This is a genomic window from Jeotgalibacillus malaysiensis (genome assembly GCF_044789845.1).
In the GTDB taxonomy this organism is placed as follows: Bacteria; Bacillota; Bacilli; order Bacillales; family Jeotgalibacillaceae; genus Jeotgalibacillus; species Jeotgalibacillus malaysiensis_A.
The window spans coordinates 1,963,053-2,078,395 of sequence record NZ_CP085252.1; the positions used below are offsets into that span (position 1 = coordinate 1,963,053).

A 115,343-nucleotide genomic window follows, 5' to 3' on the forward strand; every position below is an offset into this window, starting at 1 on the left:
TTCTGCAGGAAAACCTTCAGGGTATACTTTAAAAGGTGTATCTATATTGAGGCCCATAATCTCCCAGTGACCTGTCATTGTATCTTTACCAACTGAAGCTTCCTGCATTTTTGTATATTTAGCTAGCGGATTTCCGGATGGTGAGATCCCCTTAATTTCTACTATATTAGATAGACCGAGACTGCCCATATTTGGCATTTTCAGACCACCCATATGATCTGCTATATGTCCAAGTGTGTGTGCACCCTTATCATTAAATGCTTCTGCATCCGGTGCCTCACCAATTCCTACAGAATCCATTACAACCAGATGAATACGTTTGAATTTGTTATCACTCATAAGATCTTCCTCCTTAATTAACTAATATTATTGTACCTATTCTATAACCTTCCTTACAAGAGAAACGTCTGAAGTCTGACAACTAATTTCCCCGAGAATTACGCTCTCGGATGAAATTGTGAATAAACCTCTCTAATTCTCTTTGTAGAAACATGTGTATAAATTTGTGTTGTAGAGATATCAGCATGCCCAAGCATTTCCTGAACAGCTCTCAAATCTGCCCCATTTTCAAGTAAATGAGTAGCAAAAGAGTGTCTGAGTGTATGCGGCGTTAATTCCTTTTCAATTCTTGCTTTGTCAGTCAGCGCTTTTAAGATCTTCCAAAAACCCTGCCTGCTCAGTCTCCGTCCATGATGATTCAGAAATAATGCCTGTTCTCCCGGCTTGCGTCCTCTATTTTGTCTCAAATATTGTGAAATGACATTTGAGGCTGTTTGTCCTATAGGTATAATTCTTTCTTTATTTCCCTTTCCACGGCACTTGATAAACCCCATATCAAGGTTAATATCATCAGTGTTTAAATTGATTAATTCACTTACCCGCATACCTGTACCATAGAGCACTTCGAGCATCGCTTTATCTCTCAGTCCGTTTTTCTTAGTGAGATCAGGACTTTCAAGCAGCGCTTCAACTTCTTCTATACTTAAAACTTTAGGCAAAGTCTTTTCAGCCTTAGGTGTACTCAGATGTTCAGTCGGGTCCTGATCGCATAATCTGTTCCTCATTAAATAATGGTGAAAAGATCTGATTGAAGAGGTATGTCTTGCAATGGTTTTAGCTGACTTTCCCTGCTGTTTTAAGTGTTGGAAAAACTGAAGCACATGAAGTCTCTGTACATCACACACCTGACTGATTGTTTCAACTTTAGTTAAATATTCAGTATAACTCTTTAGATCTCGTTCATACGACTGAATCGTGTTTTTTGAAAGCCCTTTTTCAATGATCATGTATTGTATAAAATCCTGTAACTGGTCTTTCATCAGCTCACCCCGCTTCTTATATATTTTAATGTTTAAAAAGAAGAAAGTCACCTTTCTGTTGAACAATAAGGGTTTTATAAAATAAAAAACCATGCATAAATGCATGGTTAAGTATCTATTACTGGCATCGATGGCAAATACCATGAAATGTCAGTCGGTGGTCCTTTATTTTAAATTTCCAGTCGCGTTCCACAATCTCTTCAACATCTTCAAGTAAATCATCCTGTATTTCATCAACAGCTCCACATTCGAGACATATCAAATGGTGATGGAAATGAGCTGCACCCTCTTTACGCAAATCATATCTTGAGACACCGTCTCCAAAATTGATTTTATCGACTACTTTTAATTCTGATAGCAGTTCCAGTGTGCGGTATACAGTCGCTAAACCGATTTCAGGCGCTTTTTCTTTCACTAATAAGTAGACATCTTCTGCGCTGAGGTGGTCAGCTTCGTTCTCAAGTAATACCCTGACTGTTGCTTCACGCTGAGGGGTTAATTTATAGCTTGCTGAATGAAGCTGCTTCTTAATTCTGTCAATACGGTTCTCCACAACTACCCCTCCCCTCACAATATCATCAATATTATAACAAACGGAATACTATTTGCAAACAATAATCATTATTAATTAAGACCATAAAGAATTATCATCTGATACTGGTTCTTATGTAATAAAAATTCTAATTAAGAAGCCTGGCACATAATATTCAACAACTCCTGCAAAACCTGTAACAACTGCTGCAGCGGCAAATAACATTATATACGCAGCACCAATACTTTTAACAGTATATATGAAAGGCTGTCTTGCGCCAATTCCTTTCCAGATCTGCCCTGCAAGGATTAAGGATTCAGCGCCTAATATAATATAAACGGTAATAATAAGCAGATTATGTGGTAAAAGCACAATCGCTGCTTCAATAAGTCCACTGAGGCCTTCATCATACAACATCATACCTGCTGCAAAACCAAAAAGGCAGCCTTTCATGTAGATTAAAAACCAAGCAACCGGCAACCCGGCTAAAGTAAATCCGGAAGTCCAGATAAATAATAAGATGAGTAAATCTATCATCAATGCGCTTAAGATTTTACCATTTCCTCCAAACTGGATATCCGGCATTATGTGCAAAGGTGCATAAATGTTCACTAAGAGTGCCCCTGCAGCTGTGCCTCCTGCCAGTAGGATTAAAATAAAAATATAATAGGCCAGGTGGTTTGACAGGTAATGTAAAATATTACTGCTGATATTCGGCTTCAAATGTATCCTCCTCCCTGCACAACCATTCTATGCAGGAAGCTGAACTCTATGTAAGGTTTCTCAGCTGCTCCAGGCGGAGATATTGGACTGCATATGCTGTTTTAGCATCATAAATGCGCTGATTCAATACCATTTCCTCTGCTTCTTCGAGGGTAACCTCCATCAATTCAACAAATTCATCTTCATCGGTATCTTGTGCATCTTCAATTTTATATAACCCTTCTGCTTTGTAGACATGAACCAATTCATCAGCAAATCCGGGTGATGTATAAAATGAGATTACATGAGTCAACGTTCTGCACCCATACCCTGTTTCCTCTTCAAGTTCTCTCTCTGCTGTCACTTCAGGTAATTCTCCGGGCTCAAGCTTTCCGGCAGGGATTTCTACGATGGACCTTTCAAGCGCTTTACGGTACTGTTCAACCATAATCAGTTTATGATCATCCGTTTTTGCGATCACACAGACTGCACCTGGATGCTTGATGATTTCTCTTTTTGATGTTTTACCATTCGGCAGTTCAACATCCTCAACCTGCAGGCTGATAATTTTACCTTTGAACAGGTCATTTTTCGTGATCGTTTTTTCTTCAAATTTTTTCATCTCGGTCACTCCTTTATAGTTGTATTGTAACAGTGTTTCCCCACGCTTGCCTCACGCATTGTTTGAACGGGAATAAATTAGAGAATATGATAATTAAAGAGAGGAGAATGTATATGGAAAAAAGAAGAATTGGTTCATCACCGCTTGAAAGCTCACTGCTTGGTTTAGGATGCATGTCACTCGGCACAGATGCCAAAAAAGCTGAAGAGATTATCAGAACTGCCTATGAGAATGGTATAAACTATTTTGATACAGCTGATTTATATGATTATGGTACGAACGAAGAAATTGTCGGGCAGGCTTTAAAGCCAATCAGAAGTGAGGTAATCATTGCGACTAAAGTCGGCAACCGTGCGAAAGATGATCTGAGCGGCTGGTACTGGGACCCCTCAAAACCCTACATAAAGGAACAGGTCAAAAATAGTCTTAAACGGCTTCAGGTTGATTATATTGACCTCTACCAGCTTCACGGAGGGACACTTGATGATCCAATTGATGAAACGATTGAAGCATTTGATGAACTGAAAAAAGAAGGGCTGATCAGGGCTTACGGATTTTCTTCAATCCGGCCGAACGTTATCCGTGAGTATGCACCGAGATCTTCTGCAGACTCTAATATGATGCAATACAGCCTGCTCGACCGCAGACCTGAAGAACAGGCTTTTGAAGTCCTGAAGGAAAACGACGTTTCTGTCATTACAAGAGGTCCGCTCGCTAAAGGTCTATTGTCTGCAAAATATAAGGAAAAGCTGACTAAACACAACGGCTTTGTTCATTATTCTGAATCCGAACTTAAAGACTTAATACCAAAGCTTGAACAACTCTTTGAAGGCAGATCTTTAACAGAGATCGGACTTTTATTCAATGCCGCCCACCCTGAAGTTTCCACGATCATTGCCGGTGCAAGTTCACCTGAACAGGTGATTGAAAATATTAAAGCGATCAATCAGCCACCTTTAACGAGAGAAGAAATTGAAATGCTGAAATCTATAACAAAAGCAGATGGCTATAAAGAACATCGTTAATACAAAAACTGAGGGGGCTCCCCTCAGTTTTTGTATTTTTTCCAGTCGAGACTGCTTTCATTTAGTAATTCCTCAAAAGACTTATTTTTTTCGCGCAGCTTTTTTTCTTCTTCTTTTTTTGCTAAGGCTTCTTTTCTGTTTTTTTCTTCTGCTTCAGCTGCGTCCTTTTTTAACATTTTCAGCTTTGCAAGTGTTTGATCGTTGAGAGCGTCTTTTAAAACGGCTTCTTTTTGATCTTTTCTTTTCATGTCTTTCCCTCCCTGTTCAGAAGGCATCCATCTTAATATGGTCACTAATAAGCAGCTTGGGTCCTGTTGAATGAATGATATCATCAACAGTGAAGCCTTTTGCAACTTCAGTCAGTTCAAGACCGGATGAAGTCACATCAATAACGGCACGCTCTGTAATAACACGGTCCACAACCCCTTTTCCTGTAAGAGGCAAGGAACACTCTTTCAATATTTTAGGGCTGCCGCCTCTGCTGACATGTTCCATAATGATAATGATTTTCCTTGCACCATGTACAAGGTCCATCGCGCCTCCCATACCTTTAATCATTTTACCGGGGATCATCCAATTTGCCAAATCACCCTTTTCTGACACTTCCATCCCACCGAGGATTGCAACATCGACATGCCCTCCCCTGATCATTCCAAAAGACTCTGCACTGTCAAAAAATGCAGCTCCTTTTATCGCAGTTACGGTTTCTTTACCAGCATTGATCAGATCGGGATCCAATTCACTCTCTTTCGGATATTTCCCAATTCCAAGTAACCCGTTCTCTGATTGTAAAATCACTTCTTTACCTTCTGTGATGTGATTGGCTACTAATGTAGGCATGCCGATTCCTAAATTGACGTAGTCACCATTATTAATTTCTTTTTCAGCTCTTTTGGCAATGGTTTCCCTTACTTGTTGTTTATCCATTTGATTGACCTCCGGCACATACTGTTTTCCTCTCAATTCTCTTTTCCTGATCAGCCTGTAATAACCCCTGAATATAAATACTCGGCGTATGTATGTGATCAGGATCGAGTGACCCTGTTTCAGTAACCTCTTCTACTTCTGCGATGGTGACTTTACCGGCTGCAGCAATCATAGGGTTAAAGTTTCTTGCAGTTTTCCGGTAAATCAGATTCCCCATCTGATCTCCTCTCCAGGCTCTGACAATACTGACATCAGCTTTTAATGCCCGCTCCATGACATACTCTTTACCTTCGAAAGTCCGGATTTCTTTTCCTTCTGCAATTTGAGTTCCTACGCCCGCTGGTGTAAAAAATGCCGGAATTCCCGCCCCGCCGGCTCTGATTCTTTCAGCCAGTGTTCCCTGGGGTACCAGCTCAACTTCGAGCTCCCCGGAAAGCACCTGTCTCTCAAACTCTTTATTTTCACCTACATAAGAGCCAATCATTTTATTGATTTGATGGTTATGCAGCAGCAGACCAAGCCCCCAGTCATCAATCCCGCAATTATTCGAAATCACAGTAAGGTTTTTGACACCACTGTCTCTAATCGCAAGGATCAGTTTCTCCGGGATCCCGCATAATCCAAATCCTCCTGCCATTAACGTATCTCCGTCTTTTAAAACAGCGACTGCTTCTGAGGCCGACTGATAAATTTTTTTCATTTTCCATACCCCTTTCATCACAAAAAAATAGTGATCATCTACCTCTTCTATGTAAGCGCTTCAATTCCTTCTTTTTTACAATGTTTTTTTCTGCTAAAGTTGAATTATGACTGATAAAGGAGATGGAGAATTTGGAATTGCCGCGTTCTGTCGAAATTATAGAAGTTGGTCCACGTGACGGATTACAAAACGAATCAAATTTTGTTCCGACTAAAGTGAAGGCCGCATTTATAGAAGCATTATGGCAAGCAGGATTCAAGGAAATGGAGATTACTTCATTTGTTTCTCCTAAATGGGTACCTCAAATGGGAGATGCAGCTGAAGTCATACGATTATCTGGCAACCATCCGGGAACGATTGTACTGACACCTAACAAACGGGGCATTGATACAGCTTTAGCTTCAGGAGCCAGAGCTGTTGCGGTATTTATAGGTGTAAGTTCTTCTTTCAACCAGAAGAATATTAATAAAACAACGGATGAGGCTTTAAATGGTCTCATCCCGCACATTCGGGAATTAAAAAACAAAGGTGTCTTTGTCAGGGCATGTATTTCCACTGCATTTCACTGCCCTTATGAAGGTGAAATCGCTCCTGCTGATACAATCGCATTATGTAAAGTGCTGGCTGACGCTGGGGTGAATGAGTTGAGTGTTGCGGATACAATCGGTAAAGCAACACCACAGGAATCATTTTCTTTATTCAGCTTATTAAAAAGAGAACTGCCCGGCGTGTTAATCGCTGCCCATTTTCACGATACCCGCAAAATGGCACTGGCAAATATTTATGCTTCTCTTCAGGCGGGTGTGACAAGGTTTGATAGTTCTGCAGGCGGCCTGGGCGGCTGCCCTTTCGCTCCTGGCGCCAGCGGGAATGCCGCTACTGAGGATGTCGTTTACATGCTTCACCGGATGGGGATTGAAACCGGTGTTGACCTCAACCTGCTCAATCATGCGATCAGTGTAGTAGAGCCTCATCTTTCCCGTGAGCTCACAAGCTGGTATTATCAATCTTATAAAAAGGAACAGCACTCTTAGAAAGCAGGGATCCCACTTGAGAAAAAGGAGCATTGCAGCCATTACAGCTGCGGGCATCGGTGCATTCGGCGTATATTTATCAAACAGAATTATGTTTATGAAGCTGAAAGACCCTAAAGAAATCGAGACAAGAGAACGTGAAGCCGGATTTTATGATCCTGATCTATATCTGCAGATGATTAAAAAAGAAGTTCGCATTCCGTCGCCTGCAGGGTATCACATTCATACAGTGTTTCTTGAACAGAAACCGGGTGCTCCTTATATGATTTTTTGCCATGGTGTTACTGAAACAAAAATTAATTCACTTAAATATGTGAGCCTGTTCATGAAAAAAGGATTTAATGCTGTCATATACGATCACAGACGGCACGGGGACTCCGGCGGCAAAAGTACCAGCTACGGACATTTTGAAAAGAATGATTTGAAGGCTGTCGTGGACTGTCTGATCAAAGAACAAGGAGAAAGTGCGATTTTTGGTATTCATGGTGAATCTATGGGAGCTGTTACAATGCTGTTATATGCAGGAAGTGTTGAAGACCGGGCAGCCTTCTACATTGCAGACTGCCCATTCTCTGACCTGACTGAACAGCTGTCTTTTCTCATGTCTAAATCACCTCGTCCTGCGCTGCTTTCGAAAATGGCTTTGTCACTTGCAGGCTCATTTATTTTTCTAAGGGACCGCTATCAGATCAGAGGAGTTTCACCCAAAAAGGCAGTGGGACAAATCGAAAAGCCGGTTTTATTTATTCACAGCAGGCATGACGGCTTTATTCCTTACCATATGACTGAAACCCTTTTTAAAATGAAGAAAGGTCCTAAAAGATTGTTTTTACCTGAAGAAGGTGATCACGCTCAGTCTTATGTCAAAAATCCTGAAGCATACAGTAAGGAAGTTGACCTTTTTCTAAAAGAATTTTTTTATGCTGAATAACAAAACAGCGCCTGTGGCAGGCGCTGTTTTGTTATTTAATCATATTTTTAAAACTCATTCTGCCATTGATTGTCTGTGCCGGGCTCTTCAACTGGAAAGTACGAGCCGACTCAGAGTAATCAATTTTCAGGGTCTTATCATAAAACACCGTTTTAGAAGCTTCAACAAGTATCGGCCGGTCATTTGTTTCAATCAGCTGATCTTCCTCTTCCTTTTGTTCAACATACCAAAGAATCGGTACCCCATTCAGTACACATCCTGTTCCTTCTGTATCATACTTCAGCTTTAGATAACCAGCTACAGATGGAATTTTTTCAGCAATTTTTTCTGAAGCTGCTTTTGTGATTTCAATTTTCATCTAATCGCCTCCTGTGCGTTCATTATATCACTTCAGCTCCTGCCCTTCCGCTATCTTGCTTTACATAGACTTTTCAAGTAGCATCAAAGAAAGAGTACATAATTGGAGGGGTTTAAATGGATAAAAAAGTGCAGATTAAAGTAATGGATAACGGTTCACTGAAAGTAACCGGTGATGTTGAACTGGTCGATATGGATGGTAATCAGTTCCCTGTCAAACCGGTGTTTTCTCTATGCAGGTGCGGTCATTCTAAAAGAATGCCATTTTGTGATGCATCTCATAAAGGGGTATTTGAATCATGCGTTCGCGCTGAAAAAGTGCTGGATGAATAACAGATGAAATGATAAATACTTCCCGGCGCAAATTTAAAAGTGCGCCGGGAAGTATTATTTCTGGTTAAATCCTTTTTTACCGAGTCGTTCGACCATACCCGGGGCCAGTGAGTAAGCTTTTGACGCAGCATTCATCCAGCCGGGAAGATTAATCTCTCTTTTTTCAGAGAAAAATATATCCACAGTTTTTTTAGCAACAACCTGAGGTGAAAGCATAAATCTTTTTACACTTGTTGCATAGCGTCCGGTTGTGTCAGCCGTTTCAAAAAAATCTGTCTCGATCGGACCCGGGTTCACGGCGGTGACAAATATATTGTCTGCTAAGATTTCCATCCTGAGACTGTTTGAAAATCCGAGTACTGCATGCTTAGCTGCAGAATATATTGAAGACTTCGGTGTTGCAAGCTTTCCTGCCTGAGAAGCGATGTTAACAATATGACCCCCGTTATTCATATAAGGTAATACTGCCTTGCTGAGCAGCATCAGAGCAATCACATTCACATTTATCATTGAAATAATCTTCTCATCAGGTGTATCCTCCAGTTTTTCAAAGAGACCAAATCCTGCATTGTTAACAAGAATATCCACGCTGCCTGTTTCATCAAGCACTTCTTTAGCAAAAGCAGGAATCTGTGTGATTTCATTTAAATCATATGGACGGATCAGAACAGAAGCTGCACCGAACTGTCGGCATCTTTCACTTGTCTGAATCAGTTTCCGTTCATCTCTTGCTGTCAGAATCAGGTCAGCTCCACGCCTTGCAGCTTCTTCAGAAATTGCTCTGCCAAGGCCCCCGGATGAGCCTGTGATCCAAATCTTTTTTCCTGATAAATCCTTCATAACTTCACCTCACTTTCCGCCTGGTAAATGATTGCCTCCCCGTTCATATCAGCTGCACTGATCTCACTGTTAAATATAAGATAATCAAGCTGCCCCACCGTTTCTGAAAGGGTAAGACCCAGCTGTTTTTTATAAATTTTAGGAAATAGCTGTTTGCAAACTTCAAACGCTGTCGTTTCCTCCTGCTGAAGCAATGATTTTACATACATTGCCCTTTCATGCTGTTTGATCAGGCGGTCTTTAACTAAGGATGAAGCATTGTACACCAGCTTGCCATGACCCGGATAAACGATGGATGGTTCAATCAAAGCTAACTTATTAAGAGATTGATTATATTGAATTTGTGGCAGTGGACGCGGCTGATTGATCCCAAATGGTGGTTCGATCAGCGGGTTTGAAGAGATATGCTGAATCAGCAGGTCTCCCCCGATGACTGCCCCTCCTTCATGGACCAGTGAAATATGTCCCTGCGAATGACCGTGTGTCTCCATCACCTGCCATCCTTCCAGACCCGGAACTTTAGCATTTTCTGATAAATAGACATCAATTGGTCTTCTTCCCATGGCATGTAATGGCTCTTTCATCTTTTCAACGAGAATCAGATAGTGCTCGGGAAGTCCGGCCTGCTTAAAAAACTCTGTATAAAAAAAATCATGTAAATTCATAAAAGAATGATTTCTGGTAAGGAAACGTTCACTGTCACAGTGCGCAAATAGCCTGGCATCGCTGAAAAATTCTGTCAGGCCTGCATGGTCCGGATGATGATGTGTGAGGACAACCTGATCAATATCTTTCGGTTCAAATCCAGCCTCCTTCAGTTTGGCAGTTAGTACCTCTTTCCCCTCTACCGTATCGGGACCGGTATCGACGAGTGTAACTGAATCACCGATCAATAAATAAGTATGCACATCACCTACTGCGAATGGTGTAGGGATTGTGAGCTGATGGATAACCGGATCTTTCATTATTTTACCTCCTGAAATGAATAACTATTCACTTTTTTACTAGTGTAGCCTTTTTCTTCTGTTTTGTTAAGCGTAATAAAAAATCTCTTGACAATCATTTATAAACTCAGCATAATCTCAATAATATATAAAATCGATGACAGGGAATAGTAAGCGGACCAGGGAACAATAGAGAGCAGAATTCAAAGGCTGAAAGATTCTGCAGTAAGCCCTGCCGCCGAACCTGCCCCCGGAGTGACATGAAACTGTCCGCTAAGCCGGCGTTAATGGCTTAATGAGTGTGCGGAGCAGTCTGCAAATTAAGGTGGTACCACGGAAGAACCCTTTCGTCCTTTTACAGGAAGAAGGGTTCTTTTATTTTTCAAAAGGGAGGAATGCTTAATGAAAATAGTGTTTATCGGTGCAGGATCCATGGCAGAAGCAATGATTAAAGGAATTAAAAATGCTAAAGCATTTCGTCAGGATGATCTTTGGGTAACGAATAAAAACGACAAAGAGAGACTCCTACTATTAACGGAAACATATGAAATTAATAGCAGCTATGACACGCGCAATCTACTGAAAGATGCGGATGTCATTATTTTAGCTGTCAAACCGAAAGATGCAAGTGACGCACTGCAGACAATTCAGCCGTATATGAATGGTCAGCTGCTGATATCTGTGCTTGCAGGTCTGTCTATTGGCTTTATTGAGCGTATCATTGGTCAGGCGCCGATTGCACGTGCAATGCCTAATACATCAGCAATGATTGGTCAGTCTGCAACCGGACTGGCATTTAATGATCATATATTTGATTTACAGCGCAGTCTGGCTACTTCAATTTTTTCTGCTATCGGTTCAGTGACTCATGTTGAAGAATCACATCTGGATCTGGTTACAGGACTTTCAGGCAGTGGCCCTGCTTATATTTACTATATTGTAGAAGCGATGGAAAAAGCGGCAGCAGAACTTGGTGAGGATGCAATGCCATTTATTATCCAGACGTTAAAAGGAGCTGCCCATATGCTCGAAACTTCCGACCGGACACCGGAGGAATTAAGAAAAGCCATTACGAGTGAAGGCGGCACCACAGAAGCGGGGATCGCACAGCTTGAGTATCATCACGTGAAGGATGCATTTGCAGAATGCATTAAAGAAGCAACTGACCACTCAGAGAGACTCCGCAGACAATTTGAGCAGGCACATAACATTTAAAAGTTGCAGTTGTTGCGTGCGGTTATGTACGATGGTCAAAAAGGAGCTGTAGATGATGCTATTTATACTGCTAACCTTTACGGCTCTCTTCTGGATGATCACTGCAATTGATACGTATAGAGGTCTCGCTTTACTTCATGCTCTTGAAAAGGAAGCGCCCGTCAGGCAGGTCGGTAAAATCAGTGTAATCGTGCCTGCAAGAAACGAAGAAAATCATATTGAAAAAAGTATCAGCTCACAGCTTAACCAGACTTACCGGCAAGTCGAATGGATACTGGTTAATGACCGGTCAACCGATCAGACCGGTGAGCAGATGGAAAGGCTTGCGGAAAAAGATCATAGAGTTCGTGTGATTCATATCAGCAAACTGCCCCCGGGATGGCTCGGAAAAAATTATGCACTCTACAGAGGCGCCAGAGCAGCTTCCGGAAACGTCTATTTATTCACTGATGCTGACGTCATCTATGAGCCCGATCTTTTGGCAAAAGCTGCTGGGTATATGAAACGAATGAAAATTGATCACCTGACTGTCTCACCTGACCTTCAGTCAAAAAGCTTTTTATTAAAAGGATTTGTTTCTTTTTTCTTATTCGGCTTTTCTTATTATAAAAGACCTTGGTCAGCCAACCGCGACCGGTCTAAAAGCGGTATGGGAATTGGCGCCTTTAATATGATTACCAAAACCGCCTATCAACAAATCGGCAGTCATGAAGCCATCAGACTCCGCCCGGATGATGACCTGCAGTTAGGGATGCATGTAAAAAAGTACGGCTTGCGTCAGAGAATGGCGACTGCAAAATCCATGCTGAAGGTTGAATGGTACCCAAATATAATAGAGGCTTTGAAAGGCCTTGAGAAAAACGCCTTCGCGGGACTTCATTACAGTTACCTGTTCACTTTTGCCGCCATGTCAGGCGTATTTATCTCGCAGGTACTTCCCTTTCTTGCGATATTCAGCCCGGATCCAAATACAGCAGCAATGGCATGGGTCTGTATAGGGGCAATTATGGCTGTCTACATTCCGATCACAAGAAGGCTCACATCGTATTCGAGCTTTCATGCACTCCTATTTCCGGTATCAGCTATTCTGTTTATTATTGCGGTTTTAAGGGCCGCTCTGCTGACGATGGTCCGTGGGGGCGTGAAATGGCGCGGAACCATTTATCCATTAAAAGAATTGAAAAAAAAGAGCTGAAAATTCAGCTCTTTTTCTTGTGCTGTTATACTGTGATGGAATGTAAAAACAGGAGGTTTTGTTATGAGTACAGCTTTATTCTCACCTTATCATGTTAAAAACGTTACATTAAAAAACAGAATCGTCATGGCGCCAATGTGCTTGTATTCCTGCTTTAACCAGGATGGGATCGTGACGAACTTTCACAAAGTACATTATGCTTCAAGAGCTGCCGGACAAACCGGACTGATCATGCTTGAAGCAACGTCCGTTTCACCTCAGGGCAGAATCTCGAATGAGGATCTTGGTATATGGAGTGATGAACATATCTCGGGATTGAAGGAACTTTCAGACCTGGTGAAAGAAAATGGTGCAAAAACTGCTATTCAGCTTGCACATGCAGGCAGAAAATCAATGACTGACGGATCAATTATTGCGCCTTCAGCGATTGCCTTTAATGACAGAATGAAACAGCCTGAAGAAATGACTAAAGAGCAGATTCTTGAAACAATCCAGGCTTTTAAAAATGGTGCCAGAAGAGCGAAGGATGCACTGATGATTCCAATTCATCAGTGTGCTGTTTTTAAATTTCTTCTTCGAGCAGATCATAGGCAATAAAACTATTGGGCATGATTTCTCTGGCTTGTCTCAGGAGCTCCTTTTCCTTTCCTTCTGTATATCTGGCGCTAATATGCGTCAGCCAGAGCTTTTTTACACCGGCAGCCACTGCAACTTCTGCGGCCTGGACTGCTGTTGAATGGAAATAGTCATAAGCCATTTCTTCATTTTCGGAACCGAACGTCGCTTCATGTATGAATATATCTGCCTCTTTTGCTAGTTCAACTGCAGCAATACATTTTCTTGTATCCCCTGCCACTGCAATAACTCTTCCTTTTACAGGTGCTTCAATAAAGTCATTTCCATTGATTACTTGTCCTTCCCATTCAATTGTCTCACCGTTTTTCAGCTTTTTATAAACAGGACCCGGACGAATTCCTATCTGCTGAAGTTTCTCTGAATTCAGTCTGCCCGGTCTGTCTTTCTCCTGAATTCTGTAGCCATATGAGGGAATGACATGCTCAAGTTTTTTAACTGATATGATAAAATCCTCTTCATCAAAAATTTCACCGTCTTTAATCTCTAAGATCTCCAGATCATATTTTAAATACGTCCTGCTTAGTTTCAATGAAGTAGTGATATATTCTTTAATTCCTTCCGGCCCATAAACCGTAAGCGGCTCTGTTCCACCCTGGAAAGAACGGCTTCCAAGAAACCCCGGGAGACCAAAAATATGATCACCGTGTAAATGGGTCACAAAGATTTTTTTTACTCTTCTCGGTTTAATCGTTGTATGAAGAATTTGATGCTGGGTGGCTTCACCACAGTCAAACAGCCAGATATCACCGTGCTTATTGATCTGTTTTAAAGCAAATGCTGAAACATTCCGTTCTTTACCGGGCACCCCGGCTCCGGTACCTAGAAAATGGATGTGCATACTTTTCCTCCCTTATATAAAACAATTAAAAAAGTATAAGCTTTTCTGCTTAAGTCGTAAAAATTGGACTGCCTGTATGTTCAAGTACTGCGTAAAGGTTGCATCTCTCACAAACCCGCTATACAATTTAGATATTGTATTTCCGGCTAATGGCCGAATTGAATAGTAAAGTGAGGTCCTGAAAGTGAAACAGACATCTACACCACCAACATTAATCATGATTTTTGGCGCAACCGGAGACCTTGCTAAACGCAAATTGTACCCTTCATTATATCAGCTTTACCTGAAAGGGAGTTTAGAAAAACAATTTGCAGTGCTGGGTATCGGGCGACGGGAATGGTCTAATGAACAATTTATACAGCACATTCGCGATTCGTTAATGCAGGCTTCGAGTAATCATGACCATATAGAGTCATTTATTGAACACTGTGTTTACGAATCACATGATGTGGAAGACTCCTCATCATACATAAAACTGAAGAATAAAGCGAATGAATTAGATGAAAAGTTTGATCTAAAAGGAAACAGAATCTTTTACCTGGCTATGGCACCTGAATTTTTTGGCACTATCACAGACCACCTGAAATCAGACGGTCTGACCGATAATGGCGGGTTCTGCAGGTTGGTTATCGAAAAACCATTCGGACATAATCTGCCATCAGCGAATGCACTAAACGATCAAATCAGACAATCATTCCCTGAAGAATCAATCTATCGAATTGATCATTACCTTGGTAAAGAAATGGTTCAAAATATTGAAGTAATCCGATTTGCCAATGCTTTATTTGAACCGCTCTGGAACAGCCGGTTTATCTCTAATATCCAGATTACCTCATCTGAAGTTCTCAGTGTTGAAGAACGCGGCAGGTACTATGAAAAAAGTGGCGCATTGAGAGACATGGTTCAAAACCATATGCTCCAAATGGTTGCGCTGCTCGCTATGGAGCCGCCAATCAGTTTGAGTACAGATGAGATCAGAAGTGAAAAGGTCCGCGTTTTGCGTGCACTCCGTCCGGTAGAAGGTGAAGAGGTAGACGACTATTTCGTCAGAGGCCAGTATGGACCTGACCATAAGGGTGAGCAAAAAGGCTACCGCGAGAACGCAAATGTGGATTCTGCATCAAATACTGAAACATATGTCGCCGGAAAAGTCATGATCGACAACTTCCGCTGGGCAGGTGTACCGTTTTATATCCGTACAGGAAAAAGTATGGCTGTAAAGTCTACAAAAATAGTTGTTCAATTTAAGGATATTCCGATGAATCTTTATTACAATAAAGAACATTCCCTTGAGCCAAACCTTCTTGTCATTCATATTCAGCCTGATGAAGGCATTACACTACATCTGAATGCGAAGAAAACTGCGCAGGGGATTGATACAGACAGCGTTAAGCTAAGCTACTCAGCAAGCAGTATTGACGGTATTAACACTCCTGAAGCATACGAAAAGCTTCTTCTGGACTGTATCCTTGGTGATGCGACTAACTTTACACACTGGGATGAAGTGAGGCATTCCTGGAGCTTTGTAGATAAAATCTCTGATCACTGGGAAAAAACAAAGGATAAAACGTTCCCGAATTACTTTGCAGGTTCAATGGGGCCTGAAAGAAGCGACTGGCTTCTTGAAAAAGACGGTTTTGTATGGTGGCCAATTGGAGAACTTGATGTAGAAGAATAACAATAAAAAAAGTAAGGCGGGAAAACCCGCCTTACTTTTTTGCTATATTTAGTGCCCATTTAATCAATGGAATTTGAAACAATACCCTTCCCCATAGTGCAGCAGGCATTCTTTTCCCTGCGATCGGAAAGTTTTTCTGAGCCATATAAATATTCGCCGGCCAGACTGCGATTAGAAATAAAGCCAGTCCTTTTCCGGCAAACCTTGTTCCCCTGTTAAAGACAAGCATAGCTCCAAGCATGATTTCAATGAAACCTGTAAGATAAACGATGGCTTTTTTAAACGGAAGAACGGGAGGAATAATCTTTCTGAAATTCCTTTCTTTAAAGAAATGCATGATCCCTGCATATAAAACAATTGCACCATATACTCTTCTCATTTCAGCTCTCCATTCTATAATACCCGCCTCTCAAGCATGAGAGGCGGGTATATGTTATTCCATCCATTCAGTATGGAATGTACCTTCTTTATCAACACGTTCATACGTATGAGCACCGAAGTAATCACGCTGAGCCTGAATCAGGTTAGCAGGCAGCACCGCTGTACGGTAGCTGTCATAGTAAGATAACGCTGTAGAGAATCCTGGTACCGGGATACCATTTTTAACTGCCAGGGCAATGACATCGCGAAGTGCACTCTGATAATTCTCAACGATCTCTTTGAAGTAATCATCGAGCATCAGGTTAGTCAGCTTAGGATCTCTGTCATATGCTTCTTTAATTTTCTGAAGGAACTGCGCACGGATAATACATCCTCCGCGGAAAATCATTGCGATTTCCCCGAATTTAAGATCCCAGTTATATTCTTCGGAAGCAGCTCTCATCTGTGCAAAGCCTTGAGCGTATGATGCTATCTTAGACATATACAGTGCACGTCTGATTGCTTCCACCCACTCTTTTTTATCTTCTTCAGGAAGCTTTGGTTCCGGACCATTTAAAATTCCACTTGCTTTAACACGCTCATCTTTAAGCGCTGAGATAAACCTTGCAAATACAGACTCTGTAATAATCGGAAGCGGTGTACCAAGGTCCAGTGCGCTCTGGCTTGTCCATTTACCTGTTCCTTTTTGTCCTGCTTTATCAAGGATGACATCGACCATCGGTTTACCTGTTTCTTCATCATACTTTTTGAAAATATCAGCAGTGATTTCGATCAGGTAGCTGTCAAGTTCTCCTTTATTCCAGTCAGAAAACACTTCATGCAGCGCTTCTGCATCAAGTCCCAGCACCTGCTTCATCAGGAAATAAGACTCTGCAATCAGCTGCATATCCGCATATTCAATCCCGTTATGCACCATTTTCACATAATGTCCCGCTCCATCAGGACCAATATAAGTGCTGCATGCTTCTCCGTTTACTTTCGCAGAGATTTCATTGAAAATCGGCGCCACAAGGTCATATGCTTCTTTTTGTCCGCCTGGCATGATTGAAGGCCCTGTGAGTGCACCTTCTTCACCGCCTGAGACGCCTGTACCGATAAAGTGAACACCGTACTCACTCAGCTCTTTATTGCGGCGGATCGTGTCACGGTAGAACGTGTTACCACCGTCGATCAGGATATCTCCTTTATCAAGCAGTGGAAGCAACCCTGAAATCGTTGCATCAGTTGCCGCACCCGCTTTAACCATTAACATAATTTTTCTCGGTGATTCAAGAGAATCCACGAACTCTTCAAGACTGTATGTACCGTGGATCTGCTTCCCTTCAGATTCTTTTAACATATCATCAACTTTTTCAGAAGATCGGTTATATACAGCAACTGAAAACCCTCTACTTTCAATATTCCATGCAAGGTTTTTACCCATTACCGCCAAACCAACAACGCCAAACTGGTGTTTTGACATAATCAACTTCCTTTCTTTAATTCGTTCTCCCTTTGATCCTAAACTATTGTATCATTAAACGCGAAAAAATCTAATCATGACCTTTTAATCGTGGTCATCCAGAAAATCTTTGCTGAAACTGGTTTCACTATTCTGATGATTTTTTGAGCTTTTCAGTCCACGGGTCAGGATGCCTTTCCCATGCTTTTCTTCAAGCTCTCTCATCACCTTTTCCACAGGTTCGTATTTCACATCATCCTCGTAGGAAAACAAGTTAATCTGTTTATAGGCATGACTCTTATCGGCAAGATCCTGGACAGTAACACCAAGAAGCCTCACCGCTGTACCATTCCAATGTTTTAGAAATAGTGATTTAGCATGTTCTGCTATATGTGCCTGTTCATATAAAGGATGACTGAGTGTCAGGCTGCGTGTAATCGTATTTCTGTTTTTAAAACGGATCATCACCTGGAGGCCATAGCCGAGCATCTGTTTTGATCTCAACCGCTCACTGACTTTTACAGAAAGCTGATCTATTATTTTCAGCAATTCAGTCTGATTCGTTAAGTCTCTCGGTAAGGTTGTTGAGTTTCCTACGCTTTTAAAATCATATACGCTTTCCGGATCTACTTTTCTCTGATCTTCACCGCCCGCTCTGTTTTTCAGCTTTAAGCCGTTAATGCCTAAAAGTGATTTTAAATGGATATCTTCTGCTTTTGCCAGATCCCCAATTGTACTGATAGACAAGGATGCAAGCTTTTCAGCTGTTTTCTCTCCAACGCCGTGCATATCCCTGATCGGGAGTGGCCATAGCTTCTCTTGAATTTCTCTTTTACGAAGCACTGTAATTCCCATCGGCTTTTTCATATCTGAAGCCATTTTAGAAAGAAATTTGTTCGGTGATACCCCTATACTGCATGGAAGGTCCAGCTCTCTCAGGATACGGTCCTGAATTTCTTTTATCAGTTCAACAGGGTTACGCTCATGTTCAGTTATATCCATATATCCTTCATCAATCGAAACAGGCTCAACAAGTTCTGTGTAGCTTCTCAGAATATCAAACATTGCTTTTGAAGCCTGACGATATTTTGTAAAATCCGGCCTTAGTACGATTAATTCAGGACATAATTTCATTGCTTCATGTACCTGCATGGTCGTTTTTACACCCTTACTGCGGGCTTCATAGCTGCATGTAACAACGATCCCTCTCCGTTCATCGGGGTTTCCGGCAATTGCAATCGGTTTTCCCTTCAGTTCGGGCTGATGAGCAACTTCCACTGAAGCATAAAAGCTGTTCATATCAATATGAAGAATGATTTTGCCCTTACTCATCAACTCAGTCCTTTCATTACCTCTCTTCAGATTTTACATGAAAGATGTGCAAAAAAAAAATGTTCCTGTATAAGGAACATGCAGACTTTAAATGGTTATACCGGCTCTGAAGTTTCTAACTGGATCATATACTCTCTGATCTCTTTCATACCCTCGAGGTTTTCTGTCAGTATTTCAGGATCAATCATTGTGATTAAACGGTTTTCAAGCTGAGCAACACCTGTAAAATATTCAGTATGTTTGTAAGCTGCAAGACCGATTTCTTTCAATTGTTCAGAAGGAATGTCGATAATTTCTTTTGCTTCCTTTACCCTGATTGCAATGGAAAGCTGTTCTGTTTTTACTACAAGCATTTTAGCGTCTGCTGTAGTTAAAGGCTGATGATATAAGATCTGCTCAAAGTCTAGTACCGGAACAAGTTCTCCTCTGACTTCTGTAATGCCAGGCATAAATTCAGGTAAATGCGGAACAGCGGTTACCTTCTCTTCTTTCTCAATCGACACGATTTTATGTATTGAAATGGCGTACTCTTCATTTCCACAGGAAAAAACCACGGCTTTGAATCCTTCAGGCATAACCTTTTACCCCCTTTACCAAGTGATACTAATGTACCATATATTGAATAGAAGTTCCAGTTAATTTTAGTTTACATAATAAAATTATTATCGCTTATAATTAAAAAGCGGGATAAACCCGCTTTACTATTTTTTACTTTCAATGACAATCTGAGTCAGCAGTTCGCTCAACTTTACCAGTTCATCCACCGGCATACGTTCATTTGTCGTGTGGATTTCTTCGTATCCTACAGCGAGATTTACTGTCGGCACACCCATCCCGGCGATTACATTGGCATCACTGCCCCCGCCGCTCGTCAGTAATTCTGATGTTCTGCCGACAGCCTGTGCAGCGCGTTTAGCAAGCTGTACAACATGATCATTTTCATTAAACTTAAATCCTGGATACATGATCTGGATATCAACTTCCGCTCTGCCACCCATTTCATTTGCAGCATCTTCAAAAGCTTTTTTCATTGCAGCTGCCTGTTTTTCCATTTTTTCCGGTACCAGTGATCTTGCTTCAGCCAGGACATCAACCCGGTCACAGACAATATTTGTAGCACTCCCACCTTCAAAACGACCGATATTTGCAGTCGTTTCTTCATCCAGACGCCCAAGCTCCATATTGGCAATCGCTTTTGATGCGATCGTAATTGCAGATACACCTTTTTCAGGTGCTACACCTGCGTGAGCTGTTTTACCGTGTATGACTGCTTTAATTTTCGCCTGTGTTGGTGCTGCAACAATAATATTTCCTACCTGACCATCGCTGTCTACTGCATAGCCGTACTTAGCTTTTACATAAGACGGTTCAAGTGCTTTAGCCCCTACAAGACCCGATTCCTCTCCTGCTGTAATGATAAACTGGATATCACCGTGCTGAATGTTCTGCTCTTTCAGCTGATGAATCATTTCAATCATCGCTGCAATTCCTGCTTTATCATCTGCTCCAAGGATTGTAGTACCGTCAGAGTAAATGTAACCATCCTCTTTAATGACAGGGTTAATTCCTTTACCTGGCGTCACAGTATCCATGTGCGAAGTAAAATAAATCGTATCCGCCGTCTGATCTTCACCTTTTAATGTGATAATTAAATTATTCGCACCATGTCCTGTTTCTTTCATACTGTCATCTTCCTGAATATCACAGCCGAGTTCTTTAAAGATATTTTTAAGTACTTCAGAGATCTCTGCTTCATATTTCGTTTCTGAATCCACTTTTACCAGTTCAAGAAACTGATTGACAACTCGATCTTTATTCATCCTAAAACCTCCACTATTAAATGCTAAGTGTTTAGTATATCGAAGAATGGCGCTTAATTACAGCGGGATGTTACCGTGCTTCTTTTTCGGACGATCCTCATGCTTATTTTTCATCATCTCAAGTCCCTGGATCAGCTTGATTCTCGTTTCTCTCGGGTCAATTACATCATCAACCATTCCTCTTGATGCCGCTACAAAGGGATTGGCGAACTTTTCACGGTATTCTTCAATCTTTTGTGCACGCATGGCTTCAGGATCATCACTATTTGCAATTTCTTTTGCAAAGATAATATTTGCTGCTCCCTGAGGACCCATTACTGCAATCTCAGCATTTGGCCATGCAAACACAAGATCTGCTCCGATTGATTTACTATTAAGCGCAACATATGCTCCGCCGTAGGCTTTACGTAAAATCACAGTCATTTTCGGCACAGTTGCTTCAGAATATGCATATAAAATTTTTGCGCCGTGTCTGATGATTCCACCATGCTCCTGTTTAATACCAGGGAAAAACCCTGTAACATCTTCAAATGTAATAATCGGGATATTGAATGAATCACAAAATCGGATAAACCTTGAAGCTTTATCACTTGAATCGATATCAAGTCCGCCTGCCATCACCTTTGGCTGATTGCAAACCAGGCCGACCGTTTCACCTTTGATTCTTGCAAAACCAACTACAATATTACGTGCGAACTCTTTTTGAACCTCCATAAATGAATCTTTGTCCACAACATGGTCAAGTACTACACGTACATCATAAGGACGAAGCGGATCAAAAGGAATTGCATCTGCCAGGTCCGGTCTGTCATCAGATTCGTCAGGGATATCTTCCACCGGTGGCTGCTCTTCATTGGACTGGGGTAAATAACTGAGCAGCTGTCTGACCTGTTCAAGCGTTTCCTGTTCAGTTTCAGCCCGGAAGTGAGCATTCCCGCTGATTGCATTATGTATTTTTGATCCACCTAAATCTTCTGATGATATTTTTTCACCTGTTACCGTTTCAATTACTTTTGGACCTGTGATAAACATCTGACTCGTTTTGTCGACCATAAAGACAAAATCAGTGATTGCCGGTGAGTAAACAGCCCCACCTGCACACGGTCCCATGATCACTGAAATCTGTGGCATGACACCTGAATAGATGGAATTACGGTAAAAGATCTGTCCATAACCGTCTAACGATACAACGCCTTCCTGAATACGCGCACCGCCAGAATCATTCAATCCGATAAACGGTGCCCTGTTTTTTGCAGCAAGGTCCATAACATTTGCAATTTTTGCTGCGTGCATTTCACCAAGTGCGCCTCCAAAAACAGTGAAATCCTGTGAAAACAGGTAAATTGGACGGCCATTCACTTTTCCATAGCCCGTTACAACTCCGTCTCCCGGTCCTTTTTGAGATTCCATTCCAAAATCGCCGCATCTGTGTTCAATAAAAGGATTTAATTCCACAAATGACCCTTCATCAACCAATAAATCAATTCTTTCACGGGCAGTCAGCTTTCCTTTTTCATGCTGTTTTTCAATTCGCTCATCCCCGCCCCCAAGCTCTATTTCTCTTCTTCTATCATATAACTCATTAATTTTTTCAAACATATCACTCACGATGATCGCCTCCGTCATAAGAATGGTCACAAAGCTCATATAATACTCCGTGTGCCTGCTTAGGATGTAAGAAAGCGACCTGAGCCCCGCCTGCACCGGATTTTGATGTTTCTGAAGTAAATACCAGGCCTTTTGTTTTAAATTCATCCATTCTTTTATCTATGTTTTCTACACCAAACGCGACATGATGGATTCCTTCCCCTTTTTTCTCAATAAATTTAGCAATTGGAGATTCAGCGTTTAACGGCTCAAGCAGTTCAATTTTAATATTACCTGCATCTAAAAAAGCTACTTTAACTCCTTGTGAATCAACTGTTTCCTGCTTTAATAAAGTAAGCGCTAACATTTCAGTGTAAAATGGAAGTGTCTCATTAATTGATTTTACTGCAACACCTATGTGATCTGTTTTTTTCATATGAATGCTCCTTTCAAACGGCTACTTTTCTATTGTAACGATATCAGCTGAAGTTGACCACTACTTGCGTCAGATTAGGGTTCGGTGTACAATTAAACCAATATGCTGTAAAAGGAGCGAATCATTTTGCGCAATCGCAAATTCAGAACTTTTATCGTTTACCTGATGATTTTTGCAATGCTTGCATCAACGCTTGCTATCGGATTATCAATGGTTGTTTTCTAGATATGAATAATTGAATTAAAAGCAGTCCCTCACTAGCTGAGGGACTGCTTTTTAAGTTACTGGCTGCCTTCTTGATGAAGGAATCCCTCTGAATGACTGCTTGATCTGAAGGTATTCTTCCATTTCGCGGATGAACTGAAATAAGGCAGCTCTTGTTTCGAACTCCTCTCTTTCTTTAGGCATCGGCATATTTTCAATTACGAGTTTCATATCGTACAGCTTTTTCAGATATAAAACAGCTGTGTTTCCAGGGTGAATATGTGTACTTAAATCCTCTACAAACTCAGCAATCATTTCTCTTTGTTCAACTTCTGAATTAAGGCTTCGAAGCAGCGAAAGCATTCTTTTAATCAGAACAAATTGTTTTTCCCGCATTGTAAAATATAAATAATATGTATTTTCATTTCGCAGGAAATGATTTTCTACATCCTGAAAGGCAATCGTTTTTCCTTCTTTAATTAAGCTTTCTGTTTCCTTTAGTAAATTTTCATTCCATTCGGTATGGATGTCTCTGAGATAAGATGACATCTGCTCAAAAATTTCTTTGAACTGTTCTTCAAGCTGATTTTGCATCTGTGCCATTTTACTTTCTACACTCGGCATGTACAAATTCATGATCAGTGCGGTAATCACACCAATTGTCAGCAGCATTAATTCGTTCCCTATTAATGACATTGTAATGTTGTTACTCGTATAAAGGTGAAGAATAATAACACTGCTTGTCACAATTCCTTCTTTTATCTTCAGGGCAACTGCAGTCGGAATAAAGAATAAAATTAAAAGTCCTATCATGACAGGGTGAAAAGCAATTCCTTCAAAGAATAAGTAAGAAAACACCATGGCCACAAGACATGCCAAAACTCTACTCCATGAAGCTTTGACTGATTTTCTTTTCGTGTTTTGAATACATAAAATTGTGATAATGCCTGCTGATGCAAAGTTTTCGAGACCGAGTATACTGGCTATCCAAATTGCTGCTGCGGTTCCTGTAGCAGTTTTTATCGTGCGGTACCCTATACGGAACATTGATTTTTCCTTTCTCTATTAAAATGAATGTTGATACATAATAAACCCAAAGTAAATGGATACTTTGGGTAAAATGATATAGGGTATTATAACACTTTTTGAAGAAAGTTTTGGGCTCTTTCTGTCGCGGGTGCATTGAAAAATTCCTTCGGATTAGCCTGCTCCACAAGCATCCCCTCATCCATAAAGATGACACGGTCTGCTACTTCACGTGCAAATCCCATTTCATGTGTCACAATCATCATTGTCATGCCTGTAACAGCAAGTGATTTCATAACATCAAGCACTTCTTTCACCATTTCCGGGTCAAGTGCTGAAGTCGGTTCATCAAACAGCATTACTTTTGGCTCCATAGCAACTGCCCTTGCAATGGCAACCCGCTGTTTTTGACCGCCTGAAAGTCTGTTTGGATACTCTTTCGCCTTATCAGACAGACCCACTTTTGCAAGTAGTTCCTGACCGAGTTTTTCTGCATCAGCCTTATTAACACCTTTAACTTTTAAAGGTGCGTATGTGACATTTTCAAGAACGGTCATGTGCGGAAACAGATGAAAATGCTGAAACACCATACCGACTTCTGATCTCAGCTTTTGCGGATTAAATTTTTTACTCGTCACTTCATCCTGACCGATTACTATTTTACCTGCAGTCGGTTCTTCAAGGAGGTTCAGACATCTCAAAAATGTAGACTTACCAGATCCTGAGGGACCGATGACGACTACAACTTCCCCTTCTTTTATTTCCGCATCTATATTTTTCAACACTTCTAAGTCACCAAATGATTTAAATAATCCTTCAACTTTAATCACTTCTTCTCATTCTCCCTTCAACCCATTTACCGGCAAACGTCAGAACAAGTACCATTAAGTAATAAATGAGCCCGGCAAATAACAGCGGCTCGAGGAACGAAAACTTGTCACTTCCAACGATATAAGCTCTTCTCATAATATCAGTAACACCAATAACTGTCACAATTGCTGATTCTTTTGTCAGCGTGATGAATTCATTCATTAAAGCAGGGAGTATATTTTTCATCGCCTGCGGTAAAATAACATCTTTCATCATCTTATTATAGGGGACACCGAGTGCCATCGCAGCTTCACGCTGGCCTTTATCCACTGCCTGAATCCCTGCACGGATAATTTCAGAAATGTACGCAGCTGAGTTTAGACCAAATGACAAAATAGCAGCAGTATATGCTTCGATCTGAACGCCAAACAGCTGTGGAGATGCATAATAAATAATCATCAGCTGTAAGACGAGAGGAGTTCCTCTGAATATTGAAGTGTAGCCATCTGCAAACCATCTTAAAAATGGAACTCTTCCAATCTTAAATAATGAAAGTATTATTCCTATTGCAAAACCAAGTAACCCTGCGATCAGCACAATCTGAAGTGTAACCCAGATCCCCTGAAGGATATATGGCATTGAAGGAATGATTTGTTCGAAATTCATTTCTATTCCTCCTGAGTATCATATGATAAATATAGTGAAAAACAAAAGAGTGCTTTTTTTGAGCAGCACTCTTTCTGATCAGCTTATTCAGATGCTTCCCCGCCGAACCATTTTTCAGCAAGTTTCTCCAGTTCACCTGACTCTTCCAGTTCAGTCAGTACTTCATTGAATTGATCTGTCCATTCGCTTCCGAGTGGCAGTGCGATTGCAGAGCCTGCAACCTGTTCTTCTACTTCAATTGTTTCACCTGTAAGCTCTTCGCTGTTATTCAGATATCCTTCAGCGACAGTATTTTCTACAATAATTGCATCGAAGCGCTCATTAATTACATCCTGCATTAATTCTGGAATACGGTTTCTTGTTTCAACTGTAATATCCATTTCCTCAGCTAAACCGTCCACATATTCCTGCTGGATCGATCCGAGTTGTACACCTATTGTTTTTCCGTCAAGATCTTCAGGCGTTGAGATATTGCTGCCATCAAGTGAAATAATCATATCCTGTGCTACATAGTATATATCCGTAAATTCTACGTTCTCTTTTCTTTCCTCTGTCGGTGTCATTGCAGCAAGTACAAAATCCACCTGCTCATTTTGCAGTGCAGTAATCAGACCGCTGAACTCCATATCCTGAATTGTAAAATCAAACCCAAGTTCCTCAGCAATCATATTTGCAAGGTCTACGTCATATCCGATAATTTCATCGCCATTTGCAGTATCCACATATTCAAATGGTTTGTAATCTGCTGAGGTTCCCATTATCAGTTGAGGTGTATCTTCTGATGACGCTGATTGTCCTAACTGCTCCTCTTCAGATCCGCATGCTGATAAAATAAGCACTCCTGTCAGTACTGATGTGAATAATGTTTTCTTCATTGCAATTCCCCCGTAAATGAATTTTAATACATCTTTTTGTATAATTATTATGTTTTTATTCTATCAACATTTTTATATCTTGCAATAGTTTTTTATAAAATGAATAAATATAAAATAATTCTGATTTTTCGAATAATATTCTTGTCCATTAAAAGAGCCCTGAGACAGTTGTCTCAGGGCTCACTTTATCACGATTAAACTTCTTTACAATGTACTTCGAAAAGACTTTGCAGATTTGCAATAACAGACATTGGATCATGCCCTTCAATTTCGTGCCTTTCCACCATTGAGATAATTTTACCATCTTTAAGAAGTGCAAACGATGGCGATGAAGGTGGATACCCTTCGAAATAACTTCTGGCTTTTGCTGTTGCATCTTTGTCCTGGCCTGCAAAAACCGTTACAAGGCGGTCAGGACGCTTATCATAATGGATCGCATGAGCTGCTGCCGGACGTGCAATACCGCCTGCACAGCCGCAAACCGAATTTACCATCACAAGAGTCGTACCTTCTTTTTCAAGTGTTTCTTCCACTGCCTCAGGTGTAGTCAGCTGCTCATATCCTGCAGTTTCAATTTCTTCTCTCGCCTGACGGACAACGTCATTCATAAAAATATTAAAATCCATGCTCATATTCCGACTCTCCTTTAAAAGTGATTACAAATTCATCATAGATGACCGGGACATCTTTATCAACTATCTGCAATTCAAAGATAAAATGAAAAAATGTAATAAATCAGGTTTACTTTTTTAAAACGGTGGAATAATAGCTACTAGGATCTAGATTTAACCCCTAAACTCCCTAGATTTCTTTGGCGGCAGAACCCTCTGTCGTCCTTTTTTATTCTTTCGAATTAAATAATATATCTACAGCTTCAGAAGGTGACAACTCATTTTGTCTAACCTTCCCTTCAAGTTTTTTCATCAGTTTATTCTTTTCCGGATTAAAAAAAGTTTCATTCAGCCTGATCTGTACGAGCTGACTCATCCAGTCTACAGCCTGTCTGCTACGCCTCTGGGCGAATTCACCACTTTCTTTTGTTTCATCAATAAATTGATTTATGATATCCCATATTGCTGCAATTCCTTCATTGTATAACGCCGAACATGTATGTGCTCTAGGATTCCACCCTTTTGTTGCCGGAGAAAGGAAACGCAGGATCTGATTATAATCATGCATTGTCTGTATTGCCTGATCCTTATTTGAGCCGTCCGCTTTATTAATAACGATCGCATCGACAAGCTCCATTATCCCTTTTTTCATTCCCTGTAATTCATCCCCGGCCCCGGTTAAAGACAGAAGAAGAAAGAAATCAGTCATGCCTCTGACAATCCCTTCACTCTGCCCTACTCCAACTGTTTCAACCAAAATCAGATCGTAACCCGCCGCTTCACACAATAAAATGGTTTCCCTTGTCATTCTTGCTACACCACCAAGTGTGCCTGATGAAGGTGAAGGTCTGATGAAGACATCAGGATGATGCGCCAGAAACTCCATACGCGTTTTATCACCAAGTATACTGCCCCCTGAGAGCGATGAGCTTGGATCGACTGCGAGGACGGCAATTTTTTTTCCTTTGTTAACTGCTGTTTTACCGAATGCTTCAATCCAAGTGCTTTTTCCTGCTCCAGGTACACCTGTGATACCCACCCGAATACTGTTTCCGGAGTGTGGAAGTAACTTTTGTACAAGTTCATTCGCATTCTTTCTATGATGGATGGCACTGCTCTCAATAAGTGTGATACCTTTTGATAAATACCCCCTGTCCCCGGAAGTAATTTTTTTAGCAAGATCCTGGATATGAATTTTTTCCTGTGCCTTTTTCTTAAAGACTCTTTTTTTATTTGGATTATTCATCCTCAGTTACTTCCTCGTAGCCGAGCCGCTCGTATATTTCTTCAATTACTTTTTCTGCTGCTGCCGGAATCACAGTTCCAGGTCCGAAAATTGCGGAAGCTCCGTTGTTTAACAGGTAAGCATAATCCTGCGAAGGAATGACTCCGCCGATCACAACCATGATGTCTTCCCTTCCCCATTTTTTGAGTTCTTTAATCAGTGCTGGCACAAGCGTTTTATGTCCCGCAGCAAGCGAGCTTACACCGATCACATGAACATCATTTTCAACAGCCTGAGCTGCCGTTTCTTCAGGGGTCTGGAATAAAGGTCCGATATCTACATCAAAACCAAGATCAGCAAACGCAGTGGAAATGACTTTTGCTCCGCGGTCATGTCCGTCCTGTCCCATTTTTGCAATGAGTATACGCGGACGCCTGCCTTCCTGTTCCATAAAGGTGGCTGTCATCTCACGTACATGGTCAATTGCTGCAGAATCAGTATATGCATCACTGTATACGCCACTGACTGATCGGATCACAGCCTGATGTCTGCTGCTCACTTTTTCAATCGCACCAGAAATTTCACCCAGCGTTGCTCTGAATCTGGCAGCTTCAATCGCTTTTTCAAGCAGGTTCGCATCATTTTCTGCAGCTTCAGTGATCGCCTGAAGGGCACTGTTAACAGCAGCCTCATCTCTGCTTTCTCTCATCCGGTTTATTCTTTCGATTTGTCCCTGCCTTACTTTTTCATTGTCGATCGACAGAATATCCATCTCATCTTCCTTGTCCAGCCGGTGACGGTTCACACCGATAATGACCTCTTTACCTGAATCAATTTTAGCTTGTCTTTTGGCAGCAGCTTCTTCAATTCGCATTTTAGGCAATCCTGTTTCAATTGCTTTTGTCATCCCGCCGAGAGATTCGATTTCTTCAATGTGAGCCCACGCTTTTTCCATAATCTGCTGCGTTAAATGCTCAACATAATATGAACCTCCCCATGGATCAATCACATTAGTCATACCTGTTTCTTCCTGCAAATAAAGCTGGGTATTTCTTGCAATTCTTGCAGAGAAATCCGTTGGCAGCGCAATTGCCTCATCCAGTGCATTCGTATGAAGCGACTGCGTATGCCCCATCGCTGCAGCGTGAGCTTCCATCAGTGTCCTCATTACATTGTTATAGGGATCCTGCTCTGTGAGTGACCAGCCGGATGTCTGTGAATGTGTACGGAGCATTAATGATTTAGGATTTTCCGGATTAAACGGTTTAATCAGAGATGCCCACATTTTTCTTGCGGCTCTCATTTTTGCCACTTCCATAAAGTAGTTCATTCCGATTCCCCAGAAAAATGACAACCTCGGTGCAAAACGGTCGATATCAATACCCGCCTTTAATCCGGTTCTTACATACTCCAGGCCGTCTGCAAGTGTATAAGCGAGCTCTACATCAGCAGGCGCTCCAGCCTCCTGAATATGATAGCCCGAAATTGAAATGGAATTAAATTTCGGCATGTTTTGAGCAGTGTAGGAGAATATATCCGCGATGATTCTCATCGACATGTCCGGTGGGTAAATGTATGTGTTTCTTACCATATATTCTTTTAAAATATCATTTTGAATTGTCCCGGACAGCTGCTCGGGTGTGACACCCTGTTCTTCAGCAGCTACAATGTAAAAAGCCATAATCGGAAGCACTGCTCCATTCATTGTCATAGAAACTGACATTTGATCGAGCGGAATACCGTCAAATAATATTTTCATATCCTCAACAGAATCAATTGCAACCCCTGCTTTTCCAACATCCCCGGTTACCCTATCATGATCTGAGTCATATCCCCGGTGAGTAGCAAGATCAAATGCGACTGATAACCCTTTTTGTCCCATCTCAAGGTTTCTCCTGTAAAAAGCATTACTCTCCTCAGCCGTTGAAAAACCGGCATATTGCCTGATCGTCCATGGTCTTGTCGTATACATGGTTGGATAAGGTCCGCGTGTAAAAGGTGCAGTGCCAGGAAACTCCTGTAGACCACCTGATCCTTTCATATCACTCTCAGTATAAAAAGATTTTATTTCAATTTCTTCATTTGTCATAAGCTGTTCATTTTGAATATCAGCAGTATGCTTATAATCAGACCATGTAAATGATTCCTTTTTAAATTCAGGCTTCATGGTGATCTCCTCCAATCCCGGCAAACAATACATCTTCTAAAAATGACACCATATCCATCCCATTAAAAAGGCTTCCGTCAAGACCTTCTGCTTCCCTTTTACCGGCGATAAATATCTTCTGATCCGCCTTTTTTGACTGAATGGCTTCAGCTAAATACTGATCATATGCTGCATCAGAACCACACACAATTAACACATCTGCCTGATCCTGATCATAGTCAGGGACAACACCTGCACCTGCAAAAACGCCTTTGACAAAGTCTGCCCGGGGTTTGTAATCTTTCAATTCTCCTACTGTCAGCAGTCCAATTTTTTTAACAGGATTGTTCTGAACTTTTTGAATTAAAACATCCCAGGCATATCCTGCTGTTTCAGGAATGTTTTCGATACGATTTTTATCTGCAGGTGCATATTTGTTCATTCCAACGAGTGTATGTTTTCTTGTTCTTACTCCCTGGTCACGCTGATCTCGTATTTTTTGAACGTCACTCATAAGCTGATGATAAGCAGAAGTTAACCCGCCACGTTCTTCTAATTCACAGAGTTCACTCCATGATTTTTCAGCAAGTTCTTTCGTCAGATGTTCTATATAATAAGATCCCCCTGAAGGATCAATCACGTTTTGTAAAAACATTTCCTCTTTTAAGATCAGCCCGATATTACGTGCTGCACGGACTGCCTGGCCTGATGACACATTTTTATAGCAATCGTATGGTCTGACATACAAATAATCTGTTCCGCCTAACACAGCAGCAAATGACTCATTCCCGCTTCTGAGCATATTTGTATGCTCATCCTGAGTTAGCTTAGTGAATGGAGATGTTTCTGTACTGATTGTGATAGGCGAATCGACCTGATACTGTTCAGTGAAATGACGCCAGATTGCACGGAATGCTCTCAGCTTTGCAATTTCCAGGAAAAAATTTGACCCAATTCCAAACTCTGCATGCATTTTAGAAATGACTTTTTCAGCACTCCAGCCGGATTTTTCAGCGAGCTGAATCACCCTGTTTGCCTGTGCCAGAATAAAGGCTAGCTCCTGAACGGTATTCCCTCCTTTACGGTGAACCGGTAAACCGGATAGTATAATGGTTTTCAACTCAGGTTGAATCTTATCTATTTCAATGATGTCATTAAACCAGTCTTCATCCAGATCGGGACCACTGCAGGCTTTTCCTATAATTCCACTAATGTCAGCTTTTTGTAAAGCCGAAAGCCATGGTTTTAAGTCTGTGTATGTTATATAAATATGTAATTGATTATCCAGTCCAAGAAAATCTGATGCCTGTTCCGAATTAAATAAAGAAGATGTATGTTCGTTCAGAGCGGCGACTTCTGATCCTCTTATTAATTCTTCCTTTGCAGAACGAATAAGCTCTTCTGCAGACTCACCATTAGCCTGCTGCGCGATCATCCACTGTGCTTTTGATTTCCACCCTCTTGAAATATGTGTATCAGTTATATCAGGGCGGTCAGTATAAAGCGGGTTGACCGTTAAACCTTCCAACAGTTCTATATTCAGGGAATCAACAGGTTTTCCTTTTAACACTTTTTTCACCTGTTCTGTCCATTCATCAAATGATGAAGCCGGAAATTCTGTATCTTTTAATGTCATAAGTGTGCTGCTTGGCAGCTCCCTCCCCCGTTGTAATCGTTTTCAATTCTCTTATGTACAGTATAAAGAAAAGTTGTACAGATGAAAAGAGAGCCGCCAGTTTTACACTGGCGGCTGTTTACATTTAATAAACTGACGTATTTTCAGATGTATTTTCCAAAATTTCTTTGACACGCTGCAGGAATCGTCCGCATACAAGTCCGTCAAGAACACGGTGGTCAAGCGACAGACAGAGATTGACCATATCACGCACCGCAATCATTCCGTTATTCATGACAACAGGTCGCTTTACAATTGACTCAACCTGCAGGATTGCTGCCTGAGGATGATTAATAATGCCCATCGACTGTACAGAACCGAATGAACCTGTATTATTTACTGTAAATGTTCCACCCTGCATTTCCTCAGATTTCAATTTACCTGCACGGACTTTACCGGCAAGCTCGTTGATTTCCCGGCCGATGCCTTTGATCGTCTTTTCATCCGCGTGCTTGATAACAGGAACAAAAAGCGCATCATCTGTGGCTACAGCAATTGAAATGTTAATATCTTTCTTTTGAATAATTTTATCCCCTGCCCACATAGAATTCATTTGAGGGAATTCTTTCAGTGCCTGCGCTACTGCTTTTACAAAGAAAGCAAAATACGTAATATTGAAACCTTCTTTTTGTTTGAAATCACCTTTAATTGAATCACGGTAATGAACGAGATTCGTCACGTCCACTTCCATCATCGTCCATGCGTGAGGCGCTTCGTGCTTGCTCTTTAACATGTTGCTCGCAATTGCTTTTCTAACACCTGTTACCGGTATTTCAATGTCTCCCGGAGCAGATTGTATACTTTGAGCCGGTGCTGAAGGCTTTGTGGCAGGTTCAGCCTTAGTTGCTACAGGAGCAGACTCCTGGACCTGATCTTTAGCTGTTGGCATTTCACCAGAATCAATAATTTTTTGCAGATCTTTTCTTGTGATTCTGCCTTCTTTTCCTGATCCTTCTACTAATGATAAGTCTATTCCGTGTTCCTGTGACATTTTCATTACAGCAGGAGAATATCTTGTATTTGACTTCTTAGGTTCTGATTTTCTGTTCTCAGCAGCAGACTTTTTTTGTTCTGGTGCATCTGAAGGTTTTTCTTCAGGCTGCGTAGACGTTTCTTCAGCTGATCCGCCGCCTTCAACTTCGATCGAACAGATCACTTCACCAACTTCTAATGTATCTCCTTCATTTGCTATCAGTTCTTTGATTACACCAGTATATGAAGATGGTACTTCTGCGTTTACTTTATCTGTATTTACTTCAGCGATTGGATCATATTTGTTTACAGTATCTCCCGGCTGTACAAGCCATTTTTCGATCGTACCTTCTGTAACAGATTCACCAAGCTGAGGCATCGTCATTTTTTCAATACCCAAGGAAATTACCTCCTTTGTTATTTAATATTCAGCAAGTTCTTTCATGGCTTTTTCCACTTTATCCGGATTCACCATAAAGAATTTTTCCATTGTCGGCGCATAAGGCATTGCCGGCACATCAGGACCTGCCAGACGCATGATCGGTGCATCCAGATCAAACAGACAGTTTTCTGCAATGATTGCTGAAACTTCACCCATGATGCTGCCTTCTTTTGTATCTTCAGTTAACAGGAGCACTTTTCCTGTCTTTGAAGCAGCTTCAATGATTGCTTCTTTATCAAGCGGATAAATCGTACGAAGATCAAGTACATGCACGCTGTATCCATCTTCAGCCAGGCGCTCAGCCGCCTGTAGTGCGAAGTGTACACAAAGTCCATAAGTAATCACTGTAATGTCTTCACCTTCACGTTTCACATCTGCTTTACCAATTTCAATTGTGTAATCTTCATCAGGTACTTCACCTTTAATTAGACGATAAGCGCGTTTATGCTCAAAGAACATAACAGGATCGTCATCACGAATCGCTGCTTTCAGAAGCCCTTTAACATCGTGAGGAGTAGATGGCATGACAATTTTCAGACCAGGCTGGTTTGCAAATATAGCTTCAACTGACTGGGAATGGTACAGTGCACCGTGCACTCCGCCGCCATAAGGCGCACGGATCACCATCGGGCAGCTCCAGTCGTTGTTAGAACGATAGCGGATTTTTGCCGCTTCAGAAATGATCTGGTTAACAGCCGGCATAATAAAGTCTGCAAACTGCATTTCAGCGATCGGACGCATTCCGTACATCGCAGCCCCGATTCCTACCCCGGCGATTGCTGATTCAGCCAGTGGTGTATCAATAACACGATTTTCACCAAACTGATCATATAAGCCGTTCGTCGCTTTAAACACGCCACCTTTTTTTCCTACATCTTCACCAAGGACAAACACGCGCTCGTCCCGTTCCATTTCTTCTTTCATTGCTAATGTAACAGCGTCAATATATGACATTACCGGCATCGGTTTATCCTCCCTTATTCTTGTTCTGCGTATACGTATTTTAATGCAGATTCCGGATCAGCGTAAGGCGCCTGTTCTGCATAATCTGTTGCTTCATTGACTTCTTTCATGATTCTGTCATTGATTTGTTTTTCAAGCGCATCATCCATTACGCCATTTTCCTTCAGGTAAGCACCAAAAGTAATAATCGGGTCAAGTGACTTTGCTTTCGCCACTTCATCCGGTGAGCGGTAAGCGCGATCATCATCATCAGATGAGTGGGCAGTTAAACGGTAAGATACAGTTTCAACAAGTGTCGGTCCCTCACCGCGGCGTCCTCTGTCTGCTGCTTCTTTCACAGCTTTATAGACTTCAAGCGGGTCATTCCCATCAACTGTGATTCCCGGCATTCCATATCCGATAGCACGGTCTGAGACATTTTCACATGCAAGCTGTTTTTCAATCGGGACTGAAATTGCGTATTTATTATTTTCGCACATGAAAATAACCGGCAATTTATGTACCCCTGCAAAGTTTGCTCCTTCATGGAAATCACCCTGGTTGGATGAACCTTCACCAAACGTTACAAATGTCACAAGATCTTTTTTCTCCATCTTTCCTGCAAGTGCAAGACCTACAGCATGAGGAACCTGAGTCGTAACAGGTGAAGAACCCGTTACAATGCGTTTTGCTTTATGACCAAAGTGTCCCGGCATCTGACGGCCGCCTGAGTTTGGATCTTCAGCTTTTGCAAATCCTGAAAGCATTAACTCACGAGCAGTCATTCCAAAGTGCAAAACTACACCCATGTCTCTGTAGTATGGCAGTGCAAAGTCTTTTTCCGTATCAAGAGCATACGCAGCACCAACCTGAGCCGCTTCTTGTCCCTGACAAGAGATAACAAAAGGAATCTTACCTGATCGGTTTAATAGCCACATACGCTCATCAATACGTCTGGCCATTAACATCGTTTCATAGATATTCAGTACATCTTCATTAGATAATCCTAATTCTTCATGACGTGATTTTGTCATTGCGTTTTTCGCCTCCTGCATTTAAGAATGAATTGCCCTTCCATCTACTGCTAATGCTGCTTCACCAATTGCTTCACTCAGTGTCGGGTGAGGGTGGATCGTCTGACCGACTTCCCATGGTGTTGCATCAAGTACTTTAGCAAGCCCCGCTTCAGATATCATATCCGTTACGTGAGGGCCGATCATATGAACACCAAGAATATCATTTGAAGCTTGATCAGCAATAATTTTTACAAAGCCGTCTGACGTACCGAAAACGAGTGCTTTTCCAATTGCTTTAAATGGAAACTTCCCGATTTTTACATCGTATCCTTCGTCTTTAGCCTGCTGTTCAGTAAGTCCCACACTTGCTGCTTCAGGACTTGAATAAATACATTTGGACACAAGGCTGTAATCGATCGGATCAACTTCCATATTCGCAATATGTTCAACTGCGTGAACCCCTTCATGTGAAGCAACATGTGCGAGCTGAAGCCCACCGATCACATCACCAATCGCATAAATATGAGACTCCTTAGTCTGAAGCTTATTGTTTACTTTGATAAATCCTTTTTCAACCTGAATATCAGTATTCTCAAGTCCAATACCTTCAGTATTTGCACTTCTGCCTACTGAAACCAGGATTTTTTCTGCTGTATATTCAACCATCTCGCCTTTTACTTCAGCGGATATAGACGTTTCTTCACCTGTTTTAGCACTTTCTGCATCTACTTTTGCGTTCGTTACGATCGTAATCCCTTTTTTCTTAAGCAGCTTTTCCATTTCCTTTGATACATCAGCATCTTCGGTAGGAATAATACGATCCGCATATTCAAGTACCGTCACTTCCACGCCGAAGTCATTCAGCATCGAAGCCCACTCAATGCCAATTACCCCTCCACCAACGATAATCATAGACTTTGGCAGCTCTTCAAGTTCAAGTGTTTCATCTGAGCTTAATACGTACGTACCATCAATCTCAAGACCTGGGAGTGAACGTGGTCTTGACCCTGTAGCGATGATCACGTTTTTAGGAATCAGCATTTCATTATCAGTGCCGTCAGTCATTTCAACCGAGACTGTCCCAGGCATTGGGGAGAAAATTGAAGGTCCTAGAATTCTTCCGAAGCCGTCAAAAACATCAATCTTACCCTGCTTCATCAGGTGCTGGACACCTTTGTGCAGCTGGTCAACAATTGACTGCTTACGCTCTTGGACTTTCGTGAAATTCAGGACCGCTTCACTGATCTCCACTCCGAATTCATCTGCATTTTTAGCTGTCGCATATACTTCTGCACTTCTTAAAAGTGCTTTACTCGGAATACATCCACGGTGCAGACACGTTCCACCAATCTTCCCTTTTTCTACAATCGCTGTTTTTAATCCCAGCTGAGAAGCTCTAATTGCGGCTACGTAACCGCCAGTGCCTCCGCCAAGTATGACGAGATCGTATTCTTCTGCCATGTTAAAGCCTCCTAATCTGCTGAATAAACTTTCGCAGTTTCTTCGTTTCTGAGTACTCTGAGAGCACCTTCTGCAAGTGCCTGAAGCTCATTTTCTCCAGGCTGGACGATTACATCTGCAATCCAGTCCACCCGTTCACTGATCAGACCTACAAATTCCTTACCGTAAGCAAGACCACCTGTTAAAATAATTGCATCTGCTTTACCTTTTATCACTGCAGACGCCGCACCAATTTCTTTTGCGACCTGATAAGCCATTGCTTCATAAACCTGTTTAGCTTTTTTATCTCCATTTTGAATCATCTGTTCTACTTTTACAGCATCATTGGTACCAAGGTATCCGACAAGCCCACCCTGTCCAACAAGCATTTTCATAATTTCATCTCTGTAATAATCACCTGAAAAACAGAGTTCCACCAAGTCTCCAGCCGGTACGGTTCCTGCCCGCTCCGGACTGAATGGTCCATCCCCGTGCAGTCCGTTATTTACATCAATCACCCTGCCATTATGATGTACCCCGACAGTAATACCTCCGCCCATGTGCGTTACAATAAAAGTTGATTCACTGTAAGGCTTGCCGAGCTCTTTAGCAACACGTCGTGCAACTGCTTTTTGATTCAGCGCATGAAAAATACTTTTACGTTCGACTAAAGAAAAGCCTGAAACCCGTGCAGTTTCAGATAACTCATCCACTACGACCGGATCGACAATAAATGAAGGAATATTAAGTCCCTGTGCAATCTCATAGGCAATAATACCACCCAGATTTGAAGCGTGCTGACCTGAATACCCCTGTCTCAGATCCTTTAGCATAGCATCATTCACACTGTACGTTCCGCCTTCGATCGGTCTTAAAAGTCCACCTCTGCCGCAGACCGCATCGAGCCTTGATACATTCATTCCTTCATCATCAAGCGCCTCAAGAATCGTTTTCTTTCTGAACTGATACTGATCAATAATTTTTTCGAATTGATCAATTTCAGCCGTTTCATGACGAATCGTTTTTTCTAAAATCGCAGTTTCACTGTCAAAGACTCCAATTTTGGTTGAAGTTGATCCAGGATTAATGACTAAAATTCTGTAATGTTGCTCCTGCACGCTATTCCCTCCATACTTACAAACCAATGCATTAAAACATCAGGTGCATCAGCATATTCAGTTATTATCTTCTGCTTAAAATATTGTGTTCGCTGCGCAAAAACTGGCTTCTTGATTTCGCCATGCTTGCAATACGCTCCTCTGCCATCCGGTCAGCGGCAAGGTAGCTTGGCACACCGTCGCGCTTAGCGATTTCAAATACGCGCGCTACATTATCATATACCTTTTCAACGTTTTTCATTGCACGCTCACGGTTGTAGCCATATAATTCGTCAGCTACGTTGATTACGCCTCCAGCGTTAATAACATAGTCAGGTGCATATACGATTCCGCGCTCATGCAGAATATCACCATGTCTTGTTTCTTTCAGCTGGTTATTAGCAGCACCCGCAATAACGTCCGCCTTTAGTACCTCGAGCGTATTGTCATTGATAATCGCTCCAAGTGCACATGGTGCTAAGATATCACAGTCAACTCCATAAATTTCATTTGGTTCAACAGCTTTCGCACCAAATTCATCTACTGCACGCTGAACGGATTCTTTGTTTATATCTGTTACGATCAGGTTTGCCCCTTCTTCATGTAAGTGGCGGCAAAGAGTGAATGCTACGTTCCCAACACCCTGAACAGCAATTGTTTTGCCTTCAAGAGAGTCGCTGCCATAAGCTTCTTTAGCTGCAGCTTTAATTCCGCGGTATACGCCGTAGGCAGTTACCGGTGATGGATTACCTGATGAGCCGAACGCAGGTGAGATACCTGTTACATAATCAGTTTCTTCATGAATCAGATCCATATCCTTTACAGTCGTTCCAACATCCTCAGCTGTAATATAACGACCTGCAAGACCCTGAATATAGCGGCCAAATGCGCGGAACATTTCATCATTTTTATCCTTTAGCGGATCTCCGATAATAACTGTTTTTCCGCCGCCGAGGTTAAGTCCTGCTGCAGCGTTTTTATATGTCATACCCTTTGCAAGACGGAGTGCATCTTCAATCGCATCTTCTTCTGAATCATATGTCCACATTCTTGTACCGCCCAGTGCTGGTCCAAGTGTCGTATCATGAATTGCAATAATTGCTTTTAGCCCTGAATTTTTGTCCTGGCAAAATACCAGCTGTTCATAATCATATTTCTCCATATAAGTAAATAGTTCCATCGTTAATGCCCCCTAATTAATATGATGTGCAAATTGCCAGTGCTAGTGAGTGCAATTTACTTTCTGCTGAGTCAGCTCTGGAAGTTAATACAATCGGTGCTTTTGCACCAGAGATGACTGCACCTACTTTACTATTACCAAAATACATGAGTGATTTATATAAAATATTACCTGCTTCAATTGATGGTACAAGTAGAATATCCGCTTTCCCGGCTGCGGGACCCGTTATTCCTTTATGTCCCGCGGCAGTTTCTGAGACTGCATTATCGAGTGCAAGTGGTCCATCTACGACACAACCCGTTATCTGACCTCTCCGGTTCATCTGTGTTAACGCAGCTGCATCGAGCGTTGCCTGCATGGCAGGATTAATGGTTTCAACCGCAGCAAGCGGTGCCACAGACGGATTTTTAACACCTGCTCCATGGGCAATCCTTACTGCATTTTGGATGATTTGAACTTTTTGAGTCAGGTCAGGTGAAATATTCATCGCAGCATCAGTCACAAAAATACTTCTTTCTATAGATGGCACTTCAAACAGTGCCACATGTGATAATACATTACCTGTTCTCAGGCCGACTTCTTTGTTCAAAACAGACTTCAGTAAAACAGCTGTTTCGACATGCCCTTTCATTAATACACCTGCAGCTCCTGAACTGACAAGTTTAACAGCCTCAAGTGCAGCAGACTGTGGATTACTTGCATGAAGAATCCTTACAATGCTCTGATCCAGTGCAGGAAAGGATTCATGAATCAACTTTTTGATCTTTTCCTCGTCACCTACAAGGATGAAGTCTGCCAGTTTTTTTTCTACAGCCATATCAACTGCTTTTAATACTTCATAATCTTCAGCTGATGCTACCGCAACTGTAGCTCCTGCTGTTGATTCTGCTTTTATGATGATGTCATCAAAACGAACCAAACTATCCACTCCTTTCAGTATCCACCTGATACTTCTCAATTTTGTAGTATAAATTTCTAATTGAAATATCAAGTTCTTTTGCAGTAGCGGTTTTATTTCCGTTATGCTTTCTTAACGTTTGTTCTATGATTTCTTTCTCAACGGTCTCCAGCTGTTCAGCTAAAGGACCATTCATTTCACGTTTAAATGTCTGTTCACTCTGCAAAGGGATCAGATGCTTTTGTTCAATGAGCTCTTCTTTTTGATCCATAAAGATCATCGCTCTGCTCAGCACATTTTCAAGCTCTCTTACGTTACCCGGCCACTCATGGCCTGTTAACTGTTCAAGTGCAGATTTTGAAATGCCTTTTACCGTTCTTCCAAACGACTGATTCAGCTTCATAATTAACCGGTCACAGATAACAGGTATATCCTGTTTATGCGTTCTGAGAGGCGGCAGCTGTAGAGTTAACCGTGATAAGTAATAATACAGCTCTTCTGAAAATTGACCTTTTGCAATGGCTCTTTCCAGGTTGATATGAGATGCGGTAATGACTCTCGCTTTGAACGTGATCATTTCATCGATTCCCTGCTTTTTCACCTGTCTGGACTTTAACGCTTCTAACAGCTTGTTCTGTGCTTCAAGACTCAGTTCACCGATTTCATCAAGAAATACAGTCCCTTCACCAGCCTGAGCCAACAAACCTTCAGTAGAATCAGTACCAAAAAGGGTATTCAGCAGAAATGCAGCCGGCATACTTCCGCAGTTAACTCTGTGAAAAGAATTATACTTACGGTCACTGCCATTATGGATTGCATTTGCAAATAATTCTTTCCCGCTCCCCTGTTCACCGCGCAGCAAAACAGTCGTATGGGTCTTTGATGCAACCTTTGCCTGCTCTGTCACAAGTAAGATCTCATCGGAATTCCCGAGTATATCCTCAAAAGTATATTTCGCTTCAAGTGACCGGATAATTCTTCTTGCGCGATCCAGCTCTGAAGTCAGCTGATGGATTTCAGACAAATCATGAATGACACCCACACTTCCTTTCAGCAGGCCATTCACTATAATCGGTGCAACATTTACCGCAACTTCTTTTCTGTTTGGTCCAACTACCATCTTCACTCCGCGCACAGGGCGCCTTGTTTTCAGAACCTGCATATGCATACTTTCTCCCTCGAAAATATCCGCTTCTGCAGGCTGGCTGATGACTTCAGACTCTGTAAGTCCGGTTAAACGGGTATATGCCGGGTTAATCATCAATCCACGGCCCTGTTCATCTACAACAGAGATCGCATCATCACTTGATTGAATAATGGCTTCTAACATGGTCTGGATTTCTTTCAGGTTCGTCATTTCCTCAGCCAGATTAACGACTTCAGTAATATCCTTGAAAACGGCAAATGCCCCGATTACCTCTCCAGTTTCATTCACCATTGGTATCCTGGTTGTAACGACTTTCATGCCATTATCAAGCATGAGTTCCTGATTATTTTCGGCTCGACCAGTTTCGATAATTCTCGGCAGTCCGCTCAGCGGCACAACCTGATAGATCGACTGATGCAATGCTTTGTCTTTATCAATCCCGATCATTTCTGCTGCTCTGTCATTAAATAAAATGATTCTGTGATCACAATCAATTCCAATCATGCCATCATGAGTCGAATTCATTGCCAGTTCTCTTATGTAAGAGTCATGTTCAAGGTGAGAAATGAGCGATTCTTTTTCAGTTAACAGTTGATAAACCAGAGAAGCAACACTTCCGGGAACTAAAACCGTCTTTCGTGACCTGGCCTCCCGCAGCTGGTTAAAAGTTTCCTGATCACCTGTAACATCGATAATAATATCCGTCTGATCACTTAAATACTTTTTCCAGTCCTGTCCGGTTTCAATATTCATTGATTGTGCCAAAGTAAGACCCGGTGCCTGCGGATCATGGTCGACCACTGCATACACCTGAAAAGCATCACTTTCAGCCATCACTTGCAGCAAGGCGACACCTCCGCGCCCAGCTCCAACAATCAGCACTTTTTGCAATATATTTCATCCTTCCTTCAATATCACGCAATATCTTGCAACCTCCTCATTGTACATGAAAGCCCTTTCCTTGACAATGTTTTTTATACATAGCATAGTTTGTACATAATGATTGTTTTAAGGAGTTAGAATATGGCACGTATGATCGCTTTAATCATCCTGTTAATCCCAGGTGTAATAGCCGCTTACGGGATTAAATTAATGAGGGATATGTTTTTTGGACTTCAGGTTTCATGGCTTCCTTCATTAGCACTTCAATTCTTTATAGGTTTAGTTATGTTTCTTGCAGGTTTAAGCTTTATTGGAGGATTCCTATTGCATAGAGACCGTAAGAAAAACAAAGTTCAGCAGCGTTTCGTTAAAAAAAAGCAGTGACTGCCGCTCAAGGCACTCACTGTTTTTCTTTTAGTATTTTTTCGGCAAGTTCCGGATTGTCTGTAATGACTCCGGCAAGACCGGCATTTATCCATTTGCTGATGATGGCAGGTTTGTTTAGCGTATACAATCTAACAGGGATTCCATTCTGCTGACAGTCTTTCATCAAACTTTCAGTCATAACACGATGATTTGCATGAATCGCATCAGCTCGTGTTGATCTAACGAGCAAAAGAGGATTGATTCCTTTTTTTGAAAATAACGCTGCTACTTCAGATGTGGTCACTTTTTTAAGCTTTTTCACACTGACATGGTTAAAGGTAGAATAAATCACTCTGTCTTCCAGACCATATTCTGCAACTTTTTGCACAACCGCCTCTTCCTGACCTTCATAATAGATCTTATCATTTTTAAGTTCGATATTGATGATCAGATCCGTTTTCGCTGCCCACTCTAGTACCTCATCAAGGATCGGTATTTTTTCATTTTTAAACCATTTTCTTTTTATTGAAAGTTTTTTCAGTTCTTTCTTTGTTAAATCTTTCACATAACCTCTTCCATTAGTCGTCCTATTAACAGTTTCATCATGAATCACGACAAGATAGCCGTCCCTCGACATATGCAGATCCAGTTCAATTCCATAGCAGCCGGTTTTCTCAGCTTTCTTAAAGGCAAGCATCGTATTTTCAGGATAGTTCAGCGAGCTTCCTCTATGGGCAAATACCTTTGACACGTTTATCACATCCAGACAAATCATTGATTTGATAGGCTATGTTAAAGTTGGCTGTTGATTGCAGCGAGAGGGGACACTTTCCATGCCCGTGCGGTGAGCCCTCAGGCTCCGCCATGGCCTCACCTGTCCCTTCCTGCCGAGCAGCCCCTTAAGCTCAATCACCAGCTGTGCAAAAACAACACTAATTTTTAACATAGCTATTTTATAAAAAAAACGCCAGTTTAAATACTGGCGTCCCGAATGATTATTTCAACTTGCTTTATGCTCGAGTCTCAATTTATCAGCAACCATTGCAATAAACTCGCTGTTTGTAGGTTTTGACTTTACTGCAGAGACCGTATAACCGAACATATTTGTAATGGCATCGACATTTCCGCGATTCCACGCCACTTCAATTGCATGCCTGATGGCTCTTTCGACGCGGGATGAAGTTGTATTAAATTTCTTTGCAATATCAGGATACAGTATTTTTGTAATTGATCCGAGAAGCTCAATATCATGGTACACCATTGAAATCGCTTCTCTCAAGTACATGTACCCTTTTATGTGAGCAGGTACACCTATCTCATGAATCACACTCGTAATACTGGCATCGAGGTTAGGCTTTTTATTTTTCTCCCGCTTTGTACTGCTGATTACGGGGCGGTCTTTTTTCCCCATCACCTGGCGGATGACCTGAAGCAGATTGTCCATGTCGAACGGTTTCAGAATAAAATATGAGGCGCCAAGCTCAAGCGCTTTGCTTGTAACATCCTCCTGACCAAAAGCAGTCAGCATAATCACGTGGGGATTTTTCTCGAGATCCAGTTCTTTCATTTTTTCAAGCGCATTCAGCCCATCAATATGAGGCATAATGATATCGAGTAGACATACATCCACAGGTGTATCTTCAATTATATCCAGAAATTCCTGTCCATTAAATGCAGTGCCTGTAACCTCCATATCAGGCTGGCTGTTAATAAATGTTTCTAACGTTGATACTAACTCCCGATTATCATCAATAATACAAACCTTCATCTTACTCACTAAAATTCCTCCCCATCATGATTTCTCACTCGATATATTCGACATGTGGAATTAATTCCATTTTCATTGTAAAACTTTTTTTAAAAATTAACAAGGTTTCTTTTAAATACTCACGAATGCTCTTTTTTTCGATGTATTTCAACAATAACTGACATATTGTCGAATGTATGTATAGTGTATCACGGATTGCCTGCCTCACCAACCACTGCTCACATTTTACATATGGAAGAAACAGGCTATGAGGCCTGTTCCTTTAACATATCTTCTATATAAAGCGCATAACCTTCATTGGGCTGATGTATTAATACGTGCGAAACTGCACCGATGATTTGTTTGTTTTGGATAATCGGACTTCCACTCATCCCTTGAATAATTCCGCCAGTCTTCTCAATTAGTTTTGTGTCCGTGAGACGGATCTTCATTCCTTTTTCTCCACTTGGGAGCGTAACACCTGTTTCAAGAATTTCGATTTGAAATGATTCCACTTTTTGACCATGTAATACCGTCAGTATTTCAGCTTTTCCCTCATGTACTTCTTGTTTCTCGGCAGTACTAAGTGCCTGCTGATACTTTTCGTTATTTACCCTTTCAAATAATTCACCAAATATACCCGTTGATGCATTCTTTTTTATCTCACCGAGCATGCTAGTTTTATCATCAAAAAATGCAATTTTACCGCCGGGGTTACCTGCCCTGCTCTTTTGAATATCTCTGATGTCGGCCGACTTAATATGACCTGATTTCATTTCTACAGGCAACTTAGTATGCTGTTCAGATACGACATGACCGAGCGCACCAAAGCGGAGCGTTTCAGGATCAATATAAGTCAACGTGCCGACCCCGAAAATTTCATGTTTTGCAAAGAAACCCAATTGCGACTGACCCTTTTCGTTTTTAGTCAGTCTTACATTTTTAGTTATAATGCTCTCATTTCTGATGACTTCAAGCCTGATCGTTTTTTCCGGTTCAACCTGATTAACTGCGCTGTTTAATTCTTCTACTGTGCGGATTTTTGTTCCATTTACACTGCTGATTCTGTCTCCAATTTTAATTCCAGCCCGCTCTGACGGAGATATTTCATTAGCAGGTGCATAAAAACCTGTCACTAATACGCCATTTGTCTCAAGAACAATCCCAATCGACTGACCGCCTGGTATCAATTCGATCGCAGCACAATATTGCGATGTAACAGAACTGATGATTAAAACGGCAAGAATCAGCTTTTTGATCATTTACTTCCCTCCTCTCCACTAGTACTAATTTGAGCGAAAAGAGGAAAAATATCAGCCGATCACATGAAAAAAGCTATCCGTTAATGGATAGCTTTTACACAGCAGATTTTTTAATTGTATGTGCTAAGTGTATAAGTTCTTCTGCATGGCTGATTGTTAAGTCAGTAATCTCAACCCCGGAAATCATTCTGCTGATTTCTTTTACTCTGTCTTCTTTGGCAAGCGGGCTGACACTCGTATGAGTCCGGTCATTTTTAACTTCTTTAGAAATAAATAAATGACGGTCACTGATCGCAGCTACCTGTGGCAGATGGGAAATACAAAGTACCTGAGAGTGAGCGGAGATGGAATAGATCTTTTCAGCAATTGCCTGAGCAACCCTTCCACTAACGCCGGTGTCGACTTCGTCAAAGATGATAGAAGTAATTCCCTGATGCTCCGAAAAAATTGTTTTAAGTGCCAGCATCATTCTCGAGATTTCTCCACCGGAAGCTACTTTAATTAGCGGTTTAAGCGGTTCACCGGGGTTGGTTGAGATGTAAAATTCGATCTCATCAATACCGTTCGATTTATAATTCTCAGGCTTTTGTTCAGCAAAATGCACTTTAAATACAGCTTTATCCATATACAGTGCTTTTAATTCACCGTGTATTGCCTCAGTTAAAATTTCTGCCCATTTTTTTCTGAGGGCAGATAAATGTTCTGCCTCAACAGATAAATCCTTTTTAATGGATTCAAGTTTATTTTTCAAATCCTCAAGAGACGAATCCTTATTGGTGATTGCTTCGATTTCTTCCTCGATCCCTGAAAAGTATTCCATAATCTCTTCAATAGAAGAGCCATACTTACGTTTCAACTGGTTGATTTCATTCAGCCTGTCTTCTATCATCTGGAGTCTTTCCGGATCAAATTCCAGACTGTCGAGGTGCTGTCTGATCTCTCTTGCTGAATCCTCAAGTAAATAAAACTGACTGCTGATTGTATCACTGATCTGCTTTAAATCCTGATCAATTTCTGCAGCATGCTCCATATTGGACATGGCAAGACCAGTCCAATCAAGGCCGCGCTGTTCACCCTGAAGCGCTTCATAAGCTGTCTGAAGTGATTCATAAAGTTTTTCAAAGTTGGAAAGCCTGATTCTTTCTTCCATCAGTTCTTCATCTTCATTAAGTGATAAGTCAGCATCCTGAATTTCCTTATATTGAAACTGTATCAAATCCAGCCTGTGAGCCATCTGCTGGTCATTTTCTGATAATGATCTGATTTGCTTTTTCAGATCAGCATACACAGTATACACTTCCTGATAATTCTTTTTGGCTTCGCTGATTTCTTCGGCGCCAAACTGATCAAGTAAATGAATATGTGCTGATTCATCCATCAGTTCCTGACTTTCATGCTGCCCATGAATATCAATCAGGGCTCCGCCGACTTCCCTTAAAATAGAAATTGTAACAAGCTTCCCGTTAATCCGGCATGAGCTTTTACCCGAAGAGGAAATATCTCTTTTCAGGAGAACCATCTCATCCTCTATTTCGATTCCGAATTCCTGACACTTATTGAAGACAGGGTGTCCTTCAGGTGCAGAAAACACACCTTCAATTTCAGCTTTTTTTTCACCGTGTCTGACAAATTCAGCTGATCCCCTTGCACCTACAAGCAGCTGTACAGCATCAATAATAATCGATTTACCCGCACCGGTCTCCCCGGTCAAAACAGTAAGGCCGTCTTCTAATGATAAAGAAAGTTCGTCTATAATCGCAAAATTACGTATTGATAAGTCCTGTAACAAACAATATCACCCCTGTTTAAAGCATATCAATAAAGCGCTTTGAAATCGCTCCGGCTTCATCTTCTGACCTGCATATAATTAAACATGTATCATCACCACAGATTGTGCCTAGTATCTCATCCCAGTCAAGATTATCGATCAATGCACCGATGGCATTTGCATTACCAGGTAAAGTTTTCATCACAAGTAAATGACCAGCACCATCAATCCTCACAAAAGCATCTGTTAACGTTCTTTTTAATTTCTGAAGTGGATTAAACCGCTGGTCAGCAGGCAGTGAATATTTGTATCTTCCATCATGTAAAGGCACTTTTACTAAGTGCAATTCTTTAATATCTCTTGAAATTGTAGCCTGCGTCACTGGAAATCCCGCATTTTTCAACTCGTCTACAAGCTCATCCTGAGTTTCGATATCATTGTTTACGATAATTTCCCTGATTTTAATATGTCTTTGCCCTTTATTTATCATATTTTCACTCCGTCTGTATGAATATTTATGCTTAAATATACAGTTATCTTAACGTACATTTTCCATTTTGTACACTAAGGTGAGTGCTCCAGGTTCCTTTATTCTTGTATATTTGACAAAAATAAAGGACAGCCTACAGGCTATCCTCCACTTTTACATTCTTCAAACTAGCGTGGGCTTCTGACACAACTTTTTCCATCACGACACGTTCTGCAATCTTTCCTGTATCAGACTCTGTTGTGCGAAGGTGAAAAAGGAATTCGATGTTCCCATCTCCACCTGTAATCGGCGAATAGGAAGCTGCAAGCACATCATATCCTGTCTCTGATGCAAACGTAGAAATCTTATTGACGACTTCAAGGTGTACTTTTTTATCTCTTACGATTCCCTTTTTGCCTACCTGTTCACGGCCCGCTTCAAATTGGGGCTTCACAAGCGCAAGCACATCACTTCCGGGCTTTAATAAAGTTCTTAAAACCGGCAGGATAATTCTCAATGAGATAAACGATACATCAATAGATGCAAAATCAGGTAACCCTTCTTTCAGATCTTCAGGAGTCAAATACCTGAAATTCGTTCTTTCCATTACAATGACACGGGGATCCTGCCTTAACTTCCAGGCAAGCTGATTATAACCGACGTCTACTGCATAAGACTGTCTAGCACCGTTTTGCAGTGCACAATCAGTAAATCCCCCCGTAGAAGATCCAACATCAATCATACATTTTCCCTGTACGTCTATATTAAATTCCTTCAAAGCCTTTTCAAGCTTTAATCCGCCGCGGCTGACATAAGGCATCACTTTCCCCTTTACTGTCAGTACTGCATCTTCAGGAATTTTTTCTCCAGGCTTGTCAAGTCTGGTCTCATTGTGGAAAACAAGTCCCGCCATAATGGCTCTTTTTGCTTTTTCACGTGTTTCTGCAAGCCCCTGATCTACAAGCAGAATGTCGACTCTCTGTTTTTTAATTTTCATGCTCAGGCTCTTTTCTCCTTCATTGGAACGATTAATCTGATGACCTTAACAGCCTGTTCGGATGTGAGATCGATTTCTTCTAACAGCTGATCAACATTTCCATGTTCGATGAACTGATCCGGAATTCCCATTCGCTCAATTTTAGCGTGTGAAATTTGCTGATCATGAGCAAATTCGAGTACTGCACTGCCAAATCCACCTTGCAGAACTGCTTCTTCAATTGTCAGGATCGGTATGTTTAGCGCAAGTAAATCTTTCAGCATCGCTTCATCAAGAGGCTTAATAAATCTTGCATTAATCACCCGTACTGAGATCCCTTCTTTTTCTAACTGCTCTGCAGCTTCAAGCGCCATTGGTATTGTTGTACCAAACGTGAGAATGGCTGCATCATTTCCTTCTCTAAGCACTTCCCAGCTGCCAATTGGAATTTGCTGAAGTGTCTCATCCATCGGTACACCAAGACCATTTCCTCTCGGATATCTCATCGCAATCGGTCCGTCATCATATGCTAATGCTGTATGAACCATATGCTGTCCTTCATTTTCATCCTTTGGCATCATCACGACCATATTCGGAAGACTTCTGAGGAAAGCAACATCAAATACTCCCTGATGCGTTTCTCCGTCAGCGCCTACGAGCCCTGCACGGTCTACACCGATAAAAACGTTCAGGTTCTGACGGCAGATGTCATGTACGACCTGATCATAAGCCCGCTGCAGAAACGTTGAATAAATTGCAAGAAACGGTTTCATATTCTGTGTTGCAAGCCCTGCAGACAATGTTGTTGCATGCTGTTCTGCAATTCCGACATCAAACATTCTGTCAGGAAATTCGCTTGCAAAACCTTCTAGCTTCGAGCCAACCGGCATGGCAGGTGTAACCGCCACAATCCGCTGATCAGTTCTTGCTTCTTTACGCACTGTTTCTGCGACAAGTGCACTCCAGCCCGGGGCTTTTGCAGATGATTTGATTAAATCCCCTGTATCAATTTTGTAAGGGCCTGTCCCGTGCCAGGTTCCGATTGTGTCATTTTCTGCAGGGTGAAAGCCTTTACCTTTTTTAGTAATCACATGCAGAATTACAGGACCTTTTGTTTTCTTGGCGTATTTAATATTTTCCTCAAGCTCATCAAAATTATGTCCATCAACCGGACCCAGATAAGTGAAGCCTAGCTCTTCAAAGAACATGCCTGATACGAGCAGATATTTTAAACTGTCTTTTACCCGTTCAGCAGCCGAAGCAAGTCTTCCGCCAACTGCCGGGACCTTTTTAATCAGGTATTCAAGATCATCTTTTGCTTTATTGTATTTCCCTGCCGTTCTCATCCGTCCAAGAATACTATGCAGTGCACCAACGTTAGGAGCAATAGACATCTCATTGTCGTTTAAGACAACGATCATATCCTTTTTTTCATGCCCTATATGGTTTAGTGCTTCAAGAGCCATCCCACCTGTTAATGCCCCATCACCAATGATCGGTACAACAAAGTTACTGGCACCTTTAATATCACGTGCAATTGCCATACCCATTGCAGCTGATAGTGAGGTAGAACTGTGGCCTGTCTCCCAGACATCATGCTCACTTTCAATCATCTTTGGAAATCCGCACAGACCTTTATATTGTCTGAGCGTATCAAACTGGTCAGCACGTCCTGTAAGAATTTTGTGTACATATGACTGGTGCCCGACATCCCATAGAAACTTGTCAGCAGGACTGTCAAAGTGTTTGTGAAGAGCTAATGTTAATTCCACAACACCAAGATTTGGTCCGATATGACCCCCTGTTGCTGATAATTTCCCGATCAGAAATGCACGGATCTCTTCACTTAATTCAATTAACTGTTCTTTGTTCAGGTCTTTTAGAAAACCAGGGTCTTTAATTTGATTTATCTCCACCCGGATCACTCACTTTCTCCAAGGGGATGAGAGACTTTTACATATCAAGTCCGCTGATCCCCAGATTGAATTCTATTTCGTTTTCTTTGTATCTTTTATTATAACAAGGTGTAGTTTTTCCTCAAGAAATTGTAGGGTTTTTCCTACCCTGAATATGATATCTCTGGAAAAAGTGATCGCAAGGGACTTCCCCATTGCCTTACCACCAACCGTTAACGCTGCGATCAGGCTTGTCAGACCAATATTGATTGAACTCTCTATCAGTGAACCCTGACCAAGCTGAAGCTCATTTGCCAGCTGGATAATTACAATTGCCGCAGCAGCCCCACTGATTATACCTGCTATATCCCCTATTACATCGTTACAAAAACTTGCAAAACGGTCTGCGTTTCTGACGATTCTGAGGGCATGCTTTGCGCCATAGACTTTTTTGGCAGCCATTGCGTGAAATGGCTTTTCTTCACCAGCAGCAGCTGCAATTCCAAGCATGTCAAAGAAGACACCGACTATGACAATGATCAATACGACAATGAGTCCTACAGTCCAGTTTACCTGATTAAGTATACTTGTCGAAAGAAGTGAAAAAATAGCCGCTAACACACCTGTGATAACGGCTATCGTAACACTCCACTTTATTGTTTTATGTAAGAAGTTGTTCACTTTATATCACACCTAACAAAAATAAAGGGGTGGTCGTGATCAGAGTTAACATTACGGCTTAGGTCCAGTAGGTTTTCCCAATTCGACACCAGCTGTTGCCATACTGGCGGTTTCCCATTATACCGAATTCGGCAGGGTTCCCCACTGCCGGACTGGATTACCACTTAGTCCGCACTCTAATCCTCTGAACACGTATGCGTACAGTCTAGGGGATTTCCCCGGCAGCCCTGATCCTGATTCCTTATCCTCTTTTGCAGAAGGGATTTCATACGGACTGAAAAGAACATATTAATGGCCAACTAATGTGTTCTCTGTAACCATAATCCCCTCACCTTCCACTCAAGGCAGGCTACGCTGCGGCTGATTGTCATCACTTCCACAGGGTTATACAATCATTCACCTGCATATGCTTTATGCCAGCTGTAAATGAAAGCCTCCGCGGTAAGCGGGTCATCGCCCACATGCCATTGTGGATCGCCCGCAAACCTTACTCCCAGAAAAAGCCCAAAGCTGGGCGCCTCAAGCCTAAACCAGGAACTTCATCGATATGCCCTTTAGTGGATTTTTAGGCCCACCTTCGGAAACGGCGGACTGACTAGAATACTGCACCACCCATTGAAGGAAGTATAACATATTCATTTTTCTCATGTCTTGTGATAAACTCAGTTTTTCCGGCTGCCGATTAATTCAGTTAACTCGAGCAGCAGTGCAGGTTCATGATGCAGTTCAAAAAGCAATTCTCTCGCCTGTAAAAGGTGATCATTTAACTTCTGCTTCGCTTTCTCCATACCAAGTATGGCCGGATAAGTACTCTTATGTCTTCCTTCGTCACTGCCAACAGGTTTACCTATTTCATTTTCGTTCCCTTCAATATCCAAAATATCGTCTCTGATCTGAAACGCAAGTCCGATATGCTCAGCGAATAGACGCAGTTTATTCAGTTCAGCTTCTTCAAGACCGCTGATTACACCACCTGCTACAGCAGCAAATTCAAGCAGCCTGCCCGTTTTTCTTTTGTGCACAGATTCAAGCTGTTCGAGTGATAATGCTGCATTTTCACCTTCAATATCAGCGATCTGGCCGCCTACCATCCCTTCAGCACCTGCAGCTTTTGCAAGCATAGAAATGATCCTGATCTTAGATTGGTTATCAAAGGTAGAATCAGCTACCATCTCAAAGCTTTTTGTCAGCAGTGCATCTCCTGAAAGGATAGCGACTGCTTCACCAAATACTTTATGATTTGTCGGCATTCCTCTTCTCAGATCATCGTCATCCATACTTGGAAGGTCGTCATGAATCAGTGAATAGGTATGAATCATTTCAAGTGCTGCAGCAGTTTTCAGCCCTTCATCCGTACTTTTACCGAACGTTTCCATTACAGCAAGCAGTAAAAGCGGCCGGATTCTTTTTCCACCGGCTTTTAAAGAGTACAACATTGATTCCTTCAATGATTCAGGGGCTTCAAGAGAATGAACGGCAATGAGCAATTCCTCCTCTACCCTGCTTTTTTGAAAGCTTGTGAAATGTCCCAGTACATTCATTCAGACAACTCCTCCGGATCAATTGGAGTTTCGCCTTCTTCAGTCATCATTACTGCCAGCTGTTTTTCTGCACTTTGAAGTTTTTCATGACACAGCTTTGAGAGTTCTACACCTTTTTTATAGTAATCAATTGCTTCCTCAAGAGGTACATCTCCCTCTTCCAATTTTGCCACGATTTCTTCAAGACCTTCCATCGCTTCTTCAAAAGAGTATTTTTCAATTTTCGCCATCTTGATCACGCTCCACTTTTTTGTCCACTGAACAGATTAAATCTGCTGTTTGAAGTGATACCTTGATTTTATCTCCATTTTCAACCTGACTGCTACTTTTAATAAGCTCATTCGATTCATTAAAGACTAAAGAATAGCCTCTATTCATAATTTTTAACGGGCTGAGTGCTTCAAGTGATGCTGTTGCCTGGATAAACCGCTGTCTGCCTGAATTCACCTTTTTTGCTGTCGTGTTTTCAAGCCTGTCCATTAAACGCTCAAGATTATTTTTTTTGCGTTCAATCTGGTTTACCGGGTTGAGTCTGATCAGCCTCTCATGTATTCTTTCCCTTTTTATTTCAGCCTTTTGAATGATCATCGCACTTTCTCTGTACAGGCGTTCATTCAGTCTGTCTAAGTTTTGGGCATGTGGTTCAATCATTTTTTCAGGCTTCCTGAAAACGATTGAATCTGTCTGTTTTTTCAGCTGCTGCTTTTTATTTTGAAGCTGTTGTGAGACTGCTCTGTGAGCCCTGACTTCCATGCTCATGATCCGCTCTCTTACTTCTTCTATATGAGGCACTGCGATTTCAGCTGCAGCAGTCGGCGTTGGCGCACGCAGATCCGCAGCGAAGTCAGCAATTGTCACATCTGTTTCATGACCTACAGCCGATATTACCGGAACAGGAAAGGAAGCGATTTTTCTCGCGATCCGCTCATCATTAAAAGCCCATAACTCTTCAATAGACCCCCCGCCCCGGCCAATAATTAAAAGGTCTAAAGAAGAATCGCCTGCTGCTTTGTCAAGCGCTTCTAATATGGAAGGTACAGCTTTTTCTCCCTGAACCGAAGATGGATACAAGCGGATAGAGGCAATTGGATATCTTCTCTGAGCGGTTGTCATAATATCTTTGATGACCGCACCTGACGGAGAAGTAATGACACCAATATTTTCGGGGTAAGGTGGCAGTGTTCTTTTTCTGTTCCGGTCAAACAGCCCTTCTTTTTGGAGTTTCTCTTTCAGCTGTTCGTAAGCGAGGTAGAGGGCACCGACGCCATCAGGCTCCATTTTTTTGACATAGAGCTGATATTGCCCGCTGGATTCAAATACTGATACGTCAGCCTGGAGGAGTATTTCCATGCCGTTTTCAGGCTTGAATTTGAGGGATCCTGCTGCAGATGAAAACATGACTGCACTAATTCTGGTTTTCTGATCTTTCAGTGTAAAGTAGATGTGCCCGCTTGAAGGCTGCTTGAGGTTTGAAATTTCACCTTTAATGTACACACCTGACAAATGCGGATCAGCATCGAACTTTCTTTTTATGTATTTAGTCAATGCACTGACTGTTAAGTATCTTGATGTGGACATTTGAACACTCCTAAATGTGCAAAAGCGGCTCCGAAAAAACTATTTCGGAACCGCCAAGCTGATACTTTATGTTATCTTGAAAAACGCTCAGCTGATTCAACTGTATTAAATAGCAGCATTGTAATGGTCATTGGCCCTACGCCTCCGGGAACCGGTGTGATCGCTGTTGCTTTGCGTCTGCACTGTTCAAAGTCAACATCTCCACATAATTTCCCATTATCATCACGATTCATGCCAACATCTATGACCACTGCCCCGTCTTTAATATGATCAGCGGTAATGATATTACGAATACCAACTGCAGCAATTAGAATATCCGCCTGTTGTGTATAACTTTTCAGGTCTGATGTTTTGGAATGGCAATAGGTTACGGTTGCACTCTCATTAAGTAAAAGCTGTCCCATAGGCTTTCCGACGATATTACTTCTCCCAACCACGACTGCATGTTTTCCTGTTGGGTCGATGCCATGGAATTCAAGCATTTTCATAATACCGTTTGGTGTGCACGGGTAAAACGCTTCCCCGCCCGCCTGCAGTCTGCCTATATTGATCGGATGGAACCCATCGACATCCTTTGAGGGGTGAATCGCTTCAATCACTGATGTTTCACTGATATGGTCAGGAAGCGGCAATTGAACCAAAATTCCATGAATCGCCTGATCTTCATTCAGCTCCTGAATAATATCAAGAAGTTCTGATTCCCTCACTGTATCTGACAATTTAATCAGTTTAGAGTAAATACCGAGATTTTCACACGCTTTCTGCTTCATGGAGACATACGTTTTTGACGCCTGGTTGTCCCCAATTAAAACAACTGCGAGTCCGGGCTTTACGTGCTTTAATTGTTCAATCCTAACTTTCAGTTGCTCTCTCATCTCTTGAGCAATTTTTTTACCATCAATCATTTCAGCTGACATTCAAATTTCCTCCCGTGATTCAATCACGTGAATGTAAGTTAGACACTACCTTCGAAAGAAGTCCATTCACGAATTTGCTTGATTTTTCATCACCGAAACGCTTTGAAATTTCAACCGCTTCATTTAGAACCACATTATGAGGCACATCATCTTTTTTATATAAAAGCTCATACAGCGCAACTCTCAGAATGTTGCGGTCTACTCTTGCAAGGCGCTCGATCTTCCATTTTTCAAGATGGTTCTGTATGACCTGATCAATTTCAGAAAGATGGCCGCTCACACCTTCTACCAGGTCTGTTAAATAATCATCGTGCTTTTCGTTTTCCAGAATATTATCAATCGCTGTTTCCGGCGTCATTTCATTCATTTCCATTTGGAACAACGCCTGCAGCGCTTTCTCTCTGGCCGTTCTTCTTTTCATTTCAGGTTTAACTCCTTCTCTATTTGCATAAAATCCATGTCATAAAAAGATCATAGCATAAAATGAAGCTTCCTACTAACTCTTCATGACAGGAATTATGAAAAATTGATCAACGTATACGCTTACACGATCTGCATAAAAAAGACAACAGCTTTTTAAGCTGTTGCCCTCTGTTATTCTTTATCGTCTTCTTCAGCCTTTGCTGATTCAAATTGAATGCCCACTACGTGAATATTCACTTCATCCGCTTCAAGTGCTGTCATGTTAAGGAGCGTCTGACGGATATTATCCTGAAGCTTTTGTGCAACTTCCGGAATCGCTGCACCGAATTTCACAGTGCAGTATACATCTAGTACAATTCCTTCATCGGCAAGTTCTACTTTAATTCCTTTACCGTGATTTTTCTTTCCTAGTCTCTCTGCAACACCAGATGCAAAATTCCCTCTCATCTGAGCAATTCCATCTACCTCTGATGCAGCAATACCAGCAATGACTTCAATTACTTCAGGAGCAATTTCAACTTTACCAAGCTGGTTTTGTGCAATGCTGCTCATTTGCAATAGATTGTTTTCGTTTTCAGCAGTCATATGATCCCCCTCTTAATCAGCCTTTTTTGTCATGATATCATACTTCTCAAGAAATTTCGTATTGAAGTCTCCACCTGTAAATACATCATGGCTTAACAGCTTTAAATGAAATGGAATCGTTGTATGAACGCCCTCAACTACAAACTCAGATAATGCACGCTTCATTTTCGCAATCGCCTCTTCACGGGTAGCTCCGTACGTAATCACTTTCGCGATCATCGAATCATAATACGGCGGAATCTCATAACCAGTATATGCAGCTGAATCCACTCTTACACCTGGTCCGCCCGGCGGCAGATACATTGTGATTTTTCCTGCAGAAGGCATGAAGTTCTTCTCAGGATTTTCAGCATTAATTCTGCACTCCATCGACCAGCCGGTAAATGTAACCTCTTCCTGTGAAATACTGAGTTTTTCACCAGAAGCAACTTTAATCTGTTCTTTGATCAGGTCAACACCTGTCACCATTTCTGTTACAGGGTGTTCAACCTGGATTCGTGTATTCATTTCCATAAAATAAAACGACTTCTCATTATGGTCATAAATGAATTCAACCGTTCCGGCGCCTGTGTAACCGACAGCTTCTGCAGCTTTAACAGCAGCATCACCCATTCTTTCGCGGACTTCCTGATCAAGTGCTGGAGATGGCGTTTCTTCAAGCAGCTTCTGCAGCCTTCTCTGGATTGTGCAGTCACGCTCACCAAGGTGAATAGTCTGTCCGTGTGTATCAGCCATAACCTGAATCTCAACGTGACGGAAGTCTTCAATGAACTTTTCTATGTAGACACCCGGATTACCGAATGCTGCTTCGGCTTCTCTCTGAGTGGCTTTTATGCCTTTTTCAAGGTCTTCTTTACTCTTTGCCACGCGGATTCCTTTACCGCCTCCACCGGCAGTTGCTTTAATGATGACAGGGTAACCCATTTCCTCAGCAAGTGACAGCCCGTCTTCAACTGATGCAATAATTCCTTTTGAGCCAGGCACAACCGGTACACCGGCCGCGCGCATCGTTTCACGCGCTACATCTTTTGTCCCCATTTTGGAAATCGCCTCTGGACTTGGTCCGATAAAAGTGACATTGCAGTCTCTGCACAGTTCGGCAAAATCCACATTTTCAGCGAGGAATCCATATCCAGGATGAATCGCATCAGCGCCTGTCAGCTTTGCTGCAGAAATAACGTTAGTGAAGTTCAGATAACTGTCTTTGGACAATTTAGGTCCAATACATACAGCTTCATCTGCAAGCTGAACATGCAGTGCCTCTTTATCCGCTTCAGAATATACAGCAACCGTTTCAATATTCATTTCTTTACATGCCCGAATGACACGTACTGCAATTTCTCCTCTATTAGCAATCAATACTTTTTTTATCATACGTATTCTCTCCTAACTACTTTTTAACAAGAAATAGAGGCTGTCCGTATTCTACAAGCTGTCCGTTTTCAACGAGGATCTTGACAATTTCCCCTTCAGTTTCAGCTTCGATTTCATTAAATAATTTCATTGCCTCAACGATACATACAGTCGAATCCGCTGTAACTTTTGAACCTACTTTAACAAATGGCCCTGCATCAGGTGAAGAAGCCTCGTAAAATGTACCAACCATAGGTGATTTAATCTCAGTCGTGTTTTCATGGTCAGCTTCAGGCGCTGCAGTTTTTTCTTTTACCGGTTCAGGCTGCTTTTCAGCTTTAACAGGTGCTTTTACTTCTTCAGTATGCTGTACAGGCACTTCTTCTTTCACCGTTTCAGGCTGGACTTCTACTGATCGTTTTGATTGTTTTCTAAGTTTAAGCTTTTCGCCATCCTGTTCATATGTAAATTCATCAATTGAGGATTGGTCGATTAATTTGATAAGTTCTCTGATCTCTTGTACTTTTAACATATTTTACACTCCCTGGTCGAAAATTAATTAGCAGCAGCTGCTATTATCATACGCTAATACTTGACCAAAATTCAAGACAGCCAAGAAAAGACAAGATAAAACGCTTTCATAAATCTGATTGTAACACAGATTAATTACGCTAAAACTCATTTTCACACATAAAAAAATGCTCTCAAAGCCTCAAGTGAGTGGCTTTAAGAGCATTTTTATCATTCAGCTGGTTCAAACATTACCGATACGAAAGTATTTTCGCCCATTTCTCTGCGTCCGAGCTGAACGAGTTCATTAGCTGCTTCTTTTGAATGTTCATGATCGATTGATTTTACGGTGATCAAAACCCTTTCTTCATCTGTTCTGACCAATGCATCTTCATAGCCCATGGCCCGTATCATTGTTTCGATCAGCTTCTCTTTTGACTCGAGTCTGTTAAGCTCTTCCATTGCTTCATAGGCTTCATCCTTTTCTGCTGCCGAGAAGTCAGCTGAAGCGACCTTAGATGTCAGCTGTTCCTTCAGTGCGCTTCTTTCATCCTGCACTTCCATTCTCAGTACGTTAAACAGATCCTCCGCGGAAGACTCCGTTGATACTTCAACTTCATCTTCAAATACCCACTCTTCCCCATCCTCGCTGCTGACAACTTCAGCATCCTCATATGTAACCGCGGTCTGGGAGGTCGGTGACATGACATAATATACTGACAGTACCACTACAAGACCGATCATTGTCAGCAACCAGACAGTTTGTTTTTTCAGCATTTGTTCATCCCCTTATTCGTATGGTATGACAGCTACCCTGTGTGTAGACACATCGAGCGCTTTAGAAACCGCTTCAACAATCCTCTTTTTAACCCCCGCTGACTCTGAACCTTCAGCTGCGATCAAAACGCCTGAAACCGGGGGTTTTTCAACATACTTTAACACCGGCTCCGCACCCGGTGACGCTTGTCCGAATACGACTTCTGATGTTGTGGATTTTCTTCCGGATACAGACTGCTGGTTGTCCCTTTGTTCTTCACCATTATCCTGCTGAATTGATTCGTTGCGCTCATAAATTAATCTTTCCCCGCTGCTTAGCGTAATCATGACATCGACTTTTGAAGTACCCAGTGATTTTTTTAAAAGGGATGTGATTTTCTTTTCAAGCTGTCTTTCAAGATCTGTTATCTCAGCTGTCTGATCAGATGAATCCAGCTCGACAATCTCAGGTTCCTCAGGCGCTTTGCCCTGAGTCAGAATCATTACTCCGATAAAGAGGAGTAAAATGATAATCGGGATTTTCTTTTGAAATGTTGGATCTCTTGATGAAAAAACAGCTTCTTTAATTTTATTCATCCTGTCCTCCAATGTTAATCAGTGATCAAAACATTTTCTTCATGAATTTCAAGAAGTGTTGCAATCTCCGATAAGAGCTCTCCCCTGTCCCCCTTATACTCACCATTCATTGATATGATTACTTCATATTCCTCACCCTGACTGTTGACCTGAACAGACTGGATCTCACATTTGCATGCTTGTTCAATTAATGGATGAAGACTTTGTTCACTTTGTTCTAATATGTATGCAGTCTGATCAGCTGACATGCGTTCAATTACTGCTTCACCGCTGATTTTTTCTTCCGTAACCCATTTCTCAATTTTGTCAGGAAATGAAATCGTGAATGACTCAGCATCATTAATCAGATGTTTCACTGGATTAAGGAACCAAAATAAAAAGATCAGCCCTGCTGTAAACTTGATAAACGGCCTCCAGGCATCAGTCGGCGTCAATATTTCAGCAACCAGAACCAGCAGGATCAACACCGCGAGCCCCGTTGCCCACTCTGCAAGAAATTGTATACGCCTCACCTCAGCGAATCATAATTGGGATATTACTGATAAACATCACGACAATAATAGAAATAAAGAAAATGCAGCTCGTGAGCAGCAGTGCAGCAGCGAGATGAAACATCCCCTTACTTGCAGCATCCACAGCTTCTGTCAATCTACTGCCTGCTACAGGCTCCATCATGACAGCAGCCAGACGGTACATAATTGCAATGACCAGCATTTTAATGGCAGGAAATAAAACGATAAGAATCAGAATAAATCCGCCTGCAGCTCCGATCATGTTCTTTGCTAGCATAGAGGATGTCATAACAAGGTCAGCTGTATCAGAAACCACTTTCCCTACAAATGGCAGCATCGTCCCTGCAAGAGTTTTGACTGACTTCGCTGCCACTCCATCAGCTGCAGCTGCGGCAGAAGTCTGAATGGATAAGATCGAAACTGATGTCACAGCAGTTACACCGAGTATCCAGAGTCCTGCCTGTCTGCAAAGCGCAGCTACTTTTCCCATGCTGTAACGGTCGGATAAACAATTCAGCTGATCGAAGAAGATCGAAAAAATAAATAAGGGTATAATCACAGATTTCATCAAAAAAGTAATGACATAAACCATGGCAAGCAGAATTGGAAATGATGCTGCTGAGGTAGCGGGTCCCCCTGAGAGTGTAATGGACGCGATATATAATGGCAGAAGACCGTTTAAAAAAGAAGCTGTGGTCTGAAGTGATTCAAATATGACTTCAAGCATCAACTGGACGCTTGAAGTGATTGTAATTAACACTAGTCCCATTAATATGAGCGGACTGACTGAGGCTACTTGACTACTATTGAATGACTGCTCGATCACATGGATAAAAGAGCTTAAGAGTAATAATAAAACTAACCAAAAAATCAAATGAAGATGATCAGTGACCTGCACCATTGAATAGGCGATCAGCCCCTGGACCCATCCCCATATTCCTTCATCAAAAGAAAACATAACGTCCCATATCGAGGTATTGCTTGAATCGGGAAGATAATCACCATAGGAATCACGTATTTCCTTCCAGTAACCTGTCCATTCAGTATGGTCCTGCTGTTCAAGCTGATTTTTTATCAGTGTCTCTACTTCCTGATGCTCATTCATTTAGCGCCTTCCTTGCATCATATTATCAGGCAATAACTGAAATATTTGTTCGAGCAGCTCAATAAAAACCGGAAAAGCAATTGTTAATATTAACAGCTTGCCTGTCCATTCTATGATCATTGCTAAAAGTGGCTGTTCAAGCTGTTTGACAAGATGAATGCAGATCTCTGATACAAACGCGATCACAAGTACCTTCAATAAAACAATTGAGTACTGATGCAGTCCTGGTACATATCCCGTCAGTTGTGTGAGCAGGTAAGAGGCTTCTCTGATTTTAGTCATAAGCTCATTAACCAGATACACACCCCCGCAAAATGCAAGCAGCATTGCAATAAGAGGCGATCGCTCCTTTAAAAGCAGCGCCAAAAAGCCGATTAAAAAGCAAATACCGGCTGTAACCAGTAGCTCCTGCATGTTAATCCTTAATCGTAAAACATAAGGATTGATCTGACAGCTTCAAAAAAATCACCAAGCGCCTGTATAACAATATAAAGCACATACATTGCTCCAAAAAATGCAAGCCACTGCGCATAATCTTTTTTCCCTGCCTGTTCAAGCACTGTATATAAAAATGCAACTGCAAGGCCAATACCGGCAATTTTAAAAAGCGTTTCTCCATCTATATACACCCGCGATCTCTCCTGGTTTCAAATAAGCAGCAGCACTGCAATACATCCGGTCATAAAACCAATCGTTCTGTAGATCTTTACAAACTTCTGTTCCATCTCAAGTGCTTCTTCATATCTCGCCTGAATACCAGAAATTGTAAACGATAGCTCTTTCTCCACTGAATCTATATGAATATTTTTAAATGCATCACTTACTTTTACAAGCCAGTTAAGATCTTCTTTTTTTAAACAGTTAAAATACCTGGAGACGTTCTGCTTCCAAACAAGATGAAATGGGGCAGTAGCCATATCATGTTGGACCTGCCGTAAAAAGTCACTCAGCGTTGATCCTGATTCACATTGTGCATCAATCATTTCAGTAATAGATGTTCTGCGATCTGAGACTTCTCTTTCCATCCATTTGCAAAGTCTCAAGCACTCAAGCAATAGCTGCCTTCTTCTGATTAATAATGAAGCCCTTCTCATACCCTCAAGTGTAAAGCCTAATATGATACAGACTGTCCCGATTGAATAAATCATCCGGCATCAATTTGATAATTCAGTTTACTGCATTTGACTAAAATAAGATCTGTCAGATTCATCAAAGAGGCCAACTCTTTTTTCTGCTTTAACTCCTGTGATGATTCTGCATGGGCAGTCACCATCATTTTCACCCCAGCAGAAATAACCTCCTCTACCGCTAACGCATCTGCAACTCCACCAATTTCATCGACCGCAATTGTGTCAGGAGACATCGCTCTCAGCATCATTTTCATCCCGCGTGTTTTCGGACACTTGTCCAATACATCAATATTCTCTCCAAAAGTCAGCTGGGGCACCCCCTGATAACAGGCGGCAATTTCTGATCGTTCGTCTATTAAGGAAACCGTTTTAGCCGGTATAAGTTTATCCCCCTGTGAGACAAACCTTACAGCATCTCTAATAAAGGTGGTTTTTCCGCTCCCTGGTGGCCCAAAGATCAGAATATGGGGCCATTGACGGTTATTTGAACGCCAGATTTCAGTCATAATTTCGTTTGAACTGCCTACAAATTCACGTGCGATACGGATTGAAAATGACGAAATATACTTGAATGTAGGCACATGATTCAAGCTTTCCGTCATTTCTCCGGCAACGCCGATCCGGTGTCCGCCTTTTACAGTAATAAATCCTTCTGAAAGTTCTTTTGCTATTGAATAAACAGAGTGATCAGATACTTTTTCAAGGAGCCTGTGACAGTCTTCCTCAGTAGTCATATAACGGATCGTCTGATAACCATCTTTCATTTTCAATACGATCTGTCTGTCTTTTCTGATCCTGATCTCATTTACAGATTCAAGGTACGGGCCTGCTGACGCCATCACTTCTTCAGCTATATGATCCGGAAGGAACGAGAATATTTGATGCATGAGGGTCTCCTTCGTGTTTTACGACTATCTTATTGAAGAGAAGGTTACATTATGCGGAATAAAAAAAACTGCCCGGTTTAATGGACAGTTACAGTGGGATTATTGAATGCGTGATACATAAGACCCGTCAGTTGTGTTAATAACCAGCTTGTCACCTTCATTTACAAAGAAAGGTACGTTGACAGTCAGTCCTGTCTCAACTGTTGCGGGCTTAGAGCCACCGCTTGACGTATCACCTTTAATACCAGGTTCAGTTTCTGTTACTTCAAGTTCTACAGTGTTTGGAAGCTCCAGACCTAACGTTTCAGCCTGATACATCATAATCTGTACTTCCATGTTTTCTTTAAGGAATTTCAACTCATATTCAATCTGTGCTGCAGGAAGTTCGATCTGCTCATACGATTCGTTATCCATGAACACATGCATATCTCCATTTGCATACAAATACTGCATACGTTTGTTATCGATCTGAGCCTTGGCAACCTTTTCACCAGCTCTGAACGTTTTTTCCTGAACTGCTCCAGTACGAAGGTTACGCAGCTTAGAACGAACAAATGCTGCACCTTTACCAGGCTTCACATGCTGGAAGTCCATTACCCGCCAGATTCCGCCATCTACTTCTATTGTTAAACCTGTTTTAAAATCATTAACTGAAATCATTTTTATTCCTCCGTTTTCTTGGAAAATGTCCCTGTTTACCGATAGTAATTGTATTGATTTTCCGGTAAAAAGTAAACGTCCATTTTCATTGATCTTATTTATTTTATAGGATAATCAGATCTTTTGTCGAGTGAGTCAGGGTTTCGTTTCCATTTTCAGTGATGACTGTGTCATCCTCAATCCGGACTCCACCGATTCCAGGCAGGTAAATGCCAGGTTCAACTGTAACGACCATATTTGTTTTGAGTTTCGTCTCAGATCTTGAAGAAAGACCCGGCCCTTCATGCACTTCCATCCCAAGACCGTGACCAAGTGAATGACCGAAGTATTCACCATAACCTTTTGAAGTAATATAATCACGCGCGATTGCATCAGCTTCTTTACCTGTCAGTCCAGGTTTGATTTCTTCCATCGCTTTAAGCTGGGCATCAAGTGTTACCTGATAGATCTCCTTCAGCTTTTCGTCAGGTTCACCAACCGCAAGCGTTCTGGTCATATCAGATGCGTAACCTTTATGAAGGGCACCGTAATCCAGTGTAACAAAATCGCCTTTTTCGATTGTTTTGCTGCTCGCTACTCCGTGCGGTAGTGCTGAACGTGTACCGCTGGCAACGATAATATCAAATGATGACGATACAGCACCAGCATTTCTCATAAAGAATTCAAGCTCATTTGATACTTCAATTTCAGTTCTGCCCGGCTGAATAAAATCCAGAATATGCTTAAATGCTGCATCTGCAATATCAGCTGCTTCTTTAATAATTTTTATTTCATCTGCTGATTTAATTAAGCGCAGTTTTTCGATCGTTCCTGATAAAGGGATCAGCTCTGCATGAATGTGTTCTTCATATTGCTTATATGTACTTAATACAAGATGATCTGATTCAATTCCAAGCTTTTTAATGCCTAGCTTTTCACATTGGTCAGCAATCTCTTTAATAATTGGTTGTTTATGAGTTACTACTTCATAGCCCTCGGCTTGTTTTTCAGCCTGCTCCGTATAACGGAAATCTGTAATGAAGACTGCTTTTTCAGCTGAGATCAGTACAGCGCCTGCAGATCCGGTGAAGTTCGTCATGTACCTGCGGTTATATGGGCTGGTGACTAAAATGCCATCAGCAGTGCCCGCTATTTCATTTCTTAATTTTTCAATTTTGCTCATGATGATTCTCCTTTACATGTTTAATTAAGGCGTTTAAAGCCATTTCGTATCCATACACACCAAAACCTGAAATTTGTCCAATTGCTTCAGCTGCGATCATGGACAGATGTCGAAAAGGTTCCCGTGCATGGATATTGGATAAGTGCACTTCTGTAACGGGAATTGAAATCGCTGCTACCGCGTCTCTTAGTGCGATACTTGTATGCGTGTAAGCAGCAGGATTAAAAATAATCCCTTTGTATTGGTGATCCTCGGCATGATGCAGCGCATCAATTAATTCACCTTCGTGATTAGACTGCTTTGCGTCTATGATAAAACCTTGCCTTTCAGCGACTGAAGCCAGGTGAAGCTCAATCGATTCAAGTGTGTCTGTACCATAAATTTCAGGCTCTCTTTTTCCCAGTCTGTTGAGATTGGGTCCGTTAAGCAATAAAATTTGATTCACAGCAGTTCACTCCTTTGCCCTTTACTTCGTCACACAAACAAATTGTAACATAATCGCCGTTCAATGTTTTGAATCTTTATCTCTATACGGTTCCTGATAGGAAATCGAATAGCCGGTAAACAAACCGTATAAGATAAATAATGAATGAAGAGAGACGATCGTCCTTACTTCAAGTGCAACCGGATCAATACGCCAGTCATTTAACCACCCAAGAAGCAGCAGCACACCTAATATAAACAGTCCGAAAATAATACTCGGATAAACTGTATGACTGTTTTTAAAAAACATATAATAAATCAATGCCCAGATAAACGAAGACATCAGTAACATACCTAAAAACAGCAGCTCAGTGACCCAGCTGCTTTGAAAATCTTCAGCAATGTAAGAAAAGTCGGGTTTTAGCAGATCTTTTTCGATAAAATGAAAGAAGACATAAATTCTGTAGATACTGTAAAATATCAGCGCTCCTGCGATAGACGTATAGATGGCGAGTGTAAATCTTTTAATTGTGGGAAACTCCAATTGGATCTCTCCTTTTTATCACCCATTATGCCACTGAATTAAATACGTTATTCCATGCGCCGGATAGTAGAAGAATGGCAGATTTTTTAGTAAACTAAAATTACCTTATTTATGATCAGCTTTAGCTGAATGATTGAATATTGGAATGTAAGGAATAGGCTGGTGTAAAAATGAAAAATCAAAAACCCGCTTACGGCGGACAGGCAGTAATGGAAGGCGTTATGTTTGGCGGTAAACGTCATACAGTTACTGCAATTAGAAGGAAAGATGATTCAATAGAATACTTCGACCTTCCGAGAAAACAAAACCCTACTTTTCAGAAGCTGAAAAAAATACCTTTTTTAAGAGGGATTATCGCGCTGATTGAAGCAAGCGCAAATGGCACACAGCACCTGAACTTCTCAAGTGAAAGGTATGACGTGCTGCCTGAAGAGGATGAAAAGGTTCAGCAGGAGCAGAAATCATCCAAGCTTGAGATGGTCTTTGGTATTGCCGCTATTGGTGTTCTGTCATTTTTATTCGGGAAATTTGTCTTTACGTTAATACCAGTGTTTTTAGCAGAACTATTCCGTTTTGCAGTACCTGGTGATGTTGGACAGGTCATGCTTGAAAGTGTATTTAAGGTGATTCTGCTGTTAGCTTATATTTACTTTATTTCACTGACGCCATTGATCAAGCGTGTTTTTCAATATCACGGAGCAGAACATAAAGTGATTAATGCTTATGAAAATAACCTGCCACTATCGGTTGAAAATGTTCAGTCCCAGTCAAGACTACATTACAGATGCGGATCAAGCTTTATTCTTTTTACTGTTATTGTCGGCATGTTTGTCTATTTACTTGTCCCGACTGAGCCATTAACCGCAAGGATTCTAAACAGGATCGCACTGATTCCTGTCGTACTTGGTATTTCTTTTGAAGTATTGCAGATCACAAACAGAGTGCGTGACATTCCGGTACTGAAATTCCTGGGTTACCCCGGGCTGTGGCTGCAGTTACTGACGACCAAAGAGCCTAAGGATGATCAGGTAGAAATCGCAATTGCTTCATTTAATAAGATGCTTGAAATGGAGGAAGAGGCTGAAAAAGGTTTAAAAAAAGCTGCACTTGTCTAAACTAATAAAAAGGTTTGCTGCGGGAGGTGGCTGCATTGAATGTTAAAAGTATCGTTTTCTATGCCGTTATTGGTCTGGGAGCGTTTGGATTAATTTCAATGATTTTATTTGAACCGGGTTCTTTACTTAGAATGATCCTGATTTACGCACTGATTGCTGCTGCTATCTTTGGTATTTACCGTTTTGTAATGTCTCGCAGAGGTAACAGTCAGGAAAACAGTGCTTATAAAAAAGCTGTCCGTCAGTCAAAAAAGAAATATCAGCCAGCAAAGCCTTCAAAGGTCAGAAAAATTCAGCCCGCACAACGAAATCAATCTCAAAGAAAGCCTGCTAAAAAAGCTGGTGCTGCAAGATTGAATGGACCGAAGCTGACAGTAATTGAAGGTAAAAAAGGCAAAAAGAAAAAGCGAATGACCCTTTAGCACCTGAGCAATCAGGTGTTTTTATTTTGATGAAAATAAGGCCTGGACAATGTCCAGGCCTTTTAGCAATATTTATAACCCACACTTCAACTGTGCATTACAGTTTGTACATGTGTTACAGCCGCCGATTTCTTTCACTGTTCCTTTGCGGCAGACCGGGCATGTGTTGCCGACTTCAGATCCGATCGTTACGTTAGTTGATCTCAGATCCTGAATGGTATCAATTAATACCACATTCTGTTTTTCTCTTGGCTTTTGTTCTGTATTTTCTTCAGCCTTTAATGTCAGCACCTGGCTGTCACGGCTACCGTCCACGTATACTGTTCCACCCTTAGCGCCACCACGATAAAGTCGCTCATACACGCTTTCAACCTGCTCAACAGAATAGCCTTTTGGCGCATTCACTGTTTTTGAGATGGAGCTGTCAATCCAGCGCTGGATTACGCATTGTGTATCAGCGTGTGCTTCTGGTGCAAGCTCCATTGCAGTTACAAAGAATGACGGCAGTTCTTCACCCTCAGTTTTATTATTTAACTCCAGATATTCTTTAACGATATCTGCTTTCACTTCGATAAACTTACCTAAACGGCCGCTTCTGTAATAAGTGTAAGAGAAGTATGGTTCAAGTCCTGTTGCTACCCCCACCATTGTTCCTGTGCTGCCTGTTGGCGCAACTGTAAGTAGGTGCGAGTTGCGGATTCCACTTTCAAGAATACCCTCTCTGACCTGCTCAGGCATTTTTTTCATGTAGCCGGAATTAATAAATGCTTCTCTCAGACGCTTTGTTTCTTCGTCTGTATCACCTTCTAGGAACGGGAATGAGCCACGCTCTTTAGAAAGTTCAACAGATGTTTCATAAGCCGTTACAGCAATCGTTTCAAAGATTTTATCTACTAATTGATTCCCCTCTTCTGAACCGTACTCCTTTTCACAATAAATCAGAAGATCTGCAAGCCCCATGACACCAAGACCTACACGACGCTCCCCAAGCGCCTGTTTCTTATTCTCTTCAAGAAAATAAGGTGTAGCATCAATCACGTTGTCCTGCATTCTAACACCTGTTGCGACTGTTTCTTTCAGCTTGTCAAAAAGCACTGTTTTGTTTTTCTTATCTGCAAACTCTGCAAGGTTCACAGCAGCAAGATTACACACAGAAAATGGTGCAAGTGGCTGTTCTCCGCAAGGATTTGTAGCTACAACCTGCTGTCCGTAAGCTTTTGCATTAGTCATGTCGTTTGCATTATCAATGAAGAAAATACCAGGCTCAGCAGAATAAGTTGCACAGATATTAATCAGATTCCAAAGCTCTTTTGCTTTGATCGTGCGATAAGTTCTGACCTTATTACCCTGTTCTTCCCACTTACGCACATCTCCAACTTCATGCCACTCTGCATTATAACGAGCCATTTCGTCTTTAGAGTATGCTTCTACATGTGGGAATCTCAGTGCGTAATCCTGATCTTCATCCACAGCTTTCATAAAGTCATCAGTCAGACAGACAGAAATATTCGCACCAGTCAGGAAGTCCGGGTTGTGAACAGAGTAATTGCCGCCTTCAGCAAGCTTCTGTTTTGCATCATTAATTATTTCCTGATTAAATCCACCAAAGCCTTCGATGGTTTCGTAGTTGACAATGCTTTGATACATTGCTGCTTCCTGCTCAGTTAGCGGTGTGAATTTAAGCTTTTCCTGAGCAATTTTTTTAATGAATTCGTCGTTTGTTGTCTCTAGTAAGAATCTTAAAATTCTAGGGTTCTGCATTTTAGAAATAATAAATTCAATAATATCCGGGTGCCAATCTGAGAGCATAATCATTTGTGCCCCACGTCTTGAACCACCTTGTTCAACAAGATGAGTCAGCTTCGCGATATCATCGAGCCACGATACAGACCCTGATGATTTTCCGTTTACTCCGCGGGCAAGTGTGTTTCTTGGTCTCAGTGTTGAACCATTCGTTCCTACACCACCACCGCGACTCATGATCTCCATTACCTGCTTACGGTGATCTGAAATACCTTCTCTTGAATCCTGAATAAAAGGCATAACGTAACAGTTAAAGAACGTTACATCCGTTTTTGCCCCTGCACCATATAACACGCGGCCAGCCGGAACAAATCTCATGCTTGAAAGTTCACGATAAAACTTCTCTGTCCATTCCTTCTGCAATTCCTCAGTTTTCTCAACAGATGCAAGGCCTGTCGCATTTCTAAGTGCAATCTGCTCGTAGTATACTTCAAGCGGTTTTTCAATGACGTCAAGTGACCGGACAATAATACCCGATTCAACTTCTTTCGGTGTATCCAGTGAATTTTTAAATTCATCTTCCACCTGAACTGAAGCGACACCTTTTTCCCAGTCAATTTCTTTAATGAAGCCAAGTCCGCGAGCCGGGAATTTCGGATCCTCCCTGACAGTCAGTACGACAAAATCTCCCTCGCTTAGCGTTTTCTTTTCAGTGTCCTTGAACGCATAGCGGTCTAACATGACGAGCCTTGAAACACCTGTATGTGTCAGCGTCATGTCTTCTGTAATCGGGTGAACCACTTCGAAAGACTGAATGTCCTCATTTAATTTTTCTTTATTTAGTGCTGGCGCTGATGCTGATAATTGGGCCACTTTCATTTCCCCTTTCGACATATATCCTTAATAAACAGCAGGTTAAGTAATAACTACTGTATGTATTACCAATAATATATACCCTCAAACCAAAAAACACAACATATTGTGTTTAGATTTTTACCACTCATACAATATATAGTTTTTTGTGTCAATTGCAAAATTTATGTCAAATCCAATAAACAGAGAAAAACAGATGAATCCTTAGAGAATTTAAGAAAACATATTGGAAATTTGTCATTTTGAAATGATTTCATACTTGTTCTTTTTCATCAAGTGATGTCCATGAACTTGTCAAAAACTGATCACAAATCTGATAATTTTCTTTGAACTTATGAGAGCCGGCTACTATAATAAAGAATAGTGTGAGATAGAAAGGGGTTAAAAACTTGGAGTCATTATATGTACTGATCATTGTGCTTGTAGCCATTATTCTTTATTCAGTTTTCACTTACTTCAGACAGAAAAAAATTCTGAAGACGTTAACTGAAGAAGAGTTTAAAGCAGGTTACCGTAAAGCACAATTGATTGATGTCCGTGAGCAAAAAGAATATGACGGGGGTCATATTTTAGGAGCAAGAAATATTCCATTATCACAACTGAAAATGCGACTTGGTGAAATCCGTGCTGATAAGCCGGTTTATATCTATTGCCAGAACGGTATGAGAAGTGGACGTGCAGCACAGCTGCTACACAAAAAAGGCGTAAAAGACCTTTATCAGCTACAGGGCGGCTTTAAAAAGTGGACAGGTAAAATTAAACGTAAATAATTTAAATCATAAGAAGAGCCTCCTGAACGAATCAGGAGGCTCTTCTTATTTTATACTTCTACAGCTTCTTTTTTCATGTATCTTAGAACGGGCTTACGTGCTGCCTGCGTTTCATCGAGGCGGCTGATCACCGTTGTATGCGGTGCTTCCTGGACGATTTCAGGATTTTCTTCCGCTTCTTTTGCAATCTGGATCATTGCTTCAATAAATGAATCGAGTGTTTCTTTTGATTCAGTTTCAGTTGGCTCAATCATCATACATTCCTCGACGTTGATCGGGAAATAGATGGTTGGCGGATGGAAACCAAAGTCAAGCAGTCTCTTTGCAATATCCAGCGTACGGACGCCAAGTTTTTTCTGGCGTTTACCACTGATAACGAATTCATGCTTACAATGTCTGTCATATGGCAGATCAAAATATTCAGCAAGTCTTCTCATCATATAGTTTGCATTAATCACTGCATTCTCACTTACTGCCTTTAAGCCATCAGGACCCATTGTTCTGATATAAGTGTATGCACGGACATTGATTCCGAAGTTGCCATAATAAGGCTTCACACGACCGATAGAGTCCGGACGGTTATAGTCAAATGTATAGCCTTCCTCCGTTTTAACAAGTACCGGCTTAGGCAGATAAGGAATCAGGTCCTTCTTTACTCCAACAGGACCTGAACCGGGACCACCGCCGCCGTGAGGACCAGTGAATGTTTTATGAAGATTTAAATGAACGACATCAAAGCCCATATCACCAGGACGTGCTTTAGCCAAAACAGCATTCAGGTTTGCACCGTCATAATAAAGCTTTCCGCCTGCATCATGGATAATTGATGCCATCTCCAGAATATCCTCTTCAAACAGTCCGAGCGTATTCGGGTTCGTCAGCATTAGAGCAGCAGTCTGATCGTCGACCACTCTTTTCAGGTCCTCAAGATCAACAAGGCCGTTTTCATTTGATTTTACAGTGACTGTTTCAAAGCCCGCAACAGTGGCAGAAGCTGGATTTGTTCCATGTGCCGAGTCAGGCACGATCACTTTTGTACGGTTAAAGTCTCCATTTGCTTCATGGAAGGCCCTGATCATCATCAGCCCCGTCCACTCACCATGTGCGCCTGCTGCCGGCTGTAGCGTCACTTCATCCATACCAGTAATTTCAATTAAGTGCTCCTGAAGGTCATACATCATTTCCATCGCACCCTGGACAGTGCTTTCATCCTGAAGCGGGTGGATGTGAGCAAATCCTGCATAGCGCGCAACTGCTTCATTCACTTTCGGATTGTATTTCATTGTACAGCTGCCAAGCGGATAAAAACCTGAATCTACTCCGTGGTTTCTCTTAGATAAGGCTGTATAATGCCTCATAATATCAAGCTCAGATACTTCAGGCAGCTCAGGAGATGCCTTACGTACAAAGCCTTCGGGAAGAAGGTCTTCAACATTTGATTGTGGCACATCGAGTTCCGGGAGACTATAACCGATTCTCCCCTCACGTGACAATTCAAAAATTAACGGCTGGTTCTCATTACGCATATTGCTTCAGCTCCTCTGCGAGTAAATCAATCTCTTCTTTCGTACGCTGTTCGGTTACGGCAATCAGCATTTGATGCTGACGGCTGTCAAAGTCTCTTCCAAGATCATATCCGCCAATGATGTTTTTCTTCATCAGGGCCTTATTTACTTCAGAAACAGGCTGATTAAGTTCAACAACAAATTCGTTAAATGTATAACCACCGTTTACTATAGGTAAGCCTGCTGCCTGCAGCTGTTTTTTTGCGTATGCAGCTTTTTGAAGGTTCTGGTGGGCGATTTCCTTTATACCCTGTTTCCCAAGAGCTGTCATGGTTACAGAAGACGCTAAAGCATTGAGCGCCTGATTTGAACAGATATTAGATGTTGCTTTGTCTCTTCTGATGTGCTGCTCACGTGCCTGAAGCGTTAACACATACCCACGCTGTCCTTCTTCATCATTCGTTTCCCCGACCAGACGGCCAGGTACTTTTCTCATAAGTTTCTTTGTGACGGCAAAATATCCGCAGTGAGGTCCTCCAAATGATTGCGGGAGACCAAATGGCTGTGCATCACCCACGACAATATCTGCTCCAAATTCGCCCGGCGGTGTCAGAGCACCGAGTGATAGAGGATTTGAAGATACAACAAACATTGCTTTACTACCGTGCGCAAGCGCTTCAATTTGATCCAGTCTCTCAATCTGACCAAAGAAGTTTGGATATTGCACCATCACGGCAGCGATTTCATTTGACATAAGCGCCTCAAGTTGATTAAGATCTGTCACACCGTTTTTTTCAGGTACTGTAATGACTTCAATATGCTGTCCGGCTGCATAAGTTTCAAGTACCGCTTTTGATTCGGGATGAACAGCACCTGAGACTAATACCTTTTTACGTTTCGTCTGACCAGCAGAAAGCATTGCCGCCTCCGCAAAAGATGTACCCCCGTCATACATTGAAGAGTTGGCTACATCCATTCCAGTCAATTCAGCAATCATGGTCTGGAATTCAAAAATAGCCTGAAGTTCACCCTGTGAGATTTCTGGCTGGTAAGGTGTATAGGCTGTATAAAATTCCGATCTTGAAATGACGTGGTCCATAATAACCGGCGAGTAATGATCATATACACCCGCTCCAAGGAAAGACGTATTCTTCTGAGTGTCAGCATTTTTTCCTGCTAGCTGTGCCAGTTCCTTCATTAAAGCTGATTCAGTTTTCGCAGGCTTGATCTTTAACTCTCCTTTAAAGCGTACTTTTTCAGGAATGTCCTCAAAAAGTTCTTCCACGGATGAAACGCCAATCGTCTTCAGCATTTCCTTCTGATCCTGTTCAGTCATTGGTAAGTAACGATGCTTCATATTTGCTGCTCCCTTCTTATTTACCTTTTATAAAATGGAGATTTTACAACTTCGGCTTTTAATTTCTTTTTTCTGACTTCAACGTAAACTTCCTGACCAAGTGAAGCAAATTCTTTCTTCACAAGGATATAGCCTACGTTTTTACCAAGTGTCGGAGATTGCGTTCCAGTTGTTACGAATCCAATTTCTGTATCATCTGCGAATACTTTGTATCCATGACGCGGGATTCCTTTATCAATCATTTCAATCCCCACTAATTTACGTGGCGCCCCATTTGCTTTTTGTTCTTTCAATACTTCCTGACCGATAAAAGCCGCCTCTTTATCAGGCTTAACAGCAAATCCGATACCAGCTTCAATAGGAGAAATGTCTGCAGTGAGCTCCTGTCCGTATAACGCAAGTTTCGCTTCAAATCTGAGCGTATCACGCGCACCAAGTCCGCATGGCAGCAATCCATCTTCTTTTCCCGCTTCAAGCAGCTCTTTCCAAAGCTTTTGTGCATCTTCAGGATTGCAGTATAGCTCAAACCCATCTTCACCTGTGTAGCCTGTTCTTGAAACCAGCACCGATGAACCGTTAATATTCACGTTATCTTTAAATTTAAAAAATGTAATCGCACTCAGGTCTTCTTCAGTCAGCTTTTGAAAAATCTTTTCAGCTTTAGGTCCCTGCAGGGCAATCTGAGCAACGTGATCTGAAATGTTTTCTACTGATACATTGTCAATTTTATGCTGCTGGAGCCATTCTACATCTTTCTCAATATTAGACGCATTGATCACGAGCAGATAATCATTTTCGCCTTTTTTATAAACAAGCAGATCATCAACCGTGCCGCCATTTTCGTAACACATAGCCGTGTACTGTGCTTGTCCGTCTTTAATTTTACTAATATCGTTTGTCATCATTTTCTGAAGGTAAGCTAGACTGGCTGATCCCGTCACTTTCACTTCTCCCATGTGGGAAACATCGAATAAACCTGCATTCTTTCTTACGGCATGGTGCTCTTCTTTGATACTTGAAAACTGTACCGGCAGCGCCCATCCTCCAAAATCAATTACTTTTCCGCCAAACTCTTTATAAATGTTAAAGAGCGGGGTTTTCTTCAAAGTGTCATTCATCAGGCTTTCCTCCTCTTATTGGTCCAAGTACAAATACATACAAAAAAGGACAGGGATACCCCTTTTAAAAACGGGTCCCTGTCCTTTTCACCTGAAAGTTTTACCTTGCGGCTTTCCTCTTTGGTGGTTTCATCAAATGAGAAACACTCTCCAGAGTTGCGTCCGGCAGAAGTCTTTTTGCCTGAGAGATTCACGGATCAGTTTGCTCCTTCGGCGCTCTCTATAAAAGAGTCTCTCCCTCTGCTTTCATTCGCTTATATTTGTTTAATAAATGGACACAATAATAAATAGTTTATTCATTTCTTTCTGATTACGCTTAAAATCATCTTTATCGTACCATCATCTTTCTGTTACAACAATCATTAATTGCAATGAAAGGAGATTTATTATGTCTATTTCAGTTGTTTCTGATGAAAAAAACTGGAAAGAAAATTTTCTGTCATATTTATATTCACCTAAATCTCCAAACTTCCATTTAAATCATATGGTACGCCAGCTTCACCAGGGGGAGACTGTAAAAGAAGGAGAATTGAAATCAATAGCAGCTATGATTTCATTTACACCACTCCCCCATCAGATTGATGCAGTTAAAAAAGTTGTCTTTGATATGAACGGGCATGCGATTCTTGCAGATGAAGTGGGTCTTGGAAAAACAGCTGAAGCAGCAATGATCTTAAAAGAACTTCAATTGAGATATCTTGTTTCTTCTGTTTTGATTCTTGTTCCTTCATCATTAGCCGGACAGTGGCAGACTGAACTTAGCAGCCTTGGTATCTCTTCGATGATTCATAAAGGAAAAAAAGAGTGGCGAACTTTTCCGGTAACAATCGCTTCGATTGACCTTTTAAAAAGAGAACCTTTCAAAACCGTATTTACTGACCTTGCATTTGATCTTGTAATTGTAGATGAGGCACACAAACTTTCTAATCCGAAGACAATGAATTATCAATTTGTCGCTTCTTTAAAAAGAAAATATCTGCTGCTCTTAACAGCAACACCCGTCCAGAACAAATCCGAAGAGCTTTATACGCTGTCAACGCTAGTTAAGCCGGGACTGTTTGAAGATAAAAAACAATTTAACAGACTGGCCAGGGAGAATACAGATGATTTCCACGGACGGATCAGTCAATTGATGATTAGAACAAGAAAGCAAGATACAGATATTAAATGGACAAGCCGGAAAATTGAAGTAAAATGGCTGGAACAGCAAGGGTATGAAAAAGAACTTTACGTGGCTTTGGAAAAAGCATTCAGAGAACTAAGAAGATTAAATACGCACCAATTTACTCACCTGACACTGCTTAAGCAAGGGTGCAGTTCAAGTATCGCATTGTTAAAAGCACTCAGAAGAGATCAGCATAAGGATATATGTCACATTCTCGGGCCCATCTTACAAGTTACGCCTGATCAGCTGGAAACGATTAAAGGAAAAGAGATTTTGAATATTATTAAAAAAAGACAGGATAAAGTGCTGATATTTACACAATACCGGGCAACGCAGCTTTATTTGCAATGGTATTTAAAGCAGCACGGGGTGTCTTCTGTCATGTTCCGGGGTGGTTTCAAAAAAGGGAAAAAGAAATGGATGACAGATCTTTTCAGGGATCATGCGGATGTAATGATCGCTACTGAAGCAGGATCGGAAGGACTGAATCTGCAGTTTTGCAGCTGTGTAATACATGCGGACCTTCCCTGGAACCCGATGAAGCTTGAGCAGAGGATTGGAAGAGTCCATAGACTGGGACAGAAAAATGATGTTGAAATCATTTATTTATTAAACCGGCATACGATTGAAGAGCGGATCTGGACGCTATTGAATAACAAAGTTCATTTATTTGAAACGATTATAGGGAAGCACGAACAAATTCTTTCACCGTATAATACAGAAGCAGAAAAATATCTGGAGGATGCTTTGATGAATTCACGGTCTGAAAATGAAATAAAATACAAGCTGGATTTACTTGAAGATTATTTAGCAAATGAGGGCATAAATAATGATAGAAAAATACAGACTGGTTATTGAATACTTAAAATCACTTGGGGCAATTGTAACAGAATCCTCTGGTAAAGCGGCTGTCCAGCTGACTGAGCAACTGGACAGAAAGTTTATGAACAGGCCGTTTTATTGGCATTACAGAGATGCACTGCATCAGCCGGGGGATCCACTTCATATCATCATTACAGATTCTACCGGTGCTGAGATGCATAAAGATGTTATTCAAATATATCCTGACCACCCGATTTTCCAATCAATATTTCATTCAGCGCAGATCGAAAACAGGTTCTATACAGCCTACGAAAATACAGAAGCTTTAAGAGAATTATTTCCATGGATGACAATAGACCTAACTGCAGAGGCCGTGCCCCCGGGTTCAGCAAGTATAAGATTTAATGGACGTATGTCTCTGATGACCGGACGTATGGTGATGAGCAATTTAAATACCCTTGAAGATATACTGACAGCTGACCGTCCAAACGGAAGCATACTCCGGCCGCATAAAATTCCTTATGAAACTTCATTGAATAGATTAAATCATCAACTTGAAAAATATATTGAAGATCAATTTAACCTTAAAACAAAAAAAGTTGAACCTGCTGCTTATATTCATACTTATCATATTTCTGCCGGACTGGTTTATCTCCAATCACCTTAAGAGTGAAATCATTTCTGATACAGTCTCCTGAGGTGAACAATCTGATACTGAAACCTGATGATGAGATACGCTCCTGTACTCCCTGTCTCTCTTTTCATAAAGATTCTTTAATTCTTCATAGGGTCTCGCTGCAACCGGTCTTGAAGTATCACCCTGAATTCTTGCATACAACTCTTCAAAGGGTGCATGAAGATAAATGATTGTCCCTTCATTACGCATCCACCGGCCGGTTTCCTCCATATAAAGTATTCCACCACCAGTGGCAATAATCTCCGCATCAGAATTTCTTAATGAATCAGCTTCAATTTTCCTGAAAGCTATTTCTCCATCTTCTTTAAAGATGTCACTGATCTTTTTATCAGACTGCTGTTCAATCACATGATCCAGATCGACAAAAGACAGGTTTAATTCCTTACTTAACAAACGCCCGACTGTTGATTTACCGGCACCCATAAAACCGACTAAATAAATTTTCATGTAAAATCTCCTTAATTATTTTTGCTCCATCATACATGAAATCTATGAAGATGCCTATTGCTGATTCCACAAATCCTCTGCTGCATCCCGGTAATACTCACTCATCATCTCTGCGTGGCGCACCCGGTCAACAGTAATAGCGGCAATTACAGTCGAAGCGGATAGCAAAAGAATAAAAAACAGCAGAACCGGCAGTAACACTGATCCTTTGTCATTCATCAGGTGCACTATAGAACAAACTTTTTTTATCATCACCATTTACGAAACGAACTCCCATCGTAATGATTTCTCCATCTGTACTGAAGTTAAGGTCAGTTATGCCGGTTAAGTGAATTTCATGTCCGGTTCCATTTACCGTTTTTCTGAGTACTGAGCCGTACTTTGAAAAAACTACTTTGTCATTGCCTTTATGAAGCGTAATAGACTGTGCCGTGTTTGAAGCCACGACCATGCCACTGATCTCATTTTGAAACTGGATGGAAAACAAATCCCACTCCTTTGAATGGTTCTGCATACTGATCAGATGACTATAGCTGAATATCAACATGGCAAAAAGTGGTGCAATCAAAGTTAATATCGCTACACTGATCATTACTTCAAGCATGGTAAATCCATCACAATTACTGATTAATGCAAACTTCTTTTTCTTCATGATTTCGAATGCAAAGCGCTGATGTATTAATTTCAATCGTGTATTCTCTCCCATCCTTATATGAGTGAGTCTGAACATGATGATTGGAGTGAATCAGCTTTACCTGTTCATAAGCTACTTCATACATTCTATAGCGTTCCTCTGCTTCATCGGCTTTCACATTCAGCAATACAACAACCGGGATGATAAACAGACAAAATGACATGCAGATACTTAACGACAATATACTTTCAATCATTGTAAATCCCTTATGGTTTATCCACATAAAATCGTCCTTTAGCTAAATGAAAATGAATGTTAACCGGTGAGTCATCCACCCTGAACCGGACAACACCAAATGTTGTGGTATTTCCGGTAGGATTATATCTGAATTGTTTCAGCGTACTTGTCTCCAGAAGTTCAATGTGACCTGGCAGCTTTACTTCAATCAGTAAGGTTTCGTTAGGAGGATATCCGACAATGACTTTGTAAGACTGCTGAGACACATCGAACCTTACATTCAAATATTGTTTTTCTTTAATTGCATACAGCTGAGCGTAATGAAGGTCGTTTGTAATTTGAGTTTCAAATGATGTGGAAACCCTTTTTACTGAGGAATAAATTGAAGTTGAAATGAGGATCAATGTACTTAATAACAGCATTACAATGACTAATTCAATCATCGTAAAACCTTTCTGGTTCTTAAGGCTCATTAATTATGGTTACGTTGCCTTCTGAACCGATTGCCAACTCTCTTCCATCAGGACAGGTTGTTTCTTCCTGATTTAAATATCCCGCAACCTGAAGATCTTCGATTGATGCCGGCAGGGATTTTTCAGACATTCTGTATGATTCCACCCGCGCCTGGACCATCTGCTAAGAAGACTGTCCAACGCAACAGTATAATAGACCTATTTATTAATTTATTGTAAATGGTTGTTCCAGTCTTCCTCAAACTCTGCTCTATGCTCATCAATGTAGAGGTCTTGCTTGTACTGGTAGCGATAATAAACGGCTCTACTCTCTTTTACTTCTCCAACTGATTCATCTAAAGTAAATTCAGTATCGGATAAAACAGCATTAATCTTTTTTACTTCGTCATTATAATTAGGAAGCTTGTAGAAAAACTCCACATGTTCCTCACCTGTGACAACAATTCTGTCTAATACCTCTATTTTCTTTAATTTGCCTGATTGAACATCTTTTGAATACTGTTTAATCTCTTCATATTTTGCAGTAACTATTTCTTTTAGATATTCAATTTGCTGTACATTTAATCGTGCAATTATCTGATGCTTTTCATTGATTAAATCATCATTCTTTTTAATTCTTGCTTGAAATCTATTTATTACCACGTTTTCATCAAGAAGCATGATTTTATTCTCAATATTCTCTATTTCCTGTTCAAGTTGATCTATCTCTTTATTAAGTCCATTTTTTATTTCATTCAAAGCACTCTCAGCATAATCCAAGTGTTTAAGTAACATACTCTTAACAGCGTGAGCTTTAATATTATCTAATATAGGCAATGTTTCAGAGCGTGACATCATATTATCGAGAACACTTTCAGATATGCCCTTCTGGTCACACACTGTTCTACCCTGCTTATTGCGAGTCCAGCACATGTACATATAAACTCTTGTCTTTTCTCCAGATATCATTTTATTATTGGAATGTCTAACAAAATTAGAATTACACTTACCACAGACAATTTTCTTAGTATACCTGTCATTCTTAGGCGCTTTATATCCTTTTGTATCACCCTGTTTAGTAGTCTGAACCCTTGCATTCATCTTCTCATTTGCTTCAATCCATTCCTCTTTTGAAACAATTGGTTCAACCGCATTTTCAATGTATACCCATTCAGACTCATCTAGTTTTGTTCTTCTACTATCTGTAATTGAATATTTAGTCTGCTTGTTTTTGGTTGCTGTCCCGTAATAAATAGTGTTTTGAACTATCCGAGTGACTTTATCTCTTGACCACTTTTTACCTGTCTTTGTAGGAATAAAGCTTAAATTCAAATCAATTGTGATTTTATGAGTACCATCAGTTTTTATACGCTTGAAAATCTCTCTTACAATTCTAGCCTCTTCAGGGACAATAACAATTTCTCTATTTTCGTTCCGAGTATAACCATATGGAAGCCTTGACGGGTTATATGTTTTAATATTTCTCTTTTTACCCCACTTAACTCGTTTTGATTGATTTCTTGATTCTTCTTCAGCTAATTGAAAAAGCAAACCTAAACGAAACTCCCAATCTGAATCCATTGTAGAAATGTTTGCATTTTCAAAGAATACAAAGACTTTTTTATATCTCAATTCAGCAATTAGTTTCATCGCATCGCCAGAATTTCTACTAAATCTGCTAGTGTCTTTTACCAAAATTATGGAAAATTGTGACTCTCTTGCTTTTGAGGCAGTGAAATCATATTGTTTATGACCCTTATGGATATAATCAATCCCTGCGTCATAAATCATAGATAGGAACGAAGCACGCTGTGATGAAGTTCCAGAAATACCCTCATCTGCATAGACATTATACAAGATCAAATTTTCTTTATCGTCACAAAACGATTCATAATGCTTCTTCTGAGACTCATACGATTTTAGCTGATCTTCTGAATCAGTTGATACCCGAGTATAAGCAGCCACCAATATTTTATCTGGAAGCCTGATTCCATCATCAGTAATATTTTTTATTTCTTTCATCTACTCACCCTCTCATTTCTGACATATAACAATTATAACGCATTCACATATTGAATTGACACACAAAAACAACATTTTACAGTTAATATAGCTACAGGAAGTTTTATCACTACTATTTCTCAATTCGGCTTCATATTTTCAATTTCTCAGCGTTCTATATATTTTTGAATATCATTTATCACAAACCTCATAAAACACTCACAAATTAAAAATAAGAAGTATCAGACGTATGCAGCTTTATTTATAGCTAAAAATATTGATTGAAATGGTTAAAGTTTAAGTTTAATGTTAATTTATTACACACAAAGGGGTTAGGTTTAATGAGCGTAGAAAGAAAATTCATGAATGCTTTTATTGGTGAAGGATTTGAAGATCAAAAAGTAATGATGGATGTGAAGAAAAGTTTCTATGGACTGGAAGATGAGACAGTTACTTTCTCGTTGGATAGCAAAGATTATTTTGAAAATGATTTAATCGAAAAGTGGATGAACGAATTCATGTATAAAGGTTGGGGAGATGAAGAGGAATTAAAAGAAAGGTTTGCTGAAAGTCCATTGAATCAATATGCTGAATTAATATTTGAATGAAAAAATCCCCTCTACCTTGTCTGGTAAAGGGGATTTTATAATATTATGAGTAAATTATAACCTCAACATTAATTCCATATTCAGTAGTATCAGTCTCTATTTCATCTCCACTATTAACCTTAAATTTCCCACCGTATAAAGTAGCGTCTACTTCTAACTTTTTGTTTTCATTAAGAGCTTCTAATATAATCCTCTTTTTTGTGATGAAATTCTTTTTTAGAACATAGCCAACTTTATATCCATTAACATGTACTGCTATTGCTTCATTATCAAACTCATTATCTGGCTCAGGCTTCAATTCCACTTCATGAAAACTTTCTTCATCATACTGATAAATTCTTTCGTCATAAGTATCTTCAATAATATCTTTATTCTTCATTCCTTGATACTGTTCATCAAATCCATAATGTTCTTCTTTATCAAGTTTGATAGCCTTTTTAATTGCTGGCTGATTATTAAAAGCACCTGCAACCCTAAATTCATATACTTCATAATTCTTTACAGCTTCTTTTGGAGTTTCTTGAACCTTTTCTTCAAGTTTTATCGCATGAACATTTTCATTAGTCGGTATCTCAGGCTTAGTGCTAACAGTTGTTATAGCTTCATCTTTTTTCTTTTTCTTGAACAAATCGAATATACCCATTAATAGACCACCTTTCAAATATTATTAATCTTGAATTGCTGTCAGAATATCATTTTCAAAGTAAAGATATTTTGAATAATATACCCATTGTTCATCAGTTCCAGATGAAGTAATTGTTTTATTAATATCATTAGGCTCTCCCCAACGTTTTTTAACTTCTTCTGATGTCATTCCTATTCTAATAGTAGAAGATTCCGCAATCTCTTGCTCTTTAAATCTAGCTTTAAGAATTTTAAGCTTACTTTCATCAATATAGTCTTTATACTGCATTGCTTCTTCCATCAAGAAATAATCTTCACTTCTGCTGATCTGAGTAACAGCCAAATTAATTAAAGTATGTAACTTTTCTTTATTTCCACTGTCAGTTTCTTCATCATATAAGAGAACCGCTAAGCCTAGTGATTCCCCCAGAAGTTTATTCGCTGAAATATTATCATTAATTTCTTTAATACGTTCTTCTATACTGATCTGATTATCCGAAGAATTATCTTCAGATTCTTCCGCAACAACAGTTTCAGTTTCAATAATGTCATCTTTAATAGCTATATCATCTTTAGGTAGCACTAACATCAAAATTACAACTATCGCAAAAGCTAATCCACTTAATAAACCTATTTCTAGCTTATTCAGCTTCCTCACATTACCCCTCCTAAAATTGTTTATATTAGGTAAATAGTAACACAATATAATCTTAAAGAAACATAAAAATGTAAAAATATAATAATTAAAATAGAAAATGGCTAGACACAGCATTATACTGAATCCAGCCATTACTAGTATTATTCTTACTTCCCTCTTTTCTTGATTGAATTTATAATATTTTTTGATACAAAATTAGAAATTTCTTTCGCTTCTTTATTTGTCATTTTCCCATTGCCACTTACAGTAAAGTTAAATGTATTATTCATTACCAGAGCTTCTCCAGTTTCATCACTCGCTGGATTCCTTTGACCATATGGAAGTAACTCTGATAACTGTTGTGCTACTTGTGCTGAGAATGGTCGCATTGCGTTTTTATCTTCAATTGGAAGAATCGCCTCTTTACCCGCTTCTGCAAGCCCAACTAATGAAGCCTGATCGAAAATACCACCCTTTTTAAACCAACTAATATTAAACTTAGGGATAGGAATACCCCATGAATTCTTATTCATAGATACGCTAACAGATGGAAGTTTTAACTTTGGCAACTTCCATGTAAAGTTAAAGGCATTTTTAATAGCGTCTACTGTATTCATGAATGTGCTCTTGGCTGTTTCTATTGGTGTAGTTATAGCAGATTTTAGAGAATCAAAAATAGTTCGCCCTTTAGTTAAAATACTGTCCATCTTACCTTTCGCAGTATTATACATATTGGTAAAGTGATTCTTCACGCTATTATAAATACCACTTGCCACGCTGGAGACTGTATTTTTCAAAGAATTAAATGCCGTTTCTCCTGTGCTTCTAATATTTGAATAAATTGATTTGGCTTTGTTGAAAAGGTTAGTGAAAAACTTAACTACATTGCTAACTAAAGAAGAAACAGCGCTTCCTGCATTACTCGCTAAACTCTTAAATGATGAAACAATGTTTGTTCCCATTGTCTTTATAAGATTTAGAGCACCTGTAGCTAAACTTTTTACGAGTTTTATAATCTTTCCATAGAAAAGTAAATTCAGCACATTCCATACTAATTCTACTGCACCACTTAAAGTTTGTTTAATACCTTCCCATAAACCTTTCCAATCACCTGTAAATAAACTGGAAAAGGTTTTTATTAATCCCATTATTAAATTTAGAGCACCGTCTATTGCACCCTTTATATTCGTCCACACCGTTTTTATTAATAATTCGGCAGCTGGCATGATAAATTGAATCACTGCCATAATACCGTTAAAAAGATTATCTACAGCTGTTTTGATCTGTGTTCCGTTTTCATTCCAGAAAGTTGTAATCATTCCTAGTTTCTCAGAAATGAAAGTAACTATGGCTTCTAAAATTGGTTGCACATAAGGGAGTATAAAAGCAAAAACTTCGGTGACGGCTGTTCTGATCCCATTAAAGGCAGCCAATGCTACTTGTTGGAGTGTAGTAATGAAACCTTTGACATTTTCAACAGCTGTCATAAACATTGCTATTTGTTCAGGAGAAAAACCTAACTTATGTAGTAAATTATTTGCACCTTCTCCATCACCTGCAATAGCCATGAATAATGCTTCAATTACACCTTTAAAAACAGTGAAAGCCTCTTTCACTCGATTAACTGAGCCTATAATATCTTCAATTTGTGCAGGGGACAATCCAAGTTTTGCAAATATATCAGAGGCTTCAGTATCATCCCCTCTAAGTAATGCAATAGCACCTTTAATAAATTCAAATGCAGAACTGATCTTTGTTTTTAATTCATCTGATTTTATACCAACTGTTGCAAAGTAAGCTACTATTCCCACTAATGCAGCAATAGCTAATGCTACTGGTGCTGATATTGCTGCAAATGCTCCAGCTACTGCACCAACAGATGAAATCATTGTTCCTAATACCATCAATAAAGGACCAATACCAGCAGCAATTAAACCGACAATGATAATTGCATTTTTCATACCTGAATCCATATTAGTTAACTTCAAATTTAAATCAGAAAAGAATTCTGCAGCTTTTTGAATATATGGCGCTAGTGTTTCACCTATTGAAATTGCTAAACCTTCAGCAGATGATTTAAGTGATCTGAAAGCTCCGCCTATACCACCTTCCATATGCTCTGCCATTTGCTGTGCAGTACCATCACTATTTCTCAAAGCCTCTTCCAATTCAACAATTGAATCAGTTCCTGCCTCTAAAGCAATGTTTACCCCTCTCATGGCTTCATCTTGGAATATGGCACTTAGAGCAGCATCTTTTTGTGCACCTGTCATACCTGCTGTAGAGGATTCAATATCACTAAGAATAGAAGTCATATCACGCATGTTTCCATTGGAATCATAGACTGCTACAGAAGTTTTACCAATTGCTATTGCTCCTTCTTCTGCATTCTTTTTGACATCTCTCAGCATTGCATTTAGAACAGTACCACCACTTGAACCTTTGATACCTGCATCTGCTAATTTACCTAAGATTGCAGCAGTTTGTTCTAAATCCATTCCGGCAGCATTAGCACTTGAACCAGCATATTTCATCGCTTCACCTAACTGAGTAACATCAGTATTAGATGAACTACTTACTTTAGCGAAAATATCTGTAGCCTTACCTGCATGATCTGCTGACATACCAAAAGCACTCATTGTATCAGTTACAATATCTGCAGCTGTATCTAAATCCATTGCACCTGCAGAAGCTAAATTAAGCATTGGACCAGTAGCATTTAAAATCTGGTTAGTATCCCAACCTGCAAGGGCTAACTTTTCCATTCCTTGTGCCGCTTGACTTGCACTAAATGCAGTTGTGGAACCTAACCTCTTAGCTTCATCTCTAAGAGATTTAGTATTCTTCTCTACCTCTTGAGTAGTCTTACCAAGTTTTGTTCCCATTGTTGCTTCAACTTTTCGCATCGAATCATCAAAACTAGTAAAAGTAGCAACCGCAGCTGCTCCTAATCCCGCTAACGGTGCTGTAACGTAGGTGGACATATTCTTGCCCACCTTGTTCATACCGTCACCAATAGCTTTAGTTTTATCTGAAAAACCTTTAGCAAATGAGTTAGCTTGATCTTTTGCAGCATTTAAACCTTTAGTAAACTGCTCAGTCTTAGCAACTATATTTGCTACTATTGAATATTCTTTTGCCATTTATTAACCACCAACTTTCTTATTTGAAGGCAAAAAAAAAGACACCTCTCAGCGAATGAAAGATGTCTTCTTATCTAGCCATTTTCATTTTGGCTTCTCTAATTGCTTGAAAATCAGTTTTCTGATTATCTTTTATTTCTACACTGTTGCCCCTAGCGTTATCTGTGAGCATATCTACAAAATTTTGCCTATCTTCTTTAGAAGCCTGTGGCATCATTTGCAGGTTATATTGCATCAGCAAATCAGATTTTCTACTACTTTCAATAATTTCACTTAACAAGAAATGCTCATCAATATAAACGTTCTCTAAAATGTAATCCTTAGTCCATTTATATTCTTTTGCGTATGTATGAACGATTGCCATTAATGCTTTCTGAAATAACATAGAAGTAGAACCTGATCTCTTAACATTTTTTGTATTAGAAGTTTCAGTTTTTACAGACCCTCGCCCTACTTCCTTACGAGAGCCTTGCGCAAGTTTTTTACTTTATCAATGATTAGATCAATATTGTTAATTTCTAAAACTGCTTCAATTAGTGAAAGAGCATCATCAAGCCCGGCTTCTTCTAGCACCTCTTTATCAAAACCAGTAGCAGCAGATAAAAATTTGATAGTTGTATCTGTTAATTGAGTTAATAGATATGGTGCTTTTTCAAGAATTGTTTCATTATTAATGTCAAGTGGTTGCCCATCTACAATGAATACTTCTTGAATACCATCTAATGCCATTGCTAGTTCTCCGAATCGCTTAAGTGGAATCTTTGTAACCGTTTCTTTCTTACCGTTAAATGTGATTGTTTTTGTATTTTTCAAATTGACACTCTCCTATTTTTTAATAAAAGAGATGTGAAGAATCACACCTCTTAGAAATATAAATTGTTTTAGATATTAAATAACTGGTGCTACTTCTTCACCAATACGGAAGTAGTTACCGTGTTGATTGATATTACCTGTTCTAGGTAATGCCATAAATTCAACCTCATAAACTGAAGCCTCTTTACCATATGTACGTTCAAATGTTCCTACTGGAAATGCCTTGAATACAGTTACATCAAACTCTTTACTGTCTCCAGCTTCAATAGGGTGAACAACTACTTCAACCGCTTTGTCTCTTGCGCGTTGCATTAACTTTCCATCAGTAAGACCAGTAACATTTCCTTCTACATCTGTTAGTTCCTCAAGGTGTGGCATAGCCATTTTAAATTTGCTGTAATCCTCTTGAGCAAATCGAACAGTTAGCATAACCTCCCATTTCTCAAGAGCTTTATCATATACACCCATCTCGTATACTTCTACATCAATGTAAGTAGGTGTGGCTGAGAATACAGCAGCATCACCCTGTAACCCTACATCTTCTCCATTGACTGTAATTTGTGCCATTCCAAAAGGAATTTTAATTGCTTCACTCATAATTTTGTTGCTCCTTCTTTATTTTATTTTTGAATTAAAAAAGCCAACTCAAAAGTAAATTCGTCTCTACTTTTCGAGTCAGCATATAGATAGGTTGTGTCATATAAAATGTAAGAGTTAATGATGTATGTATCGCCTAAAATGTAATGTTCTTTTTCATCGAACAAATCAATAATAGAATTACAAATCTCATAACCTTCCCTATAATTTTTATTTCTCACTTTAAACTCAATCACTCGTTCACGCTGCTTTAGATACCTATTAGTATTAGAGCTTCTCCCACCGATAACCGTAACAACATTGTCAGGATCATCAGGGTAGTGATTTATATATAAGTTCTCAGCGATTATATAATCAGTTAACTGATCTTCAATAAGTTGTGTGATAGCTTCAAGCAAAATTCATCACTCCTAACTCTGACCAATCTCCAATAAAAAACTTTGATTTAAAGTTTTCAATATTAGTTTTTCTTGCAACAAATTCAATATTGAAAGGTACAGTGGACTTATCATAGATTCTTTCAAATGGAGTTTTCGGACTGATATATGCATTAAAAATACAGATATCATATTCTTTGCTCTCTCCTGCATCCCTCGGATGAATAATCAAAGGTGCTGAATTTAAACCATTGAATCCAGTGTCTAACAAACCGCCTTTATAATCAGTCAAATTAGACATATATAGTTTCAATGACTCCTTTGAAGCATCAGTAAGTGAGATAGTAAATTTAACTTCATTATTTGATTCAATGAAATTTACTATCTCATTACCTTGTCCACCTCTTAATTCTTCAAATTTTGAGACTGAAGAAAAGATTCCTTCACTACCAATTGCTTTTAATTGCTGCTGACCAAAAGTTATATCACATAAACCAAATGGAATATACATATCTTCCATAACTTAATCCTTCAGCCTATCAAAGATAAAATTCATATATTGATCTGATTTAATTTCTAATGGCTGTGATAAATACTTTCGCCCAACTGTCATTCCATCTACATTAGGTTTCTTCCTTGAAGTTTCACCTAAATTGTAAATATCCTCATGCATCCTCAGAGCGTATTCTTTGTTATAACCCACTTTAGCTTCAATCTTTGAACCTGATGTAACAGCAGGCTCAACTGATCCGCTTTCCATTAGTCCACCTTCATCTAATGGTGCTAACTTTTGAGAAGTTGAGTGAACATCTTCAGCAACTTGATTAACTCCACTTTCAATATCAAGAATTTTTTCTTTAGCGTATGCTTCTAACTCTTTTGCAAATTGTTCAGGTGTCATCATAAATTAATCACCTTCTTAACTATTTCACCTAAAGTATTTCTTGTGATTCTAAGTGAAATGATTGGATAATCCTTTTCAGCATATTCAATCCAATCATTCAATTTCACTTCAGCAGTTGAAGGTAAAGTCACTTCTATTTGTGACACTACTTCTTCCCCAGCTTTATTTTTCACTAACTTGAAAGATTCTTTCACTCTACATGAAGTAACATGCTCATTAGTTTTCACCGGTTTTCCGTATGCGTCTTTTACCATTGAAAAAATTTTACAAGTCTGATGAAAAGTAATCATACAACTTCACCTTTTTGTTTGAATTTGTGCTTCTTTAGAAACCCAAAAACAATAGGTGAAATTAAGTTTCCTCTTACATCAACCTGAATATCTTCATACTTATAATTTCTTACACCCTGATTAATTAGATTGAATCGCTCTTTATCAAATGAAAGTAAATGAATAGCCTGTTCGCATACAGCGTGAAAATATGCTTCAGTTTCTTCAGTGCCAGGTCTAAGATCGAATGAGCTATCAATATAAGCTTTAGCTAGTTTCAAAATCGAATCTTGTTTAACTGGATCAGATTCAATCCAAAACTTTTCGTTTGGATGTGCTGATAAATACTCAGTTGCACTTTCAATTGTAATCACCCTTTAGCCACCTTCTTTTTAGCAGCAGTTGTAGGTTTTTTCGCAGAAGTGTTTGCAACTTTTTTGGCTTCAGGTTTATACAATTCAAAACCCTCACGATTTTTATATAAAGTTTCATAAGCTACTTTAGTAACCTCGACAACTTTTCCGGCATTATTTTTAACTTTGATCTTACTCATCATCTCACCTCCATAAAAAATAGGGGGATTGCTCCCCCATTGTTAAAACTTATGTAAGGTTAAATTATGGTGTAACTACAGCTGGCTTAAGTGCTGCAAATGCATCATCTTTAGTTACAGCATAAGCAACATGCATAACTACTCGTAACGCTACCATATCCTGTTCTGCAAGATTTACATTTCCTACAGTAGCTTCCTCAAGTAGCTTGTACTCGATATCTCCACGAACACCAACTACTGAATAACGGAAGTCACCTGTAATTGCTTCAGTAGCAGTTTTGTCAACTCCAAATGAATATCCCACAGGCTGACCGTATAACTCACCGCCAGCAGACTGAGTAACTGAAGGTACATAAAGTGGAGTTCCTTGATTATCTTTCAGTTTGCGTAGCTTATTTTTCATACCGTTATATGTAACGAATCCATTAACTTCATAACCATCTTCTTCTACTAGACCCATAGTGTCTGAGAAGTCATCGTGTAGCCCTTGTGCAGTATCTCCAATAGTTACCGCTTTACCAGTGCCATTAACCACACCAAGAAGAGATTTAGCATACATTGAGCTAGTTCCATTAATCGCTTCATGGTCAAACTTGCGGTAAAGCTGAGTCTCAATTTCAGGTTTAATCTCTTCAAATACATCTACAATTGAGTTATTAACCAGTTCATTTGAGAATGGTACAATAACAGCTAGTTTTTTAGTTTCAAGAGTTACGAAATCAAATTGAGCATCATCACTGTTAATTTTCTGTCCTTCGTCTACAAAGTATGCTGACAGTCCATTTAGTACAGAAATCTTCTTCGTTGGTGCTGTCATTGGCTCAAGTTTAGAAAGTTGCATTACAGTTGATCCGCTTTGTACTCCCTTTACAATTTCGTTTGATAGTTCCGTTGGGATTAGTCCTTGTGCGTTTGCTTTTAAAGTTGCCATAATAATAAATCATCCTTTTCGTTTTGTAATTTTTTGCATTTAAAAAAGCCACCCATTTTGAGTGACTGAAATTTTGAAACGTATTCAGTTGTGATTGAAAATTAAAACTTGCGTGATAATCCTTTAATGTAAGCTGTCTGTTTTACAGGTGACTCAGTAGAAGGATTAGCACCCTTGTTGCCAAATGACTCAGCTGTCACTTTATTAAACAACCCTTTTGAAGAAGCGTTCTCAATCCATTTCAGCTTTGCTGTATCTGATAAATTCTCAGGAATTAACTCTTTAAAATCATCTGGTACAGTTGCTAATTTAGATTCAAGTAGATCACTGAAAAACTGTTTATATTCTGAAACTTGATTCTTTAGTGGCTCATGTTCATCCTGCAGAGAGTCATATAATTCTTTATATTCTCCTGCTTTTTTCTTAGCTTCTAAATCATCTGTAGCTTTCTGATTTTCAATTTCTTCTAGCTTATCTTTTAATGATTTGTAATTATCATTAACCTCTTTGAATCTTGAATATGGAATAGTTTTATCTGCTTGTTGATCGTTTTTAACGTCTTCAGTTGACGAATTAGCAGAAGTGCTTTCAGTATTAGTTACTTCCTCTGTATTGGTATCTTTAATTTCTTCTGACATTGCTATCATCCTTTCGTCATTTTTACGTCTTTTGTGACGAGATTTTTGGCAAAATAAAAACACCCAAATGTATTATTTGCGTGAATGATAATCTTGCTTATTTAGTTCTTTGATATTGTTATTTAAATATTTGTTACTTGCTGATTTCCCCTCACCTTGAAATGCTGGCATATAGGATAAAAATAAATGCTTACATCCGGGGTGAAGTGTATTATAACCATAGTTAGGCAGACTGCTTAACGGTGGATATTTCTTGCTGTTACCGCTAATTGAAAACACCTTATCTTCAAAGTGTCTACACCAATCAGAAGCACTATGATTTGATATTTGAATCAAGTCAAAATTTTCATTATCAGAATAACGCTCACGATATTCAGCAAGTCTATTTAAAGTACCTGTGTTATGAATAATGCGTGATTTTGTTCTGACAGCCATATCGACATACTTATCAATCTTCCAACGCCTCTTTGAAGCATCTACAAATGAAGTGATACCTTTAGCTGCAATATCATCTTTCAGTTTCTTCTTAATCGTTTTATAAGATTCACCTGATTCAATCATGTCAGTTAAAATAGTTTTACTGGCTTCCCTGATAACTTTCTTTGCATCCTCATTCATGTAAATTGTGTTTCTAGCTAGATCATTGAATAGATCATTCTGAGCCTGTTTCAGCGCTTGTTTATGGATCATTGAAAAAGAATCATCCATTGAAACAATACCTTTTAGGCTGCTTGCTTTTTTATCAATATCAGATAATGACGAGAAATAATATTCGCTGATTTGCTTATCAATAAACCTTTTAACAGTATTATTCAGTCTCGTTAACCTGTTTTGAATTCGGTCAATTGCTCTATCTTCAAATGACTTCCCTCCACCTTTATCAATCATCCAAAAGATTTGCGAGAGAACAAAAGCATAGGCTAATGTGTATTCATTGATTAACTCTTGTGCCTCTTCATCTAGTTCCTCAATGCTCATTCAGTCTCACCTTCTTCACCTTCTTCAACATCTTCATTATTTGAAGTGGAAAACATTGAATCATTTAAGAAAGATGAATTAGTCGATTCAGCTTGTTCCTGCAGAATCATTAAATACTCTTCCTCAACTTGCTGAGAAGTATAATGAGGATTCATTCTACCAATTGAAGATTTAATAGCAGTAATTCCAGCAGAAACTTTTAGCTGTTCTTCTTGTGCTTCTTCAAACTTATCCTTTGGCATAGATACATAAATATCTATTTTAGGAAGTGCAGGAGTATAATTTTCATTTCCTCCAATCACCTCTAATTGCTGAGCAATAAATAATACTTTCTTGATAGCACGTTTCCAATATAAAAGAGAATTTTCAATTGTATTTTGTGTACGGAAAGATTTTATTTTAATTGACCTTGCAGAGGCTGCAGAAGCTTCTTTGGATAGTCCATATAGAGAAGGATTAAACGGAGAAACAAGGTAAATAGATTTCATTAGCACGTTTTCAATGTAATCAAAGTTCGCTTGTAGCTTACTTTCAAAACTCATATATTCTGGTTTCACTTCGTCTTTATCTGTTGGCAGGAATAATGAAGAGTCTTCACTCTTACTAAATTGATATTGAGCATCTAACAATGTTTCTGAACCAATGATTGAAGGGTTGGAATGTTTGTCAAGAATCTTACTGATCTGTGATACTCGCCAATTGTATTCCTCCAGTAAATTCTCCATACCAGTGAACATTGAATAACCAAAGAATTCACCATTCCTTCTAGAAAATGGAACATATGTCAAAGGTGACTCTGTAAGAAAAGTATTAACCTCTTCTGATTCAATTTCAGCACCTGATCCATCATCAGCATAATAACTTTTGGACATTGTGCACCAGTAGTACCCATCATCTCTTTTAGCATAAGTTTCTTTAAATAAAAACTGCTCATCACCTTCAGTTACAGGAAAAGCAATAGTTTCACTGAGTAGTTTTCTTTGATTGTATGGATCAATCTGAGGAAAATAATAATCAGGCTGCACATATGTAATTTCAGATTTACCGTTATTCAAATAGTTTTTAAATACCGCTCCACCTTTAGCAGCTACTGTAATTGCCATTTCAGATAACATTGAATCAAATTCATTTTCATAAATCATTCTATCAACAGCAGAATCGGCAGGTTCATTATTAGCTACTTCAGCACGGATATTATCTTTAAAAGATAAGTCTCTGTATAGCTCCACCATTTCTTTCGCCAGTGGGACAGCAATATATTTATTGCGAGTCCGTTTAAAATCAGGATCATTCATAAATATGTTCCAATTCCGCAAATACTCTTGGTGTCTTTTACTCTTAAAATTAATTTCTGTAATTTGTCTCACCCCTTTCAAATAGATTTATAGCCATGATGGTTTTGGTTGTATCTTCTTTGGTTTCTTAATTTTTTCGATAATCTGCCATGCTCCCTGACATGAATCAACAGCGTCATCATGCCTTGCGTTCATATTCCAATCTTTAACCTGAGAATTGTAAATCATGTTATCTCGATTAAATTTTAAAATACCGTTTGCTACATCTGGCTGAAGCTGCATGATTCTAACTTCTTTATTTGAACGTGGTTTAATCGGTAATGTTCTCACATGAAAAATTTCATTTTTTACTAACTTTTTCTTCAACTCTTCTAGCAGATATTCCTGAAAGAGAGTTGATTCAAAAGCTAATACTTCTAAATCTTCATATTGCTTCACCTTCTGAACAATTAAATCTAATAACTGATCTGGTGGAATCCGCTGGATAGAGCCATCAATCACATACTTATAATTAGTGACTTTATGCTTTGCCATAATTGTTATGGCAGAGAAATCACCTTTCTTCTTACCCATTGCAGGATCAACAAACATAACTAAATTACATTCTTCAAAATCAGGTAGCTTGTCCCAATAGCTTAATGATTGGAATACATACTCATCTAATCCTCTAGGCTGACACATCATTTCTTTGTAGAAGGAGGATTCACCATCATCAACAAGTTTTTTCATCAAGTGATAATAATTAAATTTTTCATTCCATAAGACTTCAGTTCCTTCTAACATTTCATCCTTATTGGCAATAAAAAAAGCGTGAGCAGTAGCTTCACGTTCTTTGTCTTCAAGCGATGTATAAAGTTTTCTCCATTCTTCCCAAAGGTCTGTTCTTCTGGCCCATTGTAAAACGGATTGAAAAAATAATTTCTTATACCCTGTGGTTTCTGGATTAAGTAGCTCAGCCACTATATCTTCATTATGTAAAATTGTTCCCACTACTAATACACGTGAATGTTCATCACCTGCATTCAGTAACGAATCTTTATATGTATTACTTAACTTTTCTCTGGCTGAATCAGATTCAGCAACTTTATCTTTTATCAAATCATCACATAGGATTAACTGTGCTCTATGTTCCTTATATCTGATCCCACGAATAGAACCATCAATTCCCCGAACAGTTAAACACGTGTCATTCTTTAACCAGATTTCATTTGCAGCCCACTTTTCAGATGATTTCATTTTTCCAAAGTCAGAAAGAATGGCATCGTTTGAAACCAATTCATCTTTAATCATTTGTAGAAATGGAATGGCTGTATCTTCAGTAGCTGAAACTAGCAGAATAAATTGAAGTTTTTTGTACAGAAGAATATATAAGGGGAATAAAAATGATGAGAGCGTTGATTTCCCATATCCTCTAGGGACACCAACTGCCATTCTCTTTCCTTCATTCTCAATGAGCCAATTTAATTCACTCATCAATGAAGTATGAAAATCACAAAATGGCTTTGCAAAATACTTTGGAAAATAAGCTTGAGCAAAATAGGTTAAATCAATTTCTGCCAGCATTTTTCTGACACTGTTTTTGCCTGTCAGTGGATAATTTTGAATGATTTCTCTGATCTGTTCATCAGTGAAATGCAACTTCAGGTGCTTCAACATTAATTCTTTTTCTTTCGTGTTTATATTATTGTCCTCCTTCCATTAATCAAAAGTGTGTGTATTTGATATTATTTGAACTGTATGATTAGATTCTGAAGGTTTAATTTAATCAGTAGAGTGTTTATACTCTAAATTTGAGAATCTAATGATTCAGTTCAAAAGCGCTTAAATACACATCTTTTTTTAACTTGCTAAATTTGTTACTGATAATTTCTTATTGATTGAAATATTTTTTCTCGCTAATCTTTTAGCAGCGTTTAAATGTTCAACTGGTACTGCATATTGAGTAGCTTTTAATTTTCCTTGTAGATAATGATAAGTAGCATGAACAGTGAAGCCCTTCTTGAAGTAGTACCGCTCAATAGATTTCATTAGCTTGCGGTCATCAATATATAATGCATAATGTGACGGTGAAACTTTCCAAAGATGATCTATAATTTGCATGGGGCTGTGCTCTCCTTTAGTTTTTAAATTAGATGTGTATTGATATAGATTTATAAGTAAATGAAGCGATTCTGACTGTTTAAATAAGATGGTGGAGTATTTATATTCTGATTGAATAAAACCGCTTAAAAGTTGATTAAATCGAGTAAAAATTCAATTTGTAGAGATATAACAGATGAATGTTGAGTTTTGGTAGATATGAAGGAATGCAGTTTAAATATTCAAATCGTGAAAATAGGATAGAAATTTTTAGGTTGTAGTGCGTGGGGTATTTTAATTCTAAAAAGTGGGTGGGGGGTATTCAAAGTAAAATGACCTCTGTTCCCTAACCTTCCTTTGCATTTAAGCCAAAAATAATACCAACTCTACTTTTATAAGCACCAGTGAAAAAGGTTATCTGAATTTAATCAAACAACCTTTAATCACTTGCTTCATTCACCTTACTTAACGCTTATCACTCTTCACTATGTTAGTGCTTCACTATCAGTACACTAAATGCTCTCACTCCTGCTACACCTGACTGACCATAGGCACAATAGATATACTATCCTTCATCATGTATGGCTGTACCAGTGGCAGCAGTTAAGCAGTCACTCTCCTTCTCTTCAACAGTCACCCTCTCCCCCCTCACCATCCTGAACAGCTAATGACATAACTCCATATGAATCAGCTAAGATACTTAGGAGTTAATACTAAGTTGTAATCAGATGCTACTGCTATTCAATTACACAGCAGTTATATTCATACGTATTCTTCTGTGCTGGTTGATCTGCACTCATAAATCAAAACTGAAATTGATAATTCAGATGCAAACTACGTTTATAATTGTGATCCTGAATCCAAATAGACAATTGAAAAGTATTCCCTCATTTTATTCTCATTCGCACTGCTCAACTAAGCTGAACAATAAAGCTTCAAGTATTTTAATCTCAAAAACAAAATCGCATTTTTAAAATTTAAATTGAAATCGAATTAATTATAATTGCGTATAACTTGACTTATACGCAATTATATATGTAAAATAAAGATACTCAATACATAGTATCAGTATCTAACCGCTTATCTTTTATCAGTCTACATTGCGTATAACTAATTATAAGGAGTGATTCACGTGATTGAACAATTCATTCAACATCTCGAAAAGAAAGAAGCCAGCAGTAATACTATTAAGAATTATAAGCGTGACCTTCAGTTATTCGATAAGTATGTAGCTGATAAAGGTTACAGCATGAGCAACCTAAATGAAGTGTTAGTTCAACAGTATGTAAATGAACTGAATAAGAAGTATGCTGCTACTACTACAAATAGAATGTTTGCAGCTATCAGTTCCTACTGTCACTTCACGAAGCAGTCTGAAGCTGTATATGACATTAGCAAGATTAAGACTAAGCATATCAGCAAACAGGAAGCTAAAGGACTTGAAGAAGCTGAATGGCAATCAATCCGCTTATCAATTGCTAACAATAAATCTAATCCAAATAGAGAACGTGACCTTGCTTTATTTGATTTCTTATTATTTTCAGGTGTCCGTATTTCAGAATTAGTTGCTTTAAATAAAGACAACATAACCTTTAAGAAAGGTGTTTACACTATTCATATCACTGACTCAAAGAACAAATCAGAGCGTTATGTATATATGGACAGCAAGCAATATAAGTATATAAAACGCTACTTAGATCAGCGTACAGATGATTGTGAAGCTTTGTTTATATCCAGTAGAAATAAAAGAATTTCAATTAGAACAGTTCAGCATATGCTTAACAAATATGAAATTCATCCGCATGAATTGAGACATACTTTTTGTTCTACATTGACTAGAAATAATGTAGATTTAGTTACAGTCGCTTCACTTGCTGGTCACACTGATATTAATACAACTAGACGTTACTCCAATCCAACGGCAAAAGAGATGGCAGAGGCAGTGTCGAGAGTATTTAACTCTTAATGCTGCTTTATTCTTTTTCATTGAGCATATCTAACATAACATTCTTTTCTTCTTTATCTTCTTTATTAATACTGATTTCTTGTTTCTGATTCTGAAGCCAACCAGCATAATTTAAAAGAGTAGTTGTTGTGTGGTATCTAGCCATATCATTTTTAGTCGTTTTTCTGATCTGCTCCAATGAATCAATATATTCTTCAACATTTCCTTTAACTGCTTCTCTCAGGAATTCACTTTTCAATTCAGTCATTTCATTTAACATATCTCTGAATTCTTGCTTCTTCATCCACTCATAGAATGTTTTTCGACTTACCCCTACTTCTTCAGCAATTGCCGTAACAGTTTTATTGCCGTGAACTATTAGCTCAATTGCTTTAATTTGATTTTCTCTTAGCATTTATTTCACCTCCTACTATATATCCAAATTTTTCATGGTGTTTCCATTTGTCCGATGTTGCTTTAAATTTTTAATTTCCCTTATTCATAACGCAATTACTTTTATTCTCTACTCTATTTGATACTTTATAAAGAATTTTAATTACATTATCAAGAACGGAAATTATAATAAAAAACACCCAACTATTGAGCGTTAATTACCTGTTTGCATTTCATTACTCATGTAGTTTTTTAATGCTGCAAAACCATTAAGCAAATCTCCACCAATTTTATTTTCTTCACCTTTAAAACCAGTTCGATTCTGTATTTGATAAACAGCTATTTCTTTATTTATCATCAGTTTATTTAAATTATCTATAATCTTTCTAGTGATACTAAACACTTTATTTGAAAAATATAATTCATCTTGTTCTAAATCACTTATTAAAGAATTAAACTCTTTACTGAGTTGTTCAAATTCATATTGCTGGATTAAAAATTCAATTTTCATCATTCTATCTACATAATCTGAATCATTCTCATAAATTTGTTTAATTACCTTTGGGTCTATCATGTATCTCTCAGCAAAATTAATATCTTCTTCTTCATTAATACCTAATACTTGTTCAAAATGTCGGGTTGGATCGCTGGTTAAATTCTGATGAAATTTCAGTATTCTTTTATAATAGGTAGGATATATCTCATGCTTCTTTGTATTGTACATTGACCAATTATGTATCTCTTTCTGATAACCATGTTTAATTTCTTCTGTAACAGCTTCTAGTTTGTTTTTATGTTCGTTTATACCTTTAGTTAATTTACTCTCAACCATCTTTTGTAAAAAAACTTTTAAGTAAACTACTACTGCACCAATAGAGACTGCAGCACCTGAAATAAAACCCAATAAAGTGTCCATGAATTCACCTCGTTAGATGACTACTTTATAAATCCCTTAATCTCTTTAATTCCTTTATACACTTTACTCCATGCACTATTCTCACTCAAATACTTCTCACCTTTTTCAGTTACATGAACTGCTTGAAGAAAATATGGTCTGTTATCTGCATAACCCACACCTCGAATATAACCTTCTCTTCCAAGAAACCTAACAGCTTCGTCAAACTCATTTTGTTCAACCGGAAAATCAGCATCGGATATGTTTTTATTTCCATTGTCAAATTCTTTTAAGATCGCATATCTAAGTTTTTGCTTATTCATTTTCTGATTCATCCTTTTTTAGTTTATGAAAGGCATCAATCTTAGTTAAAATGTAATCTAGTATAATAATACTTTTTATAGAGTTTAACTCTGTACCATACTCATAAAACTTGCCATGCATCATAGCATGTCTACTTAAATGATCTATTGGATCATCATGTTTAAATTGACTTAAGAGCTTTTCCTTATAATATCTGTCCCAATTATTATCTAATGTATCTGAATGACAACTTAAAACCCTTTCAAATGTATCTTTCAGTTGTTTTGTTTTAAATTCATCCTTGCCATTTCTGATGTCAGGAAATGTATCAGCTAACATTCCTTCGATTTGAGGGTATATCACTGGTACTGATAAGAAATACAATTTATTTTTGTGACCTTCAACTATCTGCCTTAAAATCTCGATTCTTTTTCCTAACCAAGTATAATGACTCCATATAGATAATTTCATTTCAACATATCTATAGGTGTATCGACTTAAGATAAAACCATCAAGTAACTCAATTACTTGTTCATCATCAACGCACTTTTTAATTTCATCAATTAATAATTCCATATCCGACATTCTCAAATTAGGCATAGGTGGATATTCAATCTCGCCTAATAGCTGTTCAAACTCGTTTATAGTTTGAATCCCACTTGTCATAAAAGCTTGTATGGCATCTAACTTTCTCTTCTCATTTTCCAAAGCTTTCAAAGGTGTAGCCATTTGTTTTTCAAAGTGACTTCGATGAATTCTGTTCAACTTATCAAATTTATTTATTTGCTTTTGAATTATGTCTAATGCTGAGTTAGAATACACTTTACCACCTCAAGAATATTTTTATTATAAACCAAACATCTGTTTACCAACTTGAATCATTAAGGCTTTAACCATATCTAGTGGTATGTTTTTTAAATTCATCCCTTGCCGCTTTATTTCATCTTGAGTTTTATTCCAAATAGTATCATTCCTAATAGCATCTAGGAAGTCATGCCCACTATTGGTTAAGCTTTTAGCACCCCATAAATAAATATCGAAGCCCAGATCTTTTCCTTCAAGAAAACCTGCCTCAACTAATAATTTAATATGATATGAAATTACCTTACTATCATAATTATCAATTGTAATGTTATATTTTAACTTGTCGGGCTGTTGATCTAGTTCTATGTACAGTAAAATTTTCTTGAGCAATTCCACATTTCTTTCCATAATAACCATGTACCTCCCTGTCTGATAATTCTAATTATAACATCAAACAGGAACATATGTACTAAAATCATTTTAACTCAATAAAAAGTCAGCTACAGCATTCTCCACTTTTCTATAAATATTGTGAGCATCTTCTATTGAAATACCGTACTCATACTTCACTAAATCATAAATTTTTTCATCATCAATAACCGGATCATAATTCTGTCCATTGTTTGTGATTCCATTAAATGTGCCGTAAATAAATTTATATACATCCTTCTCAAAAGCAGACACAGCGAATAAATGGTCAACTTCTGGTATGTGTGTAAGTGTCATTGTTATCACCCCTTTTAGAAAAAATAAAAAGCCATATACAACAAAATGACCTCGCTCGAATTAACGAGGAGGTCATGATACAGTTAGAAAATACCTTCAATAATCAAAGGTCATGCCATTAGGCTAGATAAAACTGTATACGTTATTATATGTTGTAAAATAATTTATATTCTAATAAATGTAGAAAGAGAGTCATTACTGACTCTCTTAGAAATACTTCATTTAAGAAGTCATGTCTCAAAAGAGACTAGATATTTAAGTAATTACAATATAACTTGTTAAACACTAAATGTCAAGTGATAACTGAGAAATTAAACTTTTACTTACTTCTTTCATTTTTTCTTTTTTAACCATACCAACTTTTAACCCTAACCTAGCTTTATCAATAGTCATTACATCAGAAAGAATGATTCGAGATGGGTTTTTTGTTAATTTAACCCCGTCTTCCAAATCATCACTTACTATTCTCATCTGATATGGCTCTTTCACTATATTTCCATCACCTTCAATCGGTAAGACATTTACTTTTTGTGAAAATAAGTTTCCTGCTGAATTCTGAAGTATAATTACAGGATGCTCTCCACTCAATTCACTTCCCAAATTTTCACCTAAATAAGCACTGTAAATTTGTCCCCTGATTGGTTTAACAGGATGTTTATTTTTATCTTTACCAGATTTAGGTCTTTGATTGTTCAATTGCTCTGAAGTATAGGTAAGTCTAATATTTTCAGATATAAAATTCAATATTCCATCATACTTTTTGAAATCTGATTTCTTTAAAGTATTTATTACCTTGATTGTTCGATTAATTAAAATGTCTTTAGACTTTTGATTTAATTCTTCTAATTCATCATATTTTTTAATTTCTCACACCTCCGATCTCATCAATTATACGACAAGACAGGAGGTATTTCCTCATATTTTACTATTTTATATGAATATTCTCACTCACTATACACTCAACCATACCAAACTAAAATAATCATTGACACTTTTTCTTCTCCACTATCTACTTTATATATTCTTTCACATCATGATCTTCACATGTAGGAAAATCTCCATAAATTTGTTCAAGTACATTCTCCATCAACATGATTTGATAATAAGTTTTTATATTTTGTATTGCTCACATAAGGAAAATTATTTTTAATCATAGTTGTTTACTCCCTGCTGCTTTTTTAAATGCATCTGAAATGGTAGTTTTTAATCCATCGTCTAAACTCTCATATAAACTTGTTAGATTATTTTCATCAGCAATCTGATTCAGTTGAAATCCCTTTTCCTCTTTTACTTCTTTCGGCATTTCACCTTGTTGAGCCAGTTTTAAATAATCAACTTGATTTAACAGTGTCAGGATATCCTCCTGAAGCCTATCAATGTATTTAATCATTCCTTTAAACAACTGCTCATTAGCTTTCCTTGCAGCATTAAAGGATTCATTATATACAAGCTGCTTAAGCTCACCAACATCCAATGCCTCAATGATTTGGTCATCTTCATCAAAATCAAAATATCCCATCATTATTCCACCTTTTTTATTTGAAAAATCTATATCTGATCTTAAAAATCTTGTTTACTTGTTCAATTTGCTTATCGGTCATTACTCGTTGACCGTTTTCAATTAATGAAATGAGAGTTTGACTAACCTTTAGAAGCCTAGCCAACTCTGATTGTTTCATTCCTATTGTGACTCTCAGCATCTTAAGTTGCTTTCCTGTCATCTCTATCACTTCCATTCGGGGTAACTTTCGGGGGTGTAAATGTGTAATAAAATATTACACTGAAGGCAAAAAGAAAACTTCCAGTGAGATTCTATGAACACTGGAAGTAAAAAGGGAAATTAAATTAAATGTCTAACAATTTAAATGGCTCGCAAGAAAATTGTAGAACTATTTAGCAAAGGAATTCGGGTGGTATACCGAACCCTACACTTATAATAGGTAGTTATAATATAATATTACACATTTTTGAGTATTTTTACCATTATTAATAAAAAGACAAGACAGCTTTCACACTGTCTTCCCCATCAACTCAGACTGCTTTATTCTGTTTGTTTTTCTTACTGTTCTTCTTATTCTGCACCTTTTCACACTGCTTGCAGAAAGGCTTTCTACCGTCAGTCATATTCTTTTCATCTGCATAAAACTCATTGATAAATTTTTCTTTCTTGCACTTCTTGCATTGCTTCTTATCTAATTTATTGACAACTGCCTCAAAGCTCATAGCAATTTGTTTTCCAATTTTCGACTTGATTTCACACTTTAGTTTGCTGGTTGTTGTATCAATCTGATATGTACATTTTAAATAATTTACAATAAAATCATACGGTCTTTTAGCAAATTGAATTCTTTCCTTATCTGTTTTAATCTTATGTAATGCTACCTGATCTTGAATAATAAATCTTACTATGTCTTTTTGATATTCTTCTAGCTCAGACATTCTCACTGCTTCCTCAAAGTAATCAAAGAGCTGTCTAATCCTGTGATTTGAACTCTTTTCAAGGCTATATTTATTTCTCATATCTGCATATAGAAACTGTCCATAGCCACCTACTGAATTAATTTTTAATAATGCTGCCACTACTGCCGGATCATGTAAGTGTTCTAACTGTGCTGACAAATTGTCCATCACTTGAGAGTGTTCCATATATTTTTCAGAAGCCTGTCCTGTAGCTCTGATTGGCTTTCTAAGCTGCTCATGAATGATAGTCAGCTCATAGAATGATGCTCTATATAATTTAACAATGGCTCTATACTGCTTTTCAGAATTGAAATTAAGCATATAATTCAGCCAGTAATTCCATTTCTTCTGAAAGTCCAACTCGCTTATGTATGAAATTTTTCCTCTCAGCTGATTTTTAAATGTATTTAAACCCTCATCATTACCTGATTCAATTGCTTCTTTTAACTCCTGCTGGATCGGCAGAAACTCAGTCTCAATTTCATTTATGTATTTTCTCTTTAGATGCTCTTTAACTTCATCTGACTGATCTGTAAGTAACCCAAACTTTTCACCAAACTCTACTACTCGTTCATATGCCAATTTTAATTCAAGGTATTTACTCAGAGCCTTATACATGGATGAGTTACGTTTATTTCTTCTATCTGCAGCACTAAACCGTTGATTATGTATATCCTTTTTGACTTCATCATTAAGAAATGGCTCAAGATATAAACCTGCCTCAAGGGAATCTGCTGAAAGCTTGTCCCCTCCTGAAGTCATGATGAAAGATAATTCTCTTTTTCTGCTGGTCTTCTCGCTGTCAGATGTAAGAATAGTATATAATTCTGCTGGCTCTCCATTAGAATTATAGTCATCTTCCCACTTGCTGAAATACTCAGAGTGGTCAGGATTATCTTTATCAAACTTATGCTTTTCCAAAAGGTAATCAGCAGTGAATCCTAATGCTCTTGTATAAGGATCGTCTTGATTGATCTGACTGCCATCGTGAGTATATACATTATCTCTGTATTGGAAGCCTGATTGATAATCAACTAAATCATTGAGCCTGTTTTCTTCAAACAGTAATTCATTTAGTAATTGATTTCTTTCATCAGCAGATAGTAAGTTTCTATCCAATAGCCTGTTGATTTCTCTAACTCTTTTTGCTGCGTCTTCGGTGGTAATTGTCGTTTCTAAATAGTTTATAGTCAAATTTAGTTTCTCCTTTTAAGTTGAATAGTTGTTTAATGTTAGTCATTTAAATCTCTCCTTTTGTGCTCTGGGCACTGTTGTATAATTATGTTTTATAGTCATTTGTGGACTGTTGTTTATATGTATAGTGAAAAGAAAAGGTCAAGAGCCTGCCGCCTAAAAAGGGAAGAGCACCCTTTTCAGTTGTCCTTGATGAGCAAGCTCATCAAGAGAAACGGATAAAAGCTCCCCTGAGTAAAAATAGAATAGTTATATATTATTTAAGCGTGGCACACCTTTAATACCTATAGAGAGAATCGGTTCCACGCTATCCAATTTTCATAATATATTTACTCTTATCTGAAAAATTATCAACCTTTTCAATTATCTCAAAGCCATTGCTCATTAATTGTTTGTTAATATTTTCACCTTTATTTTCCCAGTGCCTGTTTAAGTATTTTCTGAATGATAGACTTATCTTTCCAACCGCTGCAGGTAGTTCTAATCCTTCATCTACTTTTGTATGTATAGCTTCAATATGCTTTGCCAAAGTTTTATCTCGATTGTATGAGTTTAAATCAGTTAGCTTATGTTCAGTTATATTTGCACCTGGCATATATTGAATTATGTTTTCGCTGATAGGTGTGATTGTATATGATCCCTCACGCTGCTTTGTGTCTTCGTTGTAAGCAATATAAATATGTATTTCTTCACCTGAATCAATTTGCCTTAATTTTGTTCTATGTACAATTTGAAGCAATTCAGCATAAAGAGTATCTCTGTACAGCGACTCCATTTCATCTGACTTGAACCACTTATCTTCATCTGTTTCCTCGTACATACCCAATTCGATATCATAATTTAGTGCAATACCGATTGATTTATAATACTCAGGATACATCTTAGGTAATGATGTCAGATAGAGTGCAGTTTTATTCTTAATAATGTTTTTGCCAATAGTATTCATCAGATGGATTGATTCACTATTTTTATCGTCATAACTCTTTAATTCATCCTTTGTAAATTCAATCAGCTTTTTATATATAGATAAATCCTTCTGTGCAGGAAGGATAAACAGGTTATTATCAACTTCCCTAAGGTCATTCACTCTACTTGCTATTGTATGCTGAACTGGATTCCCTTTTTTACCTCTTGCATAGGCTGATGTATTAATTGATTCAATATGTATTGTTAGCCTTGAATAATCATTCTGATTTTCTATGTCTTTTAGTTCAAACAGATTATTATATTGAAGTATATTGGCTTTGGCTGTCCCATCAAGTATGAGCATATGCAAGCCTAATTTTGTGTAATCAATGTAATTGCTGACAATAATCTTTTTACCCTTCTGATCGTTTGAATGATCGTCAATTCTGCCTACATTATCTATATTTAATAGCTGCTTGAATATTTTCAGTTTCCTGAGTGATTCAGCTTTACTTTTATTGGCTTCAGACTCTTCCATTTGTTTGATTATTGCTTTCAAATTCTTTCTATTAGATACTGAATCTTCATTGTCAATTAGTCTTGTTGTTTTACTGGTTACATTTTTTAGAAGCTGAAGTCCAATTAGTATCATTACATTGTGCCTGATTAACTGAAAATCAAGATGTCCAATATCAATTCCTTTTGAAAGATCATCAAATGCTTCTAATATGTTATTTTGACTTCCCATATCAAATATGGCTGAGTCAGTGAAATTAGGTTTCTCATCAATAATGAGCATTCTTTTTTTATTGTTATACTGATTATATTTATAAGGATTGCCAATACCTAAAGCCAGATTTTCTAGCCTCTTATGTTGAATGATTATAAATTGATAATGCTGTAGCTGGTCTTCAACTATATTTTTATTTTCAGTATCAACCTTTTGAATGAAACCTTTTTTGAAAGTGCTAATTTCATTAAAGATACTTTCAGCCAATTGCAGTTCCCTCACTGCTATCAGCAAGGGAACATTAATTTTATGTTCTATCATATGTTTGATTAAGCAGATCAGGGCAGTGGATTTACCGTGCCCCATAGACGCATTACAAAGCCATCTGATCTGTTCAGTTTGATTGTTGCTATGTATGTAATCTAAAAATAAATTTTCAAGCTGTGTGAATGCTGTTTGATTTATGTTATCTGCGTGACTTTGACTTAAGTACTTCTGGAATTGATTATTATTCGTCACCTTCATCATCGTCACTATCTTCAAAGAAAATATCTGTAATAACTTCAAAATCTCCATAATTAGAGTGGTCATCATCATCATTAAATCTAGTAACAACAAAGTCTTTCCACTTTGACTCTAGTTTGTGATGCTCCAAGAAGCCATTAATCAGATTTACTACACCATGAAAATCATATGCTAATCTTTCAGTTTCATCTTGCTCTTCATCCAGCAGATGTAAAGCGTTAGCTAGTTCAATCTTTGTTTTGTTTAGTTCATCTTGGCAAAGTGTTTTTGGCTGTTCAACATTCTGCACCTGAAAATTATTAAAGTTAGTAGCTGCTTTTTGTTCTGCATTTTTCTTGATGTCCAATTTTGGTAGATTCAGATCAATCAGTCCAGTTTTCTTTCTATTATCAAAATTTGTCATTAAGTAATTCCCCTTTTAAAAGTTTGGTTTTCAATTGGCATTTGTGACATTGAGACTGGCACTTACTATTTACAACTCACATTTTTATCACTCCCTTCAATGTAGTAAAAAATCAATAAGCATCTATAAATTGCTTATACTTAATGATCTTTTGTTCGTTCATGCTGTGTCTACCAAGCTCAAACTTACTTATTAATGAAATAGAGCAGTCAATATGGGCAGCAATTTCTTTCAAGGTGATCCGCTTTCTTTTTCTCATAAGAAAATATTTGTCAATCTGTTTTCTAGTCATTATCACACCTCCTTATATTGTCTATTTTTAGAATAATAATGTATTTGAATGATGCTATTGAACCACCCTTACAATACTATTATAGCACTCAGATTCATTTTTGATTAAATTATTTAAAATTTATCTTGACTTTTTTCATAAAGTGTGTGAAATATAATTTTATTATAAAAAATTATATTTCAAACCTATACAAACCGCTTGGTATAGCTGAATTTAATATAAATTATTTCGGTTATGAAAATAAAATATTTTGTGTCTAAAATGTGACTTTAGTTATTTTATTTTCAAGGAGCAACTCAATTTTAGACAATTATATTTAAACTCCAGCAGATTCTAATTCGGCAAATAACCATTCCTGATACTCAGCATCCAGCATCCGTTTAATGATTCCTGTGTAATAAGCACCCACAGACTTTCTTATATTTGTTTTAAGCTTCATATTGCGGATTAACTGATATAAACCCTTTAAGCCAAGTGAAACCTTATCAGCGTTGCTATATGAAGTCAGATGATATGTTTGATACTGAACAGCAGACCATAAGTCTTCAATCTGTTTATAGTCAGTGTTTAGAATGGCTGCTACTGCTTTAAATTGCTCTGGAATTCTATTTGAGACTAATTTTGATTCGTTGATTTCACGTGTATGTGAACGGTTATTTAACATATTATTAGTTTTAGAAGGCACTTCAGCTTTATGGGGTGTCTTACCCTTAGTTGATGCTGAAAGCTCAGTATCGTTGCTATATGAAGTCTTAGAGCGTGTTTCTGACTTCACTTCAGTAGAGTAAGGGGATGTCATTCTATTAATAAAAGGCTGAAATACATAAAGGTTAGAAGACTGGCTTTTATCAGATCGCTCAGTTGCGATAATTTCAATAATGCCGAGTTTAATAGCCTTCCTTTTCATTCTGTGGAATGTAGCCTCAGAAACGGTTATACCTTGTTTATGTACTGCTTTTATTAGAGTGCGGATAGAAACATTAGAAACGCCCAAAACCTTCACTGAGTAGCGTGTGAGCGTTTTTAGGAGAATTGTTTCTTTCTTGGATAGGTCAGAACCATGAGAAGCCAAAAAAGCTTCAATATTGTTATTGAAGTCCTTTAATGATTTGAAGTTAGACAGGTGGGTGAATGAAGTAATATCAGATTGTTTATATATCATTGTCATTGTAAATGCACTCTCCTTATTAATGAAATGAGCGCATACCAAATAGGATTAACACAGACATATTTAAAAATATAAATATATGTGGTAAGATGTAATTACATTGAGTGTACCCATACGGTATGCTGAAGCTCTTGAAGGTAGCCGCCTACAAGAGCTTTTTTATTTTTTATTGAATCCTTGCTAACTTTTCTAGTTTCCAGATGTCCTCATTCGTATAGCCTAACTTGAGTAATACATCCGTGTAGGCATCATATAAACCCTCTCTGTAGCTTATATACTGGTCATCCTGATTTACTTCTTCTCTTCTGGATTCAACCTCATCCGTGATCCTAACCATGTGTTGAGCAATGTCAGTTATAAATTCCGGCTGCATTTTCAGTGGCATTTAAATTACCTCCTCGTCTTTGAACATCCATGACAAATTTGTACGTTGAAAATAGTCCTGAGCATACTGGCGCTCATCTGAACCATTTGAACGGGCAGAACATACTAAATCACGAACGTAATAACCAAGTATCAATGAAACTTTGACATTGTGCTCATCTGCGATTTCCTTTAATCGTTCATATTCTTCTTCATTAATATCTACTGAAATTCTCTTCATTTAAATCACTCCTTCAATTAATCTGCTAGAGCTGCAATGTAAGCATCTAAATCCTCAACATGGATAACATCAATAAAATCAGAAAGTTCTGCTGCAGATAGCCCCCCAGCTTGATCTGAGCGTGAATTTAAAAGTAAGCCAAGTTTCTGAAGCAGTGGATGGTCACTGACAAGCATTGTTGAAATTTCATGTTTTTTCATCTGATTAATTGTCCCCTTTGTTATAGTAAATTTGTCATGTTGCTTTACAATGTCTATTATATGCTGAAAAGCTTCGCACCCCTTGCCATTAATCTCTTTACTCTGTGAAGAGATATTCGGAAGACTGACAATTAACAGGACGGAAATGACTAACAGAACGATGACCATCTCAATCAGCGTAAATGCTTTATTATTTTTGAGCAATTTCATGATTTTTTTCATTTAAATTCCTCCATGAATTAGATTGTTTGAAGTAAGTTAAATACCGGAAGCAGAATCACAAGATAAGCACCGACCACCGCAAGACCGAGACATGTGAAGATAATCGGCTGTAATACATTAAAATAAATGCCTGATCTCTCTTCGAGTGCGTTCAGACAATATTGACTGTAAAAACCCCACTCTTTTTCAAGATTCCCATTCATCTCACCGTGCTCTGTAATTCTAAGCAGTTCTTCTGTAAAATATGGGAGCTGCAGCATCGTATGATACATACTTTGTCCCCTCTCAAGCTCATCAGTCATAAACTGCCCAATCTCTTTAAATAAGGGCCTGTATGGCTGCTCAATAAACGTTTTCAGCATTTGTTGAAAGGACAAGCCGCTTTTTAATAAAGTAGAGGCTTCTCTTGAAAACAGGTAGCTGTGATAATGTCTAAAATAAAACCCCGCAAATGGAAGCAGTGATATGGTTTTCCACCTTTCAAGAGTCGGCTTTTTAAAAAGAATCATTCCACCCATCGTAAAAATTACCAATGCACATATGATGGCTCCTGTCGTGAGCAATGGTAACGCCTGAAAGATCAATTCAGCTGTCTGAAGAACGCCTGACTGAGTATTGCCAACCGACTGATATAGCTGTGTCATTCTCGGTAACAAATACATATTTAAAACAGCTGACACAAAAACGAATAACAGGATTAAAAAAAGTGGGTACTGCAATATGGAAAAAAGTTTTTTCTTTTGAGCCTCACGGTGCTTCATTAGATCTGCAGTGTCTGATAACGAACTTCCTACATCTCCGTATTGTTCAGCAAAATACAAATGCATACAAACATATGATGGATAGCCCAGTGTTTTTAATGTTTCACTGATTGAGGAACCGTTCATTAATAGTTTAAGCAGCTGGTCTTTTTGAGTAATTGATGGGAATTGCAGAAATAAAAAGCTGAGGGATTGATCAAGGGGGTAGCCATTACGCCTGAGTTCACTTAATCGGTGAAGGAAAACGGGCTGATCTTTTTTGGGAATATAAGTCCGGCGGCGTGATCCAGCGATGATACTCCTGAGGCGATACATAGCCAAGAGCTGCTCCTTTCCTGAAAAGCTGTTCAAGTGTCACATACTCCCCTTGTACAGACAATTCATCTAAATAATCACATACAGCACCTGTAGTCATGATTTCATAAATTGAAGACCTTGATTTTGAAAGACCATTCACACTGATTTTAACTAGCCGCTGCCCTGTTGCACCGATCAGTGACTGCTTTAAATCTTCTTTCCGTATACCAAGATCAATCATTCTTCTGATCGCACCTTTTGTATCTTTCGCATGAATTGTCGATAACACCAGGTGACCGCTCAGAGCAGCTTTTACTGCAATATCAGCGGTTTCTTTATCCCTGATCTCTCCAATAATAATCATATCAGGGTCATGTCTAAGCACAGCTTTAAGCCCTGAAGCATAGGTGACTCCTGCTCTTTCATTGATCTGGACCTGCAGCACGTGTTCTTCATTTCTTTCAACCGGGTCTTCAAGCGTTATGATACTTCTATTCAATTCTGTAGAGCAGTAATGGATGAGTGAGTATAATGTGGTTGACTTTCCGCTTCCCGTTGGTCCGGAAAACAGAATCAGCCCCTGAGGTTGTCTGACAAGGGAAGTTAAAATTTTTGCAGAGTTTGAAAATAAGGAAAGTTTTTCGATGGGAACTGCGAATGATTGGGGTAAGAGTCTGATGACCATACTTTCTTTGCCTTCTGCTGCGGGAAGTGTGGATACTCTGAGGGAAACTTTCTCTTCATCAATCGTGATAAGCGTTGCCCCACTTTGAGGTTTGCGTTTCTCGCCAATGTCGAGCGATGCTTTAAACTTGAAGTGGGAAATCAGCCTTTCCCCCTGATTCATGGATATTTGCTTAAGAATCGTCAGATCACCAAGTGCCCTCAGTTGAACGGTCATCTGTTTTGCTTCGGGATAAAAGTGAAGATCAGACCCTCTTTGGTTAAAAGCTTCTGTAATTAAATTCTGTGCTAACAGCTCAGTGCCATATGGCATTTTTTCACATCCTTTCGTAAGATAATTTTCACTATACACGATATTGAAGAATTTGTCATTAATTTTTTTAATTTTTTGACATTTACATAAAAAAATGTCGGTTCACCTATCTGTGCACAACTTGTACAGATAGGTGAACCGACATTAAGCTGAATTGTTTGATCAGCCTGATAGTTTGTAAGTCTGTTTTTTGTTTGATAGACTTCTAAGTCCTTCAGGATTGTATCCAACGATAAGGGATTTACCATCTGTCAGAATTGGTCGCTTTAATAGCTTTGGATCTTCAATAATCAATTTAACTACTTCAGACAGCGGCAGATCTTCTACATCCTGATCAAGCGCTTTAAAAGACTGGCTGCGTGTAGCAAGTAATTCATCAAGTCCTTCGGTTGTAAGTGAAAGAAGATTCATTAACTCATCATAATCCGGAGTTTCTCTGAAGATATGACGTTCAGTTACGGTGACTTCATTTTCTTTTAACCACTTTTTAGTTTTCCGGCAAGATGTACAGCTTGGGTAAGTAAAGAATGTAATTTGATTCATGTTGTTACCTCCGTCTGTTTAGTTTTTGTATCACTTTTGAACAAGTATTATTTATATTATATTCATTGTATACCCGTGTATAATCAATGTACACCTTTTTTATATGAAATATATAATTATTTTAAATTATTCACAATTTTGTTTAATATAGAAGCTGCAACTCCTTATTAGATGGTACTTTGATGAGGCATTGGATACAATATATTCTCTTAATGGAGTTGTCGAATGGGCTTGTACAAACTTGTACAAGCCCATTCACTTAAATAGCTTATTAATGAAAAATCACTCAATCGTCACATTTAATAATATGGGTTATTTACTTTATAATATGGTATCCTATATAATAGGTTCGATGGATTGTTTGCGTAAAGGAGGGATTCGGATGGATAAAATGTATCGTGTTATGGGGTTTTGGACTGGAATTTTCTCTGTATTATTTTATTTAGGACATATGCCAAAAACTTCATTGCTTTTCCTGGCCCAGACTGGCTTTTTCATCCTTTTAGGGTACATGAAATTATCTGAGCGCATGTATGTGTATGTATTCTTTGTATACTTAACAATTTTCTTTGCAGGATTTACTTACTGGACAACATTTATGATGCCGCTTCAGGGTCCGCTTTAAATCTCTTCTTACTATTGAAGAACAATAAGCTGATTCAGACAAAAAAGAGACGCTTCCTTTATCAGGAACCGTCTCTTTTTTATGACTGCAGGAAAGGGTTATTTAACCTTTCTGTACCGATTGTTGTAGTCAGGCCATGTCCTGGCAATACATATGTCTGATCATCGAGTGTCATCAGCTTAGTATTAATACTTTTAATTAGTTCATCCATGTTTCCTCCAGGCAGGTCTGTTCTGCCAATGCTCCCGTTGAATAATGCATCTCCTGCAATAACAAAAGAGCTTTCCTTAAAATAAAAACTCATACTGCCGGGAGAATGTCCTGGTGTATGTAACAGCTCAAAACTGAAATGGCCAATTTCTACACTGGACTCTCTTTCCCAGATCTGTTCAGCAGCAGAAGCTACGATGGGTTTAATGCCCTGAAATAATGCAGAGCCATTTTTTTCAGGCTTCCCAAGCCAGCTTTTCTCCTGAATGTGCATATACACTTCTATATGATATTCATTCCTTATTTCTTCTAGTGCACCGATATGATCAAAGTGAGCGTGTGTTAACAAAATCCCGAGTGGATTCAGTTCTTTTTGTTTTATAAAACTTTTGATTTTTTGAGCTTCTTCACCAGGGTCGATAATTAAACATTCCTGATGATCATTGTATACAATGTATGCGTTTGTCTGCATAGGACCTAATGGCAGCTGAAACCATTCCATTTCTATCACCTCCTGAAAAGTGTAGCACGATTAAGAAAAAAAGACGAATACTCACGAAAGTGTCACGAATTATGCTCGACAATACAAACAATTAACTATAAAATATATTAAGAGTACGCTTATATATGCACTAATCTCGTTTATTCATGAACCAACGTATGGAAAGGGGTGCTTTTAATGAACGGATTAACAATTATCCTTGCGCTGGTAACCATTCTATCAGTAATTGGTACAATCACATCTTTTAAAGAGAAAAACATTATGGGTATTTTCTTTGCAGTGGCTACACTTGGTGTATTTGGCTGGTTCACTGTGATGACAATCGTATTTGACGGTTATCCGGTATAATTAAAAAAAGCTGACTGAGGTCAGCTTTTTTTAATTTGATAAATGCTTCTTAACTGAAGCGAGCTTATTCTGCATAGAATGATCGTTTCTGTCTCTTCTTTCATCAATACGGATATTGGTAGCCACTCTCTTGATCTCCTCAGAAAAGACTGACTCATGGAGCTCCTGTATCACTTTAAAAAGGTCAGTAAGTTCTCCCTCAATTAATGTGCTCATCGGCGTTAACTCATATGTAATGAGGCCATCCTGCGCTCTTTTTTCTAACACACGCTGCAAATCCGCAACATATTTGCTGACACTCGGTGTTTCAGTGCCAATCGGTATGATAGTAATATCTGCAATTGCCATGATCACTCAGCTCCTATTTTTACATTCATTATAATATAAAAAGCTCCCGAGGGAGCTTTTTATATTTATTCTTCAGTTACAGTTGTATCTTCAAGCAGACGTCCTGACTCGTTATCATAAAATCTCAACAAGTCACCGTAAATAATTTCATCATTAAACGCCAGTTCTTCAGTAGCTTTGTCAATTAGAGGCTGACAATCTTCTTTTTCCACCGGCTCACCTGATTCTTTATCCCAGCAGGTTTCTCCTGCATAAACCAGGTTTTCTGAAATGACACGGCCATCTCTTAAAATAACTGTATTATCATTTTCTTCAGAGAAAATATCCTGACCAAACTGAATACTGTTGCTGCCTTCAATTCCCATAATAGACTGGATTGTCGGCTTAAGATCAATTTGTCCTGCCAGCTTGCTGTTTGTCTCACCAATGTCTTCACCAGGAATATGGATAAACATAGGTACTCTTTGCAGCTGAGCTGAATCGAACGCTGTAATTTCTTCCTGTTCAAGGTATTGAGCCATCGCAACATTATGATTTTCTGAAATACCATAGTGGTCTCCATACATAACGATGACAGAGTCTTCATATAATCCTGCTTCTTTAAGGTAAGTGAAAAATTCTTTAATTGCTTCATCCTGATATCGTACTGTCTGGAAATAACGGTTCAGTGTACCTGAATTTGAATCAAATTCATTAATAAACTTATCCTCTTCATCCAGATAGAAAGGATGGTGGTTTGTCAGTGTAATCATTTTTGAATAAAACGGCTGTTCCATTTCCTTCATATGCTCAACTGACTGTTCAAAGAATGGAATATCCTTCATGCCCCAGTTAACCGCCTGACCTTCTTCCACTGTATAGTCAGAAAGTGAATAATAACGGTCATAGCCAAAGTTATCATAGACAATGTCACGGTTCCAGAAGCTCTTGTTATTTGCATGCATTGCATTTGTATAATAACCGGCTTCATTCAGGCTGTCAGTAAGCGTGTTAAATTCGTTACCACTGTGAGTAAAAAATACTGCTCCACGGCCTAATGGATATAGTGAGTTATCAAGCAGAAATTCAGAGTCTGAAGTTTTACCCTGTTCTGTCTGGTGATAGAAGTTATCCATATAAACTGTGCTTTCATCTTCTGTCAGAGAGTTAAGGAATGGCGTAATTACTTCACCATTCATTTCATTATTAATTACAAAATTCTGCATTGATTCA

General features: G+C 39.1%; 132 protein-coding genes, 2 pseudogenes and 1 riboswitch (2 of these 135 cut by a window edge). Of the genes and pseudogenes, 19 read left to right on the forward strand and 115 right to left on the reverse strand.

From position 1 onward, the window contains the following. The 5 genes from deoB to LG330_RS10595 all read right to left on the reverse strand — a co-directional run. On the reverse strand, positions 1–339 hold the 5' portion of the coding sequence (gene deoB, locus LG330_RS10575; protein WP_404403619.1) for a phosphopentomutase. It extends 849 nt beyond the left edge of the window; 339 of the gene's 1,188 nt are visible here — the first part of the coding sequence; its start codon is at positions 337–339; its stop codon lies beyond the left edge, outside the window. 98 nt (positions 340–437) lie between these two features. Beyond that, positions 438–1,319, reverse strand: coding sequence for a site-specific tyrosine recombinase XerD (gene xerD, locus LG330_RS10580; protein ID WP_404403621.1), 882 nt, complete (start codon positions 1,317–1,319; stop codon positions 438–440). 118 nt (positions 1,320–1,437) lie between these two features. Continuing rightward, positions 1,438–1,872 (reverse strand): Fur family transcriptional regulator, encoded by a 435-nt coding sequence (locus tag LG330_RS10585; protein ID WP_404403622.1) that lies wholly within the window; start codon positions 1,870–1,872, stop codon positions 1,438–1,440. Between the two features lie 111 nt (positions 1,873–1,983). Beyond that, complete coding sequence (locus LG330_RS10590) at positions 1,984–2,574, reverse strand: stage II sporulation protein M (protein ID WP_404403624.1); 591 nt, start codon at positions 2,572–2,574, stop codon at positions 1,984–1,986. Positions 2,575–2,620: 46 nt separating this feature from the next. Beyond that, positions 2,621–3,175, reverse strand: coding sequence for an NUDIX hydrolase (locus tag LG330_RS10595; protein WP_404403626.1), 555 nt, complete (start codon positions 3,173–3,175; stop codon positions 2,621–2,623). A gap of 113 nt (positions 3,176–3,288) precedes the next feature. Here LG330_RS10595 and LG330_RS10600 point away from each other — a divergent pair, with 113 nt between their 5' ends. Continuing rightward, entirely contained in the window at positions 3,289–4,200 is a 912-nt protein-coding gene (locus LG330_RS10600; RefSeq protein WP_404403628.1) for an aldo/keto reductase, read from the forward strand. 23 nt (positions 4,201–4,223) lie between these two features. On the opposite strand, the gene LG330_RS10605 is transcribed toward LG330_RS10600, so the two are convergent. From LG330_RS10605 to LG330_RS10615, 3 genes are read right to left on the reverse strand one after another with little or no spacing between them, the layout of a single operon-like run. After that, entirely contained in the window at positions 4,224–4,448 is a 225-nt protein-coding gene (locus LG330_RS10605) for a YqkE family protein (protein ID WP_404403630.1), read from the reverse strand. A gap of 16 nt (positions 4,449–4,464) precedes the next feature. Beyond that, entirely contained in the window at positions 4,465–5,127 is a 663-nt protein-coding gene (locus tag LG330_RS10610; protein WP_404403632.1) for a 3-oxoacid CoA-transferase subunit B, read from the reverse strand. Beyond that, positions 5,120–5,827: a CoA transferase subunit A gene (locus tag LG330_RS10615; RefSeq protein WP_404403634.1), complete on the reverse strand. Its 708-nt coding sequence runs from the start codon at positions 5,825–5,827 to the stop codon at positions 5,120–5,122. Before LG330_RS10615 ends, LG330_RS10610 begins: the two co-directional genes overlap by 8 nt. A gap of 122 nt (positions 5,828–5,949) precedes the next feature. On the opposite strand from LG330_RS10615, the gene LG330_RS10620 reads away from it, so the two are divergent. Further along, positions 5,950–6,861, forward strand: coding sequence for a hydroxymethylglutaryl-CoA lyase (locus tag LG330_RS10620; protein WP_404403636.1), 912 nt, complete (start codon positions 5,950–5,952; stop codon positions 6,859–6,861). Between the two features lie 16 nt (positions 6,862–6,877). Further along, a complete protein-coding gene (locus LG330_RS10625) occupies positions 6,878–7,792 on the forward strand; it encodes an alpha/beta hydrolase (RefSeq protein WP_404403638.1) in 915 nt (304 codons plus the stop codon). A 31-nt stretch (positions 7,793–7,823) separates the two neighbouring features. Here the strand turns inward: LG330_RS10625 and LG330_RS10630 are convergent, their stop codons facing one another. Next, entirely contained in the window at positions 7,824–8,150 is a 327-nt protein-coding gene (locus tag LG330_RS10630) for an iron-sulfur cluster biosynthesis family protein (RefSeq protein WP_404403640.1), read from the reverse strand. 116 nt (positions 8,151–8,266) lie between these two features. Here LG330_RS10630 and LG330_RS10635 point away from each other — a divergent pair, with 116 nt between their 5' ends. Then, positions 8,267–8,482: a CDGSH iron-sulfur domain-containing protein gene (locus LG330_RS10635; RefSeq protein WP_404403642.1), complete on the forward strand. Its 216-nt coding sequence runs from the start codon at positions 8,267–8,269 to the stop codon at positions 8,480–8,482. A 54-nt stretch (positions 8,483–8,536) separates the two neighbouring features. Here the strand turns inward: LG330_RS10635 and LG330_RS10640 are convergent, their stop codons facing one another. Further along, on the reverse strand, positions 8,537–9,322 hold the full coding sequence (locus tag LG330_RS10640; RefSeq protein WP_404403644.1) for an SDR family NAD(P)-dependent oxidoreductase: 786 nt from the start codon (positions 9,320–9,322) through the stop codon (positions 8,537–8,539). Further along, positions 9,319–10,287 (reverse strand): MBL fold metallo-hydrolase, encoded by a 969-nt coding sequence (locus LG330_RS10645; protein WP_404403646.1) that lies wholly within the window; start codon positions 10,285–10,287, stop codon positions 9,319–9,321. The genes LG330_RS10640 and LG330_RS10645 overlap by 4 nt, the downstream gene beginning before the upstream one ends. 381 nt (positions 10,288–10,668) lie before the next feature. Here LG330_RS10645 and proC point away from each other — a divergent pair, with 381 nt between their 5' ends. The 3 genes and pseudogenes from proC to LG330_RS10660 form a co-directional block, all read left to right on the forward strand. After that, positions 10,669–11,481 carry a pyrroline-5-carboxylate reductase gene (proC, locus tag LG330_RS10650; protein ID WP_404403648.1) on the forward strand — a complete coding sequence of 271 codons (813 nt, stop codon included), beginning with the start codon at positions 10,669–10,671 and terminating at the stop codon, positions 11,479–11,481. A 55-nt stretch (positions 11,482–11,536) separates the two neighbouring features. Next, positions 11,537–12,676, forward strand: coding sequence for a glycosyltransferase (locus tag LG330_RS10655; protein WP_404403650.1), 1,140 nt, complete (start codon positions 11,537–11,539; stop codon positions 12,674–12,676). 63 nt (positions 12,677–12,739) lie between these two features. Continuing rightward, positions 12,740–13,207, forward strand: a pseudogene (locus LG330_RS10660) (NADPH dehydrogenase); the annotation flags it as partial. Positions 13,208–13,238: 31 nt separating this feature from the next. Here the strand turns inward: LG330_RS10660 and rnz are convergent. Next, entirely contained in the window at positions 13,239–14,150 is a 912-nt protein-coding gene (gene rnz, locus LG330_RS10665) for a ribonuclease Z (protein WP_404403652.1), read from the reverse strand. A 184-nt stretch (positions 14,151–14,334) separates the two neighbouring features. On the opposite strand from rnz, the gene zwf reads away from it, so the two are divergent. After that, positions 14,335–15,828 carry a glucose-6-phosphate dehydrogenase gene (gene zwf, locus LG330_RS10670; RefSeq protein ID WP_404403654.1) on the forward strand — a complete coding sequence of 498 codons (1,494 nt, stop codon included), beginning with the start codon at positions 14,335–14,337 and terminating at the stop codon, positions 15,826–15,828. A 31-nt stretch (positions 15,829–15,859) separates the two neighbouring features. Here the strand turns inward: zwf and LG330_RS10675 are convergent, their stop codons facing one another. The 7 genes from LG330_RS10675 to mce form a co-directional block, all read right to left on the reverse strand. Further along, complete coding sequence (locus LG330_RS10675) at positions 15,860–16,207, reverse strand: DoxX family membrane protein (RefSeq protein WP_404403656.1); 348 nt, start codon at positions 16,205–16,207, stop codon at positions 15,860–15,862. Between the two features lie 54 nt (positions 16,208–16,261). Then, positions 16,262–17,671 (reverse strand): NADP-dependent phosphogluconate dehydrogenase, encoded by a 1,410-nt coding sequence (gndA, locus tag LG330_RS10680; RefSeq protein ID WP_404403658.1) that lies wholly within the window; start codon positions 17,669–17,671, stop codon positions 16,262–16,264. A gap of 84 nt (positions 17,672–17,755) precedes the next feature. Beyond that, a complete protein-coding gene (locus LG330_RS10685) occupies positions 17,756–18,982 on the reverse strand; it encodes a DNA polymerase IV (RefSeq protein ID WP_404403660.1) in 1,227 nt (408 codons plus the stop codon). 95 nt (positions 18,983–19,077) lie between these two features. Then, positions 19,078–19,557, reverse strand: coding sequence for a chemotaxis protein CheW (locus tag LG330_RS10690; protein ID WP_404403662.1), 480 nt, complete (start codon positions 19,555–19,557; stop codon positions 19,078–19,080). 126 nt (positions 19,558–19,683) lie between these two features. Further along, complete coding sequence (locus LG330_RS10695) at positions 19,684–20,802, reverse strand: M20/M25/M40 family metallo-hydrolase (RefSeq protein WP_404403664.1); 1,119 nt, start codon at positions 20,800–20,802, stop codon at positions 19,684–19,686. Positions 20,803–20,859: 57 nt separating this feature from the next. Next, on the reverse strand, positions 20,860–22,410 hold the full coding sequence (locus LG330_RS10700) for an acyl-CoA carboxylase subunit beta (protein WP_404403666.1): 1,551 nt from the start codon (positions 22,408–22,410) through the stop codon (positions 20,860–20,862). After that, complete coding sequence (gene mce, locus LG330_RS10705; protein WP_404403668.1) at positions 22,403–22,825, reverse strand: methylmalonyl-CoA epimerase; 423 nt, start codon at positions 22,823–22,825, stop codon at positions 22,403–22,405. The genes LG330_RS10700 and mce overlap by 8 nt, the downstream gene beginning before the upstream one ends. 126 nt (positions 22,826–22,951) lie before the next feature. Between mce and prli42 the strand changes: the two genes are divergently transcribed. Next, positions 22,952–23,050: a stressosome-associated protein Prli42 gene (gene prli42 / locus LG330_RS10710; protein WP_152614722.1), complete on the forward strand. Its 99-nt coding sequence runs from the start codon at positions 22,952–22,954 to the stop codon at positions 23,048–23,050. 51 nt (positions 23,051–23,101) lie between these two features. On the opposite strand, the gene LG330_RS10715 is transcribed toward prli42, so the two are convergent. From LG330_RS10715 to LG330_RS10790, 16 genes are all read right to left on the reverse strand, one after another. Further along, a complete protein-coding gene (locus tag LG330_RS10715) occupies positions 23,102–24,076 on the reverse strand; it encodes an aromatic acid exporter family protein (protein WP_404403670.1) in 975 nt (324 codons plus the stop codon). Positions 24,077–24,162: 86 nt separating this feature from the next. Continuing rightward, positions 24,163–24,885 (reverse strand): amino acid ABC transporter ATP-binding protein, encoded by a 723-nt coding sequence (locus tag LG330_RS10720; RefSeq protein WP_404403672.1) that lies wholly within the window; start codon positions 24,883–24,885, stop codon positions 24,163–24,165. Continuing rightward, complete coding sequence (locus LG330_RS10725) at positions 24,878–25,531, reverse strand: amino acid ABC transporter permease (protein ID WP_404403674.1); 654 nt, start codon at positions 25,529–25,531, stop codon at positions 24,878–24,880. Before LG330_RS10725 ends, LG330_RS10720 begins: the two co-directional genes overlap by 8 nt. 83 nt (positions 25,532–25,614) lie before the next feature. Further along, positions 25,615–26,406: a transporter substrate-binding domain-containing protein gene (locus LG330_RS10730; protein WP_404403676.1), complete on the reverse strand. Its 792-nt coding sequence runs from the start codon at positions 26,404–26,406 to the stop codon at positions 25,615–25,617. Between the two features lie 194 nt (positions 26,407–26,600). Beyond that, positions 26,601–27,038: a BrxA/BrxB family bacilliredoxin gene (locus LG330_RS10735; protein WP_404403678.1), complete on the reverse strand. Its 438-nt coding sequence runs from the start codon at positions 27,036–27,038 to the stop codon at positions 26,601–26,603. A gap of 208 nt (positions 27,039–27,246) precedes the next feature. Next, positions 27,247–28,263: a methylmalonyl Co-A mutase-associated GTPase MeaB gene (meaB, locus tag LG330_RS10740; protein ID WP_404403680.1), complete on the reverse strand. Its 1,017-nt coding sequence runs from the start codon at positions 28,261–28,263 to the stop codon at positions 27,247–27,249. Beyond that, positions 28,256–30,409 carry a methylmalonyl-CoA mutase gene (gene scpA, locus LG330_RS10745; protein ID WP_404403682.1) on the reverse strand — a complete coding sequence of 718 codons (2,154 nt, stop codon included), beginning with the start codon at positions 30,407–30,409 and terminating at the stop codon, positions 28,256–28,258. Before scpA ends, meaB begins: the two co-directional genes overlap by 8 nt. Continuing rightward, positions 30,399–32,024 carry a methylmalonyl-CoA mutase family protein gene (locus tag LG330_RS10750; RefSeq protein WP_404403684.1) on the reverse strand — a complete coding sequence of 542 codons (1,626 nt, stop codon included), beginning with the start codon at positions 32,022–32,024 and terminating at the stop codon, positions 30,399–30,401. The genes scpA and LG330_RS10750 overlap by 11 nt, the downstream gene beginning before the upstream one ends. A gap of 124 nt (positions 32,025–32,148) precedes the next feature. Further along, positions 32,149–33,420, reverse strand: a complete 1,272-nt coding sequence (locus LG330_RS10755) for a dihydrolipoamide acetyltransferase family protein (protein WP_404409568.1) — start codon at positions 33,418–33,420, stop codon at positions 32,149–32,151. A gap of 36 nt (positions 33,421–33,456) precedes the next feature. Further along, a complete protein-coding gene (locus LG330_RS10760; protein ID WP_404403686.1) occupies positions 33,457–34,440 on the reverse strand; it encodes an alpha-ketoacid dehydrogenase subunit beta in 984 nt (327 codons plus the stop codon). Positions 34,441–34,454: 14 nt separating this feature from the next. After that, positions 34,455–35,453 (reverse strand): thiamine pyrophosphate-dependent dehydrogenase E1 component subunit alpha, encoded by a 999-nt coding sequence (locus LG330_RS10765; protein WP_404403688.1) that lies wholly within the window; start codon positions 35,451–35,453, stop codon positions 34,455–34,457. A 21-nt stretch (positions 35,454–35,474) separates the two neighbouring features. Continuing rightward, on the reverse strand, positions 35,475–36,896 hold the full coding sequence (lpdA, locus tag LG330_RS10770) for a dihydrolipoyl dehydrogenase (protein ID WP_404403690.1): 1,422 nt from the start codon (positions 36,894–36,896) through the stop codon (positions 35,475–35,477). Positions 36,897–36,907: 11 nt separating this feature from the next. Beyond that, positions 36,908–37,993 carry a butyrate kinase gene (gene buk, locus LG330_RS10775; protein WP_404403692.1) on the reverse strand — a complete coding sequence of 362 codons (1,086 nt, stop codon included), beginning with the start codon at positions 37,991–37,993 and terminating at the stop codon, positions 36,908–36,910. A gap of 64 nt (positions 37,994–38,057) precedes the next feature. After that, the gene (bcd, locus tag LG330_RS10780) at positions 38,058–39,152 is read right to left on the reverse strand and encodes a branched-chain amino acid dehydrogenase (RefSeq protein WP_404403694.1); all 1,095 of its coding nucleotides are present in this window, start codon (positions 39,150–39,152) and stop codon (positions 38,058–38,060) included. Positions 39,153–39,168: 16 nt separating this feature from the next. Beyond that, entirely contained in the window at positions 39,169–40,071 is a 903-nt protein-coding gene (yqiS, locus tag LG330_RS10785) for a phosphate butyryltransferase (protein ID WP_404403696.1), read from the reverse strand. Between the two features lies 1 nt (position 40,072). Beyond that, complete coding sequence (locus tag LG330_RS10790; RefSeq protein ID WP_404403698.1) at positions 40,073–42,088, reverse strand: sigma 54-interacting transcriptional regulator; 2,016 nt, start codon at positions 42,086–42,088, stop codon at positions 40,073–40,075. Between the two features lie 132 nt (positions 42,089–42,220). Between LG330_RS10790 and LG330_RS10795 the strand changes: the two genes are divergently transcribed. Beyond that, the gene (locus LG330_RS10795) at positions 42,221–42,463 is read left to right on the forward strand and encodes a DUF2627 domain-containing protein (protein ID WP_404403700.1); all 243 of its coding nucleotides are present in this window, start codon (positions 42,221–42,223) and stop codon (positions 42,461–42,463) included. 16 nt (positions 42,464–42,479) lie between these two features. On the opposite strand, the gene LG330_RS10800 is transcribed toward LG330_RS10795, so the two are convergent. From LG330_RS10800 to LG330_RS10935, 28 genes are all read right to left on the reverse strand, one after another. Then, positions 42,480–43,196 (reverse strand): glycerophosphodiester phosphodiesterase, encoded by a 717-nt coding sequence (locus LG330_RS10800; protein WP_404403702.1) that lies wholly within the window; start codon positions 43,194–43,196, stop codon positions 42,480–42,482. A 249-nt stretch (positions 43,197–43,445) separates the two neighbouring features. Further along, positions 43,446–44,213, reverse strand: a complete 768-nt coding sequence (gene spo0A / locus LG330_RS10805; RefSeq protein ID WP_404409570.1) for a sporulation transcription factor Spo0A — start codon at positions 44,211–44,213, stop codon at positions 43,446–43,448. 245 nt (positions 44,214–44,458) lie between these two features. Then, complete coding sequence (spoIVB, locus tag LG330_RS10810; RefSeq protein WP_404403704.1) at positions 44,459–45,454, reverse strand: SpoIVB peptidase; 996 nt, start codon at positions 45,452–45,454, stop codon at positions 44,459–44,461. A gap of 94 nt (positions 45,455–45,548) precedes the next feature. Next, the gene (recN, locus tag LG330_RS10815) at positions 45,549–47,243 is read right to left on the reverse strand and encodes a DNA repair protein RecN (protein ID WP_404403706.1); all 1,695 of its coding nucleotides are present in this window, start codon (positions 47,241–47,243) and stop codon (positions 45,549–45,551) included. A 16-nt stretch (positions 47,244–47,259) separates the two neighbouring features. Continuing rightward, positions 47,260–47,709: a transcriptional regulator AhrC/ArgR gene (gene ahrC / locus LG330_RS10820; RefSeq protein ID WP_404409572.1), complete on the reverse strand. Its 450-nt coding sequence runs from the start codon at positions 47,707–47,709 to the stop codon at positions 47,260–47,262. A gap of 136 nt (positions 47,710–47,845) precedes the next feature. Beyond that, positions 47,846–48,688, reverse strand: a complete 843-nt coding sequence (locus LG330_RS10825) for a TlyA family RNA methyltransferase (RefSeq protein WP_404403708.1) — start codon at positions 48,686–48,688, stop codon at positions 47,846–47,848. Positions 48,689–48,690: 2 nt separating this feature from the next. Beyond that, complete coding sequence (gene dxs, locus LG330_RS10830; RefSeq protein ID WP_404403710.1) at positions 48,691–50,583, reverse strand: 1-deoxy-D-xylulose-5-phosphate synthase; 1,893 nt, start codon at positions 50,581–50,583, stop codon at positions 48,691–48,693. A gap of 72 nt (positions 50,584–50,655) precedes the next feature. Beyond that, a complete protein-coding gene (locus LG330_RS10835; protein ID WP_404403712.1) occupies positions 50,656–51,243 on the reverse strand; it encodes a hypothetical protein in 588 nt (195 codons plus the stop codon). Between the two features lie 662 nt (positions 51,244–51,905). Beyond that, positions 51,906–52,784 (reverse strand): polyprenyl synthetase family protein, encoded by an 879-nt coding sequence (locus LG330_RS10840; RefSeq protein ID WP_404403714.1) that lies wholly within the window; start codon positions 52,782–52,784, stop codon positions 51,906–51,908. Next, positions 52,781–53,014, reverse strand: a complete 234-nt coding sequence (gene xseB / locus LG330_RS10845) for an exodeoxyribonuclease VII small subunit (protein ID WP_404403716.1) — start codon at positions 53,012–53,014, stop codon at positions 52,781–52,783. Before xseB ends, LG330_RS10840 begins: the two co-directional genes overlap by 4 nt. Next, the gene (xseA, locus tag LG330_RS10850; RefSeq protein WP_404403718.1) at positions 53,001–54,362 is read right to left on the reverse strand and encodes an exodeoxyribonuclease VII large subunit; all 1,362 of its coding nucleotides are present in this window, start codon (positions 54,360–54,362) and stop codon (positions 53,001–53,003) included. Before xseA ends, xseB begins: the two co-directional genes overlap by 14 nt. Before the next feature lie 71 nt (positions 54,363–54,433). After that, complete coding sequence (folD, locus tag LG330_RS10855) at positions 54,434–55,279, reverse strand: bifunctional methylenetetrahydrofolate dehydrogenase/methenyltetrahydrofolate cyclohydrolase FolD (RefSeq protein WP_404403720.1); 846 nt, start codon at positions 55,277–55,279, stop codon at positions 54,434–54,436. Positions 55,280–55,298: 19 nt separating this feature from the next. Beyond that, a complete protein-coding gene (gene nusB, locus LG330_RS10860) occupies positions 55,299–55,700 on the reverse strand; it encodes a transcription antitermination factor NusB (RefSeq protein ID WP_404403722.1) in 402 nt (133 codons plus the stop codon). Positions 55,701–55,873: 173 nt separating this feature from the next. Continuing rightward, on the reverse strand, positions 55,874–56,287 hold the full coding sequence (locus LG330_RS10865; RefSeq protein WP_404403724.1) for an Asp23/Gls24 family envelope stress response protein: 414 nt from the start codon (positions 56,285–56,287) through the stop codon (positions 55,874–55,876). Positions 56,288–56,299: 12 nt separating this feature from the next. Beyond that, positions 56,300–57,661 (reverse strand): acetyl-CoA carboxylase biotin carboxylase subunit, encoded by a 1,362-nt coding sequence (gene accC / locus LG330_RS10870; protein ID WP_404403726.1) that lies wholly within the window; start codon positions 57,659–57,661, stop codon positions 56,300–56,302. A gap of 16 nt (positions 57,662–57,677) precedes the next feature. After that, positions 57,678–58,172, reverse strand: coding sequence for an acetyl-CoA carboxylase biotin carboxyl carrier protein (accB, locus tag LG330_RS10875; RefSeq protein ID WP_404403728.1), 495 nt, complete (start codon positions 58,170–58,172; stop codon positions 57,678–57,680). A gap of 209 nt (positions 58,173–58,381) precedes the next feature. After that, positions 58,382–58,927 carry a SpoIIIAH-like family protein gene (locus LG330_RS10880; RefSeq protein WP_404403730.1) on the reverse strand — a complete coding sequence of 182 codons (546 nt, stop codon included), beginning with the start codon at positions 58,925–58,927 and terminating at the stop codon, positions 58,382–58,384. Positions 58,928–58,939: 12 nt separating this feature from the next. Next, positions 58,940–59,503, reverse strand: a complete 564-nt coding sequence (locus tag LG330_RS10885; protein ID WP_404403732.1) for a hypothetical protein — start codon at positions 59,501–59,503, stop codon at positions 58,940–58,942. Positions 59,504–59,517: 14 nt separating this feature from the next. Next, on the reverse strand, positions 59,518–60,015 hold the full coding sequence (locus LG330_RS10890; protein WP_404403734.1) for a stage III sporulation protein AF: 498 nt from the start codon (positions 60,013–60,015) through the stop codon (positions 59,518–59,520). 1 nt (position 60,016) lies between these two features. After that, positions 60,017–61,120 carry a stage III sporulation protein AE gene (locus tag LG330_RS10895; RefSeq protein ID WP_404403736.1) on the reverse strand — a complete coding sequence of 368 codons (1,104 nt, stop codon included), beginning with the start codon at positions 61,118–61,120 and terminating at the stop codon, positions 60,017–60,019. Beyond that, positions 61,121–61,534: a stage III sporulation AC/AD family protein gene (locus tag LG330_RS10900; RefSeq protein WP_404403738.1), complete on the reverse strand. Its 414-nt coding sequence runs from the start codon at positions 61,532–61,534 to the stop codon at positions 61,121–61,123. Positions 61,535–61,542: 8 nt separating this feature from the next. Continuing rightward, entirely contained in the window at positions 61,543–61,749 is a 207-nt protein-coding gene (spoIIIAC, locus tag LG330_RS10905; RefSeq protein WP_404403740.1) for a stage III sporulation protein AC, read from the reverse strand. Between the two features lie 18 nt (positions 61,750–61,767). Beyond that, the gene (locus LG330_RS10910; RefSeq protein WP_404403742.1) at positions 61,768–62,268 is read right to left on the reverse strand and encodes a stage III sporulation protein AB; all 501 of its coding nucleotides are present in this window, start codon (positions 62,266–62,268) and stop codon (positions 61,768–61,770) included. Beyond that, the gene (locus LG330_RS10915; protein ID WP_404403744.1) at positions 62,265–63,137 is read right to left on the reverse strand and encodes an ATPase, T2SS/T4P/T4SS family; all 873 of its coding nucleotides are present in this window, start codon (positions 63,135–63,137) and stop codon (positions 62,265–62,267) included. The genes LG330_RS10910 and LG330_RS10915 overlap by 4 nt, the downstream gene beginning before the upstream one ends. 99 nt (positions 63,138–63,236) lie before the next feature. Next, positions 63,237–63,797 (reverse strand): elongation factor P, encoded by a 561-nt coding sequence (efp, locus tag LG330_RS10920; protein ID WP_404403746.1) that lies wholly within the window; start codon positions 63,795–63,797, stop codon positions 63,237–63,239. 103 nt (positions 63,798–63,900) lie between these two features. Next, on the reverse strand, positions 63,901–64,959 hold the full coding sequence (locus tag LG330_RS10925) for a M24 family metallopeptidase (protein ID WP_404403748.1): 1,059 nt from the start codon (positions 64,957–64,959) through the stop codon (positions 63,901–63,903). Next, positions 64,946–65,404: a type II 3-dehydroquinate dehydratase gene (gene aroQ / locus LG330_RS10930; protein WP_404403750.1), complete on the reverse strand. Its 459-nt coding sequence runs from the start codon at positions 65,402–65,404 to the stop codon at positions 64,946–64,948. Before aroQ ends, LG330_RS10925 begins: the two co-directional genes overlap by 14 nt. 60 nt (positions 65,405–65,464) lie before the next feature. Continuing rightward, positions 65,465–65,926 (reverse strand): YqhR family membrane protein, encoded by a 462-nt coding sequence (locus tag LG330_RS10935; protein WP_404403752.1) that lies wholly within the window; start codon positions 65,924–65,926, stop codon positions 65,465–65,467. A gap of 170 nt (positions 65,927–66,096) precedes the next feature. Here LG330_RS10935 and LG330_RS10940 point away from each other — a divergent pair, with 170 nt between their 5' ends. Together LG330_RS10940 and LG330_RS10945 are read left to right on the forward strand one after the other, a co-directional pair. Continuing rightward, positions 66,097–67,041, forward strand: coding sequence for a DUF1385 domain-containing protein (locus LG330_RS10940; RefSeq protein ID WP_404403754.1), 945 nt, complete (start codon positions 66,097–66,099; stop codon positions 67,039–67,041). Positions 67,042–67,076: 35 nt separating this feature from the next. Then, complete coding sequence (locus LG330_RS10945) at positions 67,077–67,463, forward strand: SA1362 family protein (protein ID WP_404403756.1); 387 nt, start codon at positions 67,077–67,079, stop codon at positions 67,461–67,463. Positions 67,464–67,535: 72 nt separating this feature from the next. On the opposite strand, the gene LG330_RS10950 is transcribed toward LG330_RS10945, so the two are convergent. After that, positions 67,536–70,085 (reverse strand): vitamin B12-dependent ribonucleotide reductase, encoded by a 2,550-nt coding sequence (locus LG330_RS10950; RefSeq protein ID WP_404403758.1) that lies wholly within the window; start codon positions 70,083–70,085, stop codon positions 67,536–67,538. Between the two features lie 383 nt (positions 70,086–70,468). Here LG330_RS10950 and LG330_RS10955 point away from each other — a divergent pair, with 383 nt between their 5' ends. Beyond that, the gene (locus LG330_RS10955) at positions 70,469–70,849 is read left to right on the forward strand and encodes a rhodanese-like domain-containing protein (RefSeq protein WP_404403760.1); all 381 of its coding nucleotides are present in this window, start codon (positions 70,469–70,471) and stop codon (positions 70,847–70,849) included. 50 nt (positions 70,850–70,899) lie between these two features. On the opposite strand, the gene gcvPB is transcribed toward LG330_RS10955, so the two are convergent. From gcvPB to gcvT, 3 genes are read right to left on the reverse strand one after another with little or no spacing between them, the layout of a single operon-like run. Next, complete coding sequence (gene gcvPB, locus LG330_RS10960; RefSeq protein WP_404403762.1) at positions 70,900–72,375, reverse strand: aminomethyl-transferring glycine dehydrogenase subunit GcvPB; 1,476 nt, start codon at positions 72,373–72,375, stop codon at positions 70,900–70,902. Next, the gene (gcvPA, locus tag LG330_RS10965) at positions 72,368–73,711 is read right to left on the reverse strand and encodes an aminomethyl-transferring glycine dehydrogenase subunit GcvPA (protein WP_404403764.1); all 1,344 of its coding nucleotides are present in this window, start codon (positions 73,709–73,711) and stop codon (positions 72,368–72,370) included. Before gcvPA ends, gcvPB begins: the two co-directional genes overlap by 8 nt. 20 nt (positions 73,712–73,731) lie before the next feature. Then, positions 73,732–74,829: a glycine cleavage system aminomethyltransferase GcvT gene (gcvT, locus tag LG330_RS10970; protein WP_404403766.1), complete on the reverse strand. Its 1,098-nt coding sequence runs from the start codon at positions 74,827–74,829 to the stop codon at positions 73,732–73,734. 159 nt (positions 74,830–74,988) lie between these two features. Next, positions 74,989–75,079, reverse strand: a riboswitch (glycine riboswitch). A 138-nt stretch (positions 75,080–75,217) separates the two neighbouring features. Between gcvT and LG330_RS10975 the strand changes: the two genes are divergently transcribed. After that, complete coding sequence (locus tag LG330_RS10975) at positions 75,218–76,852, forward strand: DEAD/DEAH box helicase (protein WP_404403768.1); 1,635 nt, start codon at positions 75,218–75,220, stop codon at positions 76,850–76,852. Continuing rightward, positions 76,824–77,483 carry a YqhG family protein gene (locus tag LG330_RS10980; protein WP_404403770.1) on the forward strand — a complete coding sequence of 220 codons (660 nt, stop codon included), beginning with the start codon at positions 76,824–76,826 and terminating at the stop codon, positions 77,481–77,483. Before LG330_RS10975 ends, LG330_RS10980 begins: the two co-directional genes overlap by 29 nt. On the opposite strand, the gene LG330_RS10985 is transcribed toward LG330_RS10980, so the two are convergent. From LG330_RS10985 to LG330_RS11015, 7 genes are all read right to left on the reverse strand, one after another. Continuing rightward, a complete protein-coding gene (locus LG330_RS10985; protein WP_404403772.1) occupies positions 77,475–77,960 on the reverse strand; it encodes a shikimate kinase in 486 nt (161 codons plus the stop codon). The two genes, LG330_RS10980 and LG330_RS10985, sit on opposite strands and share 9 nt — an antisense overlap. 54 nt (positions 77,961–78,014) lie before the next feature. Continuing rightward, entirely contained in the window at positions 78,015–78,179 is a 165-nt protein-coding gene (locus LG330_RS10990; protein WP_404403774.1) for a hypothetical protein, read from the reverse strand. After that, complete coding sequence (gene comGF / locus LG330_RS10995; RefSeq protein ID WP_404403777.1) at positions 78,172–78,648, reverse strand: competence type IV pilus minor pilin ComGF; 477 nt, start codon at positions 78,646–78,648, stop codon at positions 78,172–78,174. Before comGF ends, LG330_RS10990 begins: the two co-directional genes overlap by 8 nt. Next, positions 78,581–78,850, reverse strand: coding sequence for a hypothetical protein (locus LG330_RS11000; RefSeq protein WP_404403779.1), 270 nt, complete (start codon positions 78,848–78,850; stop codon positions 78,581–78,583). Before LG330_RS11000 ends, comGF begins: the two co-directional genes overlap by 68 nt. 10 nt (positions 78,851–78,860) lie before the next feature. Next, positions 78,861–79,304: a competence type IV pilus minor pilin ComGD gene (gene comGD, locus LG330_RS11005; RefSeq protein WP_404403781.1), complete on the reverse strand. Its 444-nt coding sequence runs from the start codon at positions 79,302–79,304 to the stop codon at positions 78,861–78,863. Next, on the reverse strand, positions 79,294–79,434 hold the full coding sequence (locus LG330_RS11010) for a hypothetical protein (RefSeq protein WP_404403783.1): 141 nt from the start codon (positions 79,432–79,434) through the stop codon (positions 79,294–79,296). The genes comGD and LG330_RS11010 overlap by 11 nt, the downstream gene beginning before the upstream one ends. An 80-nt stretch (positions 79,435–79,514) precedes the next feature. Continuing rightward, on the reverse strand, positions 79,515–81,305 hold the full coding sequence (locus LG330_RS11015) for a recombinase family protein (protein WP_404403785.1): 1,791 nt from the start codon (positions 81,303–81,305) through the stop codon (positions 79,515–79,517). A gap of 320 nt (positions 81,306–81,625) precedes the next feature. Here LG330_RS11015 and LG330_RS11020 point away from each other — a divergent pair, with 320 nt between their 5' ends. Beyond that, positions 81,626–81,892 carry a hypothetical protein gene (locus LG330_RS11020; RefSeq protein WP_404403787.1) on the forward strand — a complete coding sequence of 89 codons (267 nt, stop codon included), beginning with the start codon at positions 81,626–81,628 and terminating at the stop codon, positions 81,890–81,892. Between the two features lie 43 nt (positions 81,893–81,935). Here LG330_RS11020 and LG330_RS11025 read toward each other — a convergent pair whose 3' ends face one another. From LG330_RS11025 to LG330_RS11110, 18 genes are all read right to left on the reverse strand, one after another. Further along, on the reverse strand, positions 81,936–82,535 hold the full coding sequence (locus tag LG330_RS11025) for a hypothetical protein (protein ID WP_404403789.1): 600 nt from the start codon (positions 82,533–82,535) through the stop codon (positions 81,936–81,938). A gap of 24 nt (positions 82,536–82,559) precedes the next feature. Beyond that, a complete protein-coding gene (locus tag LG330_RS11030) occupies positions 82,560–83,174 on the reverse strand; it encodes a hypothetical protein (protein WP_404403791.1) in 615 nt (204 codons plus the stop codon). 146 nt (positions 83,175–83,320) lie between these two features. Further along, entirely contained in the window at positions 83,321–86,296 is a 2,976-nt protein-coding gene (locus LG330_RS11035) for a phage tail tape measure protein (protein ID WP_404403793.1), read from the reverse strand. Positions 86,297–86,366: 70 nt separating this feature from the next. Next, positions 86,367–86,681, reverse strand: a complete 315-nt coding sequence (locus LG330_RS11040; RefSeq protein WP_404403795.1) for a hypothetical protein — start codon at positions 86,679–86,681, stop codon at positions 86,367–86,369. Positions 86,682–86,746: 65 nt separating this feature from the next. Then, on the reverse strand, positions 86,747–87,109 hold the full coding sequence (locus LG330_RS11045; RefSeq protein ID WP_404403797.1) for a hypothetical protein: 363 nt from the start codon (positions 87,107–87,109) through the stop codon (positions 86,747–86,749). Between the two features lie 75 nt (positions 87,110–87,184). Next, positions 87,185–87,706 (reverse strand): hypothetical protein, encoded by a 522-nt coding sequence (locus LG330_RS11050; RefSeq protein WP_404403799.1) that lies wholly within the window; start codon positions 87,704–87,706, stop codon positions 87,185–87,187. A 23-nt stretch (positions 87,707–87,729) separates the two neighbouring features. After that, on the reverse strand, positions 87,730–88,104 hold the full coding sequence (locus LG330_RS11055) for a minor capsid protein (protein ID WP_404403801.1): 375 nt from the start codon (positions 88,102–88,104) through the stop codon (positions 87,730–87,732). Continuing rightward, positions 88,097–88,603, reverse strand: coding sequence for a hypothetical protein (locus LG330_RS11060; protein WP_404403803.1), 507 nt, complete (start codon positions 88,601–88,603; stop codon positions 88,097–88,099). Before LG330_RS11060 ends, LG330_RS11055 begins: the two co-directional genes overlap by 8 nt. 3 nt (positions 88,604–88,606) lie before the next feature. Then, positions 88,607–88,987: a hypothetical protein gene (locus LG330_RS11065; RefSeq protein ID WP_404403805.1), complete on the reverse strand. Its 381-nt coding sequence runs from the start codon at positions 88,985–88,987 to the stop codon at positions 88,607–88,609. Next, positions 88,984–89,277 (reverse strand): hypothetical protein, encoded by a 294-nt coding sequence (locus LG330_RS11070; protein WP_404403807.1) that lies wholly within the window; start codon positions 89,275–89,277, stop codon positions 88,984–88,986. Before LG330_RS11070 ends, LG330_RS11065 begins: the two co-directional genes overlap by 4 nt. After that, complete coding sequence (locus tag LG330_RS11075; RefSeq protein WP_404403809.1) at positions 89,274–89,630, reverse strand: hypothetical protein; 357 nt, start codon at positions 89,628–89,630, stop codon at positions 89,274–89,276. The genes LG330_RS11070 and LG330_RS11075 overlap by 4 nt, the downstream gene beginning before the upstream one ends. Then, positions 89,627–89,809 carry a hypothetical protein gene (locus LG330_RS11080; protein WP_404403811.1) on the reverse strand — a complete coding sequence of 61 codons (183 nt, stop codon included), beginning with the start codon at positions 89,807–89,809 and terminating at the stop codon, positions 89,627–89,629. Before LG330_RS11080 ends, LG330_RS11075 begins: the two co-directional genes overlap by 4 nt. A gap of 64 nt (positions 89,810–89,873) precedes the next feature. Then, a complete protein-coding gene (locus LG330_RS11085) occupies positions 89,874–90,740 on the reverse strand; it encodes a phage major capsid protein (protein WP_404403813.1) in 867 nt (288 codons plus the stop codon). A gap of 101 nt (positions 90,741–90,841) precedes the next feature. Continuing rightward, positions 90,842–91,378: a hypothetical protein gene (locus tag LG330_RS11090; RefSeq protein WP_404403815.1), complete on the reverse strand. Its 537-nt coding sequence runs from the start codon at positions 91,376–91,378 to the stop codon at positions 90,842–90,844. Between the two features lie 72 nt (positions 91,379–91,450). After that, complete coding sequence (locus LG330_RS11095) at positions 91,451–92,356, reverse strand: phage minor capsid protein (protein WP_404403817.1); 906 nt, start codon at positions 92,354–92,356, stop codon at positions 91,451–91,453. Continuing rightward, a complete protein-coding gene (locus LG330_RS11100) occupies positions 92,353–93,723 on the reverse strand; it encodes a phage portal protein (RefSeq protein WP_404403819.1) in 1,371 nt (456 codons plus the stop codon). Before LG330_RS11100 ends, LG330_RS11095 begins: the two co-directional genes overlap by 4 nt. 15 nt (positions 93,724–93,738) lie before the next feature. Continuing rightward, positions 93,739–95,307: a phage terminase large subunit gene (gene terL, locus LG330_RS11105; RefSeq protein ID WP_404403821.1), complete on the reverse strand. Its 1,569-nt coding sequence runs from the start codon at positions 95,305–95,307 to the stop codon at positions 93,739–93,741. 183 nt (positions 95,308–95,490) lie between these two features. After that, positions 95,491–95,751, reverse strand: coding sequence for a hypothetical protein (locus LG330_RS11110; RefSeq protein ID WP_404403823.1), 261 nt, complete (start codon positions 95,749–95,751; stop codon positions 95,491–95,493). 1,111 nt (positions 95,752–96,862) lie between these two features. Between LG330_RS11110 and LG330_RS11115 the strand changes: the two genes are divergently transcribed. Beyond that, positions 96,863–97,696, forward strand: a complete 834-nt coding sequence (locus LG330_RS11115; RefSeq protein WP_404403825.1) for a tyrosine-type recombinase/integrase — start codon at positions 96,863–96,865, stop codon at positions 97,694–97,696. A gap of 7 nt (positions 97,697–97,703) precedes the next feature. On the opposite strand, the gene LG330_RS11120 is transcribed toward LG330_RS11115, so the two are convergent. From LG330_RS11120 to LG330_RS11215, 20 genes and pseudogenes are all read right to left on the reverse strand, one after another. Beyond that, the gene (locus LG330_RS11120) at positions 97,704–98,090 is read right to left on the reverse strand and encodes a phBC6A51 family helix-turn-helix protein (RefSeq protein WP_404403827.1); all 387 of its coding nucleotides are present in this window, start codon (positions 98,088–98,090) and stop codon (positions 97,704–97,706) included. Between the two features lie 192 nt (positions 98,091–98,282). Next, positions 98,283–98,984, reverse strand: a complete 702-nt coding sequence (locus LG330_RS11125; protein ID WP_404403829.1) for a hypothetical protein — start codon at positions 98,982–98,984, stop codon at positions 98,283–98,285. Positions 98,985–99,004: 20 nt separating this feature from the next. Continuing rightward, positions 99,005–99,286 carry a YjcQ family protein gene (locus LG330_RS11130; RefSeq protein ID WP_404403831.1) on the reverse strand — a complete coding sequence of 94 codons (282 nt, stop codon included), beginning with the start codon at positions 99,284–99,286 and terminating at the stop codon, positions 99,005–99,007. Further along, positions 99,279–100,088 carry a hypothetical protein gene (locus LG330_RS11135; protein WP_404403833.1) on the reverse strand — a complete coding sequence of 270 codons (810 nt, stop codon included), beginning with the start codon at positions 100,086–100,088 and terminating at the stop codon, positions 99,279–99,281. Before LG330_RS11135 ends, LG330_RS11130 begins: the two co-directional genes overlap by 8 nt. 24 nt (positions 100,089–100,112) lie before the next feature. Beyond that, a complete protein-coding gene (locus LG330_RS11140) occupies positions 100,113–100,478 on the reverse strand; it encodes a DUF2513 domain-containing protein (RefSeq protein WP_404403835.1) in 366 nt (121 codons plus the stop codon). 72 nt (positions 100,479–100,550) lie between these two features. Continuing rightward, positions 100,551–100,796 (reverse strand): hypothetical protein, encoded by a 246-nt coding sequence (locus LG330_RS11145; RefSeq protein WP_404403837.1) that lies wholly within the window; start codon positions 100,794–100,796, stop codon positions 100,551–100,553. A gap of 285 nt (positions 100,797–101,081) precedes the next feature. After that, positions 101,082–101,540 (reverse strand): type II toxin-antitoxin system PemK/MazF family toxin, encoded by a 459-nt coding sequence (locus LG330_RS11150; protein ID WP_404403839.1) that lies wholly within the window; start codon positions 101,538–101,540, stop codon positions 101,082–101,084. 406 nt (positions 101,541–101,946) lie between these two features. Further along, entirely contained in the window at positions 101,947–102,315 is a 369-nt protein-coding gene (locus tag LG330_RS11155) for a hypothetical protein (RefSeq protein WP_404403841.1), read from the reverse strand. 16 nt (positions 102,316–102,331) lie between these two features. After that, positions 102,332–102,532 (reverse strand): helix-turn-helix domain-containing protein, encoded by a 201-nt coding sequence (locus tag LG330_RS11160; protein ID WP_404403843.1) that lies wholly within the window; start codon positions 102,530–102,532, stop codon positions 102,332–102,334. Between the two features lie 295 nt (positions 102,533–102,827). Next, on the reverse strand, positions 102,828–104,450 hold the full coding sequence (locus LG330_RS11165) for a hypothetical protein (RefSeq protein WP_404403845.1): 1,623 nt from the start codon (positions 104,448–104,450) through the stop codon (positions 102,828–102,830). Between the two features lie 307 nt (positions 104,451–104,757). Beyond that, positions 104,758–106,614 carry a hypothetical protein gene (locus LG330_RS11170; RefSeq protein WP_404403847.1) on the reverse strand — a complete coding sequence of 619 codons (1,857 nt, stop codon included), beginning with the start codon at positions 106,612–106,614 and terminating at the stop codon, positions 104,758–104,760. Continuing rightward, a complete protein-coding gene (locus tag LG330_RS11175; protein WP_404403849.1) occupies positions 106,595–107,014 on the reverse strand; it encodes a hypothetical protein in 420 nt (139 codons plus the stop codon). Before LG330_RS11175 ends, LG330_RS11170 begins: the two co-directional genes overlap by 20 nt. Before the next feature lie 112 nt (positions 107,015–107,126). After that, positions 107,127–107,306, reverse strand: a complete 180-nt coding sequence (locus tag LG330_RS11180) for a helix-turn-helix domain-containing protein (protein WP_404403851.1) — start codon at positions 107,304–107,306, stop codon at positions 107,127–107,129. A 316-nt stretch (positions 107,307–107,622) separates the two neighbouring features. Then, positions 107,623–108,474: a hypothetical protein gene (locus tag LG330_RS11185; RefSeq protein ID WP_404403853.1), complete on the reverse strand. Its 852-nt coding sequence runs from the start codon at positions 108,472–108,474 to the stop codon at positions 107,623–107,625. A gap of 166 nt (positions 108,475–108,640) precedes the next feature. Beyond that, on the reverse strand, positions 108,641–108,859 hold the full coding sequence (locus LG330_RS11190; protein ID WP_404403855.1) for a hypothetical protein: 219 nt from the start codon (positions 108,857–108,859) through the stop codon (positions 108,641–108,643). Next, the gene (locus LG330_RS11195; protein WP_404403857.1) at positions 108,860–109,078 is read right to left on the reverse strand and encodes a hypothetical protein; all 219 of its coding nucleotides are present in this window, start codon (positions 109,076–109,078) and stop codon (positions 108,860–108,862) included. Positions 109,079–109,344: 266 nt separating this feature from the next. Next, a pseudogene (locus LG330_RS11200) lies at positions 109,345–109,500 on the reverse strand (competence type IV pilus major pilin ComGC); the annotation flags it as partial. A 17-nt stretch (positions 109,501–109,517) separates the two neighbouring features. Further along, positions 109,518–110,576 carry a competence type IV pilus assembly protein ComGB gene (gene comGB, locus LG330_RS11205; RefSeq protein WP_404409574.1) on the reverse strand — a complete coding sequence of 353 codons (1,059 nt, stop codon included), beginning with the start codon at positions 110,574–110,576 and terminating at the stop codon, positions 109,518–109,520. Continuing rightward, entirely contained in the window at positions 110,485–111,555 is a 1,071-nt protein-coding gene (gene comGA / locus LG330_RS11210; protein WP_404403859.1) for a competence type IV pilus ATPase ComGA, read from the reverse strand. Before comGA ends, comGB begins: the two co-directional genes overlap by 92 nt. Positions 111,556–111,717: 162 nt before the next feature. Continuing rightward, positions 111,718–112,098, reverse strand: a complete 381-nt coding sequence (locus LG330_RS11215) for a Spx/MgsR family RNA polymerase-binding regulatory protein (RefSeq protein ID WP_404403861.1) — start codon at positions 112,096–112,098, stop codon at positions 111,718–111,720. A 382-nt stretch (positions 112,099–112,480) separates the two neighbouring features. Here LG330_RS11215 and LG330_RS11220 point away from each other — a divergent pair, with 382 nt between their 5' ends. Further along, positions 112,481–112,723 (forward strand): DUF2626 domain-containing protein, encoded by a 243-nt coding sequence (locus LG330_RS11220; protein WP_404403863.1) that lies wholly within the window; start codon positions 112,481–112,483, stop codon positions 112,721–112,723. Between the two features lie 79 nt (positions 112,724–112,802). On the opposite strand, the gene LG330_RS11225 is transcribed toward LG330_RS11220, so the two are convergent. Beyond that, positions 112,803–113,435 carry an MBL fold metallo-hydrolase gene (locus LG330_RS11225; protein ID WP_404403865.1) on the reverse strand — a complete coding sequence of 211 codons (633 nt, stop codon included), beginning with the start codon at positions 113,433–113,435 and terminating at the stop codon, positions 112,803–112,805. 177 nt (positions 113,436–113,612) lie between these two features. Between LG330_RS11225 and LG330_RS11230 the strand changes: the two genes are divergently transcribed. Then, positions 113,613–113,783: a DUF2759 domain-containing protein gene (locus tag LG330_RS11230; protein WP_404403867.1), complete on the forward strand. Its 171-nt coding sequence runs from the start codon at positions 113,613–113,615 to the stop codon at positions 113,781–113,783. Positions 113,784–113,813: 30 nt separating this feature from the next. Here the strand turns inward: LG330_RS11230 and LG330_RS11235 are convergent, their stop codons facing one another. Together LG330_RS11235 and LG330_RS11240 are read right to left on the reverse strand one after the other, a co-directional pair. Continuing rightward, positions 113,814–114,131 carry an MTH1187 family thiamine-binding protein gene (locus tag LG330_RS11235; RefSeq protein ID WP_404403869.1) on the reverse strand — a complete coding sequence of 106 codons (318 nt, stop codon included), beginning with the start codon at positions 114,129–114,131 and terminating at the stop codon, positions 113,814–113,816. Between the two features lie 65 nt (positions 114,132–114,196). Continuing rightward, positions 114,197–115,343: the 3' portion of an LTA synthase family protein gene (locus tag LG330_RS11240; protein ID WP_404403871.1), read on the reverse strand. 761 nt of this gene lie beyond the right edge of the window; 1,147 of the gene's 1,908 nt are visible here — the last part of the coding sequence; its start codon lies off the right edge, out of view — the gene reads right to left on this strand; its stop codon occupies positions 114,197–114,199.

What these genes read in the sequence shown, in the direction of transcription:
- LG330_RS10640 (WP_404403644.1), bottom strand. Translation starts at nt 9,322, where the DNA reads ATGAAGGATTTATCAGGAAAAAAGATTTGGATCACAGGCTCATCCGGG.
- LG330_RS11090 (WP_404403815.1), bottom strand. Translation starts at nt 91,378, where the DNA reads ATGTCAGAAGAAATTAAAGATACCAATACAGAGGAAGTAACTAATACT.
- comGD (WP_404403781.1), bottom strand. Translation starts at nt 79,304, where the DNA reads ATGAGCCTTAAGAACCAGAAAGGTTTTACGATGATTGAATTAGTCATT.
- spoIVB (WP_404403704.1), bottom strand. Translation starts at nt 45,454, where the DNA reads ATGATCAAAAAGCTGATTCTTGCCGTTTTAATCATCAGTTCTGTTACA.
- gcvT (WP_404403766.1), bottom strand. Translation starts at nt 74,829, where the DNA reads ATGAATGACACTTTGAAGAAAACCCCGCTCTTTAACATTTATAAAGAG.
- accB (WP_404403728.1), bottom strand. Translation starts at nt 58,172, where the DNA reads ATGTTAAAAGTACAAGAGATCAGAGAACTTATCAAATTAATCGACCAA.
- LG330_RS10925 (WP_404403748.1), bottom strand. Translation starts at nt 64,959, where the DNA reads ATGAGCAAAATTGAAAAATTAAGAAATGAAATAGCGGGCACTGCTGAT.
- gcvPB (WP_404403762.1), bottom strand. Translation starts at nt 72,375, where the DNA reads ATGCGTAATGAGAACCAGCCGTTAATTTTTGAATTGTCACGTGAGGGG.
- LG330_RS10795 (WP_404403700.1), top strand. Translation starts at nt 42,221, where the DNA reads ATGGCACGTATGATCGCTTTAATCATCCTGTTAATCCCAGGTGTAATA.
- folD (WP_404403720.1), bottom strand. Translation starts at nt 55,279, where the DNA reads ATGTCAGCTGAAATGATTGATGGTAAAAAAATTGCTCAAGAGATGAGA.
- scpA (WP_404403682.1), bottom strand. Translation starts at nt 30,409, where the DNA reads ATGAAGCCTGAATTTAAAAAGGAATCATTTACATGGTCTGATTATAAG.
- LG330_RS10605 (WP_404403630.1), bottom strand. Translation starts at nt 4,448, where the DNA reads ATGAAAAGAAAAGATCAAAAAGAAGCCGTTTTAAAAGACGCTCTCAAC.
- LG330_RS11225 (WP_404403865.1), bottom strand. Translation starts at nt 113,435, where the DNA reads ATGGAATGGTTTCAGCTGCCATTAGGTCCTATGCAGACAAACGCATAC.
- LG330_RS11025 (WP_404403789.1), bottom strand. Translation starts at nt 82,535, where the DNA reads ATGGGTATATTCGATTTGTTCAAGAAAAAGAAAAAAGATGAAGCTATA.
- LG330_RS11010 (WP_404403783.1), bottom strand. Translation starts at nt 79,434, where the DNA reads ATGTCTGAAAAATCCCTGCCGGCATCAATCGAAGATCTTCAGGTTGCG.
- LG330_RS10865 (WP_404403724.1), bottom strand. Translation starts at nt 56,287, where the DNA reads ATGACTGCTGAAAACGAAAACAATCTATTGCAAATGAGCAGCATTGCA.
- LG330_RS11140 (WP_404403835.1), bottom strand. Translation starts at nt 100,478, where the DNA reads ATGGAAAGAAATGTGGAATTGCTCAAGAAAATTTTACTGTACATAGAA.
- xseA (WP_404403718.1), bottom strand. Translation starts at nt 54,362, where the DNA reads ATGTCCACATCAAGATACTTAACAGTCAGTGCATTGACTAAATACATA.
- LG330_RS10595 (WP_404403626.1), bottom strand. Translation starts at nt 3,175, where the DNA reads ATGAAAAAATTTGAAGAAAAAACGATCACGAAAAATGACCTGTTCAAA.
- LG330_RS11215 (WP_404403861.1), bottom strand. Translation starts at nt 112,098, where the DNA reads ATGAATCAAATTACATTCTTTACTTACCCAAGCTGTACATCTTGCCGG.
- LG330_RS11050 (WP_404403799.1), bottom strand. Translation starts at nt 87,706, where the DNA reads ATGAGTGAAGCAATTAAAATTCCTTTTGGAATGGCACAAATTACAGTC.
- LG330_RS11180 (WP_404403851.1), bottom strand. Translation starts at nt 107,306, where the DNA reads ATGACTAGAAAACAGATTGACAAATATTTTCTTATGAGAAAAAGAAAG.
- LG330_RS10985 (WP_404403772.1), bottom strand. Translation starts at nt 77,960, where the DNA reads ATGAAAATTTATTTAGTCGGTTTTATGGGTGCCGGTAAATCAACAGTC.
- gcvPA (WP_404403764.1), bottom strand. Translation starts at nt 73,711, where the DNA reads ATGAAGCATCGTTACTTACCAATGACTGAACAGGATCAGAAGGAAATG.
- accC (WP_404403726.1), bottom strand. Translation starts at nt 57,661, where the DNA reads ATGATAAAAAAAGTATTGATTGCTAATAGAGGAGAAATTGCAGTACGT.
- LG330_RS10750 (WP_404403684.1), bottom strand. Translation starts at nt 32,024, where the DNA reads ATGACATTAAAAGATACAGAATTTCCGGCTTCATCATTTGATGAATGG.
- LG330_RS10840 (WP_404403714.1), bottom strand. Translation starts at nt 52,784, where the DNA reads ATGAATGTACTGGGACATTTCACAAGCTTTCAAAAAAGCAGGGTAGAG.
- comGA (WP_404403859.1), bottom strand. Translation starts at nt 111,555, where the DNA reads ATGCCATATGGCACTGAGCTGTTAGCACAGAATTTAATTACAGAAGCT.
- LG330_RS10950 (WP_404403758.1), bottom strand. Translation starts at nt 70,085, where the DNA reads ATGAAAGTGGCCCAATTATCAGCATCAGCGCCAGCACTAAATAAAGAA.
- LG330_RS10675 (WP_404403656.1), bottom strand. Translation starts at nt 16,207, where the DNA reads ATGAGAAGAGTATATGGTGCAATTGTTTTATATGCAGGGATCATGCAT.
- LG330_RS11095 (WP_404403817.1), bottom strand. Translation starts at nt 92,356, where the DNA reads ATGAGCATTGAGGAACTAGATGAAGAGGCACAAGAGTTAATCAATGAA.
- LG330_RS11220 (WP_404403863.1), top strand. Translation starts at nt 112,481, where the DNA reads ATGGATAAAATGTATCGTGTTATGGGGTTTTGGACTGGAATTTTCTCT.
- LG330_RS10615 (WP_404403634.1), bottom strand. Translation starts at nt 5,827, where the DNA reads ATGAAAAAAATTTATCAGTCGGCCTCAGAAGCAGTCGCTGTTTTAAAA.
- LG330_RS10730 (WP_404403676.1), bottom strand. Translation starts at nt 26,406, where the DNA reads ATGAAGAAAACATTATTCACATCAGTACTGACAGGAGTGCTTATTTTA.
- LG330_RS10885 (WP_404403732.1), bottom strand. Translation starts at nt 59,503, where the DNA reads ATGAATAAAATTAAAGAAGCTGTTTTTTCATCAAGAGATCCAACATTT.
- meaB (WP_404403680.1), bottom strand. Translation starts at nt 28,263, where the DNA reads ATGAATAATCCAAATAAAAAAAGAGTCTTTAAGAAAAAGGCACAGGAA.
- mce (WP_404403668.1), bottom strand. Translation starts at nt 22,825, where the DNA reads ATGAAAAAAACAGATCACATAGGTGTTGCAGTAAAATCAATTAATGAG.
- LG330_RS11015 (WP_404403785.1), bottom strand. Translation starts at nt 81,305, where the DNA reads ATGAAAGAAATAAAAAATATTACTGATGATGGAATCAGGCTTCCAGAT.
- LG330_RS10735 (WP_404403678.1), bottom strand. Translation starts at nt 27,038, where the DNA reads ATGAGCATGGATTTTAATATTTTTATGAATGACGTTGTCCGTCAGGCG.
- LG330_RS10915 (WP_404403744.1), bottom strand. Translation starts at nt 63,137, where the DNA reads ATGCATCAAATATTCTCGTTCCTTCCGGATCATATAGCTGAAGAAGTG.
- LG330_RS11000 (WP_404403779.1), bottom strand. Translation starts at nt 78,850, where the DNA reads ATGATTGAAAGTATATTGTCGTTAAGTATCTGCATGTCATTTTGTCTG.
- LG330_RS11120 (WP_404403827.1), bottom strand. Translation starts at nt 98,090, where the DNA reads ATGCTAAGAGAAAATCAAATTAAAGCAATTGAGCTAATAGTTCACGGC.
- LG330_RS11185 (WP_404403853.1), bottom strand. Translation starts at nt 108,474, where the DNA reads ATGACAATGATATATAAACAATCTGATATTACTTCATTCACCCACCTG.
- LG330_RS10725 (WP_404403674.1), bottom strand. Translation starts at nt 25,531, where the DNA reads ATGAATTTCGAACAAATCATTCCTTCAATGCCATATATCCTTCAGGGG.
- LG330_RS10975 (WP_404403768.1), top strand. Translation starts at nt 75,218, where the DNA reads ATGTCTATTTCAGTTGTTTCTGATGAAAAAAACTGGAAAGAAAATTTT.
- lpdA (WP_404403690.1), bottom strand. Translation starts at nt 36,896, where the DNA reads ATGGCAGAAGAATACGATCTCGTCATACTTGGCGGAGGCACTGGCGGT.
- LG330_RS10600 (WP_404403628.1), top strand. Translation starts at nt 3,289, where the DNA reads ATGGAAAAAAGAAGAATTGGTTCATCACCGCTTGAAAGCTCACTGCTT.
- xerD (WP_404403621.1), bottom strand. Translation starts at nt 1,319, where the DNA reads ATGAAAGACCAGTTACAGGATTTTATACAATACATGATCATTGAAAAA.
- LG330_RS11230 (WP_404403867.1), top strand. Translation starts at nt 113,613, where the DNA reads ATGAACGGATTAACAATTATCCTTGCGCTGGTAACCATTCTATCAGTA.
- LG330_RS11190 (WP_404403855.1), bottom strand. Translation starts at nt 108,859, where the DNA reads ATGCCACTGAAAATGCAGCCGGAATTTATAACTGACATTGCTCAACAC.
- spo0A (WP_404409570.1), bottom strand. Translation starts at nt 44,213, where the DNA reads ATGAAGGTTTGTATTATTGATGATAATCGGGAGTTAGTATCAACGTTA.
- LG330_RS11085 (WP_404403813.1), bottom strand. Translation starts at nt 90,740, where the DNA reads ATGGCAACTTTAAAAGCAAACGCACAAGGACTAATCCCAACGGAACTA.
- xseB (WP_404403716.1), bottom strand. Translation starts at nt 53,014, where the DNA reads ATGGCGAAAATTGAAAAATACTCTTTTGAAGAAGCGATGGAAGGTCTT.
- efp (WP_404403746.1), bottom strand. Translation starts at nt 63,797, where the DNA reads ATGATTTCAGTTAATGATTTTAAAACAGGTTTAACAATAGAAGTAGAT.
- terL (WP_404403821.1), bottom strand. Translation starts at nt 95,307, where the DNA reads ATGTTGAAGCACCTGAAGTTGCATTTCACTGATGAACAGATCAGAGAA.
- LG330_RS10940 (WP_404403754.1), top strand. Translation starts at nt 66,097, where the DNA reads ATGAAAAATCAAAAACCCGCTTACGGCGGACAGGCAGTAATGGAAGGC.
- LG330_RS10610 (WP_404403632.1), bottom strand. Translation starts at nt 5,127, where the DNA reads ATGGATAAACAACAAGTAAGGGAAACCATTGCCAAAAGAGCTGAAAAA.
- gndA (WP_404403658.1), bottom strand. Translation starts at nt 17,671, where the DNA reads ATGTCAAAACACCAGTTTGGCGTTGTTGGTTTGGCGGTAATGGGTAAA.
- LG330_RS11110 (WP_404403823.1), bottom strand. Translation starts at nt 95,751, where the DNA reads ATGCAAATTATAGATCATCTTTGGAAAGTTTCACCGTCACATTATGCA.
- LG330_RS10760 (WP_404403686.1), bottom strand. Translation starts at nt 34,440, where the DNA reads ATGCCGGTAATGTCATATATTGACGCTGTTACATTAGCAATGAAAGAA.
- LG330_RS11020 (WP_404403787.1), top strand. Translation starts at nt 81,626, where the DNA reads ATGAGCGTAGAAAGAAAATTCATGAATGCTTTTATTGGTGAAGGATTT.
- LG330_RS10630 (WP_404403640.1), bottom strand. Translation starts at nt 8,150, where the DNA reads ATGAAAATTGAAATCACAAAAGCAGCTTCAGAAAAAATTGCTGAAAAA.
- LG330_RS10620 (WP_404403636.1), top strand. Translation starts at nt 5,950, where the DNA reads ATGGAGAATTTGGAATTGCCGCGTTCTGTCGAAATTATAGAAGTTGGT.
- LG330_RS10880 (WP_404403730.1), bottom strand. Translation starts at nt 58,927, where the DNA reads ATGCTGAAAAAACAAACTGTCTGGTTGCTGACAATGATCGGTCTTGTA.
- LG330_RS10635 (WP_404403642.1), top strand. Translation starts at nt 8,267, where the DNA reads ATGGATAAAAAAGTGCAGATTAAAGTAATGGATAACGGTTCACTGAAA.
- nusB (WP_404403722.1), bottom strand. Translation starts at nt 55,700, where the DNA reads ATGAAAAGAAGAACGGCCAGAGAGAAAGCGCTGCAGGCGTTGTTCCAA.
- LG330_RS11175 (WP_404403849.1), bottom strand. Translation starts at nt 107,014, where the DNA reads ATGACAAATTTTGATAATAGAAAGAAAACTGGACTGATTGATCTGAAT.
- LG330_RS10655 (WP_404403650.1), top strand. Translation starts at nt 11,537, where the DNA reads ATGCTATTTATACTGCTAACCTTTACGGCTCTCTTCTGGATGATCACT.
- LG330_RS10765 (WP_404403688.1), bottom strand. Translation starts at nt 35,453, where the DNA reads ATGACAAAATCACGTCATGAAGAATTAGGATTATCTAATGAAGATGTA.
- LG330_RS11070 (WP_404403807.1), bottom strand. Translation starts at nt 89,277, where the DNA reads ATGATTACTTTTCATCAGACTTGTAAAATTTTTTCAATGGTAAAAGAC.
- bcd (WP_404403694.1), bottom strand. Translation starts at nt 39,152, where the DNA reads ATGGAACTATTTACTTATATGGAGAAATATGATTATGAACAGCTGGTA.
- LG330_RS11035 (WP_404403793.1), bottom strand. Translation starts at nt 86,296, where the DNA reads ATGGCAAAAGAATATTCAATAGTAGCAAATATAGTTGCTAAGACTGAG.
- LG330_RS11080 (WP_404403811.1), bottom strand. Translation starts at nt 89,809, where the DNA reads ATGAGTAAGATCAAAGTTAAAAATAATGCCGGAAAAGTTGTCGAGGTT.
- LG330_RS11060 (WP_404403803.1), bottom strand. Translation starts at nt 88,603, where the DNA reads ATGGAAGATATGTATATTCCATTTGGTTTATGTGATATAACTTTTGGT.
- LG330_RS10910 (WP_404403742.1), bottom strand. Translation starts at nt 62,268, where the DNA reads ATGATTTATTCAATCGGGACAGTCTGTATCATATTAGGCTTTACACTT.
- LG330_RS10900 (WP_404403738.1), bottom strand. Translation starts at nt 61,534, where the DNA reads ATGCAGGAGCTACTGGTTACAGCCGGTATTTGCTTTTTAATCGGCTTT.
- LG330_RS10690 (WP_404403662.1), bottom strand. Translation starts at nt 19,557, where the DNA reads ATGCCTGAAGGATTCAAAGCCGTGGTTTTTTCCTGTGGAAATGAAGAG.
- LG330_RS11130 (WP_404403831.1), bottom strand. Translation starts at nt 99,286, where the DNA reads ATGAATAAGCAAAAACTTAGATATGCGATCTTAAAAGAATTTGACAAT.
- LG330_RS11160 (WP_404403843.1), bottom strand. Translation starts at nt 102,532, where the DNA reads ATGGAAGTGATAGAGATGACAGGAAAGCAACTTAAGATGCTGAGAGTC.
- LG330_RS10755 (WP_404409568.1), bottom strand. Translation starts at nt 33,420, where the DNA reads ATGACGATGCCTCAGCTTGGTGAATCTGTTACAGAAGGTACGATCGAA.
- LG330_RS10645 (WP_404403646.1), bottom strand. Translation starts at nt 10,287, where the DNA reads ATGAAAGATCCGGTTATCCATCAGCTCACAATCCCTACACCATTCGCA.
- LG330_RS11040 (WP_404403795.1), bottom strand. Translation starts at nt 86,681, where the DNA reads ATGTTATTTCAGAAAGCATTAATGGCAATCGTTCATACATACGCAAAA.
- LG330_RS11145 (WP_404403837.1), bottom strand. Translation starts at nt 100,796, where the DNA reads ATGACACTTACACACATACCAGAAGTTGACCATTTATTCGCTGTGTCT.
- LG330_RS11170 (WP_404403847.1), bottom strand. Translation starts at nt 106,614, where the DNA reads ATGATGAAGGTGACGAATAATAATCAATTCCAGAAGTACTTAAGTCAA.
- LG330_RS11235 (WP_404403869.1), bottom strand. Translation starts at nt 114,131, where the DNA reads ATGGCAATTGCAGATATTACTATCATACCGATTGGCACTGAAACACCG.
- proC (WP_404403648.1), top strand. Translation starts at nt 10,669, where the DNA reads ATGAAAATAGTGTTTATCGGTGCAGGATCCATGGCAGAAGCAATGATT.
- LG330_RS11155 (WP_404403841.1), bottom strand. Translation starts at nt 102,315, where the DNA reads ATGGGATATTTTGATTTTGATGAAGATGACCAAATCATTGAGGCATTG.
- LG330_RS10895 (WP_404403736.1), bottom strand. Translation starts at nt 61,120, where the DNA reads ATGAATGAGCATCAGGAAGTAGAGACACTGATAAAAAATCAGCTTGAA.
- LG330_RS10695 (WP_404403664.1), bottom strand. Translation starts at nt 20,802, where the DNA reads ATGAATAAAGATCGAGTTGTCAATCAGTTTCTTGAACTGGTAAAAGTG.
- LG330_RS11065 (WP_404403805.1), bottom strand. Translation starts at nt 88,987, where the DNA reads ATGATGACACCTGAACAATTTGCAAAAGAGTTAGAAGCATACGCTAAA.
- LG330_RS11195 (WP_404403857.1), bottom strand. Translation starts at nt 109,078, where the DNA reads ATGAAGAGAATTTCAGTAGATATTAATGAAGAAGAATATGAACGATTA.
- comGB (WP_404409574.1), bottom strand. Translation starts at nt 110,576, where the DNA reads ATGTATCGCCTCAGGAGTATCATCGCTGGATCACGCCGCCGGACTTAT.
- LG330_RS10990 (WP_404403774.1), bottom strand. Translation starts at nt 78,179, where the DNA reads ATGAATGACAAAGGATCAGTGTTACTGCCGGTTCTGCTGTTTTTTATT.
- LG330_RS10980 (WP_404403770.1), top strand. Translation starts at nt 76,824, where the DNA reads ATGATAGAAAAATACAGACTGGTTATTGAATACTTAAAATCACTTGGG.
- LG330_RS11125 (WP_404403829.1), bottom strand. Translation starts at nt 98,984, where the DNA reads ATGGACACTTTATTGGGTTTTATTTCAGGTGCTGCAGTCTCTATTGGT.
- rnz (WP_404403652.1), bottom strand. Translation starts at nt 14,150, where the DNA reads ATGCACATCCATTTTCTAGGTACCGGAGCCGGGGTGCCCGGTAAAGAA.
- LG330_RS10715 (WP_404403670.1), bottom strand. Translation starts at nt 24,076, where the DNA reads ATGTTCCGTATAGGGTACCGCACGATAAAAACTGCTACAGGAACCGCA.
- LG330_RS10685 (WP_404403660.1), bottom strand. Translation starts at nt 18,982, where the DNA reads ATGAGTAAGGGCAAAATCATTCTTCATATTGATATGAACAGCTTTTAT.
- LG330_RS10825 (WP_404403708.1), bottom strand. Translation starts at nt 48,688, where the DNA reads ATGAAAATTAAAAAACAGAGAGTCGACATTCTGCTTGTAGATCAGGGG.